Here is a 108,385-nt window from a genome sequence, read left to right on the forward strand (position 1 = left end):
TGCGCTCCGCCGACCTGAGCTACGCCGACCTGCGCTCCGCCGACCTGCGCTCCGCCGAGAATGCGGAAATGGCTGTCGCCATGACGCGCATCCTCCCAGAAGGCGATCTGATCGGCTGGAAGAAGTGCAGGAACGGTGTGATCGTCAAGCTTCGCATTCCTGAGACGGCGAAGCGCTCGCATGCTTTTGGGCGGAAGTGCCGAGCCGAATATGCCGACGTTATCGAGGTGATCGGCGAAGGCAAAGCGATTTCGCTTCACGATGGCAAGACCGAATACATCGCCGGCACCCGCGTCACTCCCGACAGCTTCGATGAGAACTGGTTCGAGGAATGCTCCAGCGGGATCCACTTCTTCATCACGCGACTAGAGGCGGAAGCCTACGTCTGACCGCCCTCCCCACCCATCCCCAGACTACGAGGTAACGAAGATGGCAGAGACAGACTCCGGAATGGGAAAAGGCAATCAAACCATGAGAATAGTTATGACCATCTTTGACGTCATAGCGGCTGTAGCACTCCACTGGATCCTGAATCTGGCCATGGGGTCAACCTCCTTCCCGAAGGTCGAGAACGTAGCTATGACACTGGCTATCTTAGCTCTCCTTCGGCTGCGCGAAAAAGGCGGTGCAGCATGAACCGCGACCAATTCCTCCTCGATGCCTACGAGGAAAAGCTGGCCATCGCCAGGTCCGCCTTCGTCAAGGCCCAGCGGGAAACAGCCTATTTGGAGCGCCAGATCGCCGACCTCAAGCGCGAGACGGCTCCCGACTACCGCGGCGAGGTTCCGGCGCTTCAGTCTGCTCTCGTACAGGGAGCGCGGATCTGATGGCCGACGTCAACATCACCCCGCGCATCTCATGCGACAACTGCGGCCATACAGTCGACAAGCAGCAGGAAGGCTCGTACACGAGCCGATCGTTCAAGAAGCCTCGGGATTGGGGCTCGCTGAAGATCGAGGGCTCCCGCAACGTCGACAGCTACGGCGGCAAGGACCGGCTGGATTTAACCGACCTTTGCCCGAAATGCGCGACGGCTGCGCTCGATGCTGCTGCATCCGTGCTCAAGACGACGCGGGGCGAAGAGTGATGAGCCGCGCGCCCATGAAACTCTACTGCTGCGGCTGCAAAGGCGAGGTGCAGGCCCGTCTGGTCACCGGCAAGGAAACCTATCCTCACCGGCGTGACCTTCACGACCTGCCGTTTTGGCGCTGTGACACCTGCGGCAACTTCGTCGGCTGCCACCACAAGACCAAGGATCGGACGCGACCACTCGGCTGCATCCCGACGCCTGAAATAAAATCGGTCCGGTCCGAGATACACAAGGTCATCGACCCGATCTGGAAGTCTGGTCGCGTCGGTCGGCGCGAGCTCTACGGCATGATCGCCCACGTGATCGGCGTCGACGAATACCACACCGCAAACATCAACAGCATCGATCAGGCCAACGAGGTTCTGCGCGTCGCGAAAGATCTGGGAGCAGCGTTATGAGTGAAATCCAAGTCAAGCTCGCCGCCATTAACCGCCGTGCCGCCGAGGCTCAAGCCGCCCGCGACCGTCAATTCTGGTTACTCATCGGCCTGCACATGCTCGTCATCGTCGGAGCCCTGATGCTCTTCGTGTCGATCCCCCGCGCGCAGGCCGTCCTTCACCAGCAAGACCTTATCGCACAGGAGAGCGTTCGCCATGGATAAGATTATCGATCAGGATTCTTTCCAGTCCATCGCGTCTATCTCCAGCGGCCTGATCGGCGGCATCGGATCAGAGCAGAGATGGAACGGCAAGCAGATCATTCGCCGCGGCATCTACGCCGGAGTCCCGATCGAAGACTATCATGGCAAGATCGATCTGTTCGATGGGTTCTCGATTTCCAGTTCCGGCCTTCGTTCCGTACTCCGCCGGCCTTCCGAATATTGGGGTTTCTCGCCCTACAACCCGGATGCCTTCGAGCGCCCTGAAAAAGATAGCCTGGAGTTCGGCAAGGCGGCTCACATGCTGTTGCTGGGCGAGGAAGGCTTCAAGGAGCGCTATTCGCTCCGCCCAGCCACATACCCAGACGGCAAGGGCGCGGAGAAGCCGTGGAGCGGCCAATCGAACTGGTGCAAGGCTTGGCTCGCTGACCAGGCTAAGGTCGGCAAGGTCGTCATCACCGAAACGGATATCGGGCATATTCGCCAGATCGCGACCGCTCTTTCCAAGAAGGAGGCTATCCGCCTCGGCATTCTGAACGGTCGCATCGAGCGTAGCTTGTTCTGCAAGGACGGCGATATCTGGCTCAAGACGCGGCCTGACGTGGTGCCGAACGATAGCGGCGACTTCGTGGATCTGAAGACGGCGGCGTCGGTCGATGACGAAAGCCTGTCCAAGGCAATTTTCAGTCACGGATATCACGTCCAGGCCGGCTTGCTCCGGATGATCGTCCGCCAGGTTCTCGGCGCCGACGCGTTCTCAAGCTTCACTTTCGTCTTCGTCGAGAAAGCTCCGCCCTACGATGTCCGCGTCATGCAGTTGAAAGACGAGGATATAGACCTCGGCGAGCGCCAGGCGCGCGTCGCGATCGAGACGGTCAAACGCTGCCTCAAGGAGGGCGTTTGGCCGGGCTTCGACGGGTTCGACCGAGAGATGGTCGGATATGCCGAAATGCCTGCCTGGGCAAAAACTCGCATCAAAAATCAATTGGGGATCGCAGCATGAACCAGCTCGCAGAACGAACCGAACGCCTTCCTATGGATTCGGTCGGTATGTCCACCGGAGCCACCGGCGCGAAGATTGCACCTCAGAATCTGGCCGAGGTCGTCAAATTCGCCGAGGTAATGTGCCGGGCTGACATTGCCCTGCCCAAGCATTTGCGCGGCAACGCCGGCGCCTGCATGGCTGTAGCGCTGCAGGCGCTGGACTGGCAGATGAACCCTTTCGCTGTCGCCTCGAAGTCGTACCAGGTCAATGGTACGATCGCCTATGAAGCGCAGCTTATCGCCGCCGTCGTCAACACCCGGTCCGGCATCAAAGGCCGCCTGCGCTACAGCTACGAAGGCACCGGTACCGATATGACCTGCACGGTGTCCGGCACCCTGGATGGCGAAGAATATTCATACACGTCGCCGCCGGTCGGACTGATCACGCCGAAGAACTCACCGCTGTGGAAGACTGATCAGCAGCAGCAGCTCGGTTACTACAGTGCCCGCTCATGGGCTCGGCGGTACACGCCGGAAGTCATCCTCGGTGTCTACGACCGTGAGGAGGCCGAACAATTCCAAGGACCAGACAACGCGCGCGACATCACCCCGCAGCCGTCGGTCATGCAGCGATTGCGCCAGAACGCCGCGCACCGGCCCGAGGGCGAGCGCGAAGGCTTCGATGCGTCCTTCGTCCACTCCGAGACCGAAACGGCTCAGGCGGGCGATATTTTTGATGACGATTTAGAATCCGGCGACGCCCCCGTCCCGCCGGACGCAGCCGCGGGGTCCCTCATACCCGCGTCTGCCGAGCCTGCTGGTGCCGCGCCGGCAGGCTCCCCCATTCCTGATGCAACGGAAACACCCGTGGCGGACCTTGCTTCAGGAGAAGACCCGGCCGGCGGCGCAGAGACCGCCCCATCTCAGCCGCCGGCGGGTTCACGCGACCCGGAAACGGAGACGCTTATCCAGTTCGCTCGAGATGTTCTGCCGATGGCTGCCGACCGGGAAGCGACTGGCGCGGCACTGAAGGCGATCGAGAACGAATGGGCGCCGAAGATCAAGGCGCTCTCGCCCGACGGCCAGGCCAAGGCCACCAGCATATCGAAATCCATGCGGGCGATCTTCAACGGAAATACGAGCCTGGAGAGCGCGATCGATTATTACGCCGATGTGCTCGGGTGCTCGGTCGAGGAGTTGGGAGGGCGCGCCAATGGCTGATCCGTTCGACGTCGCCACTGAGGCGGTCAGGAAGGAAATTGCCGACGTCATCCACCGCTATTGGACATTGGCACCGGAAACGGCCGATCTCCCTCCGGAGACCAAATTCCAGGCGATCATGACCGCCCTCACCGTCTCGTTGGCGGCCACGATGAAGATCATGGTCACCGCACCAGATACGCATCTTATCGAGATGATCCGTGGATCTCTGCCGGCGGCGTTTGCCACGGCGGACGGGATTATCGCTGGAGAGGCGGATCCGAGGGAGGTCAGGCATTGAGCACGATCTTCGACAAAGAGATGCAGGCGGCTCTCGAAGCCGACGGCGAATATCTCCGCCAGATGACTGGCGAGGATCATGGCCCCTACTTCTTCGTCACCTGCGATGCCTGCGGTGGCGAAGGACTGATTTCCAAGCGTGCCACGGTCTATGAGGCTGGATGCGCCGTCCCCCACGACGATACCGAAGAGCGCGAATGCAAAGAATGCGACGGCTTCGGTACGGTCCTCCCTCAAGGTGGGGTGCCGCTCTGATGTCCCGTCGCGAGTTCACCCGTAACCAGAAAGAGCAGATCGTCGAGCGTTCCAAAGATCATCTCGGTCGCATCTGCTGCGAGCGCTGCAAGCTCGTCCTTGCCGGCAAGCCGTACGATATCGATCACATCATAGCCGAGGCGCTACGGCCCGAAGCCGACAAGCAACGCAAGATCACGATCGCCGAAGGCCAGCTCCTCTGCTTCTGCTGCCACCGCGGCGAAGACGGCAAGACCAACAAGGATGTCACGGCGATCGCCAAGGCGAAGCGGGTCTATAACCGCGCCAACGGGATTAAGTCTCCAAAGCAGAAGATCCGCAGCCCCGGCTTTCCAATCTCGGAGAAGGTAGCCAGGCGGCAGGCTAAACCGCCACTTCCGCCGCGCCAGCTTTTCGCGCCGGCCGCCATCATCAACCAGCACACGGAGGGGAAGCCATGACGAAACTGCATCTTGCCCTGAAAGCGGAATACTTCGACGCGATCTGCGACGGAACGAAGCCCGAGGAATACCGGCTTGCTAACGCCTTCTGGAAGAAGCGCCTTATCGTCGGTGGCGAACGCGGCATCCTTCATCGCTCGTTCGACGGGATAGTTCTCACCAAAGGCTACCCGAAGCGCGACGATCAGTCCCGGCGCATCGAGCTTCCTTGGCGCGGCTTCATCCGCAAGACGATCACCCATCCACATTTCGGCGCCGATCCGGTCGAAGTCTACGCCATCGACGTTTCTGCCACCAAGGAGCCCACACCATGACCACAAATAGCAGAGCGCCGATAACTGATGATGAGCTTGAGCACTGGGCAAGGCTGCGGGCCGATGATGCAGGCCATTTGGCCCGCGAACTCATCACGTATCGCCGTGGCGATGCCGCCTATCCGCACTTGAAAGCGCTAAAGACGATCGCCGCGCCTCGTGAATGCGGCTGTTCGCCAGTATGCCAATGCAATACCGAAGAAGCGCTCAAGATTGAGGTCGATTATCTCAAGGATCTCGCCCTCTCCGCCCTCGCCCCGCAGGCCGGCGATAATGCGGAGGAGCCGGTGGCGTGGCGGTGGGAGAGCGCTTATGGCGGGGAACCTCTTATCGGCAAGTGGAATGTCGCCACTGTGAAGCCGACCCGCTTTAGCGATGCGACAGCGTTCGCATGCGAACCGCTCTACACCCACCAATGCACCTCAACACCAGTTGTCTCTCAGAATGCACCGGATTTGGAAGAGGGAGGGGATGGCGACATTATAAAAGCGATCTGCAAGGCAGTTGTGCTTGGCGAAGACGAAAACTATAAGCCTGTCCATCTTGAGCCTCGGGAAGCGCGTCAGGCTATAGCAGCTTACTTGGAGGCGTCATGGCGCCCGATCTCCGAAGCCGACAAAAGCGTTGATCGCGTCTACGAGCTTGGTGAACTTCGGATAGCCAATTCCGAAGAATATTGGGTCCGCGACGAAGACGGCCGAATCTATCAAGCGACGTGGGCCGACGACGGCAAGCGCGCATATTGGTGGGATTTGGAGGGCGAAAGCCCTGTCGACCCTGTCGAGTTCATGCCGCACCCGCTCGATCCAAGTTTTCATTCTGAGGTGAAGTCATGACACAGATTACCGATGGCCGTCTTTCTAGGCATGAGGCTGCTGCACTGGCTAGCGCCAGCAAAGACGCACCAACGCTCAAAAGCGATCTGCGGAATATTCTGGATTGGCTCGACGCTAAAGCTCCTGCACAAGCTTACAAGGAAGAGCGCAAGCGCCTTCGAGCTTGGCTCAAGTACGGCACATATATCGTTGCAGGAGATGAAAGATGAGCCGTGGCGAGATTATCCGTCATAATGCCAAACTCATCTTGAGGAACGTGCGCGGCAAGAGCGCGGAGGAACGGAGACTGATTTTCGCCGTCTTAAGGCTGGGGCCGCTTGGACTACCACTAGCATTGGTCCAAAGCAGGGGGAGATCGAGCGGCTTAGGGAGGCGCTGAAGCTCGCAGAACCATACGTTGAAATCTGTCACTCGCTTATGACCAGCAACGACACTCGCTCTATGGCATGGGCCGCATTGAAGCAGGTCCGCGCCGCCCTCATTCCACAGCAGAAGGGGAACGCCGATGGCAAGCAATGAAGCCGATATCCGGAACTCTGCGCTGGAAGAGGCGGCGAAAGCATTGGAAGATGCGGCACCAATCGAGGATACGCCAGAACGGCTTGTTCCCTTCCACGATTGTATGGGCGAGTTGCTCGGGGAGTTCGTGGAACCAGCCGGCCACAAGTGGAGACTTATGTCTGGCAAAAAAGCTGCGGGTATCGTCCGCGCGCTGAAGTCCGACCCTGCACCAGTTCCCGACCCCAAGCCCTTCACGTTTGCTGATCCCTCGGCCCAACGGGAGTGGGAGCGACACAAGGCGGAGAGTAAACGGAGGGGCGAATGATGGATATCGAGGACGACGATCCGATTTCACTTGCCGACGCCTGCAAGCTGTTCTTTCGTGGCCGTCTGACGAAATCCTCTCTGCGGACCGAAGCCCGGAAGGGCAATCTTGAAATCATTCAGATCGCCAACAAGGATTTCGTCACCAAAAACGGGATCAAGAGGATGATTGAAAAATGCCGCAAAAGCGTCGACCAGCAAGGCTCTGGCTCAGGCCAGACACCGGAACATGGTTCATCAAGGACGGAGGGCAGCGTATCGGCACGGACTGCTCTGAAGCAGAAGTTGGCCGAGCGCAAGAAAAGCTCGCCGAATATATCGCCAGCAAATACCGCCCGCAGCGCAGCAGTCGTTCCGCTGAGGTCTCGGTAGGCGACGTGCTGATGGTTTACCTGGAGGAGAAGTGCCCTTCAACGGCGCGTCCGAAGGAGACCGAATCCATGATCGGCAGGCTCAACGATTTCTTCGGCGACATGCTCTTGACGGAAATCAAAGGACAGACGTGCCGAGAGTTTGCGTTTGACCGCGGCAATCTCGGCGGCGCTCGACGGGATCTGGAGGTGCTTCGGGCCGCGATCAACTATTACCACGCCGAAAACACGCTGGACATGGTTCCGAAGGTGACGTTGCCCGAGAAGGGAATGCCTCGGCAGAAGTGGCTGACCAGGCAGGAAGTCGCAAGACTGCTACGCGCCGCCAGGAACGAGAAACAGTGCGGTCATCTGGTCCGCCTGATCATGATTGGCCTATATACCGGAACTCGCCTGTCCGCCGTCCTGAACCTGCAATGGATGCCAAACACGACAGCCGGTCATATAGACCTTGATCGTGGCGTCATCTATCGCAGAGCCGAGGGCGAGCGCGTGGCTCACAACAAGCGACGGACGCCGGTCAAGGTGCCGCCTCGACTGCTCCGGTTCCTGCGCTATTGGCACAAGGCCGATACGGCGCTGGATTCGGAAGGGCGCCCGATCACGCTTAGGTATGTGGTCACATATGCTGGGGAAAAAATCGTCAAGCCGCACAAAGCGTTCAGAACGGTCCGCGATGCGGCCGGCTTTGGCGACGACGTGACGCCTCACGTCCTGCGGCACACACGCGCCACATGGCTTGCTCAGGCAGGCGTCGATACCGAGCAGGCAGCGGCCTCACTCGGGCTTACATCGGAAGAGTTCGAGCGGACCTATGCGCATGCCAGCCCTGATTTTCAGAGCCAAGCGGCGAACGCGTTCTAATCGGTCCGGTGGTCAATCGGTCCGCAAACGGTCCGAGACGTTGAAATGAAGCTTTATTTGATTTCGGGAATGTGGTAAATTACGTGAATTAAATCAGTAGTTTACGGCTGGTCGGAGTGGAGTGATTCGAACACTCGACCCCCACGTCCCGAACGTGGTGCGCTACCAGACTGCGCTACACTCCGTGACCAGCGGCGCTTCTATAGAACAGCCTATCTGGTTGCACAAGCACCAAATTCCAAAAATCCGGTGGAATTTTTGACGGGTTGATGACAGGGCGCGGCGGTGCGCTGCTGCAGCAAAAAGACACACCCGGAGCAAATCGTCGGGAAGTGCGACGGGGGCAATTTTCTTTTGCCGGGTTCCGCGCTAAAGGGCTCGACGGGACAGGCGAAACCGCGCGTAGAGAGCGGATTCGCAGCCACTGCGCTAGAGACCAGGGACAACACGATGAAACTCCGCACCATCACCGCGGCCGGGCTTGCAATTGGGCTTGCCGGATGCACCACCATTCCTTCCGCCGGCAATCCGATCGAGGCCCGCTGGGTCGGCAAATCGGCCGGCATCTTCTTTGCCGCCTACGGGCCGCCGCTCAGCGACCGCGAGGAAGGCGCAACCACCGTCTATACCTGGCGCGGCGGCTACAAGACCGTGCGCATTCCGGCCAAATATGCCGAAGGCGCCGACGGCAAGCGCGGCAAGCAGATCGCGTCCGCCCGCACCGCCTATCTGCGCTGCCAGGCCGAAATTACCACCAGCTCGGATTACACGATCCGCGACATCCGCACCGTCGCCGACATTCCCGGCGTCAACGGTCCGTCCTATTGCGCCGAGTTCCTGGCGCCGGAACAGAAGTAACGGGCAACCCGAAGACACGAAAACAGGCGGCCGATGTGCCGCCTGTTTGTTTTTGGGCTGCCGCTCCGGATCCTCCATGCGCCCGCCGCAAGACCCTCCCCACAAGGGGAAGGAACTAAGCTGTGGTGTTCGGCGGTGGCCAGAAGACGAGTTCTTGCTGGCTGTTATCGCCCCACGGTTCGGTACGATGGAGATTACGTGAAGCGGTGCCGCACGTTAGCCCCTCCCCCTTGTGGAGAGGGGTTGGGGCGGGGTTTGGGGCTTGGCCCGAACCGCGCCGCTGCAGCTCACCCCTCCGCCGGCCCATACAGGCCAAGCTGGTCGAGCAGCGCCCGCTGCCGGTCGGCATTTTCGACCAGCAGGCTCGTGTAACGCTCGACGATCCGCTGGCGATGATCCGGATCGGAAACGGCCGACAGCGCGCCAGTGATGGCGGCGATCTTTTCCGAGGCCTGGCGCAGTTCTTCGAGCAGCTTCGCCTTGCCGCCGGCTTCGGCGACGACCTGCTTCGTCACCCGGCCGATGCCGGCCGGTGTGCGGCTGCCGCCGGAGACGTAACCCTCAGGCAGGTCGCCCTTCAGATTGACGACGGATTTGAAGCGGATGACGTCGAAGATCTGGTCGACCGCCTGCTTGGCGCCGGTCACCCGCGAAGGGTGGTCGGTGTCGGCGGCGGCATGCGGCAGCAGTTCGAGCTTGCCCTTATGGCGCTCTTCGAGCGGCAGGTAAGGCAGCATCGGGCCGCTGAGCGTGCCGGTCGCCGCATCCCTGAAGAGATCGGCGTCGATTGCCGCATGGGCGATCTTGCCTGAAGAAAGTGCCGCATCGAGCGCATATGGATCGACGACTTCGCCGCGGTCGTAATTGACGAGCACCGCGCCGTCCTTCATGGCGCCGAGCACCTTGGCATCGACGGTGCCGGCATTGGAATAGGTGCCGGTCGATGCGTCCAGGCGGCCAAGGCCGATATGGACGGAGAGCACGTCGGCGCCGCTTGCCGCTTCGACGGCGCTTGCGGCATAGTCGAAGCCCTCGGCCTCGATCCAGCGCTTGTGATGTTCGCGGGCATAGATCGCCACCTTCATGCCGAAGGCCTTGGCGAGCTTGGCGACTTCGCGGCCGATATTGCCGTAGCCGAGAACGGCAAGCTTGCGGCCCTCGAGCTTTGCCGTCGGGAAATCCTTGAGCTGGCGGCCGGTATCGAAATCGCCGCCGGCGACCATCCGGTGAAGCCGGTCGACCGGCAGGTCGGGCACGACCTTCAGGATCGCCTTGAGAGCCATCTGGGCGGTCGCCCGGCTGTTGATGCCGGGCGTGTTCATCAGGGGCGCATTGCCGCCCTCGCCATTGCCGCCGCCCCAGGAAGCCGAGCCCATATTGCCGGTGCCGGCGCCGATGCGCACGCCGCCGAGCGAAAAGACGGAGGCCTTCGGGATGAAGGTCGCCGCCGCGATCAGCGCGTCATACTGGCCCTTGTCGGTCTGCGGCAGGATCTCCGCCTCGGTGCTGAGGTTCGGCTGATAGAAGAAGTGGATGCGGCCTTTTTCGAGCACCGAACGGTCACTGAGCGGGCCGAGATGGAAGCTGCCGCCCTTCTCCTCGATATAGGCCTTGACCTCGCTGTAATCGGGCTCGCTGTCGGCGCCGAAGCGCAGGCCCACAAGATCGGCGACCAGCACCGTATAGGCGCGGTTCGGATCGTCCTTGCGCACGGCGCCATCGGTCTTGACGGGAGACTCGAAGGTGACGCCGTGTTTTGCCAGCTCCTCTTCGAGAACGACGATCTTGGCGCGGAGATAAGCGTATTCAAGATTTTCCAGCAGCGCCACGACATCTTCGGGCTCGCGGATGCCGCCGACCCAGGCGCGGTAATCGCCTGGTGTGCCCGGGAAGGCGTTGACATAGCGGGCCGCGTCGAGGCCCGGCTCGTATTCGCCGTTCGGATGGGTGATGCCCTCATAACCGAGCAGCTGCTTGGAACGGGCGATGATGCGGGCATGGAGGCCGGCATCGGTGATGCCGTCGTCCTCGACCTTCAGCAGCGTCACGGCCGCGCCACGCCGCTCGGCATCGGTGACGGTCAGCGACAGCAGCGGATGCGACTTGACCCACTCGTCGATCACGGCGCGGTTGGCGGCGGAGCGGCGGTTGAGCTCGACGACGGAGCCGACCCGGGCCTCCGACTGCAGCAGGCCGAAAGTGGTCTCGGCAAAGGCGAGCGCGCTGTAGGTGTTGATGACGCCACCGAGCATGCGGTCTTCGGCCGGATCGAAGAACGGCCCGGCATCGACGGAGCGCTTGGCCGAAAACGGCTGCCGCGGATCGATCGGCGGGGCGATCTTCAACTGGCGCGGGATCGCCCAGGCCGGATCCTGCTGGTTCTTCTCGATCAGCGCCAGGGCATGCGGGGTGAAGGAGGCGACGAAATAGCCTGATACCCCGCCGATCGCCTTCTGGAAGGGCATGAACAGGCAGCACTTCGCCATCACGGCGCTGACCAGCTCGGGCTCCCACGGCATGGCGCCGAGCATCGAGGTAGCGTCGAACACCGCATGGCGGTTGGCCGGATCGCCGTCGAGCCAGTTCAACAGTTCGTGGATTTCGGCGCTGGTATAGGCGTTCGCCCCCGTCGTCTCGTGGCCGACGCCGACGAAGATCGAAACGCCAAGGGAGGACAGTTCGGCCGCCGTCGGGATCACGCCCTCGGAGGCGGCGAAATGAATGCGGCTTTCGCAACCCTTTTCGGCGAAGCGCTGCATCTCGATCAGCTGTGTTGCCCAGGACTGGCGGAAGAAGCCGGCGGCCTTGGACGGATCGCTCTCCGGCCGCGGCGTATCGACATAGACGCGCTGGCCGGCGTCGTTGGCATTCATCAGGTGCTGGATGCAGACGGTGAACCCGCTATGGCCGCCGCCGAGCCCCACCGCCATGCGGTTGGTCTTGGGGAAACCAAAATAACGATGGATCGCCCGCATCATGTCGGTCAGGATCTTGTCGGCCGGATAGCCGCGATGCATGCTGCGGGAAATCTCGGCCGTGGTGAAGCCGCCGATATCGTTGCCCCGATCGTCGAACTTGCGATAGGTCTTCTCGATCCAGGCGTCGAAGGCGATGCGCCGCAGGCGGCTATCCACTTCATCGGTCGTCGCATCGGTGATCGGCCCGACGCCGAAGAACGGGTTGGACGGCAGCTTCGGCGCACCCGACGCAGTCTGTCGAAGGGCGCTCAATCGCTGTTCCTGCATCTGCGCGATATCGGTCATGGCCTGCCTGTCTGTTCCCCGAGCTGAAGTTGCCTCATGGTGAAGCGACTGCCCCGGCGGGACAACCTCATATGCGCCGAACGACAGACGAAACGCGCCATTGGGGGTGCGGCGTTCATGTTGGCGCGCTTGGCGGGGGGCCGAGCCGCGTCATCCGAACCTCCCTCATTCCTGTGCTCGTCACAGGAATGAGGCAGGTTGGGGTTGGCCTCATCCGTCTGCCGACACCGACCGGCGTGAGGAACAAATCTCGGGCGGTCGGCGGAGAATTGACCACACAAAAACAGGCTTGCCCTACTCAACCATCCGGCGTATGTCTTGCCCGTCGCGAAAAGCGACTGCCTCCCTTGATCCGCTCAGTGGCGGAGTAAACAGGTGGACGAATGGGTCGTCCAGGCGGTCGAGTACACGCCAGCCATGCGCATCAGCCATGGTTCGGCCAGCACCCCCTAGAAACCAATCGCCTGACAAAGATCAGGCCTTATCGTGAGCCATCGGCGTCCCGATGCAATTCCGTGATTTGCAGAAATCAGGGAGGCGCTGACGGTCCTGCGGGCTTGCGTCGACCCGGAACGCACCCATGACCAGATCCCTTATCGTCATCTTTACCGCCATTGTCCTCGATGCCGTCGGCATCGGGCTGATTTTCCCGATCCTGCCGTCGCTGCTGCGCGATATCACCCATGCCGAAAACGTCGCACCGTATATCGGCACGATGACGGCGCTCTATGCGGTGATGCAGTTCATCTTCGCGCCGGTGCTCGGGGCGCTGAGCGATCGGCTCGGCCGACGGCCCGTGCTGCTGATTTCGCTCGCCGGCGCCGCCGTCAACTACCTGTTCCTCGCCTTTGCGCCCAATCTCGCATTGCTGTTCGTCGGCCGGGCGATCGCCGGGCTGACCAGCGCCAATATCTCGGTCGCCACCGCCTATATCACCGACATTTCGCCGGAGGAGAAACGCGCCCGCCGCTTCGGCCTGTTCAACGCCATGTTCGGCCTCGGCTTCATCATCGGCCCGGTGCTCGGCGGCGTGCTCGGCGATCATTGGTTGCGGCTGCCGTTTATCGCAGCCGCCGTGCTCAATGGCGCCAACCTGCTGCTTGCCTTCTTCATCCTGCCGGAATCGCGGCCGGGCAGCCGCGAGACGATCGATCTGGCGGCGCTCAATCCGCTGAAACCGCTGCGGTCGGTGCTGGAGGTCAAAAGCCTGCTGCCGGTCGTCACCCTGTTCTTCATCTTCAGCGCCACCGGCGAGGCCTACGGCACCTGTTGGGCGCTGTGGGGCAGCGAGGCCTTTCACTGGAACGGGCTGTCGATCGGCCTTTCGCTGGGCGCCTTCGGCATCTGCCAGACATTTGCCCAGGCCTTGCTGCCGGGGCCGGCGGTCCGGTTGCTCGGCGAACGCGCCGCGATCCTCGTGGGTGTTGCCGCCGTCTCACTCGCGCTCACCGTCATGGCCTTCGCCGGCCAGGGCTGGATGATCTTCGCGATCATGCCGGTCTTTGCGCTTGGCGGCATCGGCGTGCCGGCGCTGCAGTCGCTGGCGACCCGGCAGGTCGATGAAAATAGCCAGGGCCAGTTCCAGGGCGTGCTGGCCTCAGCCGTCAGCCTCGCCTCGATCGTCGCGCCGCTCGGCTTTTCCAGCCTCTATTTCCTCTTCCAAGAGGAATGGCCGGGCGCGATCTGGCTATCGGTCGTCGCCGTCTACGCGCTCGCCGTGCCGCTGGTGCTGGGGTTGCGGCTGGAGACGACGGAGCGGGCGGCGGTGAGTTAGCCGGTCGTGGTGCGCTTCTGTTGGCGCGTGGCGGGGGCTCCCTCCTCTGTCCTGCCGGACATCTCCCCCACAACGGGGGAGATCGGATAGACGTTAGGGCTTCCCCAAACAATTGCCATTTGGAATCAACTTACCGGCAAAGTGGGACCGAGCGTTGGCCTCCTGCCGATCTCCCTCCTTGTGGGGGAGATGTCCGGCAGGGCAGAGGGGGGTGCCGCAGGACGCGACGCCCCAAACCTAAGTCCGCCTAAGCCGCCTCCCCCTTCTCGGCCACGCTCTCCGCCAGCTTGCGCGCCGCGACGAAATCGACCTTGCCGGAGCCCAGCACCGGCACCTTGCCGATATTGACCTCGGCCGGCACCATCATGTCCATCGCGCCCTTCGACTTGGCGAAGGCGAGGAATTCGGCGCGGGTGGCGGTGGGGGCGTCGGTGAGCAGTACCAGCCGCTCGCCCTTCTTGGCGTCGGGCAGCGACGAGACGACCGAGAGGGCGCCCGGCCAGAGCTCGGCGGCCAGCGTCTCGACGGCGGCGAGCGAGATCATTTCGCCGCCGATCTTGGCGAAGCGTTTGGCGCGGCCGCGGATCTTGACGAAGCCATCCTCGTCGATGGTGACGATATCGCCGGTGTCGTGCCAGCCATCGACCAACGGCTCGAGCACGCCGGGCCTTTCGGCGCGGAGGTAACCTGCCATGACATTGGCGCCGCGCACATGCAGCCGGCCGCCCTCCTCGATGCCGGGCACCGGTTCGAGCTTCCATTCCATGCCCGGCAGGATTTTGCCGACCGTGCCCGACTTGTTGTACATCGGCGTGTTGATCGAAATCACCGGCGCGGTCTCGGTGACGCCGTAACCTTCGAGGATGCGCAGGCCGAATTTTTCCATATAGGTCTGGCGGGTTGCGGCCTTCACCGGCTCGGCGCCGGAGAAGATGTAGCGGATCGAGCGGAAATCGTAGGGATGCGCCGTCCTCGAATAGCCGTTGAGGAAGGTGTCGGTGCCGAAGATGATCGTGGCATTGGAGACATAGATCAGTTCCGGCACGATGCGGTAATGCAGCGGCGACGGATAGAAATAAACAGGCACGCCCGAGATCAGCGGCAGCACCGTGCCGGCCGTCAGCCCGAAGGAATGGAACACCGGCAGGATGTTGAACACCTTGTCACCGCTGTGGAAATCGATGCGGGCGGCGGCCTGGGCGGCGTTCGACAGGATGTTGCGGTGGGTCAGCACCACGCCCTTCGGCGTGCCCTCGGAACCCGAGGTGAAGAGGATGACGGCCGGATCATCCGGCTTACGCTTCACCAGCGGCCGCGCCTTCCTGAGATAACCCAGGATCTTGTCCTTGAGTGAGATTTCGGCCCTGAGATCATCGAGCCAGACGATCGTCACCTGCTTTTCCATCTCCTCGATCACGGCACCGAGCTTGGCCTGGGTGACGAAGGCGCGCGAGGTCAGCACATGCTTGACTTCGGCGGCCTTGCAGGCGGAGAGGATATTGGCGGCACCAGCGGTGAAGTTCAGCATCGCCGGCACCTTGCCCGCGGTCATCACGCCGAGAAGGGTGGCAGCGGCGCCATTGGCATTCGGCAGCATGACGCCAAGGTTGGTTTCCGGGAAGCGGGCGCGGAATTTTGCGCCGAGCACGGCAGCGCCTGTGAGCAGCTTGCCATAGGTCAGCCGGCCGGTGACCGGATCTTCGACGGCAAGCTTGCCCATGCCGAATTCGCCACCTGCCTGAATGACGCGGTCGAGCACGGTCGACGAGGTATCGGCGGTCTGGAACAGCAGGTTCGACATCACCTGATAGAGGGCAGCACCTGCCGCCGTGCGACGCTTGCGGCCTTTCAACTCCGGCGGCACTTCCAGCTTCACCGGCTCGAGAATGGTGACCTTGACCTTGGGGAACAGCCGGCGGCGGATCTTGCCGTTATCGAGATAGGAGAGATAACTCTTCTCCAGCCCGTCGATCTTCACCGGCACGACCATCGAGCCTGTCTTGTCGGCGACCATGGCGGCACCGTCATAGACCTTCATCAGCGTGCCGGTCACCGTCAGGCGGCCCTCGGGGAAAATGCCGATCGGGTTGCCCTCCTGCACCACCTTGATCAGCGAACGCGTCGCCATCGGCTTGGTCGGGTCGAGCGGCAGGAATTTGCACATCTTCAGGAAGGGCCGCACCCACCAGGCCTGGGCGATCTTGTAATCGACGGCAAAGGTCGGCTCTTCCTCGGTGATGGCAAGCGCGAGCGCACCGTCGAGCAGGCTGACATGGTTCAGCGCAATGATCGGCGCGCGGCCGGCCTTCTTGATATTCTCAAGCCCCTCGACCTCCAGCCGCATGAAGGCGCGGAACAGGATCGAGATGAAATCGCGGAAGGGATTGGTGGGCAGCGTCTTCAGCATCAGCCAGGCAACGGCAAAATTGATGATGCCGAGGCCGATCAGGATCTGCGGAATGGAAGCGCCGAGCGCCTGGACGGCGGCAACCAGGCCGAGACCGACGGTGATGAACAGGGCAGACAGCACATTGGCGGCGCCGATGACGCGGGCGCGGCGGTCCTCATGCGCCCAGGTCTGCAAAGCGGCGAAAGTCGGCACGGCGATGAAGGCGCCAGAAATTGCCATGCCGGCGAGATCGATGGCGACGCGGATGGTATTCTCACCGGCAAAGAAGGTGGCGATCGTCGTCGCGTGGCTCACCGAAGCCAGGCCCCAGAGGTTCCAGGCGAGATCGAGGCTGAAGAGGCCGAGCAGCGCCGTGCCGACGGGGGCCGGCAGCAGCACGATGCGGCCGGAGGACATCCAGGCGGCAATCGCCGAGCCGACGGCAACGGCAATGGCAAAGACGGTGAGATAGGCCGGCACGACGAGCTCGGAGCCGCCGAGCAGCTCGGTCACCATGGTCGGCAGGATGGAGAGAACGAAGGCGCCGACCAGCCAGAACCAGCAATTCATCAGCGCCGACCGCCACAGCCGTTTATCGGCGCGGATTTCCATGACGAGGGTGTAGCTGGAGCGGATGACATTGCGGTCGATTTCGAGATCCGGCGCCTTGGAGCCGGTGGGCGGGATCATCCGGCTGGCCAGCCAGCAGAGCACCGAAAGCCCCATCATCATCGTGCCGAAGATCAGCACATTGTCACCGCCGGAGAAGGCGAAGGCGGCGATGATCGTGCCGGCGAGGATGGCGATGAAGGTGCCGCCCTCGATCCAGGCATTGGCCTTCGGCAGGTCGCGGCGCTCGAGATGATCGGGCAGGATGCCGTATTTGATCGGCCCGAACAGCGCCGAGACGACGCCGAACCCAAACAGCGCCGCCATCAGCACGAAAATCGAGGAAAACGCCAGACCGACGACGGCAAGCCCGGCAATGGCGATCTCGCAGCGTTTCAACAGCTCGGCAATCTTTGCCTTGTCATGCTTGTCGGCCAGTTCGCCGCCGAGCGCCGACAGCAGCAGGAAGGGCACGATGAGGATGACGCCGGCCAGCGTCACCAGCGCAGCCCCCTCGCTCGCCGACATTTTGAAGAGAATGAGGAACACCAGGGTGTTCTTCAGAAAATTGTCGTTGAAGGCCGTGAGGAACTGGGTCCAGAACAGCGGCGCGAATTTCCTTGATGTCATCAGATTGTGTTGCACGGGCTCGTTCCTCTTTCGGCAGGCAGAGAAGGCCACAGAGTTGTTACGCAATAGTTGAGTGCGATAACAACTCTGCAGTGCGGTTAACGAAGATCAATCTTCATCGTTACGATTGAACTTGACCAGCAGTTTCTCGGTGCGGGCATCCTCGACCTTGCGGATCAGCTTCTCGGATTCGGCATTGTCGCGCAGCGTCTTGGTGATGTTCACCGTGGTCTGCACCAGCATTAGAATGCCCATGGCGAGATAGCCTTTGCCCCAGAGATCGAGCGGCATCATGTAAAGGCCAAGCGCCAGCATGAAGGCGGCCGAGCCGAAGGAGATGTAGGAGAAGCTGACCCAGCTTGAGGAATGTTTCTGGAAACTGTCGTTCATATCAGTGGTCCCTATGGTTCGATGGATGAATGGTTCGATGGATGCAATTTCAGGCAGCAGGCGTGATGCGGCTCTTCAGCCGCGCCAGCACATCATCGGCGGATGAGCGCAGCGGCGCCCCGCAGCCGGCATTGGCAAGCTTCTCGATGATGCCGGCCGGGCGGATGGCGCCTTCCATGTCCTTCAGGGCTGCGGCCGTCAGCTCATTCTGGCTCTGGCGCAGGCGAAGGCGGGCCAGGGTCTCCTCGGCATCGTCGAGCGTCGCAAGGCCCGGACCGGCGACGACGACATCGAGCTTCTGCGCCTCCTGCGTGGCCCGCGCCAGCCGCTCGCCGCGCTGCAATTCCTGCAGCCGCGCCTCGGAGGCGCGGACGATCGCCTTCAGCTTGTCGATGGAGCTGGTGAACTGACCTTGCGCCTTCTCCGATGCATCGCGCTCGGCTTCGAGATAGGCGATCGCTTCGGCCGCCTCGCGGGCCAGGCCCTCATTGCCCTTCGCCAATGCGGCGGAGGCGCGGTTTTCGAGATCGGCGATGCGGGCGACGATCGCTGCGTGCTGCACCCTCTCCTGTTCGTTCTGGGCGATGGCGACGGCGACGCTGCGGCGCGCCGACTGGATCGATTGGGCGGCATCGCGGATCTGCTGGGCAAGCAGCGGCACGGCGTGGCAGTCGGCGAAGGCCTGTTCGGCATCATGCGCCCTGCCCCGCAACAAAATGGAAATCAGTTTGAACATTTCCTTCCTCCGGTTTATGAACGTTGTTCACGAGAGGTGTTATGCCAGAATCATGAACGTCGTTCAAGATAAATTTTGAACGACGTTCAAAAAATCGAAGTGGAATGGTTAATGGCCGGCAGACGAGAAGAAAAACGCGAAGACCTGAAGGCCCGGCTGATCGAGGCGGCGCGCGATCGCATCGCCCGCGACGGGCTGACCAATCTGCGCGCCCGCGACATCACCCAGGATGCCGGCTGCGCGCTTGGCGGCCTCTACACGGTCTTTTCAGACCTCGCCGAGCTCGTCATCCACGTCAACTCCGCCACGCTGAAGGCGCTGGAGGCGAGGCTGACGCTTTCCGAAACCAAGGACAAGCCGCCGACCGACCGGCTGCGCAACCTGGCGCAGGGCTACCTCAGCTTCGCCGTCGAGCACCGGAACCTCTGGAAGGCGCTGTTCGACCACTTCCCCCCCGACACCAGCCCGACACCACAGTGGCACCTCGACGAACACCTCTTCCTGATGGACGTGATCGCCGAACCGCTGGCCGAACTGCAACCCGACATGCCCCCCGCAGACCGGGCCATCCGCGCCCGCACGCTGTTTGGCGCCGTGCATGGGGTGGTGAGCATCAGCCTCGAAGGCCGCTTCGTCGGCCTGCCGCTGGAGCGGCTGGCGCGGGAGGTGGATGAGCTGGTGCAGACGATTGCGGCGGGGGCGGAGCGGCGGCGTGAAGCGGGCGTGTGAGGTGGCGTTTGGTGAAGTGGCGGGGTCGAGTGGCGCAGGCTGACGTTGCCGTTTTCGCCGAGCCCCACCCCATCCTCCGTCATCCTCGGGCTTGACCCGAGGATCTACACCCGCCGCCATGATGCCGGCGGGCACTGGAGTCAAGCCACTGAAATCACCGTGAAAAATGCCCCTCATCCGCCTGCCGGAACCTCTCCCTGGGTCGAGCCACGTGTCTCGCCCCGTCCTTCGGACGCCCGCAGGCGGGGCGAAGGGGATATGCCGCAACCTCTCCGTCCCCCAGTAACCTCTCGCGAGGTACGTCCCCTCGCCCCGTTTTTACGGGGAGAGGGTTAGGGTGAGGGGCAGGCATGGGCACGAAGGGCAGCCGTAAATCCTCACGCTGAGAGGACAGACCTGCGAAGCGCCACCAGCCATATTACCGAGCGGGAAAATTCATAGCCTCAACTCCGCTCCACATCCCGAAATATCCCGATCGGTAAATTCCCATGGATCCTCACCTGGGAGCACGGGAACCCACGCCCCAACTCCCGCATTGAGCAGCCCAACGAAAGCTGCTTGACTGACGCCCTCCACGCCGCCGCGAAAGGACACCCCATGAGCCGTATTTTCATCACCGGTTCCACCGATGGCCTCGGCCTTGCCGCCGCCCGCACCCTGATGAAGGAAGGCCACGACGTCGTGCTGCACGCCCGCTCCCGGGAGCGCGCCGCCGCCATATCAGCGGTTTCCTCTGCCGCGCTCGGCCTCGTCATCGGCGATCTCGCCAGCGCCACGGAAACGCAATCGATTGCCGAGCAGGTCAACGCCATCGGCCGCATGGACGCCGTCATCCACAATGCCGGCATCTATCTCGAGAGGAGCCGCGGCGAAACGCCTGATGGTCACGCCAAGACGCTGGCGGTGAATGTGCTTGCCCCCTATCTGCTCACCGCCTGGATCGCCCGTCCCGATCGCCTGGTCTATCTCACGAGCGGCATGCACCGCAGCGGCGCCAGCAGCCTTGACGATATCGACTGGCAGCGGCGGCCATGGAACGCCAGCCAGGCCTATTCGGAAAGCAAGCTCCATATCGCCACCCTCGCCGCCGCCATCGCCCGCCATTGGCCTGATGTTCTGAGCAACGCGGTAGACCCCGGCTGGGTGCCGACCAAGATGGGCGGCGCCGGCGCGCCCGATGACCTGGAGATGGGGCATCTCACCCAGACATGGCTTGCGGCAAGTGATGATGGGGCCGCCAAGGTCAGCGGTGGGTATTGGTATCATCGGCAGCGGCGGGAAGCGGCTGCGGAGGTCAGCGACCCTGGGTTTCAGGATGCGCTGGTGGGGAAGCTTGCGGAACTCACAGGTGTTCGGCTGTTTTGAGAGCGCGGGCAAGGCAGAAGGCTGAGTTAGCAGACGCTGGCGCTGCTCGATGTTTGCCAGCAGCATCAACCTTTGTCGTTGCTGATTTCCGCCAGGGCGGACCTTATGCGAGGTCGCAAGCAGTTGATAAATGCATTGGTACGCTCTCGGAGCCAAGCCATCGCGCGCTGCCGTTCACTAGATCCATCGAGAGCGCCCACGACATATTGCTGAGATATATCCGGTCGTGGCTGCGAAAAATCCACCGTCGCACCGGAAAGTTCAGCGGCTATGTCACCGGCCTGGTCTGCAAGCATGAGTGAAGCACGCTCTCCGGGTGAGCCCAGATTTGACGAAAGAAATAGTCCGACAGCATTGGAACGGCCCTCGCGATAGACGGTCAACCAACTGGAGCCACCGGGAGCACCGAACTTGAACACGATATGTCCGCCAAAAGACGGAGCCGGCAGCATCTGCTCGGGGTCGTCGAGGCGCAGGCCGGCAAGGAACTCTGACCAGAATTGATGTCTCGTTTCGCGCCGACGCGCTCGTGCCGCTAGTTTCTCCGGCGAGTCGGCCGAACCCTGAGACTCGTCCTCTCCATCATCAGGCTCAGCAATGATCATGCCATCCGGAACCGAGATAACGTTCCGGGAGATTGTCAGCGTCCTTGCCAGGACCCGAGGCACAATGATCTTCGAGCCGTCTTCCATAAGGTAGATCGGCATCTCCACGAGACCGAAGGTGAAATGAAGACCGGCATGAGCCTGCAAGTACTCGGCGATCGACTCAACGCCTTCTCGTATTCCGTCGCCGACGATGAGCAGCAAGAACCGACCGCGTCGCAGGTTGAAAGTCAGAGCATCATTAAAGGCGATCTCATCCACATCGTGGCCGGCCTCCCTGACCATATCCAGCAGGACATTGCCCTTGCGACCCAGGCGACGGCTTGCTTCCCGCTGCAAATCGGAAGCTGACCATTTCGTGAGCTCCTTGGAATAGTCCAGGATCTGCCCGACCACTTCGCGACGACCCTCAGGGTTGCGCCATAGTTTGCATTCGACCAGAACAGGTAGGCCGGTCGCCGTGATCAGCAGGTTGTCGATCGGTCCTGCCGGCGTATTCAGTTCGCGGCAGATTGAAACAGGATCGACAAAGAGTGGATCAATCTCAGCAATTGGCAAGCAAGACGGATGGCGATGCACGAATTCCTGGATCGCAGCCTCGCTCAACCCGTGACCATCTATCCCAAGCCCGAGCGGCCGAACTGGTGACACCCTCGATCCATCGGCCGAGACTAGGAGTGGAGTTGCATGCTGCCTGGTCATCATCCTGCTTTCGCGAATATAGTAAAGGCGCCCGCTGACACAGCGTTAGCTTGTGCCGCCATCTTGGCCTGCCCTCATCCGATCGGATCGAAGCGCTCAAGCGCCTTTTCCAGCTCCCCGCCCCCAAAAAGGACCGTCGACCATTCTCTGATCTGCGCGTGCATAGCGAGGAGCTGACTCGTCTCATCGCTGTTTTCGAGGAATTCGCTCAGACTCCTCTGCGCTATAAAAAGCGTATGAGGATTCTGATTGTCACGATCGCCTGCCAGACGAACCACTCCGCCACATTGCCGGACTTGACTGGCCCGCTTTTGGAGTGCTGACACAACTTCGGCTCGCCCAACGACAGTTGGATTGGCTTCTATGCGCATCATCAGGTCCACGCTTGCATCGCTGCCGTCAGCGAATTTCACTCGGTGATCCTGGTTGGAATGAAGATATCCAATTGTGATCGTTCCGTTCCAGTCGTGCCGGTGAAAAACGATTGCGATTCGGCCATATTGATCTCTCACCTCTTGCCGTGTTGCGTCTTGGTAGTGCGGCGGCAGAAAATCCCACGCTGATTCATTCAGGAGTTTTTCGCAGTAGCGCCGGAGACGTTTCAAAAAATCTCTTGTGGTGACGTAGCTTTGAAGCAGGCTCTGAGTAATCGGCTCTGGCGGGTTTAGCCCGTGTTTATTCATGAATTCCACCAATTCCTGTGAAGATCGACAGTCTTGCGACGAAGTGGCGAGAAGAGAGTAAATCTGCTGCCATTCAAAGATATGAAACGTAGAACTGAGCGAGCCGCGTTGCGTCGAAGCATTGCGACAGTCGATAGAATTCGCGCTTAGGAAAACCAGGTTAGCATTCGGTTGACCTGCAATCAGCCGATCATATTTTGCGATCTGCGAGTGATCATATCGTGCCCCCCATTTCACCTCCACGAGCAGGGAGAAGGGCTGGCCAGAGGTCAAAACTCCTCGGATGTCGATGTCAGGATAGATCGTCGTCTCTCGCTCATCATCCACATGTGAGGCCCGCGTGCAGATCCTTAAATCGGCATCGATCACCTCGCTGCCGAGGATCTTTTTGAACCACCCCGTGCGGAACGTTTCGTTCCTGCGCAAACAGTAGACGAAAGACTCGGTAAGGAAGTTCTCGCCTGGCGTCCTGCCGTCGCCCGGCCGCCAGTGAAAAAGGCTGATAAAAAGGTTTGGGTTGCTATCCATCATGCCTTTTCCCACGCTCCGTCACCCAGGTTATTCCTCGGTTACGCCGACTTTGAATGACAAACCGTGTCGCTTAGTGTCGCCGCAATCAGATATTCCGATTCGGGGAAATATGCCCATGAGGATCGCGTCATCCGCCCGCACGCTCTTTGGCGACGACTACGGCGTCACTGTGCCGGCTCCTCCGGAGCTTGACCTGTGGCAGCAATACCAAGGATAGCGCCCAGAGGCATATTGTCGATCTCCCTGGCCCAATCCATGTATCCGGTTGAGTTCCTACCTTTGACAAGCGCGGATGCAGCCCTCGACAGCCTCGTAGCCATCGCCCGGAACTTCGAACCGGCAGCGCCCGACGATCTCCGCACGCGGATTATCGAAGTGCTCGGCGATCTCGGCATCTGGCCGATTGATTGCCTAATGGCTCAATGGGACACGATTCCACGCCTAGTCGCTTAATGAAATCAAGCGCTTATCACTCACCTACAGAATCCTGTTGAAAAGTAACTCGCTTTCAAGCTTAAGCGAAAACTACCGAAGCAGTTGCAGCCGCTTCGGTAGATCGAAACCCCAAACCTACGATGAAAGAGGTTCTTATGACCGCAAATATCATGCTGCCCGCATACGCCGCAATGGTCATGAACGGCACTCCGACCGAGCAGATGGGCCGGCACCAGTTCAATAGCTACCTTCACGAACTCTTTAAGTGCGAGCGCGAGAACACCGTTACTGCAGACGAGGTTTACGAAGCTGACGACTTCTATGTCGAGGTATTCAAGGACACCCCGGACGGCCCCATGGTCGCGGTGCACGATGCATCGTCTCAGTTGGTCGAAATCTACCGGTATTCAACTGACACGATGCAGGCAGCATAATGCCTATGCCGAAGAACACGCCCGCCGTCTTTGACGAAATTCTTGCTGACTACCGACACGGCACCATCGACGCCGAATCGGTTCGCAGTCGCATCGCCGTTGCGATCGAGGCCGACCCGTCATTGCAGAAGTTCAAGGATGAACACCTTGCATGGACGGACCACGACGATGCCGTCAATTGGCTTTGAAATGATCTAGAGCGACAGGCCCGCCAATCACGGCGGGCCTTTTCCTTTTGGAGTTTATCATGTCCAGCAGATACGAGGGAATGACCGCAGAGGACGCCGACGACCTCATGGTCGGGATAATCGGCCTTCTTGTAAGTGAGGCGATGCAAGAAGCCAGGGCGATGACGCAGGAGGAATGGGATTTGCGGGATGCGGCTTATCTCCCCCACTACTTTGCCAGCGCGATTTTCTACACCGTCCAGAACCGCCTTCGGGATGCGCCGTGAAGACGCGTGCCCAAAGACGGCGCGAGCGGAAAAAGCAGTGGTTCGTCCAAGCTGAAGTCGAAGAATTCATTCGCCGCAAATATCCCGCATGTCCAGAATTTGCGGTCGTCTACTTCGCGACCCGCATTTGCACGGTGCCGAAGAATTGGCGTAGTGCACCAACAGCCGAAGCGGTTGACGTTACGATGCAGAATGAGCTTCGGCACCAGATGACCGATTACGACCAGCTTATGTTGGTTGGCGTTCGCCGGAAGGAAGCGCGCCGACGTGTGCAGCCGAAGATCAACTCAATGATTGAGCTTTGGAAGCGGCGAGCATCTTCAATCACATAGCGGGAAATTGTGGACAACGTGGAAAACAAACGATTTCTGTTTGTAGTGATTCGAAATCGTTGACGCGCCTATCGGCTCAGATACTATATCTAGTGTTCGAGGTTCCCCCGATTCGCGAACACGACCGCTCACCGTCCTGGCAGACGGAGAAGCGGTCGTCACATAGCGTGACCGCACACGTTAACAATGCTCTGCCGTGCGGGCGTTCTGGTGTTAAGGAGATGTTCTCTCGCTTTGACGATGAGAGTCTACATACTCCGATTCGCTAGGGCAAGGCAGAGCGCAAGGCATAAGGAGAAAAATTATGCCTCATAGTAAGCGCTCGCCGCGCGTAACGGCGGATATGGCTGCGAAGATCAAGCAGCTTCTAGCAGAGAAGATGATGCAGCACGACATCGCTGCGAAGTTCGGTATCAATCCGGGCCGCGTAAGCGAAATCAAAACAGGCCAACGCTTTCGTGAAGTGCGTCCGGAGATCGGTGGCGCACATGCCTAAGAAGCAATCGTCGTCACCTGTATCTACCCTCGCATCGCGAGTTCTCTCAGGCTCCAAAAAGCCAAGCGCAGCCGATGCGAAGCGCCTTGCGGCTTCGGTCTTGTCGCAAGACGAGAAGAAGGGCAAATAGCTCAATCACCGCTGTAGACTGACTGCGGCCCGCCGGTGAAGATCGGCGGGTTTTTCTTTTTTTCAGGCTCGACTTGGATAGAAATGAAAAAGCGTTGAACGATTTCTTAGTGGGTGGCATCCGGAATTGGCTGGAGAAGCTTGAGAACGAGAGGGTCCAGTTCCGGCGAGGTCGCATTCTTCTGGATAGTTTCTACGCCAACTTCATCAACAACCGCGTTTTCAATGTTTTGGCCACACTCTTCACCAATCGAGCGGAGACGAACATAGTCCAGCTCCACGCCGGTATTATCGACTAGGTCAATGGAGCTATCGATCGACTTCCTAGTTTGATCAATAATTTTGGTGAAAAAGAGAGTTTTGCCTTCGGGGGTGAAACCGCGGTAAAGCCCGACGGCCGCGAGGTTGTATTGAAGATCCTCTAGTGCGTTGCCATAAGCTTCCCGCTGCTCGATCGAAATATTAACCTCCGCGTTGCCGATGATTGGTTTTTTAGCGGGCCTACCGTCTTCGCCACGATAGATTTTCCACTTTCGAGCACGAACAGGGCCATTCCGAATCGTCCGACAGGCAGTCATAAGTGCCTCGCTAATCTTCAAATATCCAGCATTACGGTCGGCCGCAATTAGTTGTTCCTTCATCAGGTCAGTTTGACGCCAAGTGCCAACCGTTGCAGCAGCCGAAATGATCAGAGCCAAGGTCGCTATGATGAGCGCAATCCGCTCCGAGGACCCACTCGCGCTACCTGTGACAAAAATCGCGTTTTTCTTATTCCAAGGAAACCAAGCTTCACGAGCGCGTTCGATCATTCATTCCTCGCGAATCTTAAGGTGTAAATCAAGCGAGTTTCGCGTTCAGATTTTGGTTGTCAAACTCAAACGAACTATGGCGCAAATGATACGGAAAGATACCACGGAAAACTGTTACGGTTAGCTTTCACTAATACATCGTAAATCATTGATTTTATTTAGTAAACAAACAATGGCTGGGGCGCCTGGATTCGAACCAGGGATGACGGTACCAAAAACCGTTGCCTTACCGCTTGGCGACGCCCCACCAGAGCTTGAGCGGAAACCGCTTGCTCAAATCGACGCCTGATTAGCAAAGCTCTTCGCCTGTCACAATGACTAAGTTTAACCCGGCGCAGATTTATGCGCTGCGCAGCACCCGCCGTCGTGCTAGGAATTGGCGACGTCATCGGCCCGAGATCATTCCTTCATGGACAGTCCCGCATTCGACCTCGCTTTCGAGCCGGCCTATGGGCAGGCCGTGCCAGTGGCTTCAGGGGTCGAGCGGGTTACGGTGAACAATCCCGGGCCTTTCACCTTTTTCGGCACCAACAGCTATATCGTCGGCTCTTCCTCGGTCGCGGTCATCGATCCCGGCCCGGAGGACGAGGCGCATTATCAGGCGCTGATGGCGGCACTTTCCGGCCGCGCGGTGACGCATATCTTCGTCAGCCACACGCATCGCGACCACTCACCGCTGGCCCGCCGGCTGCAGGCGGCAACCGGGGCGGTGACGGTGGGCCAGGGGCCACACCGGCCGGCGCGGCCGCTGAGGGATGGCGAGATCAATCCCTTTGCGGAAAGCTCGGATCTATCCTTCGTGCCCGACATAACGCTCGGTGACGGCGAGAGCCTATCGGGCGATGGCTGGGCGCTGAGCGCGGTGCTGACGCCGGGGCACACGGCCAATCATGCCGCCTTCGCGCTTCAGGGACGCGACATCCTCTTCTCCGGCGATCACGTCATGGCCTGGTCGACCTCGATCGTCGCGCCGCCGGACGGTTCGATGGCGGATTACATGGAATCGCTCGAGCGGCTGATTGCGCGCGACGACCGGCTGTTGCTGCCCGGCCATGGCGGGCCGGTGACGGAGCCGGCCGGATTCCTCAGGGCGCTGAAGGCGCATCGCCTCAAGCGCGAGCAGGCGGTGCTGGCGCGTATGCAGGCGGGCGACACTGAGATTGCCGAGATGGTGAAGGTGATTTATCGCGATACCGATCCGAAGCTGCATGGGGCGGCCGCCCTTTCGGTGCTCGCCCATATCGAGGATCTCCTGGAGCGCGGCGAGATCGCGGCCGATGGGCCGCCCTCGCTTGCCGCCACCTACCGGCTGTTGTAAGCGGGAGATGGGGAGATTACCATGGCGCGTGCCGCTTACAGCTATCGCAGCGATGCCGATGTGCCTGATTTTGCCGATGACCAGCCGCTTGTTGTTTTCGATGGCGAATGCGTCTTCTGCTCCGGCTGGGTGAAATTCGCGCTGAAGCACGACAGCAAGCGGCGCTACCGCTTCCTCGCCGCCCAGACGCCGCTCGGCGCAGCACTCTACCGGCATTATGGGCTGAATGAGCGCGACTATGAGACCAATATCCTCATCGAAAATGGCCGCGCCTTCTTCAAGTCGGATGGGTCGATCCGCATGGTGGCCGGCCTCGGCTTTCCCTATTCGCTGGTCAGGATCTTCCGGCTGCTGCCGCGGCGGGTGGCCGATGCGCTCTATGAATTCATCGCCCGCAACCGGCTGAAGATCGCCGGCCGGCAAAGCTGCATGGTGCCGACGCCGGAGCAGCGCAGCCGTTTCATCGCATGAGCGGCGAGCGGCTCTCGCTGCTGATCATCGGCGGCTACGGCACGTTCGGCGGCCGGCTGGCGCGGCTGCTTGGCGATCAACCGCGCCTAAGGCTGTTGATCGCCGGGCGCTCGCTTGAAAAGGCCGATGATTTCGTTGCCGATCTCAGATCCCCGAAAGATGGATCCGAGGGCCTCGGAAGCAGCAATCTCGGGGCAACGCTGCAGGCGGTAGCCTTCGATCGTGACGGCGATCTCGCGGAACAGCTGACGCGGCTGCGGCCGGATCTCGTCGTCGATGCCTCCGGGCCGTTTCAGAGTTTTGGGCAAGACCCCTATAAGGTCGTGCGCGCCTGCATCGGGCTCGACATCGATTATGCCGATCTCGCCGACAGCACCGGCTTCGTCGCTGGGATCGGCGAGCTCGATGCCGAGGCGAGAGCGAAGGGGGTTTTTGCGCTCTCCGGTCTCAGCAGCCTGCCGGCGCTGTCCTTCGCCGCGCTCGAAGTGATGGCGCCGCGGTTTTCCCGGATCGATGCGGTGGCCGCCGGCATTGCCCCGTCGGCGCATGTGAAGATCGGGCTCAATGTCGTGAGAGCAATCGCCAGTTATGCCGGCAAGCCGGTCTCGGTGCTGCGCCAGGGGCGGCCGGCGCAGGCGCGCGGGCTGATCGAGGCGATGCGGGTGACGGTCGCCCCGCCCGGGGTGGCGCCGCTCAAGAGCCGGAATTTCCTGCTGGTGGATGCGCCGGATCTGGCGCTGCTGCCGGGCCGCTTTGCCGGCCTGCAATCCAGCTTCACCGGGGTCGGCACGGAGCCGCAGCTGCTGCAGCGGCTGCTTGGGCTTGCGGCAGGTCTCACGCGGCGGAAGCTGCTGCCGTCGCTGACGCCGTTTGCGCGGCTCATGCAGCGGGCGAGCCACGGCCTGGCGATCGGCGAGCATCGCGGCGGCATGTTCGTGCGCCTGAGCGGCCTCGATGCCGCCGGCAAGCCGCTTGCCTGCGGCTGGCATCTGATTGCCGAGGGGGATGACGGGCCGTTCATTCCGGTCACCGGCGTGGCGGCGCTGGTGCGCCGGCTGCTGCGCGGCGTCCGGCCGGAGAGTGGCGCGCGGCCGGCGACGGGGGAATTGCGGCTGGAAGATTTCGAGGCGGAATTCCGGCGGTTCTCGATTGCAACAGGGATCAGGACGGAAAGCGAGGGTGCCGGCCTGCCGCTTTACATCAGGGTGCTCGGCAGCGCCTTCGCGCGGCTGCCGCCGGCCATATCAGCCATGCATGCGGGCGGATATTCGGGCAGCGCCCGTGTCGCCTCCGGGCGGGCGCGGGTCGAGCGCGGCAGCGGGTGGCTGGCGAGGATCGTCGCCCGGCTGATCGGCTTTCCCCCGGCCGGCGAGGATGTGCCGGTCACGGTGCGCTTTACCGCCGATGGCGAGAAGGAGATCTGGACGCGGCATTTCGGGAATAGGTGCTTCCACAGCCTGCAGCTCGAGGGCAAGGGCCGCGACCGGCATCTGCTCGCCGAGGTGTTCGGGCCGTTCCGGGTGCTGGTGGCGCTGGTGCCGGAGGGGGAGAGGCTGCGGCTGGCGGTGCGCGGCTGGTCGTTTTGCGGGATGCCGCTGCCGCTGTTTCTGGCGCCGGGCGGGGAGACGTTCGAGGAGGAACGTGAGGGGCGGTTCCATTTTCACGTCGAGATCGGCGGGCGGCTGACGGGGTTGGTGGTGAGATATACGGGGTGGTTGGTGATGGAGTGAGCCCTCTCCAGCCTCATCCCGAGATGCGTAGCCCGCAGGGCGAAGCCTCGAAGGACGGGGCTGGCCACCTTCGCGATGCCGCGGCAATTCAGCCACCCGCCCTCTTCTTTCGAGGCCCCTGCGGGGCACATCAGGATGAGGGCTGATCGTGGTGCGTGTCGCCGTCTCTCCAGAGGCCGATCGTCGAATTCGCGGCATCGTAAGAATGTCGAGCCTGCCGCACCCTCTCCCGGCCCTTCGCTTTAAGCTCAGGGCGTTCGCCGCTGCAATCGATTCACTGGATCGATTGCTGCCGCTCCGCGGCACCTCGGCTCACCCACTGCAATCGATTCACTGGATCGATTGCTGGCGCTTTGCGCCACCGCGGCTCACCCACCCGCAATCCCCAGCAACTCGGCGTCCAGCGCCTTCAAATAATCCCCGGCGATTTCCGCGCTGAAGCCGAGGTCGTGTTGGCCGTAGCGGGAGGCGACGCGGATGTCGACGAAGGTGGTTTCGGCCTCTTCGCGCAGCCGAATGAGGATATCGAAGCGCAGGCCGAGGATCAGCGTGCGGTTGGTCGCCTGCAGCGTCACGCCGTTGGCGCCGCGGATCAGCTTGGCGACATCGTCGTCATAGGGGCGCGGCGTCGGCACGGGAATGATGCCGGGCGCATCGGCAACGGCCTCGTCGCCGGGCTCGGGTTTGGCCGGTCCGTCCTCCGGGTCGCGGTCCGGCTCGCTGGTGCCGGTGCTTCTGACGATGGTAAAGCCGCTCTGCTTGGCGACCTTGCGCACCGCTTCCAGCACGCGGTCGAGCGCGCCCTCATAGCGCCGGCCGGTCAGCTCGGGATAGGCTGATATCTGCTTTTCGCGATCCTCCGGCGTCACGAGATTGCGCTTCAGCCAGATCTGATCGGATTTCGGGGGCGACAGCCAGTCAGGGGCTGCGACCGGGTCGGTGGAGACGTCGTAGATATCAGGCAGCGTCATGTAGCGCTCGGCGGCGAAGGCGCCGATGCCGAGCGGAAAGGCGGCATAGATCAGGGCGGCGAGTGCGGCCAGCCCGCCTTCGGCGCCTGTCATCCAGAGGCTGCGCAGGCCGACTGCGGCCAGCATGGCGGCCAGCAGCCCGCAGCCGGCGGCGGCGATCAGAAGCAGCACGAGATAGGGGGTGGCGAGGCCGCCGAAGCGATGGGCGATCAGCACCGCCAGCGCCAGAACCAGCGAAAACGCCCCGAGCAGCCGCGAAAAGCGGGCGGCGCCTGAAACGGGACGGTCGAAACGGATGGCCATCAAACTTACCGGTTGCTCGTCAGCGCCGCGCCATCAAACAACGCAAATCGCCATAACCCTGTTTAGAGCAAGATGCCGAAAAGTGTGAAGCGGTTTTCGGACGACATCATGCTCTATTTCTTTGATTTGGATCCGGATTCAGATTTTTGGCCAGCCCGGCCCAAAATCATCCGGATCTGGGCAGGTTCGGCTGAGTTGAAGCTGTTGTCTTGGAATATCAGCCGGAATTCGCCTGGGATGGCCGAGGCGAAAGGTGAGGCGAAGACGGGGCCATTTCATGAGCCCTTGCTGATATGGTTAAAAAGGGTCATTCTGCCGCGGTTTCATCTCCGAATTCAAAGGCAAGGAGAGACGGGATGATTTCACCGGAGATAGCAGCCAGGCCGCAGGCGTCCGCGCTTGGCGGGATCGACCACAGCGAACCGATGCTGCCATTGGAGCTCGTCGAGCTCGAACTTTCGCTCGAAGGTTATGCCGGCGGCGATGCCGGTTTCTGCGAGGCAGTGCGCCAGGCAGCACAGCGGTCGGGCGGCGAGCTGCTGTTCGACCTGCCGGCCGGCGGTCTTATCGCGGATTGCCGGCGCATCGCCGTGCTGCGCATTCCCGATGGCGGCAGTCAGATGCGCGTCGTGCTGGCGCTGCTCGATCATGCCGGCACCGAAATCCGCATGCAGGCGCCCAACGAGGAGACCGCGCATCTGGTGCGCTTCGCCGATGCCTTCATCGAGTTGCTGGAGCGGATCTGACGCGTGATTTTTGCGCAATTTAGCGCCGCTCGGCCGCAGCCTCCGCCAGGCTGCGGAAGGGAAACTTGCGGCCGCATTCGCATTTCAGCATGAAGCTTTCCTGGTGGTTGGACGGCCGCTGCACGCCAAAACCGCGCGGCAGCTGATCGACCTTGAAATCCGGGTGCTTGCGCTTGGGATCGTCGATCTCCGAGGCTTCGGCAAAGCCCTCATTGCCGCATTGCGGGCAGTTCAGTTTCTTCGAAAATCGATCGCGGATGGCCATGCTCGTCCTCATGCTTGAGGCCTTCTCATACAGAGGAATGCCGGCTGGTGAAAGTGGAACCATCTTCCGGCGGTGCCGTTCCCTCCTCGAAAAGGAGGCCATCATGCCGAACAGAGATCCTATTCCGACACCGACGACCGATACGCCGCGCGGGCCGACGCCGACACCCGGCATTCCCGACCGCATCCAGGAAAAACCGCCACTGACGCCTGCCCAGGACCCCGGCGATACGAAAAACCCGCAGGACCCGCCGCTCAATCCGGCGCTGCTGCCGATCGGCGATCCGGCCGGGGCGGCTTGACCGTCACACTCGCTCGTGCTTGTGCGGAGTCTCCCTGCTTTGGCGGCTTTGACGAAAACGCCAACCACACTCTCCGTCATCCCAGGCCTTGAGCCTGGGATCCATGCCACTGCCGCTGATGGATGCTCGGCTCAAGGCCGAGCATGGCGGAAGGTGGGGTGGGCAGGAGAAACCATTCACACGTAGACATCCCTGTCGGCCATCCGCCAGCGAAACCAGAGGCACGCCCGCGGCCCGAAACTTGACGCCCGCACCCGAATGGCATTTCCTCCGGGAAAAGCAAGGAATACCCCGATGCGCACCGCTGTCCTCATCACCCTTCTCGCCGCCATCACCGGCCTGTCCGCCTGTCAGACGATGACGCCGGAGGAGCGGCGGGCGGCGGATGAGCAGCGGTGTTTAAGCTATGGTTTCCGCCGCGGCACCGATGGTTTTGCCACCTGCCTGCAGCGCATCGATCTCGACCGGCGGGCCGAATCGCGGGCGCAGAGTGCCGAGATGATGCAGAGCATGGCCTGGGATTTGAACGGGCCCTATATCTACCGCGATCGCTGGCACCATCATCATTGAGGCCGAGCTGACTACTTCCCCCGGAGGTCTTTCAGACCGCCTGATATGACCGCCTGCGCCGCCGCCAATCTGGCGATCGGCACGCGGAACGGCGAACAGGAGACATAGTCGAGGCCGATCGTTTCGCAGAAGCGGATCGAGGCCGGGTCGCCGCCATGTTCGCCGCAGATGCCGAGCTTCATGTCGTTGCGGGTGCGCCTTCCGCGTTCCGCGGCGATGCTGATCAATTCGCCGACCCCGTCGAAATCGAGTGAGATGAACGGGTCATGCTCGATGATGCCCTTGCGCTGGTAGGTGGGGATGAAGGCCGAGGCATCGTCGCGCGAGATGCCGAAGGTGGTCTGCGTCAGGTCGTTGGTGCCGAAGGAGAAGAATTCGGCGGCTTCGGCAATCACATGGGCGCGCAGCGCCGCCCGCGGCAGCTCGATCATCGTGCCGACGAGATAATCGATCTTCATGCCGGCCTCGCTCATCACATCGCCGGCGACCTCGTCGATGCGGGCCTTGACGTAGTCGAGCTCGGAGCGCAGGCCGACCAGCGGCACCATGATCTCGGGCACGACGGCCGCGCCGGTCTCCTTCGCCGCGGCAACCGCCGCCTCGAAGATGGCGCGGGCCTGCATCTCGACGATCTCCGGATAGGAGATCGCCAGCCGGCAGCCGCGATGGCCGAGCATCGGGTTGAACTCGTGCAGCGCATCGACGCGCTGGCGCAAGGCCTGCGCTTCCATGCCCATGGCGAAGGCGACTTCGGTCACCTCGTCATCGGTCTTCGGTAGGAATTCGTGCAGCGGCGGGTCGAGCAGGCGGATCGTTACCGGCAGGCCGTGCATGACGGTGAAGAGACCGGTGAAATCCAGCCGCTGCATCGGCAGCAGCTTGTCGAGCGCCAGCCGCCTGCCCTTCTCATCGACGGCCAGGATCATCTCGCGCATGACATGGATGCGCTCGCCCTCGAAGAACATGTGCTCGGTGCGGCAAAGGCCGATGCCTTCGGCCCCGAAGGAGCGGGCGGCCATCGCATCGGCCGGCGTATCGGCATTGGTGCGTACCGTCATCCGCCTGGCGCGGTCGGCCCAGCCCATGATCCGGCCGAAATCGCCCGAGAGTTCCGGCTGGATCATCGGCACCTCGCCCTTCAGCACCTGGCCGGCCGAGCCGTCGATGGTGATGATGTCGCCCTTCTTCAGGGTGACGCCAATGCCGAGCAGCCGCTCGTTGCGCTGATCGATGCGCATGGTGCCGGCGCCGACGACGCAGGGGATGCCCATGCCGCGGGCAACGACTGCCGCATGGCTGGTCATGCCGCCGCGCGTCGTCAGGATGCCTTCGGCGGCATGCATGCCGTGAATATCCTCCGGGCTGGTCTCGACGCGCAGCAGGATGACCTTGCGGCCCTCGGATTCCGCCTCGACGGCCTCTTCGGCGGTGAAGACGATGGCGCCGGTCGCAGCGCCGGGCGAAGCCGGCAGGCCGGTGCCGATCACCTGGCGGGTGACGCGCGGATCGATTGTGGGATGCAGCAGCTGGTCGAGGCTGGAGGGTTCGATGCGCAGCACCGCCTGGTCCTCGGTGATCACTCCCTCATCGACCATGTCGACGGCGATCTTCATCGCCGCCCGGGTCGAGCGTTTGCCCGAACGGGTCTGCAGCATCCACAGCTTGCCGCGCTCGATGGTGAATTCGATATCCTGCATGTCGCGGTAATGGATCTCAAGCTCGCTGCAGATGCGGCAAAGCTCGCGAAACGCCTCCGGCATCAGCTTTTCCATCGAGGGTTTTTCAGAGCCGGAGGAAATCCGCCCCTCCTCGGTGATGCTCTGCGGCGTGCGGATGCCGGCAACGACATCCTCGCCTTGCGCATTGACCAGGAATTCGCCGTAGAGCGCCTTCTCGCCTGTGGAGGGGTTGCGGGTGAAGGCGACGCCGGTCGCAGACGCATTGCCAAGATTGCCGAAGACCATCGCCTGGATGTTGACGGCCGTGCCCCAGCCTTCGGGAATATTGTGGAGCTGGCGGTAGGTGACGGCGCGCGCGCTCTTCCAGCTGGAAAAGACGGCGCCGACCGCGCCCCAGAGCTGGACTTCCGGATCCTGCGGGAATTCCTGCTCCAGTTCCTCCTCGATCAGCTTCTTGTAGAGCGAGACGATGTGCTGCCATTCCGAGGCGCTGAGTTCGGTATCGGTTTCATGGCCGAGCTTGGCTTTCTCGTCCTCGAGGATCTCCTCGAAGGCGTCGTTGCCGAGACCCATGACGACATCGGCATACATCTGGATGAAGCGGCGGTAGCTGTCCCAGGCAAAACGCGCGTCGCCGGCATCATGGCCGAGCGCCTGCACCGTCTCGTCGTTGAGGCCGAGATTGAGCACCGTGTCCATCATGCCGGGCATGGAAACACGGGCGCCGGAGCGCACCGAAAGCAGCAGCGGCTGGCTGCCGGAGCCGAAGCGACGGCCGGTGATCGCCTCGATGCCCGCAATGCCGGCGCGCACCTCGGCCTTTACGCCGTCCTCGATATGGCGGCCATTCCTGTAATAGGTGTTGCAGGCATCGCCGATGATCGTCAGCCCCGGCGGAACCGGCAGACCCAGCGCGCACATTTCCGCCAGATTGGCGCCCTTGCCGCCCAGAATCTCGTGATCGCGCGCCCGGCCCTCAGCCTGCCCGTCGCCGAACGTATAGACCCACTTGGTCATCTTCCCCCCAACACCAAACCGGGATTAGCTTAATCCGTTGGTGTTGAAATGAAAATCGACAAATGCGGCAGAATGTTGCGTTGCACAATAAATCTTCGGCAGGGCAGCGATCGAAACGATTGAAACATCGCCCGGCACGAAGACGGCATAAAAAAAGCTTTGCGGGACTGCAACATGTCCCGCAAAGCCTTGTTTCCGTCCGGCCAGGAAAACCGGACGGGGGGTCCCTCAACCCAGGGCACTTTCCTCAAGTAATGGAATGCCCTATCGCTTGGTCTTCACGCAATTCCTGCGAAAGCCGCTTTGCGCGCCTCCTGGAACTGCCCCCGATTTTCCGGCTCTTGCCCTCTGCCCGGAAAACCGCCTGCAAATCCGACAATACGCACATATGACCGCCCACGTTTCCGCAGAAGCATCAGGTTGCGTTGAAACAACTTCTAATGCAAGTCATCGCAAAGAGCATCACCCAAATGGGGTACGAGCCGCAAAGAAGCCGACCTTTTTTGGTGCTTACGAAAATTCCGACGAAAGTGCGGGCCTTTTCAGCAGGTTTCGGCCGTCGGCCTGCGTGTCTCCGCCCCTCCCGGGCCACTCTTTCATGCCTCAGAAATCACGCCGTATGGCGCGCTGTTACGCAATATGACCAAACGCCTCCCGTCAAGCGACGTCTTCTGCCGGTTTCGCCCCTCTCATCGGTCATTTCAGGCCCTCTGAGTCTCGGATCCACGCGCTGCTGCTGATGGCGCTAAGATGGATCCTCGGGTCAAGCCCGAGGAGGACGGAGGGTGGGGTGACCGCCGCAGCAAAACAGCGACGGACGCCAGATATGAATGCGGTGCCGCCTCTTGCCAGGTTCTCCCTTTCCGGGTCCGCGCCTCCTGCCGGTCCCGTCCCCTCAACCTCCGTCATTCCTGGCCTTGAGCCTGGAATCCACGGCCCCACCAACCCCTCAAGCGATCTCGCGCAGGCGTTCGGCGGTCTGCAGGTCGACGGAGACGAGGGTGGAGACGCCTTGTTCGGCCATGGTGACGCCGAAGAGGCGGTTCATGCGGGCCATGGTGATCGGATTGTGGGTGATGATGACGAAGCGGGTTTCGGTCGAGGCCGCCATTTCGTCCATCAGGTTGCAGTAGCGCTCGACATTGTGGTCGTCGAGCGGCGCGTCGACCTCGTCGAGCACGCAGATCGGCGCCGGATTGGTGAGGAACACGGCGAAGATCAGCGCCATCGCCGTCAGCGCCTGCTCGCCGCCGGAGAGCAGCGTCATGGTCTGCGGCTTCTTGCCGGGCGGCCGCGCCAGGATTTCCAGGCCGGCTTCGAGCGGATCGTCGGATTCGATCAGCTGCAGCTCGGCGGTGCCGCCGCCGAAGAGATGGGTGAACAGCCGCTGGAACTGGGCGTTGACGATGTCGAAGGCGGCGATCAGCCGTTCGCGGCCCTCGCGGTTGAGGCTCTGGATGGCGCCGCGCAGTTTGCGGATCGCATCGATGACGTCGTCGCGCTCCCTGATCAGCGCTTCGAGCTTTTCGCTCAGCTCCTTCTGTTCCTCGTCGGCGCGCAGGTTGACGGCGCCGAGCCGCTCGCGCTCGATCCGCAGGCGCTCCAGCTCGCGCTCGACCTCGCGCGGATCGGGAAGCGCCTGCATGGCCGGGCGCCCGGTCAGCTGCAGCGCCTCATGCGGCGCGACATTCAAAACTTCGCGGATGCGGCTTTCGCTTTCCTGACGCTTCTCGCGGGCCGAAACCAGGCGCTCCTCGGCGCGGCCGCGCCTTTCCCGGCATTCGGCGAGCGCGGAGAGCGCCGTCGCCGCCTGGTGATCGGCCTCGCGCTGGATGCGTTCGGCCTCCGCCAGGAGATCGCCGGCGTTGCGGCGCGCCTCCTCGGCCTTCTGCAATTCGGAAAGCAGAGCCCGGCGCTTGTCGTCGAATTCATCCGGCGCCATTTCGAGTTCGGCTGCCTCTTCGCGCGCCTCTTCCTCGCGCTCGCGCAGCGTCGCGACCTGGTCCTCGCCGCTGAGCGCCCGCTGGCGCCAGGTCTCGCGCTCCTGGCCGATCGCCATGATGCGGCGCTGGCGAGCCTCGTTTTCTCGTGCCAGGCTTTCGTGGCGGGCGCGGCTTTCGGCAAGCGCGCCGCGATCGGTCGCGACCTCCGCCTGCTGGAAGCGCAGACGCTCGTCGATCGCGGTCAGATCGGGCGCATCTTCCAGCTCGATGCGGGCGTTCTCTTCCTGGACGCCGATCTCCTCCAGCTGCGCGCCCAGCTGGCTGACCGCCTCGCTGACGACATCACGGCGGCGGATCAGGTCGCCGGAGGCTCGCTCGGCCGCGACCAGCGCTTCGCGGGCTTCGGCCAAATGACGCGCCGACAGCCGGCTCATGTCGCGGGCGTCAGCAAGCCGGCGCTCCTCCAGCCGGATTGCTTCGGCGGCCGCCGCCTGCCGCTCCTCGGCTTCGGCGAGCACGTCGCGGGCAAGGGCTGCTTCGCCTTCGAGCTCGGCCAGGCGGTTCTTCTGGGCAAGGCGAAGGGCGGCCGCACTCGGCGCGTCGGCGCCGGTGACGTGACCGTCCCAGCGATAGACGGCGCCCTCTTTCGTCACCAGCCGCTGACCGGGCTGCAGCGCCGCCATCAGGCGTTCCGCGTCTCCATCGGCGACCAGGCCGATCTGGCGGAGGCGGCGGGTGAGTGCGGCAGGCGCGCTGATATGGCCGAGCAGCGGCGTGACGCCTTCGGGAAGGGCAGGATCGCCGGAACCATCACCATTGTCCGACCAATGGGCCGGCGCCTCGGCAGCAAGCGGCGATTCCAGATCGTCGCCGAGGGCGGCACCGAGTGCGGTCTCGAAGCCGCGGTCGACCTTCAGTTCGTCGGCAACCGGCGGAAATTTGCCGGCCGCGGCACCGGCGGCGAGCATGCGGGAAATGGTGCGGGCCTCGGTTTCCAGCGCATTGAGTGCCGAGCGAGCCTGATCGACCGGGGCGCGTGACAGCGCCTCGGTCTGGCGGGCAGCGGCCAGCGCCTGCTCCACCACCTGGACGGCGGCTTCCGCGTCGGCAAGGGCGATTTCGCCGGCCTCGACGATGGCGCGTTTTTCATCCGGGTTTGGCAGGCCGGCGATCTTGTCGCCGATGGCTGCGAGTTCGTGGTTGGCCTCGTCCATCTGGCGCTCGAGGCGCATGCGGCGATCGGCGAGATCGCGGATGGCGCGTTCCAGCTGGTTGCGGCCGGCAGCCGCTTCGGCGCGCTCGGCCGTCAGCGCGGTAAAAATGCGCTCGCTGTCGGCAAGCTTTGCCGCCGCTTCCTCAAAGGCCTCGCGGGTTTCTTCGGCATAACGGCCGGAATCGGCCAGCACTTCCGCAATCTCGGCTTCTTCGGCGTCGAGCCTTGCCAGGATGACGGCATTGTCGGCCACCAGCCGCTCCTCGCGGCGAATATCTTCGCCAAGCTGGGCGAGACGGCGGTTGAGTTCATCGCGTCGGCGCAGGATGCGGCCGGCATCTTCCTCCAGCTGGCTTCGGGCGATCTGAAGCCGCTGCAGGGCGGCGGCGGCACGCGCTTCGCCGTCGCGCAGTTCCGGCAGCTTCAGGCTGGCAATGCCCTGCTGCTTGGCCGCCTCCATCTGGGCTTGGGCCTTTTCGGCGACGACTGATGTCGCCTGGTTCAGCGCGCTATCGGCCTCGGCCTCGGCCTCCTTGGCCTGCACCCAGCGGATATGTAAAAGCATTGCCTCGCGGGCGCGGATATCGGCCGACAGCGTCTTGAAGCGGTTGGCCTGGCGGGCCTGGCGTTTCAAGCTCTCGATCTGGCTTTCGAGCTGCGAGGTGACGTCATCGAGACGCTCGAGATTGCCTTCGGCGGCGCGCAGCCGCAGTTCGGCCTCGTGGCGACGGGAATGCAGGCCGGAAATGCCGGCCGCCTCTTCGAGCAGCTGGCGGCGGGCCTGCGGCTTGGCCTGGATCAGCTCGCCGATACGGCCCTGCCCGACCATCGATGGCGAACGGGCGCCGGTGGAGGCGTCGGCAAACAGCAGCTGCACATCCTTGGCGCGGCTTTCCTTGCCGTTGATGCGATAGAGCGAGCCCTGCTCACGCTCGATGCGGCGGGTGACCTGGATCTCGTCGGCATCGTTGAAAGCGGCGGGCGCGGTGCGCGTTGCATTGTCGAGATAGAGTGCCACTTCGGCGGTGTTGCGGGCCGGCCGGTTTCCGGAACCCGAAAAGATCACGTCGTCCATGCCCGAGGCGCGCATGTTCTTGTAGGAATTCTCGCCCATCACCCAGCGCAGCGCCTCGACGAGGTTCGACTTGCCGCAGCCGTTCGGGCCGACGACGCCGGTCAGCCCCCGCTCGATGATGAATTCCGTAGGCTCGACGAAGGATTTGAAGCCGACCAGGCGCAGCTTGTTGAACTTCATGCGTAGACATCCACGGCAGGAAGCCCCCTCAGCCGCAAGCTGCGCTGAATACGAAAAACGGGCGCACGGCTTTCGCCGTCGCCCGTCGTTTCGAAACGGTCAGGTTCAGATGAGGCTGTCGATGAGCGCCGACAAGGTTTCAACCGGCATGTCTCCAGAGTAGCGCTTGCCATTGATGAGGAACGTCGGCGTGGCGTTGACGCCGAAATCCTTGGAACCTCTTTCCCGCGTGGCGTTCACTTCATCCAGAAGCTTCTGGTTCGTCAAGCATTTCGTGAAGCTATCCTCAGTAAATCCGGCGAGCTTCGACATCTGCAGCAGTGCGGCGCGGCCGTCATCGGCGGCGGCCCAGACCTGCTGCTGCTTGAACAGCATGGAGACCATCGGGAAATACTGTTCCGGCGTGCTCAGCTGCTCGGGATTGGAAGCGCTGCAGCGGGCGAGCATGAAGGCGGCGGCCGCGCGCGGATCGAAGGGGAATTCGCGGATGATGAACTGCACCTTGCCGGCGTCGACATATTTCTGCTTGATCGCGTCGAAGGTGGTGTTGTGGAAATGGGCGCAATGCGGGCAGGTCATCGACATATATTCGACGATCTTGACCGGGGCATCGGCCTTACCCAGCGCCATCTCCGGCAGCGCGCCGGGCTTCAGCACCTCGGCCATATCGACATCGCCGTCGGATTGCGGCATTTCGGTCGCCGATGTCGCCGCCGTCTGGATGGTATCGACATTGGTGCCGTCGGCCATGGTCTTGCCTGAGGACGAAGCATCGGCAGCGTCCTTGCTGTCGTTGCAGGCGGCAAGCGCTGCGGCAGCTGCGGCGATGGCGATGCCACCAAGAAGGCGGCGTTTCGTCAGTTGCATTTCGGACATCTGCATGGATTCCCCATAACTAATGAGATTGACGGCGTGACTGTGCGATATAACGGCTTGCGGCCGCTCACAAGGCACGGTTCACCAACTTCCTTCAAAGAATTGTGACCGCGGGAAGACGACTAGACCAAAAATTGCGAGATTGGTCCGTCTGCGCATTTTGCCGGTAGATATCGCGGCGGCTGCCAGCCCGTATCGGCTGGTCGATGAAACTCAGTTGTCCAAGCCATAACGCGCCGTCAGGTCGGCCAGCGGCACGGTATCGCCCTCGTCGCGGCGAAGCTCTTCCAAGCGCCTTTCGGCAAGATAGATATCTTCGAGGTCGTCGAGATGCGCGAGGATGGCTTGACGCACATAGAAGCTCTTGCTGCGGCCGGTACGCTTGGAAAGCTCAATCAGCCGCGCTTCGATATCAGGGGGCAACTGCAAGACCAGCATGATTTTTCTCCCGTCTATTATATACGGTATAGCAGACGGTTATTCAGAGGGGTATTTTGAATGCATTCTTTGACGAAGACTTTTCTCTATTACGTTTTTATTGCCTCTGTCGCATTGGCCACGAACGTCACGAGCGTGCTCGCCTCTGAAGACGGCGGTAATATTATTTTCAATCAGATGCTTAAATGTCTAAAGCTGCCAGCGGACGCGCCGAGTGCTTATAGCTTCCTGATTGTGGCGGTCATCAAGGATGGATCTGCCGACTTTTTATCCATCAACTTCCGCACACCACCATCCGAATGGGAAAAAACGGCAGCCCCTTTGATCGCTGATGCGATCACCGAGTGCGAGCCTTATAGCTCGATCTCGGGCAGGATGGAATTTGCTGTTACCCGCGAACTTGTCCAAGCAGGATCAAGAAACTAAGCATGCGGCGATAGGGCGTCTTGCTCATCAGCGTTGATTCCCCCGCTTGCCCATCACCGCGGTCCCCAAGCGTTGGATTGCCTGGCGCAGCTTGTCGTTTTCGATGCCTTCCATCATGCCTTCGAGCTTGCGGGCGGCTTCGCCTTTCAGCGGCGGCGGGGTGCGGGAGCGGCGGATGGCTTGTGAGACCGGCTTTTGGACGATGCGGATCTGGTGGACGGCGGCGAAGCCGAAGAAGCTGTTGATGCGCTGAATGAGTTCGCCCTGGGCATGGGTCAGGAAAAGCGCGCGCGCGCCTTCGCAGGCGATTGTCAGCACGCCGGGGCGGAAGCCGCCGTCATCGCCGCCGCCGCGGGCCCAGGCGATCTTTTCCGGCCGGGTGCAATCGGCGAAATCCTCGCCGGCGATTTCGCTCCACGAACCGAGCAGCGCAGTGTTGATGCCGGCGCGGCGCGCCAGGACGGGATCGATCAGCCCGTTCGCCAGCTCGGAAATCTGCTTTGCACCTTTGCGTGGAGAACTCATCGAAACCCTTGGACACCTCTGCCAATCGCACAGGCAATTTGCATCACCGGCTTGATCGCGCGGCATTGCTTCGCCAAGTATAGGCACTTCCCCCGATCCCGGCAAATCATGACGATCACGACACCCGACACGCCCACCGCAAAACCCCTGCTCGACTGGTACGACCGCCACCACCGCGATCTGCCCTGGCGCATCTCGCCCGGCATGGCGGCCGGCGGCGCCAAACCCGATCCCTATCGTGTCTGGCTTTCGGAGGTTATGCTGCAGCAGACGACGGTGCAGGCGGTCAAACCCTATTTCGCCAAGTTTCTGCAGCGCTGGCCCGAGGTGACCGATCTTGCCGCTGCCGAAAACGATGCCGTGATGGCGGCTTGGGCCGGGCTCGGCTATTACGCGCGGGCCCGCAACCTGAAGAAATGCGCCGAAGCGGTGGCGAAAGAGCATGGCGGCGTCTTTCCCGATACCGAGGAAGGGCTGAAGTCGCTGCCGGGCATCGGCGATTATACGGCCGCCGCCGTCGCCGCCATTGCCTTCAACCGGCAGGCGGCCGTCATGGACGGCAATGTCGAGCGGGTGATCTCCAGGCTTTATGCGATCGAAACGCCGCTTCCGGTGGGAAAGCCGCTGATGAAGGAAAAGGTGGCGCGGCTGACACCCGCGACTCGTCCTGGCGATTTCGCCCAGGCGATGATGGATCTCGGGGCGACGATCTGCACCCCGAAGCGGCCGGCCTGTTCGCTCTGTCCATTCCGCGGCGCCTGCGCGGCGCTGAAGCATTCCGATCCCGAATTCTTCCCGGTCAAGGCGGCGAAGAAGGAGAAGCCGGTGCGGCAGGGTGCAGCCTTCGTCGCAGTCACCGCCGACGGCGAGATCCTGCTCAGGCGGCGCGCCGAAAGCGGCCTGCTCGGCGGCATGACCGAGGTGCCGACAACGGCCTGGACGGCGCGGCTCGACGGCGAGACCTCGGCTGCGGCCGCGCCCTTCGAGGCGGCCTGGCAGGCCTGCGGCACCGTCCTCCATGTCTTCACCCATTTCGAACTCCGGCTGTCGATCTGGCGCACGGCGATCGCCGGCAAGGTGGATGACCGCGCGAATGACGGATGGTGGGAGCCGGTTACAAATCTTGAAGCGCAGGCCCTGCCGACCATCATGAAAAAAGCGATCGCAGCGGCTATTCCTCTCGCGTTCAAAACATCCAAGGGATGACCATGACCACCGAAATAAAACATATCGTTTTCGATATCGGCAAAGTCCTTATTCATTACGATCCGCATCTTGCCTTCGCCCGCCTCATTCCCGACGAGACGGAGCGCAACTGGTTCTTCGCCAATATTTGCACCCATGACTGGAACATCGAGCAGGACCGCGGCCGCACCTGGGCTGAGGCCGAAGCGCTGCTGATTGCCGAGCACCCGGCCCGCGAAGAGCATATCCGTGCCTTCCGCAAATGTTGGCACGAGATGGTGCCGCACGCCTATGAGGACAGCGTCGCAATCATGGAAGGGCTGATCGCCGAAGGGCGCGATGTGACGATGCTGACCAATTTCGCCTCCGACACTTTCCGCGAGGCGCAGGCGCGCTTTCCCTTCCTCACCAAACCGCGCGGCGTCACCGTCTCCGGCGATGTCGGCCTGATCAAGCCGGATCTCGCGATCTACGAGACCCACACGAAAAGCTTCGGCCTCGACCCCAAGGCGACGATCTTCATCGACGATGCGCCTGTTAATGTCAAAGGCGCGAAGGAGTTCGGCTGGAATGCGGTGCTTTTTTCGGGCGCGGACAAGCTGCGCAGCGATCTTGCCGCTTACGGCCTGAAGGTCTGAAGGTCTGAAGTCATGGCTTTCGATCCCGCAGAGGAAATCGACCGCTTTCACGCCGCCATCAACGCTCTCGACTTCGCCGCGATCGAGGCCTATTTCGCCGAGGATGCCGCCTACGTCTCGAACGGCGTCGGCAGCCTTGCCGGGCGGAGCGAAATCATGGCCGCCTTCAGGAAATATTTCGACGACTATCCCGATCAGACGGCGGAAAATTCGCTGGTGGAGACACTGACGCCGCTGTCCGGCCGGGCTGTCTGGTCGCTTCGCGCCACCCACAGCAAGACCGGCAAGGCGCTGATCCGCGAGGGCGAGGAGACGATCACCTTCAACGATGAAGGCCGCATCACCCGGGTCGACGTCACCGATTACAAGGATTTCTGAAGCAGGGCCTCAAATCGAAGACGCCCGGGGCTAAAACCCCGGGCGCCTTGGCCTTCTTCCGCAACTGGAGGAAACCGGAAGAAGGTATTTCGATCCGCCGAAAGTGGTGCTCACTCCACCTTTGCCAGATCACTGCGGATGACGGACCTGAGATCGTCGATCGGGCGCAGGGACTGCCCGTCTTCGAAATGCCAAAAGGTCCATCCGTTGCAAGCATCGAGACCCTGCACCTTGGCGCCGAGACGATGAATGGAGCCGGCGTCGCCGCCTGAAGCCACTGTGCCGTCGGCGCGCACGATGGCGCTATAACGGCGTTTGGCATCGGTCAGCACCTGGCCGGGTTTGATCAGGCCGCTTTCGACAAGCACGTTGAAGGCGACGCGAACCTCGGCCTTCTTGCCGGTCATGACGGTCAGTTCCGCCTTCCCCAGCGGCTCGACGGCGGCGATGCGCGCGGATGCCGCATCGATATAATCCTGCTCGCGCTCGATGCCGACAAAGTGACGGCCGAGACGCTTGGCGACCGCACCCGTCGTTCCCGAGCCGAAGAAGGGATCGAGCACGATATCGCCGGGTTTGGTCGAGGCCATGATGACGCGGGCGAGCAGCGCTTCCGGCTTCTGCGTCGGATGCACCTTCTTGCCGTCCTCGCCCTTCAGCCGCTCATTGCCGTTGCAGATCGGGAACAGCCAGTCGGAGCGCATCTGCACGTCGTCATTGGCGGCCTTCATCGCATCGTAGTTGAAAGTATACCCCTTGGCCTTGGCATTGGGGCTTGCCCAGATCATCGTCTCATGGGCGTTCTGGAAACGGCGGCCCTTGAAATTCGGCATCGGATTGGTCTTGCGCCAGATGATGTCGTTGAGGATCCAGAAGTTCAGATCCTGCAGCGTGGCGCCGACGCGGAAAATATTGTGATAGGAGCCGATCACCCAGATCGAGCCCGTCGGCTTCAAGACACGGCGGCAGGCGAGCAGCCAGGCGCGGGTGAAGGCGTCATAGGCCTCAAAGGAGGCGAACTGATCCCATTCGTCATCGACGGCATCGACCAGCGACTGGTCGGGACGGTGCAGCGATCCGCCGAGCTGGAGGTTATACGGCGGATCGGCAAAGATGATATCGACGGAGTGGGTGGGCAAGGCCTCAAGGGCACTGACGCAGTCACCCTTGATAATCGTGTCGACCCAAGACCCCGGCCGGGAACCCGACTTGACGGAAGCCTTGAGGTCGGCAAGCGGAAAAACTGATGCCATTCTGATACTCACTCATACGCTTGACGCTTAACTCTCCGTTATGGTTACCCAACTTAGTTACCAAAGCCTGAAGCGGTGGCCGATTTCAGGAATTTATTGCGGATGTTATCGCCCCTCCTCACGCCGCATCGTGGACGCTGCGGCTGTCGGCCGGCGCCCCGTCGCGTTCGAACATGCCGTAATCGCGCAGCACGCTGGCGATGCGCAGGCGGTAATCGGCGAAGATGCCGCTGCGGCCGGCTTGCTGGGCGGCCCGGTGGGCTTCGAGGTTGCGCCACTGTCTGACGGCCTCCTCGTCGCGGAAGAAGGAGAGCGACAGCAGCTTGCCGCGGTTCGTCAGGCTCTCGAACCGCTCGATCGAGATGAAGCCGTCGATCTTTTCGAGTTCCGTTCGCAACTCGCCGGCGAGGTCGAGATATTTGTGGCGCTCGCCCATATAGGGCACGACTTCGAAGATGACGGCGATCATGGCAGCACCAGCTTGGCGTGAGGGGCGGAGACGTTTTTGAGGAAGATGCGGTCTTCCTTCAGGATGAAGCCTTCGCGCCTGGCAAATTCGTAATTGTCGCGGCCGAGCGGGTCGGCGGCCAGCCTGGCGCGATAGGCCTCGTAGGCGGCGAGGCTTTCGATGTTGTAGACGCCGTAGGCCGTTGTCGACGAGCCCTCATGCGGGCCGAAATAGCCGATCAGGTCGGCGCCGTTTTTCGGAATGGCCTGGCCCCAGTTGCGGGCATATTCGGCGAAGGCCTCCTTCTTGAAGGGGTCGATCTGATAACGGATGAAGCAGGTGATCATCGGTGTTTCTCCTTTGTGCCTGCTCGTTTTCGCACATTGCCTGACGGCGATGCTTCGGTTACGATCGAAGTATGAAGGAAGGTCCTGACATTGCGCAAATCGGTGCGCTCATCGGCGATCCCGCCCGCGCCAACATGCTGGCGGCGCTCACCGGCGGCCGGGCGCTGACGGCGACCGAGCTTGCCGGCGTCGGTGGCATCACCGTGCAGACGGCGAGTACACATCTTGCCAAGCTTGAAGCCGGCGGACTGCTTGCCCAGCGCAAGCAGGGGCGTCACCGCTACTTCACCTTGGCCGACGAGGCTGTTGCCCGGCTGATCGAAAGCATGATGGGGTTTGCCGCCGGACGCGGGCATCTGCGCCACCAGCCGGGGCCGAAAGAGCCGGCGCTGCGCAAGGCGCGTATCTGTTACGATCATCTCGCCGGCGATTACGGCGTGCGCATGCTCGACAGCCTGATCGCCTCAGGCTCGATCGACGCGGTCGGAGACGGGCTATCGCTGACCGAGAAGGGCGAAAACGATCTCGAATGCATCGGCATCGATGTCGGCGACCTCCGATCGTCGCGCCGCCCGCTCTGCCGCTCCTGCCTCGACTGGAGCGAAAGGCGCGCCCATCTTGCCGGCAGCCTCGGCAAAGCCTTGCTGTCAAGCTTCCTCGACAAGGGCTGGGCGCGGCGCACGCCCGAAAGCCGCTCGGTCCTCTTCACCCCGGAAGGAGACCGGCAGTTTCTGAAGCTCTTTCCGATCGACGCGTAGGTTCGCTGCGGATCTGCACAACCATTCAGCGCCATTCCGGCTGGTGCTGGCTATAGACCACCGGCCTTCCACCCATCCTGCTGCCGCACATGCGCACGCAGCGCCGCGAGTGTGAGCGCCAGTGCGGCGTGATTGCTTTCGGCTTCACCCAGCACGTTTTCGCCTTCCTCGATCTCGCGCAGTTGCGCGCCGTAAAGGCAATCGTCAGACGCCTGGCCGCGGGCAAGATGCCAGACGGCATCCGGCCGGATCTCCCGGCAGAGATCGATGGCGTGATTGACGTCGTGGGTGAACGGCCGCGCCATCAGGAAGCCGTGCTGCGACTTGATGCTGCTCGGCATGTAATCATGGGGACCGTCGAAATCGTTCGGCTCGGCCGGCCGGAGCTGTTTCAGCAAAAAGGCACAGGTGATGAAGGCGTCGATCCGGCCGTCGGGCATATCCGTTTTTTCCAGGGTTTCGATAATGTCCTCGATCGTCATGCAGGCTTCCTCTTGGTCGGTTCTTCGGCGTGCCGCCTCTCCTCTTCCCCATGGCGGCGGTGGCGTCCTCTTCCCCGAGCGCCATCTAGTGCATGAGAATGCCAAAGGTAGTCCCGGGGCTGTAATGGGCCGGTGATCACGCGGATTTCATCGATTTCGCACCCGCCTCGCTTGAGGCAACAGCCTGACGCGCACGTACCGGTCGAGCGGTCTTCGATCTCGGCATAGCGGTCGGCTGCCAGACGGCGTCCGTAGCCGACTTTCAAGGGCTTGCCGCCTCGAACAGAATGATTTTAGGCCCGATCGGCCTAAAATCTGAATCCTGTTCTAAATTAAAGAGTTAGAGCATGATGTCGTCCAAAAACCGCTCACACTTTTCGGCATCATGCGCTAGCAGCCCTTCTTCCTCATTTTCTTTTCGACCTTGGCTCGCCTCTCGGGTCCATCACTGGCATGTTTTCCGCCGGTCAGCCCATTATCCATCATCGCCTGCAGCTGCGCACAGTTTTTGTGGTGCTTGCCGCCCTTGGCGGTGACCTCGGTGGATGTGAAGGCAAAAAGCAGCGCTACGGCTGCCGCCGATCGAACAAGGGCTGAAAGCCTCATGGTCCCTCTCCTCTTGCCCTGCATGGTACGCCCCAGCCCCCGAGCCGGCAATGAGGATGGTGTCGCGCCAGCCCGGGATACTGGTTAAGGGCGAAGCGATCTCATCGGCATCGATGTCGGCGCCCTCCGGATCGGCGCGCCGCCCGCTCTGCCGTTCCTGCCTCGACTGGAGCGAAAGGCTCGCCCATCTTGCCGGCAGCCTCGGCAAGGCGCTGCTGTCAAGCTTCCTCGACAAGGGCTGGGCGAGGCGCACCGCCGAAAGCCGCTCGATCATCTTCTCGCTCGAAGGCTCCCGGCAGTTCGTGAAACTGTTTCCGTCACAGGCGTAGCTTTCCGTTAGAATCTGACGTCCAATCGAGCGTTGGCGCTATGGCGGTTCTGGCCATCGCCGAATTCTCCCCGGTACGATACGGATGCGGCCGCGGCCGCGGTCAACTGCAATGCCACCGATCCACCGGCAACGACGCTGTTTTCGGCATTGCGCAACCCTTTCACGACGAAACTCCCGCCATTTTCGAATGTCAGCGCGGAGAGCGCCGTGTCCTGATCGGCTATCCGTCTCCAGGCGACATCGAAACCGGTTACGACGTTCTTGCCGGCGACCGAAGCCTGCCGTTCCGCACGCAGTCCGACCGTCGTTGCAAACTGGTCTTCGCGCGCGCTTTCTCCGGAAAGGGAAGAAGCGCCGCCATCTTCGTGGAAGCTGTCGCGCTGAGCGATTGCATAATCCAGTCTGCCGAATGGGGTGATAACAAGGTCACGGGAAAGGCCGAAGTCGAATGAGGCCTCGGAAAAGAATTGGGCGGTGCTGCCGCGATAGCTTGCCGTCTGGCTGTCGGAAAAACCGTCAAAGGCGATGTCTCGGCGCGTTTCGATGTCGTACCAGCTGTTCGACGCCCCGAATTTGACCTGCAAGCCGCCGAATCTCTGGCCGGCATAGAGGCCCAAATGCACACTGTCGATATTGGCCGTGGAGCCGAGATCGGGGATCTCGAAAGAGGATTGTCCGACGCCTGCGAAAACGCCGGCCGCACGATCGTCGATCAGCCAGTCGACCCCGTAAAGAACGCCGCCGCGCGCAGTCCTGGCGCTGGAGGCGTTTCCGTCACCCTTCAGCCAGGAGATATTGCCATAGGCGCTCGTCCATACCTTGGCGCCAGTCTCGAAAGCCTCGTCCAGCCGGTCGTAAACCACATTGCGCACGTCATCGGCCTCGCTGAAAAGGCCATTTTGCAGCGAGGCGTGGATCTCGCCGGAGAGCTGGTCGAACGCGTCCCTCGCTTCTGCCCTGTCGCTGTAAAGGATCGCGTTATAGAGCGCGAGACTGCTGGAGCCGCTTGTCTGGTCAAGGAAGTCGAGGCCATAAGCCGACTGTTGCTGATTATACGTAAGAGCGGCACTCGGAAACAGAGAGCCGGGGCTGAGCACAGTCCGCAAGGTCAAGGTTACGTCGGTAGCGGAATAGCTGAGGAAAGACTTCAGGAAGGCAGAATCAATCTCCAGATCGCCGAACGTGCCGGAGACGGTCCCGGCCGAGACGATCGTGTAGGACTGGCCGTTGACGTAGCTGACGGCCGGATCCCACAGGATCGTCTGAACCTTGGCGCCGTTCAGGAAGGCGGTGCCGGTGACATCGACCCTGTCGCTGAGCCCGGTGCTGCCGATCTCGACTTCGAACACGCTGCTTGGATCGAAGTTCAGATCTCCGGTGACCGTCAGGGTTCCGATCGAATTTCCGGGAGCAAGGATGCTGCTCGCTGCAAGCGAAGTCATGCCGACGCTGCCGGTTCCCTGAAGTCTTGCGCCTGACCCAATGTTGACGGCGCCAGCCAGGCTGCCGTTGACGGAGAGCGTACCATCCAGCACATCCGTGTCGCCGCTATAGTTGCTATTGCCCGTCAGATGAAACAAGCCGGCGCCGGTCTTGACGAGGCTGCCGCCTCCAGTAATCGACCCGGCGAAAATGGTGGAACTGTCATCGCCGCCGACATTCAGCGTCGCTGCATTGGAAAGCGTGACATCCCCTCCCGACGAGCCGCCGCCGGCGAGCGATCCGATGGTTTCGGAGGTGGCGACGTCGAGCCCGGCGCCGGCGAGATCGGCAATGGTCACGCGGGCGCCGTCAGCCAACGCGTTGCCGTTCTGGAGGGATAGCCGCCCCTGCTCGATGTCCGTATCCCCCGACCGCGTATTGTTGCCCGAAAGGGTCAGCGTGCCCGCGCCGGTCTTTGTCAGCCCTCCAGTGCCTGATACGTTTCCGGCAAAGGTTACCGCATTGCCGCTCGTATTCACGGTGCCGCCGGCGCCGCCGATGACCACAGCCCGGGAGGCCGGAGACGCAACGGTGCCGAATGTCTGCAGCGTCGCGCCATCGAGGGTCAGCGTATTGGTGGCGCTTCCATCGCCGAGAGATGCGGATGAGGACACGAAGAGGGTTCCTCCCAGCGCATTCATCGCGCCGGAAAAGCTGTTGGGTCCAAAAAGCCCTAAAGTTCCGGCGCCCGATTTTGTCACGGACCCGCTGCCGGATATGACGCCGCTGAACGATCCGCTCGCATCGGAACCGCCAATCGAAAGGCTGGCGCCGCCGATCAGAACCTCGCCGCCGCCGGAAAGGCTCGCAATAGCCTGGTTGAATCCGCCCATATCCAATTGGGTGACGTTATCCATGAAAAGGCCGGACGATGCGGAAAGCGCGTTCGCCGACATCAATTGCAATGTGCCTGCCGAGATGGTCGTTGCACCGGTATAGGACTGACGGCTGCTGAGCGTGAAGGTGCCGGTGCCGGCTTTGGTCAGACCGCCAGCGCCCGATATTTCGCCGTCGAAGGTGGTGGAACTGTCGCCGGCCCCGACCGACAGAACGGCGTTGCTGGCGACGTCGATGGTGCCGCTGCCCGTCAACGCGTCCACGGCTTCGCTCGTATTGATTCTTAGCGCCCCATCGAGGCTGATGTCGGCCGAGCCTCCGAAGACTTTGCCGCCATCGGCGGTCAGTGTCGCGCCGGACAGGACGTCGATCGACAGGGCCCCCTGCGAGACGCCCGACCACAGGAAATCCCCGGAAATCGTCAAGCCGCGGGCGGCGATGATGCCGCCGGAATAATTTCCGGATCCGATTGCCAGCGTTTCCGTCGTGCCGATCATGCCCGCGCCGTACAGGTTGTTGAGCGAGGCGTCGTACGTTCTTAGATCCAGGGTCGAGCCTGACGACAATCGAAGCGAATCGAGCGTCGAAAGATTTGCGGCGGTGGCAGCATCCAGAATGCTCATGGACCGATTGGCCGAGAGTGCGACTTCGCCGACACCCACGAACCTGCCTTGCCAGCTTCCGCTCCGACTGAAGGTCACACGGTTTGCGCCGTCGATCGTTCCATCGAAGGAGAAGTCTCGGATCTCGAGATCCGTATCGCTGAGGTGAATCGTGCCGCTGCCGGCAAGGGAGGCTATCCAATCGCTGTGCGCTCCGAAGTCGATGGTGGCACCCGACGCGACGGTTGTTGTGGTGGCGCGGAGCAGTGCCCCTTGACCGTCGCCCGGGACCAGCAGCGTGCCGGAATCGACATAAACGTCCTGGCTTCCGCCCGAGAAGAAGTTATCCGCAAGCGTGACTGTGCCGGTGTCGCCGGCGCCGCCGAAATGAAGTTCCGCGCCCGTGCCGGCCCGATAAAGTCTGAGATTCAGATCGCTGCCGGAGATGGCGGAGAAACGCACAACGGCACCGTCCATAATATCCATTTCCGGGGCCAGGTTGACGGTTCCGGCCCCCACGGATCTGATCCATCCATCCGTCGACATGTCGACCTGATCGGTTCCCAACTCGCCGCCGTTGCTGATCTCGACATAGGAACTGAGAGAGGAGTCGCCGCGAGCGGTAACGGCCGAGAGAACAAGGGTGATAAAGGCTGAACCGGCAACGGCGAAATGAATGGAAAAACGGCACTGTGCTTTCATCAGAATCAGCTTTACTAAAAAATTGATCGCGGAGGCTGTATAAAATGCTGCCCGCACTCCGGGGAGTCCAAACTTTGCATCGATCATCTGAGCCGGCGGTAGAAAACCTGAGCGAAACGCGCCTTTATCCCGGGGTGAAAGATTTCGCTTCGGACAGTCTGTGGGTCGAAGCGGCCGGCTTGATACGGCATCCTTCCTATGGCAGCGCGCTTCTCGCCTATTGCGACGCGATGACTGCGCGCGTGCCAAAACTGCTGCCGGCGAACAAACTCTTTGCCCAGAAGCAGCGCTACCTCGTCTCCTTCATTCTGATCTGCCTTCATGTTCAGTGGCTTCAGTCGCGTGGCCCGGCGCCTTCGCTTGCGCTTCTTCAACGATCGGCACCCGGCAGCCCGCGCCAGATTGCCGCTTTAATCAGCGGGCTGCGCGACCGTGGTCTCGTCACGGCAAAATCGCTCGAGACGGATCGGCGAACACAAGTCCTGAAGCCTAGCCTGGAATTGATGCGGGAGATTGCCCAATCACCGCTCGCCATTCTGAGCTCATCGGAATTATTCGCACCTCTCCTGCCGATCCGGCCGGATGATCTGGCGACGGACGAGACCCTGCTGGCGCATTGGTTGGCGCTTTCGGCGGAGCGCTACGCGGTGAAGGATGACCTGTTCGGCCCATTTCCTCTAATCGTCCGCCACAGCGAAAGAGACGCCGGCCACCTTGTGTTTTGCGCCGTCATGGCCGAAGCCCTGCGCCAGCGTCAAGGCAAGGCAATCGCCGGAAGCCTGACCTATCGGGCTCTTGCCCAGCGCTTCGACGTCTCTCGCCAGCACATCAGCAATATCCTCGACGAGGCGGCCGAGAAAGGCTGGTATTGCATCTCTCCGGGCGGCGAACTGGCGCTGATGCCCGACGATACGCTCCTTCAGGTTGAGACCTGGGTAGCCGGGCAGATGGCGCATTATCGCCGCCTTGTCTTGGCGATCGCCGGCAAATCGGCCGGGGTTGCCGCGGACGCCGGCGACATCGACCAAAAGTCCGACGTCTTATCCGACTGAATACCTAGATCCGGAACAGCCGGGCAGAACCTTCGTTTGGAAATCAGCTGCCCGCTGCGGCAGTCAGTCACAAACAAACGGAGGATACATCATGATGAAACTAACACATCTCGCCTTGGCAGCGGCATTTCTGGCCGGCACGGCCGTTTCCGGCTTCGCGCAATCGTCAAGCACGGTCGGCACCGGCGGTTCGTCGGCTGGCGGCGGAACTGCGAGCAGCACCGTCGGTACTGGTGGCAGCTCTGCCGGGGGCACCTGCCCTGCCGGCGCGACCAATTGCAATTCCGGCTCGTCCTCGACGATCGGCACCGGCGGCTCGTCGGCCGGTGGCGGCACCTCGAGCAGCACCGTCGGCACCGGCGGCTCTGCCGCGGGTTCAGGCTCCGGCTCGGGTTCTGCTTCGACGCTCGGCACAGGCGGTTCATCGGCCGGCGGCGGCACCTCGAGCAGCTCAGTCGGCACCGGCGGTTCTGCCGCGGGCTCGGGCGATGCGAACTCGGCCTCGAGTGTCGGAACCGGCGCCTCGTCTGCGGACGGCGACAAGACGGGCAGCACCGTCGGAACCGGCGGCAGTGCGGCTGGAACGTCGCATGACGACAAGGGCAAGAAGGGCTGCGCGCCCGGCCAGGTCAAGAAGGATGCCGCCGGCACCAAGGGCTGCTGACGCTATCGGCCGGCGCCTTTGCGGCGTCGGCCAAACCCTTGGAGATAAGACAATGACCCAGCTTTCCACAATCGCACTCAGCGCTTGCCTGGTCTTCGTCGCCGGGCAGACGATGTCGGAGGAGATCAAGCTCGACGACGGAACGACATGCACAATCGTCCAGTCACAGGCCGGAGATATGTCCACCACCGTGACGGCCGGCAACGGGCACGTGTCTTCGTCGACCACAACAGGCAGCGGTTCGGCCGGCTCCTCCTCTTCGTCGTCCGCCTCCGCCGGCTCGTCGGCGGGATCCGGGAGCGTCGACAGCTTTTCCACGGCAAGCATCACAAGGCCCGACGGCACCGTCATCACCAAACGTTCCGACGGCACCTGCTCAATGACGAAACCGACGAAATAGGAGAGGACAATGAAACATATCAACCTTATCGCAGCCGCCTCGATCGCGCTTCTCGCGTCGAGTTCGGTGGTTCTTGCGGAGGATTGCAATGCGGCCGGAACGGTCGGCACTGGCGGAAGCGCTTCGGCCGGCGGCACCTCGGCGAGCTCTGTGGGAACCGCAGGCACGTGCCGGACCGACGGTGGCACCACTTCCTCGATCGGATCGGGGGGAAGTGCAGCCACCATCGATGGCAAGGCGCAAAGCAAGACCCATGTCAACGATAATGGCGACAAGCTCAAGGCACAAACCAAGGCCCAGGCCGTCGACAAGGGGACGTTCAGCAAGTCCCGCACGAAGACCAGCACCGACGGCAGCTCGCTGGAAAGCACGACCCGCACCATGTCGCATGTTCCCGGCGAGAAGCCAGTCAAGAATACCACCAATCAGAAGATCATCCTGCCGGAACAGTAGGTTAGATGGGCTCGCCTCGCACAAACAAGGGCGAGCCCCTGGCCTTGGCGCAATGGCCTCCGGTGCTTAAGGCTCGGCCTTCTTCGAGCGCATTCAACTGCTCATCGCACGAGACAAACACTACAACCTGTTGTTTTTACGCGGATTCGCGAGGTCTCGCTGAGAAATCATTAAGCATGTTCCGATAATCTCAGGTTCTACATTAACGTGAGAACCCGACATGGCGTCGATCCAGCATAAGATCATCATTGCAAGCATCGCGATTTTCGCCTTGGCGGGCGGCGCCACAGGGGTCGGCATCTGGTCTGCCTCCACCCTTTCGGCCAACAGCGCCGATGTCGCCCAGTCGGCGCAAATTCTGCGCAACCACATGCAGGCCGATATGATGCATGACGCACTGCGCGCCGACGTGCTCGCCTCCCTGCTCGCATCCAACCCGGCAGCCGGCATACACGCCGCCGCGGTGAAGGCGGATCTGGCGGAGCACGAGACATCGTTCCGCGAGATGATCGACGCCAACAAGGCTCTTGTCTCCGACGCAAAAACGAAAGCGGTCCTTGCCGACATCGAACGTCCCCTGCTCGTCTATGTGGAAAGCGCCACGAAGATGGTCGATCTTGCGGGCAAGGATCCGGCGGCGGCGTTGAAGGCGCTGCCGGAATTCATGCAGCAGTTCTCGACATTGGAAACGGCCATGGAACAGGCCGGCGATCAGATCACCGCCGTATCGGATGATATTTCCGAGCGTAGCGCCGACATCAAAGCCTCTGTCGATATCACCCTCAAAGCCCTTCTGGCTTCGGCCGCGCTGTTCGCCTTCGGCCTCTATTTCCTGACCCGCAAGACCGTCACCAAGCCGATCCTTTCGCTTTCCAACGATATGCAAAGGCTCGCCGGCGGTGACACGGCCATTGCCTGCACCGGGATCGGCCGCACTGACGAAATCGGCACGATGGCATCGGCTGTCGAAATTTTCCGTCAGGCGGCGATCGCCAACAAGCAGCTCGAGCAGGACTCCGAAACCGCCCGCTTGCAGGGCGAAACCGAGCGGGTCACGGCCCGCAAGCAGGCGGACGAGGATGCGGCCGAACGGCTGCGGGCGGCAACATCCGGTCTTGCCGCAGGCCTGAAGCGGCTTGCCTCCGGCGATCTCGCCTTCCAGATCGAAGAGCCCTTTGCCCCCGACTTCGAGAGCCTCCGGCATGATTTCAACATGTCGATCCGCCAGCTCGATCAGACGCTCGGCGCCATCGCAACGGCCATTGCCGCGATCGACGAAGGCACAAGGGAAATTGCATCCGGGGCCGGCGATCTGTCGAAACGCACCGAACAGCAGGCGGCCTCTCTCGAACAAACCGCCGCAGCGCTCGATCAGATCACCGCCAATGTCTCGAACTCCAGCAAGCGCACCGACGAGGCGCGCACCGAAGCGACGGACGCCAATCGCAACGCCGCCAAATCGGCGGAGGTCGTGTCGCATGCCGAAGAGGCCATGCGCCGCATCGAGGCCTCGTCGCAGCAGATCTCCAGCATCATCGGCGTGATCGACGAAATCGCCTTCCAGACCAACCTGCTGGCACTGAACGCCGGCGTCGAAGCGGCGCGCGCGGGAGAGGCCGGCAAGGGCTTTGCGGTGGTGGCCCAGGAAGTCCGCGAACTCGCCCAGCGCTCGGCGCAGGCGGCAAAGGAAATCAAGGGCCACATCCAGAAATCCTCGGTGGAAGTGGAAAGCGGCGTCAAGCTGGTTCTCGACACCAGCCAGGTGCTGAGCGCCATCAGCGAGCAGATCGCCCGCATCAACCAGCACATGGATGCCATTGCCGTATCGGCAAGAGAGCAGTCGACCGGCCTTGCCGAAGTCAATACCGCCGTCAACTCGATGGATCAGGTGACCCAGCAGAATGCGGCCATGGTCGAGCAATCGACCGCCGCATCCGGTCATCTGGCCGAGGAAGCCGCCAAGCTGCGCGAACTCGTTTCCCGCTTCAAGCTGCGCGCGACGGCGCCGGCGCAATTCGCACGACGGGCAGCTTGACGGCTTCACGGAAGCGATCCGGCAGCGACCGCGGAGCCGGTCGCTTGCCGCATCGCAGCCATGCTTGAGATCAGGTTGAGCTTTCGGCGGGCATCGTGTAAAGCCGCTGCATCCCCGGACAAGACCCAGATTTCCAGCAAGGCGTGAACATATGAACGGCTTCGATCTCATTATCTTCGATTGCGACGGTGTGCTCGTCGATTCCGAAATCATCGCCGCGGAAGTCGAATCCGCGCTTCTGACGGAGGCCGGATATCCGATCGGCGTCGAGGAAATGGGCGAACGCTTCGCCGGCATGACATGGCGCAATATCCTGCTGCAGATCGAGCGCGAAGCGAGCATCCCGTTTTCTGCCTCGCTGCTCGAGAAGTCCGAGCAACTGCTCGACGCCAGGCTGGCGAATGACGTCAAGGCCATTCCAGGCGTCGAATTCGCCGTCTCCAGGCTCTCGATGAAGCGCTGCATCTGCTCGAATTCGAGCACGAAGCGGCTCGACATGATGCTCGGCAAGGTGGGGCTGAAGCCGCTGTTTGCCCCCAATATCTTTTCCGCCAAGGATCTCGGGCCCGACCGGGCCAAGCCGAAGCCCGACATCTTCCTGCACGGCGCAAGTCAGATGGGTGTCTCGCCCGACAAGGTGGTCGTCGTCGAGGATTCCGTGCACGGCGTCCATGCGGCGCGCGCCGCCGGCATGCGCGTCATCGGCTTCACCGGCGCCTCGCACAGCTATCCCGCCCATGCCGACAAGCTGACCGATGCCGGCGCCGAAACGGCGATCTCCCGCATGAACGACCTGCCTGGTGTCGTCGCCGCGCTGGCGGCCTGGGAAGGCGTTCTCTGATCTGAGACAAGCAACGGCGCTCCGTCAGAAGCGGGAGCCGGCCGCCTTTTTCCGTCATTTTGGGGAAGGACGACAACGGTGCCTTCTGTCTTTCAAGACGGTCGATAAGATTTCTGGCGGCTGCAGGATGATTTCTGCCAATTCGGCAATTCTGGTCAGAAACAAGCGTTCGGCATTTTTGGAGAGACGGGCAGCCGGCATCAGCCAAACCGACGATGTCGAACTTCCGAAGCGTCAACGATCATCCGAGCCTTTTCAAGCACGTCGTCGAGATCGACGCTTTCCCCGCGGTCAAGTTCATCGAAGCCATGGGCATCCTGCAGCATCTCGGCGCCCTCATTCGCCAGACAGTGGTCGGGGGCTTTCAACATCACCCAGGTCCGATCTCGATCGAGAACCTGGGCGATGCGATCGAATGCTTCGACCGTCGACGTTGGCAACCTGAGATAGATCTGCGATTTTTCCTTGGACAACATGACTTCGGTCCTCGCAGGGGGGGCGCATCTTCCCGAACGTGCTGCCGCATGCTTTTCCGATGAACCAGGAAGACCGAACTCACCGGGCGGCTTTAGCTGTTCTTCTTGGTCTTTGCCGGCTGGGTATCGAAGCCGATGTTGACGCGCACCAGGGCGCCGGCGCCGACGGGCATTTTGATGCCGTCCTTGCGGAAGATCACCTGGGTGCCCGGCGCGCCCGCCGGGATCTCGGTCGGGAATTTGGTGACTTCGGAATAGAGCACGGTCTCGCCGTCGAGGATGGTGACGCGGATCGGCAGGGTCACCGGGCCGGGAGCGCCGGCCGGGCCGGTGATGAGGCGCAACTGGGCAACGATGGTCATCGTCAGGTTCGCCTCGTTCAGCGTGCACTGGCGGGTGTAATCGCCGAAGGACGCCTGGAAGACGATCTGCTGCGCATCGTCCTTCTTGCCCTTGGCATAGGTGCGGAAGATCGCATCCTGGTCGCGCATGAAGATCTGCGGGCAGGCGCCCTGGACGACGGGGGCGACGGCGCCCTGCGCGGTCTTTGCGGTGCCGATCGAAGGATTGTTCGAGGTCGGATTGGCCGGCGCCAGCGGCATGATCTGGGCGGTGCCGTTCGACTGCGCCGGCGCCGCCGACTTGCTGTCGCCGCCGATGCCCAGCGTATCGCAGCCGGCGAGCAAGGCAAGAATGGAAGCGGAGACGATGAGACGCGAGACCTTGCCGAGCACTATGTTCCACCCTTTGCACAAGCGTTTCTTGGAGGCCCCATGTCTTTTGCGCGGGGCCTTTCATGACGGTTTGCGATGGTCTATATCAGCGGCGCAAACAAAAATCGATTGGGTACGCGCCGTTTTGATGCACTTTTCGCCCCCGGATGCGGGCAACTTCAACAAGATAACGGCGATGGTATGGCCGCAAGCGCAGCGCTGGCCGGTTTCCGGCTGCGCGAGCCACGGCCCGGCCCGGCCGAACTTCCTCCAGCGATAGATCAAGGATGATGAACGTGGACTATATCTCGACCCGCGGCGAGGCCCCTGCCCTCGGCTTTTGCGACGCCCTGCTGACGGGGCTGGCGCGCGACGGCGGGCTCTATGTTCCCCGGGAATGGCCGCAGTTTTCGAAGAAAGAAATCCGGGCGCTGCGCGGCAAGAGCTATCAGGAAATCGCCTTCACCATCCTTTCGCCCTTCACCAATGGCGAGATCCCCGCGGCGACTTTCCGAGCGATGATCGACGAGGCCTACGGCACCTTCCGCCATCCGGCGATCGCGCCGCTCGTGCAGACCGGGCCGAACAGTTTTGTCATGGAGCTGTTCCATGGCACGACGCTCGCCTTCAAGGATGTGGCGATGCAGCTCCTGGCCCGGCTGATGGATTACGCGCTGGAGAAGCGCGGCAAACGGGCGACGATCGTCGGCGCCACTTCGGGCGATACCGGCGGGGCGGCGATCGACGCATTCGCGGGGCGCGAGCGTACCGACATCTTCATTCTCTTCCCGCATGGCAAGGTCTCGCCGGTGCAGCAGCGGCAGATGACGACATCGACGGCCGCCAATGTGCATGCGCTTGCCGTCGAGGGCAATTTCGACGATTGTCAGAACCTCGTCAAAGCGATGTTCAACGACGCGGCGTTCCGCGACAAGGTCGGCCTCTCCGGCGTCAACTCGATCAACTGGGCGCGCATCATGGCCCAGATCGTCTATTATTTCACGACCGCCGTGGCGCTCGGCGGGCCGGACCGGAAGATCTCGTTCACGGTGCCGACCGGCAATTTCGGCGATATCTTTGCCGGCTACGGCGCCAAGCGCATGGGCCTGCCGATCGACCGGCTGGTGATCGCCACCAATGAGAACGACATCCTGGAGCGTACGCTGAAGACCGGCCGCTACGACATGAAGGCAGTCAAGGCGACCAGCTCGCCTTCGATGGACATCCAGATCTCGTCGAATTTCGAACGGCTGCTGTTCGAAGCCTATGGGCGCGACGCCTCGAAGGTGCGCGCGGCCATGGAAAGCCTCAAACAATCCAATGGCTTCGAGATCGGCGAGCAAGCGCTGAAGGCGATCCGCCGCGACTTCCGGGCCGGTCGCGCCAGCGAAAAACAGGTGGCTGAGACGATCCGCACGACATATGCCGAGACCGGTTATCTGCTCGATCCGCATTCGGCGATCGGCGTCTTCGTCGCCAGGAAGAAGGAAAAGCCGAATACGCCGATGGTGACGCTTTCGACCGCGCATCCGGCGAAATTCCCGGCCGCCGTAAAATCGGCCTGCGGTATTGACCCGGCGCTTCCGACGTGGCTTGCTGATCTGATGCACAGGGAGGAGCGCTTCCAGATCATCGAACCGGAGCTGAAAGCCGTAGAGACCTTTATCGGCAAACACGCCCGCGGCAAGACGACGGCAGGCGCAGAAAGATAGCCAATGACAGTTGAGTGCACCCGGCTGAAATCCGGGCTGACAGTAGTCACAGAAACCATGCCGCACCTTGAAAGCGTTGCGCTCGGAGTCTGGATCAAATCGGGATCGCGTAACGAGACGGCAGACGAGCACGGCATCGCCCATCTGCTTGAACACATGGCCTTCAAGGGAACGGGACGCCGCAGCGCCCGCCAGATCGCCGAGGAAATCGAGGACGTCGGCGGCGAAGTCAACGCCGCCACGTCGACCGAGACCACCTCCTACTACGCCCGCGTGCTGAAAGACCACGTGCCGCTCGCCGTCGATATCCTCGCCGACATCCTGACGGAATCGGCCTTCGAGGAGGAGGAGCTGGAGCGCGAGAAGCAGGTGATCCTGCAGGAGATCAACGCCGCCAACGACACGCCCGACGACGTGGTGTTCGACCGGTTCTCCGAGGTCGCCTATCGCGACCAGACGCTCGGCCGAGCCATCCTCGGCACGCCGGAGACCGTCGTCTCCTTCACGCCGCAGCAGATCCGCGGCTATCTCGGCCGCAACTACACGACCGACCGCATGTTCGTCGTCGCCACCGGCGCCGTCGAGCATGACGAATTCCTGCGCATGGTCGAGGATCGTTTCGCCAGCCTGCCGAGCGAGCCTTCGGCGCCGCCGGTCATGGAAGCGGCGCGCTATATCGGCGGCAGCGTGCGCGAACCGCGCGATCTGATGGACGCGCAGATCCTGCTCGGCTTCGAGGGCAAGCCCTACCATGCCCGCGATTTCTACTGTTCGCAGATTCTCGCCAATATCCTCGGCGGCGGCATGTCCTCCAGGCTGTTCCAGGAAGTGCGCGAATTCCGCGGTCTCTGTTATTCGGTCTATGCCTTCCACTGGGGCTTTTCCGACACCGGCATCTTCGGCATTCATGCTGCGACCGGCGGCGAAAATCTGCCGGAGCTGGTGCCCGTCATCATCGACGAGCTGCACAAATCCGCCGATCAGATCCACCAAAAGGAAATCGAGCGCGCCCGCGCCCAGATCCGCGCCCAGTTGCTGATGGGCCAGGAAAGTCCGGCGTCGCGCGCCGGCCAGATCGCCAGGCAGATGATGCTTTACGGCCGGCCGATCTCCAATATGGAGATGATGGAACGGCTCGAGGGCATCACCATCGAGCGGCTGACCGATCTCGCCGGCCGGCTGTTCTACGACACGGTGCCGACGCTTTCGGCGATCGGTCCGCTGGAACAGCTCGCGCCGATGGAAGACATCACCGCGTCGCTTTCGGTCCCGGCACCGAAAACGATGCAGGCCGGCCGCTGAGCCGGCGTTCGTCCTGCCGGGAGTGATGGATGCCAAAATCGGTGTTTCGGTTTCTGTCGCGGCAGCCGGATGCGGTCGAGCTGGAAAACGACCGATATCTCTTGCGCCTGCCGCGCTACCAGGATTTCAACCAATGGCACCGGCTGCGCGCCGAAAGCCGCAAGTTCCTGGAGCCCTGGGAGCCGACTTGGCGGCGCGACGAGCTGACGGAGGGCGCCTACCGCGCCCGCGTCATCCGCGGCAAGCAGGAATATGCCTCGGGCCAGGCAATCCCGCTGTTCATTTTCCTCAAGGAAAACCACACCCTCGTCGGCGGCATCACCATCGGTTATATCAGGCGGGGCGCGGCACAAAGCTGCATGATCGGCTACTGGATGGGCGAGCGCCATGCCGGCCAGGGGCATATGTTCGCCGCCCTTCAAATGGTTATTCCTTATATCTTCACCGGGCTTGAGTTGCACCGTATCGAAGCAGCCTGTATTCCAGATAACGCGCGCAGCATCCGCCTGCTTGAAAAGGCCGGGTTTCAGCAGGAAGGTTATCTGCGCGGATACTTGAAGATCAACGGTCAGTGGCATGACCATGTGATGTTTTCACGTCTCGCCACCGATACGGATAAAGGCAGGAAAACCGACAGCCGATGACCAGAGACCGCATGCTGCCCAAGTCACCGTCCGGACGTTTGATCGCGGTGATCGCAGCCTTTTTGCTGGCGGTGTTCGCCCTTTCGGCGGGCGCGGCCCAGGCGGCCGAACCGGTGAAGATTTCCCGTGACGACACCGCGCTCGACCTGACCGCGACGACCGAAATCTACGTCAACCAGGGCGAGGCCTTCCAGGTTTCGACGGCGGCCGGCGCCGACGGTATCCGCCGCCGCATCGAGGTCAGGGCAAGCTCTGAAAATCACCAGGGCGACTGGGCGGTGTTCGCGCTCGCCAACGTCTCGGAGGAACAGCTGGAGCGGGTCATCGTCGCGCCGCATTTCCGGCTGGTCAATTCCAAGCTGTTCTGGCCGGATCTCGGCTCGCAGCGCATCAGCGCGATTACGCCCAGCGAAGGTTTCGCGCTCGACCGGCAGCCGAGCGACGAGGCCGACGTCTTCCGCATCACGCTGAACCCCGGCGCCGTCATCACCTTCGTCGCCGAACTGTCGACGCCGGAACTGCCGCAGATCTACCTTTGGGAACCGAACGCCTACAAGGACACGATCAACGCCTTCACGCTCTACCGCGGCATCGTGCTCGGCATTGCCGGCCTGCTGGCGGTGTTCCTGACCATCCTCTTCGTCGTCAAGGGCACCTCGATGCTGCCGGCGACTGCGGCTCTGGCCTGGGCGGTGCTCGGCTATATCTGCGTCGACTTCGGCTTTCTCGGCAAGCTGATCAGTGTGGCCTCGGCCGACCAGCGAATATGGCGCGCCTGCGCCGAGGTGGCGCTGGCCTCCAGTTTCGTCATCTTCCTGTTCACCTATTTGAACCTCAACCGCTGGCATGCGCATCTCGGCTACGCGACGCTCGCCTGGGTGCTCGGCCTTGCCCTGCTCTTCGGCGTCGCGATCTACGATCCGTCGATTGCCGCCGGCATCGCCCGGCTTTCCTTCGCGCTGACGGCGGCGACCGGGCTGCTGCTGATCGTCTATCTCGGCTTCAACCGCTACGACCGCGCCATCCTCTTGGTGCCCGCCTGGGCGCTGACGCTCGTCTGGCTGTTCGGCGCATGGCTGACGGTCACCGGACGGCTCGACAACGACATCATCCAGCCGGCCCTCGGCGGCGGCCTGGTGCTCATTGTGCTTCTGATCGGCTTCACCGTCATGCAGCACGCCTTTGCAGGCGGCGCCTTCCAGCAGGGGCTGTTTTCCGATCTCGAGCGGCAATCGCTGGCGCTGACCGGATCCGGCGACATGGTGTGGGATTGGGACGTGGCGCGCGACCGCGTCGTCACCATTCCCGATGTTTCGACCAAGCTCGGCCTGTCCCCGGGCACCATGCATGGGGCGGCGCGCAACTGGCTGCCGCGGCTGCACCCCGACGATCGCGACCGCTTCCGCGCCACGCTCGACGTGCTGCTCGAACACCGGCGCGGCCGGCTGAACCACGAGTTCCGCATCCGCGCCGAGGACGGGCATTTCCACTGGCTGCTGATCCGCGCCCGGCCGGTGCTCGGCTCGAACGGCGAGATCATCCGCTGCGTCGGCACGATCGTCGACGTCACCGAGCAGAAGAATTCCGTCGAGCGGCTGCTGCACGATGCGCTGCATGACAATCTCACCGGCCTGCCGAACCGGCAGGTGTTCCTCGATCGGCTGCAGGCGGTGCTGGCGCTGGCGCCGGGTGGCGATACGCTCAAGCCCACCGTGATGGTGATCGACATCGACCGCTACAAGCTGGTCAATGATGCACTCGGCGTCGCTGCCGGCGACAATATCCTGATTGCGCTGACCCGGCGCCTGCGCCGGCTGTTGAAGCCGCAGGACACGCTGGCGCGGCTCGCCGGCGACCAGTTCGGCCTGATCCTGGTGTCCGAGCACAATCCGGCCAAGGTCGCCGATTTCGCCGATGCGATCAGCAAGGCGATCATGGTGCCGATCAACTTCGCCAACCGCGAGATCATCCTGACCGCGTCGATCGGCCTGACCTCCTGGGTCGACCGGCAGGAGAGCGCCAGCGGCCTGCTCAGCGATGCCGAGCTTGCCATGTACCGGGCAAAACGGGCCGGCGGCAACCGGGTCGAGCCGTTCCAGCCGGCCTTCCGCGACTTCGGCACCGACCGGCTGCAGCTCGAAACGGATCTGCGCCGCGCCATTGAGCGCAAGGAATTGTCGATGGTCTACCAGCCGATCGCCCGGCTTGAAGATGTCGAGGTCGCCGGTTTCGAAGCGCTGATGCGCTGGGAACATCCCAAACGCGGCAATATTCCGCCATCCGAATTCATCCCGATCGCCGAGGCCTCCGATCTCATCGGCCCGCTCGGCATGTTCGCGCTGGAGCAAGCGACCAACGATCTGATGAGCTGGCAGAACCAGACCGGCGAATTGCCGATCTTCGTGTCGATCAACCTGTCGAGCGTGCAGTTGCTCAACAACGAGCTCTATGACGACGTGCGCTCGGTTCTCGCCAAGACCCATTGCCAGCCCGCCCGCCTCAAGCTCGAACTGACCGAGTCCATGGTGATGGAAAATCCGGAACAGGCCCGCCTCGTGCTGCAGAAGCTGAAGGAAGCCGGCATAGGCCTGGCGCTCGACGATTTCGGCACCGGCTATTCCTCGCTCGCCTATCTGACCCGCTTCCCCTTCGACATGATCAAGCTCGACAAGGCCCTGGTGCGCGACGGCAGCGACAAGAAGGCGACCGTGCTCCGCTCGGTCATCGCAATGGCGCGCGAACTTGAAATGAAGGTGGTGGCCGAAGGGATCGAATCCAACGAGGATGCGATCGAGCTCGCCAAGATGGGCTGCAACTACGGGCAAAGCTATCTGTTCGGCCCGCCGATCGCTTCGGAATCCGTGCTGCGACTGCTGCGGGAGCGGTTTCCGCTGACCAAGCGGGCGTGAGCGGAGCGCCCGGTTTCAGCGGTTACCGGTCTCGGCGGCAAAGGCCACCTTTGGCCACTAGACAAAGTGAGAGGCCCGGAGGGAGCGCCCACCATCGCTCGAAAACAGTAGAAACCGGGCTTTCGAGGATGGCAAGGTGAGAATGCCCCCTGTTGTGGCTATTGCATTGCACAAGATGTTCTTGCCTACAATAAGAACCAGCGCGCGGCGGGGCACGACCAAACGCTACTCGAACGTCTCGTTCCTCGTTCTCTCCTCTGCGTCTTCCTGCTCTCTCATTTCGTTTACGATTTTTAGCATGCGCGTCCGTTCATCATCTACAATTTGCGCATCTTCCCCGCTGACTAAAGAAGCCAGGTCACCAAGAATACCGAGCCGCTGCCGCAGCTTCTCCGCTCTCGAACCTGACCAGCTCATAGGCATAAGTCGCCTGATATATGCATTGAGTACCTGCCTTTTGTCGGGAGCGGCCTTGAACACTTCACTTGCGATTTCCGATAAGCCTCTATCGCTATTTTCCTCGCCGGGCTTCTTTGGAGCGTAAAGCACGCATGTCGCGGCGATGAAGAGATAGCGATCTTCCGGGGACACAGAGCACCACTCCAAAGCGGCCTCTAGAGGCACAGCCTCCATAGGTCGACTGCCGCGCTCGTTGTCATGGTCTGCGGCAAGCCGGGCTGCGGTCCGATAGCTACCATCTGGATCAGATTGATAGATCGCATTCAGCGCCAATATCGGTCTCAGCTTGAAAAAAGGCTGCAGTTGTCGGCCACGTCTGAAGGCGTATTTCCTGCGTTTGGATCGCTCCCATAATAGTAGGTTTTGTAAAATTTTATTATCGAGAGACTCGGAAGACGTGTTGTCCAAAGCGAAGGTGATCAATCGACCTAGATGATGATCCACCATGGTGTCATCGACCTTACATGTTGAAAGATCGACGCGAGCTAGGAAAGCTCCGATCCTGTAAGCGATGTCGACAGCGAAGTATTCGCCTCGCTCTTTGGTGGAATGAATTACCATTCCTAACAGATTGATCGCTATCGCACCTCCATCAGGAATTTCTGACAAGGAATTAGCAAGAGCCTCAATGACGTCAGGGGCTAAGATATCCGATGCGCGTCCCCAAGAAATATACCGGTATTGCCAAGATGGCGCGATACCAGCACGCAAAGCTTTGAATATTCGGTCCGCACCATCGCCCTCCAGGCCAACAACCCATTGCAATTCTGGGAACCACTTTCCCCAAATTGGGTCTAGCACTGCATTATCTAGGAAGGTTTCAACGGTCGCCGCATCAACCTCTTGCCAACCGCGCAAAAGCCCTCTGATCGTGTGCAAGCTTACGTCCGCAGGTTTCATCCCTGCTATAATCTCTTTGGCTTCTGAGAGCAGTTTATCTGGGTCGCTTAGCGTTGCTCCTAAACCGTTGCCAAAAGACACGCTTGCTTCATTAGAGCGGTCTGTGAGCAGTTCAGGCAAGAGTTCCGATATGAGCGTCCGCTCATTCGCCGCCAAACTTCCCAGCCGCTTTGCATTCTCAAGCATTTTATTGTGGCGATTAGAGTAGTCAGGCTCCTCACTGTCATCCAATAGATCTAATATACCGGCGTCGCGGGTCAGGACCGTACTGCGGATTTCCCCCAATAGATCATTGGGCGCTAGAAGCCGCTCCAAAGCGTTGAGGCGCTCTAACATGTCTGACGGAATGACTGATTTTCCCCAATGCAAAGTTTCGCGAACACCGATCCAACCATCGATCCAGCCACCTGAAGTAGCGAGCGCATGTGCGATCGCCTCTACCTCGCTGATCATTCCGGCATCTTCACACAGACCGCGTACAGCTCGCCCTAAGAGGTGGCGCACTGGACCGTTGATGTCTTCTGGCAATGCAATCTCAAGGGCAAGCTTTGAAAAGCCTCCATACCACCGCAGGACGTCATCTCGACTTTTCGGAGACCATCCATAGTCCCTCCGACGAGCACCGAAATCTACTTCGAATTGGCTGGAGAAATGGGCTGTCTCCAACGATTGCTTGAGCGCTTCTAATCCTAACCTTGCGAGCAACGGCTTGTTGCTGTGTATCAATGCACGGGTGGATGAAACACGCTCCTCCGGTGACGCATGTGTTCCGGATAAATGGCAACTGAAAAGAGAGACAACTGCCTCGTGAGATGAGCTGCTACGATCTCGAATGTCATCGCCTTCGACGAAAGCAATGAGAGCCTTCAATGCATCGGCAAACATCGCCGAGTCATAGGCTAGAGATTTTACCATCCGCACAAGATCGGATGCGATGTGTACATCTATCGTTGACGTATCGACGTGTTTTACCGACCTGCGGAGAGCAGATAAGCCGGAAATTGGGTCAACGGGCAACAAATTCTTTAGTATCTGCCGCCCGGTATAATCCAAGGTGTGAACGGGATCGAATTGGCCACCGGGCTTTAGAAACTCTGTGACTATCTGCTGAGCGGTGGAAGAGGTATGAAGATAACCGAGCCTACGCGAGCAGGATTTCGCAACCCTTTCAGATGCCTTGTTGATCAAGGTGTCGATTACAATGGAAGGCGGTATATTCTCGATTGCCCTTGCAGCCAATTTGTTTGCAATAGCGTGGGGTAACACTGCCCGCCACTTTCCTCGCTGCTGAACCAAGCCCCTGCGTTGCAATTCCGCGATGCCACGATAGAGCACCGTTGCAGACAGGCCGCTCGTCGATCCAAGAAGCGCTAGTTCGGAACCATCACTCGCGTCATCGCCATCAAATGAGTAGAGAAGGCTGGCCGCTTCGGCACATCGAAGAAGTTCGTCGCTCTCGGTTTGCTTCTGGTTAAAAAGTCGCCTGAATAGTGCATCATCGGTTAGCTGAGCCAGTTCATTGCTGCGTTCAGAGGCACTTGCCAAGGCGAACGCTACGCGCGCATTTCCGTCTGAAAAATCTGCAACTCTGTCAATGTCGCTATCAGACAACTGCGTGTACCGGCGTCCTAGCAACTCTTTAATTACTGCCTCTGAAGAGCCTTCTAGTCGGTAGCAGCTTGTCGCCTCAGGTAGATCATCTCGAATGTCGTATTCCACTGTTAGCAGGGAGATGCGTGACGAGGCCTGTTCTACCATTTCAGCCAAGCGCTTGTGCAGTTCTTGCCCACAGTTGTCGATGATGAGAAACGTCGGCACGCTACCGCCGGCTAACGTTTCTACCATTGTAGTTGGTTGCGGTTCCAAATGGTCTGATAGGTCGGCATATATCACTGCATCCAATGACAGTGCGGGTGTGGCGGTTGAAATACGGGGATCAAAAAGCGCTTGTACTAGTCGCGTTTTCCCAACACCAGAAAGACCAACCAGCCTTACCGTGCGACCAGACGTCAGATCCTGTCTAATGGCATCAATTGCCTCAAGCGCATTGCTGCCTTTGTCAGCATTAGGTGCGAAAACTTTGACCTTGTCGTCAATAAGGTACTCTGATTGGGGATCGCTTTCTCGGTAGGCCCATGCGCCATATGGCTGCCAGCCTTGAATAGGAGCAGCAACGATATCTTTCACCCAAACGCCAATTGAGGGGTACTGCTCCACCCAGTCTGCAAGGCGCCGCGCATCGAAAAAATCTAGTGCGCCTTTGCCATCCAAGCCCGCATCTTTCGCGCACTCTGCCATTTTAGACTTACGAGTAGCGAGCGAGCTGTCCGAGGCACTATCTTTAGTGGAGACGATTATGTACGCATGGTTGTCTCGTAGCAGATCGGCTATCGACGCACCAATAACGCCCGTTGGTGCCATTTCACCGTTTATCTTGGACGGCGGGAATTTTTCTGCCTTGACCTGATAGCCAACACAGCTTGTCGGTAGGTAGCTGCTGTTTGAGGCAAGTGCCGACGATGTGAAGCGCACGTCAATACCACCGTCTTTTGCCCTCTGATCTCCGCCCCAAGTTACGGAATTATTGGCTGCGCCCAGTTTTTCGGCCTCAGCACGGACAAGTCGCGCAACTAGTTCGCGGGCCTGTTCGTCATTGAGATGTTGTATTTCCTCTGAACTGACCAGAAACAAACGGTGGGGCATTGATCACCTAAAGCAAATGTCTGACGGTACGTTAGCTGATAGACCTACCATAGCTGGCGCTGTAGCGTCGCGCTGGTGAAGCTATCGTGCGTCCACACTTTTCCCGCAAGAAATAAGCTGTGCTGGGGTTCACAGCTAGCGTACGGAACCTCTATCGTCGCCGATTCGTCTGAACGTGCGGAAGAGGTTGCCACTGACTGAGCGAGCCTCATCGGAGCCGCCAGTCTCAGCGCCCGATGGGAACACTTAAACCGACCTTCACCCGATCCATCGCGACGAATGTGCGGAAGCGTTTGACGTTGTTGTTGCCGAAGAACAGCCGCCGCGTCAGCGCCTCGTAGTCGGCCATTGCGGGGACGACGATGACCAGGATGAAATCGGCTTCGCCGGTGACGTAGTAGCATTGCTGGATTTCGGGCGCGGCTGCGAACTGGCTTTTGGCCTCTTCGATCTGTTTTGCCGTTTCGCTGATAACCTCCACCTCGACGAAGATGGTGATCGATTGGCCGAGCGCTGCAGGGTCGAGAACGGCGACGTTTGACCGGATGACCCCATCCTCCGTCATACGCTTGATCCGGCGCTGGACGGCGGGCGCGGACAGGCCGACGGCTTCGCCGATCGTGCGTTGCGGCGTGGTGTTGTCCCTTTGCAGGATCGCCAGGATTTTGTGATCGAAAGCATCCAACGGAGATTTTAGCGGCCGGCTCAAAACGGGACTCCAGCGAAACAAAATTGCAAAACCAAGCCCGAAATACAGCGCCTTTTTCACCTCGCCTGCAATATGTTTTAGCCGAACAATTGAAATGAGGCGCTCATGTTTCTGCTGAACACCAATGCCGACTACCGCCAGCCCCTCGACCCGCGAGACGCCGAAATCCTCGGGATGGAGGCGGCAGACGCCGTCGAGCGCCACCTGGCATTCCGGGAAAACCATGCGGAAACGCCGCTCGTCGCCTTGCCGACGCTGGCGGCCGAACTCGGTGTCGGCTCGATCCATGTGAAAGACGAGGGCCACCGACTCGGCCTTGGAAGTTTCAAGGCGCTTGGCGGTGCCTATGCCGTGATCCGGCTGGTCCTCGAGGAAGCAGCAAGGAGGCTCGGCCGTCCCGTCGATGTCTCCGAATTGCATTCTTCCGATGTGCGAGAGGTGGCCGAGACGATGACCGTCGCCTGCGCCACCGACGGCAATCACGGCCGGTCGGTGGCCCAGGGCGCGCGGCTGGTCGGCGCCCGGGCGGCGATTTTCGTGCATGCCGGCGTCAGCGACGAACGCGTCGCCGCCATCGCCCGCTTCGGCGCCGAGATGATCCGTGTGGACGGCACCTATGACGATTCCGTTCGGGAGGCGGCGCGCATGGCTGAGCAAAAGGGCTGGACCATCGTCTCGGACACCTCATGGCCCGGCTATGAGCGCATTCCCGGGCTGGTGATGCAGGGTTACACCGCCCTAGTCCGGGAAGCGCTCAGGGCAATGCCGCAGCCGCCCACCCATGTCTTCCTCCAGGCAGGCGTCGGCGGGATTGCCGCCACTGTCGCAGGCCACATGGCCATCGCCTTCGGCGAGGAACGCCCGACCTTCACAGTCGTCGATCCCGCCCGCGCCGCCTGCCTGTTCGAAACGGCGCGCGCCGGACATCCGGTGACCGTTGCCCATGGCGAGCCGACCGTCATGGCGATGCTCGAATGTTACGAACCGTCCCTCGTCGCCTGGCGTATCCTCTCCCGCGTCGCCGACGCGTTCATGACCGTTGACGAAGACGAGGCGATCGCGGTGATGAAGCGGCTTGCCGATCCCGTTGGAAACGACCCGGCGATTGTCGCCGGCGAAAGCGGCGGCGTCGGGCTTGCCGGGCTGATCCGCGCTGTCGGCGATCCCGCGATCAAACAAGCCCTGTCTCTCGACGGCCATTCGCGCATATTGCTGGTGAACACCGAAGGCGCGACCGATCCCGGCAAATATCAAGAGATCGTCGGGCGATCACCGGCCGCGGTCGCCGCGAAATTCAAGACCGGAGCTTCAGCATGAGCCGCCGTTCAATCGATCCGGCGCGTCTGCTCAGGCGAATCTCCACGCTCGGCGAGATCGGCCGCGATGCGGAGGGACGGCTTGTCCGATTGGCGGCCTCCGATAGCGAAAAGCTGGGGCGCGATCAGTTTGTTGCCTGGCTTGAGGAAGCCGGACTGGAGGTTGCGGTCGACCATATCGGCAACATCTTCGGCATCTGGAATGGCGCGGGCGGGGAGGAAAAGCCGATTATGATCGGCTCTCACATCGACACGGTGATCAATGCCGGCATCTATGACGGATGTTATGGCGTGCTGGCCGGCCTGGAGGTGATCCAGACGCTGAAAGACGAAGGGTTCGAACCGTCGCGCCCGATTGTCGTTGCCGCCTTCACCAATGAGGAAGGGGTGCGCTATGCGCCTGATATGATGGGTTCGCTGGTCTATTCCGGAGGCCTCGATGTCGCCGCCGCGCTGAAGATGTTGGGCACCGACGGCACTCTGCTCGGCGATGAACTGGCGCGGATCGGCTATGCCGGCACCCATGCGCCCGGCTTCATGACGCCGCACGCCTATGTCGAACTGCATATCGAGCAGGGTCCCGTTCTCGAAAGAGAGGGCGTATCGGTCGGCGCGGTCGAGAACCTGCAGGGCATTTCCTGGCAGAGGGTGACCATCGACGGCGATGCGAACCATGCAGGCACGACACCGATCTCGATGCGCCGGGACGCCGGATACGCGGCGGCCCGCGTCATCGCCTTTCTGCGGGACCGGGCGAAATCCTCGAACACCCCGACTGTCGCGACCGTCGGCTGCATCGCCTTCGAGCCGAACGCCATCAATGTCATTCCCTCTCGCGCGACGTTCACGGTCGATCTGCGTGATCCGGACGAAGACCGCCTGAAGGAAGAGGAAGCCGCGCTCGCTGCCTTCCTCGAGCTGCTTTCGGCCGAGGAAAAGGTCGGCATTTCAGCCGAGCGGCTGGCGCGGTTCGAGCCGGTCAAGTTCGATCCGGCGAACGTTCGGCTGATCGAAGCGGCCGCCGGGGATCGCGGCCTGGCGTGCAGGCGCATGACATCGGGCGCCGGCCATGATGCCCAGATGATCGCCCGCATCGCGCCAAGCGCGATGATCTTCGTTCCCAGCCGCAGCGGCATCAGTCACAATCCGAAGGAGTTCACGACAGACGTAGACCTCATCGCGGGAGCGAATATCCTCCTCGACGTCGTTTGCGGACTCGCAACAGGGGAATTGCCCGAATGAGCATGGACAGCCGGACGCTGGAACAGGACATGACCGCCTGGAGGCACGAGCTCCACAGCCATCCCGAATTCGGCTTCGAGGAGAAGCGGACGGCGGCTTTCGTCGCCCGGAAACTGCGGGAGTTCGGGCTCGACGAGGTTGTCGAAGGTGTCGGCGGCACCGGGGTTGTCGGAACGCTCCGGCGCGGCGGCGGCAACCGCTCTATCGCGCTGCGCGCCGATATGGATGCGCTCAGAATTCCCGAACAGGGCGATCGGCCCTATCGCTCGCAGACCGAAGGCCTGATGCATGCCTGCGGCCATGACGGCCATACGGCGATGCTGCTTGGCGCCGCCAGGATGCTGGCGGAGGACGGCGATTTCGACGGCACCGTCCGGTTCATCTTTCAGCCGGCCGAGGAATGGGGCAAAGGCGCCCTGGCGATGCTCGGCGACGGCCTGATGACGCGTTTTCCCTTCGACGAAATCTACGGGCTGCACAACATGCCGGGTCTTCCGCTCGGCGTTTTCCAGACCCGCGCCGGCGCGATCATGTCGGCGGAGGATAATTTCGAGATCGTGCTGAAGGGCGTCGGCGGACACGCCGCGCGTCCGCACTCCGGCAACGAAGTCTTGGTCGCCGCCTGCGCATTGGTGACGAACCTCCAGACCATCGTTTCCCGGCGGCTCGACCCGACCGATATCGGCGTCGTCTCGGTGACCGAACTTCTGACCGACGGCACCCGCAACGCCCTGCCCGGGCTGGCGCGCATCCTGGGCGATGCCCGCAGCTTCCGTCCCGAGGTCAGCGCGGCGATCGAGAAGCAGATGCGCCTGATCGCCGAGGGGACGGCGCTCGCCCACAATGTCGCGGCCGAGGTGAATTATACCCGGGAATTCGTCCCCCTGCTCAACGATGCCGCCCTGGCCGAGGAAGCCTTTGCCGCAGCCCGCAGCGTCTTCCCGTCCGAAAACGTCAAGGTCCGGCGCGAGCCGATGACCGGATCGGAAGACTTCGCTCGGTTTCTCGACCATGTCCCCGGCTGCTTCGTCTTCCTCGGCAATGGCGAAGGTTCGGCGCCGCTGCACAATCCGAATTACGATTTCAACGACGGCGGACTGATCCACGGCGCCACGTTCCACACGAGCATCGTCCGCCGGCGCCTGAGCGCAAGCTGACATCCGCCGTCCTTCACCCCAGCAGGGAGCAACATCATGGCCCATTCACTGAACACCTCCTCCGTTTCAAGTTCGGCCGGCCCCAATCAGCCGAAGCTGGAAACCGAAGAAATCTGGCGTGCGCGCGCCGATCTCGCCGCCTGTTTCCGCATGGCGGCGCACTACGGAATGGAGGAAGGCATATGCAATCACTTCTCCGCCGTCGTGCCGGGCTATGACGACCTGTTCCTCGTCAATCCTTACGGCTACGCGTTCAGCGAGCTGACCGCATCCATGCTGCTGGTCTGCGATTTTCATGGTCACGTCGTTGCCGGAGAGGGAAAGCCGGAAGCGACCGCCTTTTACATTCACGCCCGCATTCATAAGAACATTCCCAGGGCAAAGGCTGCTTTTCATACGCACATGCCCTATGCCACCGCACTTTCGATGACGGAGGGCGAGCCGCTCATCTTCGCCGGCCAGACCGCCCTGAAATTCTACGGGCGCACCGCGGTGGATTCGAACTATAACGGCCTCGCATTGGACGAGCGCGAGGGCGATCGCATCGCCTCGGCGATCGGCGATGCCGACATCGTCTTCATGAAGCATCATGGCGTCATGGTCTGCGGCCCCAGCATAGCGGAAGCCTGGGACGACCTCTATTATCTCGAAAGAGCCTGCGAAGTTCAGACCCTTGCCCTGTCGACCGGGCGAAAGGTCCTGCCTGTCGCTCCGGAGATCGCCGAGGCGGCCTATCTGCAGATGCGTGAAGGCGATCCGGAGTCCGCACGCCTCCATCTCGAATCGATCAAGCGCACGCTCGACCGGACGCAGCCCGAATTTAGAAACTGACGGCCAGCCTCTCCAGCGCGTAAGGTTTCAGCCACGCGTTGCGGGCGGTTCGATCGCCAATCAATTCCAGCGCGAGCACGGTTTGACGACCCGCCGCGACTGCGGCCTTCCCTTCCAATGATGGCCATTGACCTGCGGCCTGCGATGTGCGCCTCTCATTGCTTGCACAAGGAAAATTCCATGCTCAAGTTTCTGCTCACCCTCTCCCTGGGTGTTTTTTGCGTCTCGCCGCTTCAGGCCAGCGAACTCACTCCCGTCACCAAGAGCTGCCTGCCGGGGGACAAACAGCGGCACTGCGAGCGCTGGGTCAAGGATTTCAAGACGGCCATGGATCTGGCGTATAAGGGCGATCACGGCGCCCAGGTGACCGTTGCCTTCTGCCTGTCCACAGGCTGCCATGGCGCAGTCGCCATCGACAAGGTCGCCTCCTGCAGCTGGCATCTCGTCATCGCCAATTCGGGTGCCGCGACGGTGCTCGACAGTTCCAACACCAGGAACACCTGCCGGCCGATGACGCCGGCTGAGAAAGACGAAGCCCGCGCGCTGGCGAGCGATCTCGTCCAGAAGATCTACAAACGGCCCCTGGTCAAGACCGACCAGATGTAATCTGCCCGGGTCCTGGCTCGCGCCGCAACGTCTGCGTGAAAATAAATCTCGTTGCTCTCCCGGCTTTCGCCGCTATTCTCCACCCAAAAGAAAATCGGGCCAAAGAAAATCGGGAGGACCACTGATGATCCTGCACTGCGTATTCCTGCGGCTGAAGACCGCAATGACGAACGAAGACAAGCAGTCGCTGTTCGAAGCGATCGCCGCGTTGAAACAGGTCATTCCGGGCGTAGTGGATATCAAGTACGGGCCGAATGTTTCGCCCGAAGGGCTGCATGGCGGCTTCGTCGACGGTTTTGCCGTGACCTTTGAAAGCCCCGAGGCCCGCGACGCCTATCTCATCCATCCCGAGCATGTCACCGTCGGCGAGCGCATCGTCTCGTCGACGGATGGAGGTCTCGCCGGCATCCTTGTCTTCGACCTCAATATCTAAAGCGCTCCGGGTGATTGGCCGAGCAAGACATAGTTTCTCGCTCGAAACTCGATCTTGACAAGTGCTGCAGATTGACCGCTTGCGCAGTCATGGGAAGCAAAATCCTTTGGCAACATCTCCTCGACCGAGGACGAAACCTCATGCTCTGCCAGGACATCGAGCTTCTGAGAACGTTGGAAGGCTGCAATCTCGATTGCCCCCTTGCCGATCAGCACAAATGCAAAATGCCCTTCGTCGGCCACGTAGTTGCTCGCGGCCAGATATTCGTTCACCCGGACGGCCAATGCATCGCTGGAAGGCAATCGATTCTGGTAGGGCTGGAGCAGGCAAACTGCCTGAGCATCGAAGGACGATATCCGAGAAAACTTCGTGGCCTTGCCAAGCGGGATGTTTCCAAAAGCATCTTCGTCCAAGGCACCAGCCTCGGCCAACGGCCCGCAGGCCATCGCTGCCACCATCGCCAAAAACGCAATAAAGCTGATGAAGCGCATTCTCGTCTCTACCTTCCGCACAGAGACCGAATACAGCCTTGCGTTGCTTCCGGTGTCAACACGCATATCCAAACGATGGCGGCTGTACGCAACCCCATTAAAGCGGCGCGGCACTTTTTCTTGGATTACGTTGAGGGCCGCGACCGAAGCCGCAGCCCTCTCGATCCTCAGCTCGATTTCGCCATGGCGGCGGCGAGCTGGTCGACATTGTATTTGAACATCTTTTCATAGGTCGGCGCCAGCCCCTTGGCGTCGGAAAGCGATTCGACATAGAGCTCGCCGCCAGGCTCGGCACCCGTTGCCTTGGCGACCTGCTTGACGAGCCGCGGATCGTTGGAATTCTCGAAGAAATAGGCCTTCACATGCTCGCCCTTGATCTGCTCGATCAGCTTGGCGACGTCGGCGGCCGAGGCCTCGCTTTCGGTGGACAGACCAAGCGGCGCCAGGAAGCTGACATTATATTCGCGGCCGAAATAGCCGAAGGCATCGTGGCTGGTCAGCACCTTACGGCGATCGTCGGCCACCTTGTCGAATTTCGCGTGGGCGTAGGCGTTCAATTCATCCAACGTCTTTGTGTACTTCTCGGCATTGGCCTTGAAGGCGGCGGCGTCCGTGGGATCGGCCGATGACAGCGCCTTTTCGATATTGGCGACCCAGACCTTGACGTTGACGGGGCTGTTCCAGACATGCGGATCGGTGATTTTTTCGCCGTCCTCTTCCATGGTGCGGGTGTTGATGCCTTCGGAAACGGTGACCGGCTTGCCCTTATAGCCCGAGGCGGTGATCAGCCGGTCCATCCAGCCCTCCAGCCCCTCGCCGCTGACGAAGGTGACCTGCGCCGCGTTCAAATTCTTCGCATCGGCCGGCGACGGCTCGAATTCATGGGGATCGCCGTTCGGCCCGACGAGGCTCGTCACCTTGACGTGCTCGCCGCCGACCTGTTTCACAACATCGGCAAGCACGGTGAAGGAGGCCACAACCTTCAGCGTCTCGGCGGAGGCGGGCATGGCCGACAGCGCCATCAAAGCGGGGATTGCTGCGGAGAGAAGCAGTCTGTGCGATGTCATCGAAGTCTCCTTGGGATCAGCCCTTCAAATGCGGGCGGGGAAAGAAGCGCCGGGCCAGGCCGGAGGGCGCGAAAAGAATAGAAAGGCCGTAGAGGATCGCCGCCGTCATGATGATCGTCGGGCCGGAGGCGAGTTCGAGATGGTAGGAGGCGATCAGGCCGAGATAGCCGGATGCGGCGGCACTTGCGGCTGATATCGCCATCATCACCGGCAGACTGCGCGACCAGAGCTGGGCGACGGCTGCCGGCAGCATCATCAGGCCGACCGCCATCAGCGTGCCGAGCGCCTGGAAGCTGGCGACGAGGTTCAGCACCACGAGCAGCAGGAAGAGCACGTGATAGACCGGCCCGCGCCCGCCGACGGCGCGCAGAAAACCCGGATCGAAGCATTCGGCCACCAAAGGCCGGTAGACGAAGGCGAGGATGACGAGCGTCAGCGAGGTGATCGCGCCGATCAGGTAAAGGGCGGGAGCATCGATCGCCAGGATGGTGCCGAAGAGCACATGCAGGAGATCGATATTCGAGCCGCGTAGCGAGACAATCAGCACGCCGAGCGCCAGCGAGGCGAGATAGAAGCTGGCAAAGCTTGCATCTTCCTGCAGCACGGTCATCCGGCTGACGGCGCCGGACAGCAGCGCCACCGACAGGCCGGCGATGAGGCCGCCGAGGCCCATCGCCGTCAGCGACAAGGAGCCGGCGACGAGGTAACCGATCGCCGCACCCGGCAGCACGGCATGGCTCATCGCGTCGCCCATCAGGCTCATGCGCCGCAGCATCAGGAAGACGCCGATCGGGCCGGAGCCGAGCCCGAGGCAGAGGCAGGCGACGAGCGCGCGGCGCATGAAACCGTAATCGGCAAAGGGCGCGAGGAAGAGATCGTAGGCCGTCATGCCGCCGGCGCCTCTTCGGGTGCGCAGGCATTCGCATCCTCGTCCCAGCGCTCGGCCATGGCGCGCGCCTTCAGGAGATTGACGGAGGACATGACGTCTGCGGTCGCACCCCAGCCGACAAGTTCGCGGGCAAGCAGCAGGGTTTGCGGGAAATGGGCGCGGACGAGTTCGAAATCGTGCAGCACGGCGATCACCGTGCGGCCCTCGCCGTGCCAGCGGGTGACGATATCGATGAGGTCCCTGGTCGTGCGGGCATCAATCGCTGTAAACGGCTCGTCGAGCAGGATGGTGCCGGCATCCTGCAACAGCAGGCGGGCAAAGAGCACGCGCTGGAACTGGCCGGCCGACAGCGACCCGACATGGCGGCGGCCGAAGCCTTCGAGGCCGACGGCGGAGAGCGCCTCGCCTGCCCTTTTCATCTCGGCGGGCGCGATGCGGCCGAAGGCGCCCGTCTTCTTCCAGGCGCCGAGCATGACGGTATCGATGACCGAGATCGGAAAGCGGCGGTCGATCTCCGCCGCCTGCGGGAGGTAACCAAATTCCGCCCGTCCCAGCCGGTGCTCGACCCTGCCTTCGGCGGGGCGAAGCTCGCCCATGATCGCCTTCAGCAGCGTCGACTTGCCCGCCCCGTTCGGCCCGGCGATCGCCGTCAGGCTGCCCGAGGCGAAGGCGCCGGAGACATGATGGACGGCGGGGTGCCTGTTATAGGCGACGGTCAAATTCTCCAGACGGATCAGCGGCGTCATGGCAGCAGAACCGCCCAGTGGATCGCCAGCCAGAGCACGGCAATGACCAGCGCCATGCCGATCACCCTAGATAAAGCCGACTGTCCCAGCAGGCTGACGGAGGGGCGATCGGGGCTCGGGGGCATGGCGCATCCTACAATGTAATAACATTACAGTTATGTTATAACGATTGCGGCGAGAATGAGGCGAGGAGCACGCGGTTATTCACACAATTGGAAAGGGCGATAAACGGTCGCCCTTTATCTGTCAGGATGCTCGTAGTTGCAGCGCTCCGCTGTCCTTGCTTCAGAAGCCACCCCACCCCGAGGATCCTCTCTCGCCTCCATCAGCACCGGGCATGGATCCCAGGCTCAGGGCCTGGGGTGACGGAGGTTTGGGATGCGTTTCTGCCAAACTCCCCGCCGGCGCAGCGGATGGCGCATCGAGCCCGAAGCGAAAGTTCGCTGTCGCGGATGGCCGCTACATGCCGAAACGGCTGTGGAAATCCTGACCCCTGCAGCGCGCTCGAGAAAGGGCGAACCGCCCCTATGCCCATACCCTCAGCGCCCGTTCCATCCGGTCGGCGGCGTAGGTGACGAGATAGGCGATCACCATGTAGATGACGACGGCGATCAGGAAGGCTTCGAGATAGTAGAAGTTCAGCGCCGCGGTCAGCTGTGACTGCGCGAAGATGTCGACGACCTCGATGGCAAATCCCAGCGACAGCGCCTTCATGATCACCATGATGGAGTTGGCAAGATCCGGGATGGCCGCGACGATGACCTGCGGCAGCATCACCCGGCGGAACACCTGGCTGCGCTTGTAGCCCAGGGAGTAGGCCGCATCGGCCTGACCGTTGTCGAAGGAGTTGAGGGCGCCCTTCACGACTTCCGCCTGGAAGGCTGCGACGCAGGCGGTCAGGGCGACGATGAGCGTGATCCAGTTCGGCGTCGAGTGGCCGTTATAGTCGATGCCGACGAGCGAGGTCAGGAACTGCAGCGTCGGCGGCAGGCCGTAATAGGCGAGGAAGATCACAATCACCATCGGAACGCCCTTGAAGACGACCTTGTAGGCGACGACCAGTTCCCGAAGCAGCGGGACCCGCCGGTATTCCACCATCGCAAAAAGGCTGCCGACGATCGTAGAAAAGACGAAGATGCCAAGCGCCATGGCGAGCGTCACCGGGACCGCGCCGAGGATGTCCCAGAGATCGGGCAGAAGGACTTCGGAATCGAACATGTGATGACCTCCTATTCGATCAGACGCTTGCCATCATGGTGGCCTTGGCCAGTGCGGTATTGGGCGCAAACTTTGCGTTTCGCGTTTCGAAAAAGCGCACGACCATCCATGCCACGAGGCATAGCAGCGAATAGATCACCGCCAGCACAAGGTAGGTCTCGAACTGGTACTGATTGTAGTCGCGCTCCATGACGAGATGGGCGGTCGCCATGACATCCGCGGCGCCGATGTACATCACGAGTGCGACGTTGTGGATGAGGTAGATGATCGAATTGCCGTAGCCTGGCAGGGCGATGTGCACCGCCTGGGGTCCGACGACACGAAGGATCTTCTGAAGGAAGGTGTATCCGAGACTGTCGGCGGCGTCATGCTGACCGCGTTCTACGGCGAGGTAGGCTGGCCGCAGAACCTCGGAAAGATAGCCTCCATGGTAGAGGCTGAGGCCGACGATCGCCGCGACATTCGGGGACACGAAGTCCTCGACCTCGAACAGAGCGACGACCAGCGGCAGTCCGTAGAAGGCGACGAACAGTTGCAGCACGACGGGGACGCTCCGGGCATAGGACACGTAGAGGTCAGCCAGCTGGCTGAGAACCGGTATCCTGCGCACCCGGAACGTCGTCGCAATCAGCGCCAGCAGTAAGCCGGCGATCATGGCCGTGAACGTGATCGCAAGCGTCAGCGGCAATGCCTTGAGCAGCTCGGGGATCATGATGGAAAGGTCCACTTTGGAACACTCCTTGTTTCAAATTCAGCCTTGATCGTCGGCCCTGCCTTGGGCGTTACTTCATGTAGGTGGTGATGTCCTCGCCGAACCATTTCTGCGAGAGCTTGGCGAGCGTGCCGTCGGCCTTGAGCTCCTTCAGAGCCTTGTCGATGTCTGCAGAGAGCGCCTTGTTCTCCTCGGAGCGATGGATCAGCACGAAGGTGTTGTTGATCGCGACCGGCTCGCTTGCCTTGACGTTGAGCTTCTGCTGGTCGATGACCGTCTGCTCGCCGAGGTTCGACGGCAGAACCAGCGCGTCGTATTTGCCGTTCTCGACCTCTTTCAGGCGATCCGGATAGGGAATGCCGGCGCTGGAGGCCGTGATCTCGATCTTGAAGTCGGGGTTCTTTTCCTGCCAGGCGGTGGCGAATTTGTAGATGCCGCCGCCGGCCGTCACCGGCACGATCTTCTTGCCGACCAGATCCTTCATCTCGTTGATGCCGCTATCCTTGCGGCTGTAGATCTTGATCAGGCTGGCGCCGATCGGACTCTCGGGAATGAGGAACTGCTTTTCACGAGCGGGCGCCCGGTAGTAGCCGCCGGTCGCGATGTCGTATTTTCCGGTCGCAAGGCCGGTCTCCTGAGCGATGTCGGCTGCACCCTCCATCTCGAATTTGTACTGGGGCAGCTTGGCGTTGATCGCCTTCAGGACGTCGGGTTCGTAACCCTGCGGCTCGACGCCGATGGCACCCCACGAGAGCGGCTTGGATTCGGCAGCCGTGGCGATCTTGATGGTGCGCACGTCCTCGGCATGCGATACGCCCGCTGTTGCGAGGGCCAAGGCAACGCCGGCGACAGCGAGGCCGAAGGTGCGGCGGGAAGTCGACTTGATGGAAGGCATGACAGGCATCCTTTCTTTACTGGATGGAGTGTTCGGAATTCAGGAACTGGGCAAGGCGCGGGTTGGAGGGCGTGTCGAAGATCTCGGCAGGGCTGCCTTGAGCGGCGACGACGCCCCGATCCATGAAGACGATGCGGTTCGAGATGTTCTTTGCGAACTGCATCTCGTGGGTGACGAGGAGCGAGGTGATGCCTGACGACGTGACGTCCCTGATCACCTTCAAAACCTCGCCGACGAGTTCGGGGTCGAGCGACGACGTCGGTTCGTCGAAGAGCATGACATCCGGCTTCACGGCCAGCGCCCGCGCAATGCCCGTTCGCTGCAGCTGGCCGCCAGACAGCTGGGACGGGTAGCTGTCGACCTTGTTCGAAAGCCCCACCCGCTCAAGCTCCTGCAAAGCGATCGAACGCGCCTCCTCCTTCGACTTGCGCTGCACGACGACGAGCGGATCCATCACGTTCTGAATGACGGTCATGTTCTTGAAGACGTTGAACTGCTGGAAGACCATCGCTGTCCGCAGCCGGATCGCCTGGACCGCGGTGCTGTCCGGCTTCCGGTAGTCCATCCTGACCTGATCGAAGGCGATCGTGCCGGAGGCGGGCTTGGCCAGATAGTTGATGCACTTCAGCAATGTTGTCTTGCCGGTGCCGCTGGGGCCGATGATCGACACCACGTCGCCGCGGTTCACCGAGAGATCGACACCGTTCAGGACCTGGGTGTTGCCGTAGGACAGCTTTAGATCTTTGAGCTCAAGCATTTCGGGTCGGTGTCCTTTCGGCAGATAGGTCGGAAAGCGTCGTGGTCTCGTCGTCAGCCCACTCGTCTCCGAGCAATTCGGGCGTGTCGAACGCCTGGAGGTCGGAGAAATGACGCTCGCGGTCGGCGACGAACAACGCCCTGACGATGCCGCGGGCAAGCCGGTCGGCGCCTTCGCTGATCGCGGGAATATCGCCCGTGAGTTTGCCGTGGCTGAGGGTGGCCGGGAAATTGAAGCAGTGGATGCGGGCCAGCGCCGGGCAGGCGCCCGGCTCAACCTCGAGGAACTCGAACGCGTCGCCGAGGTCCGGCGAGGTTTCAAGCTCGTCGTTTCGCATGTCCGCGGGTACGGGAAAGCGGTCGCGCCACAGACGGATATGGGATGCGACGGGGCCAAGTTCCGGCCGGTTCGTCAGGTCGACCTTGAAGCCGGTGCCGAAGATCAGGAAATCGACGGGATAGCTGCCTTTCGGCGTCGTCACGACGATATGATCGTCTTGCTGTTGCAGCCGGTTGATCGGGCTTGCGAGATGGAGATGGGCCTGCGGGAATGCGCTGACACGCAAGACGCTCGGACGCGGCGGCGGCGTCTGCGAGCGCATGGCGTAGTCGAGAAAGCGCCACTTCCAGTCATCCGGCAGACCGGCGAAGCCGTGCACCACGCCCTGGCTGCCGATGCCGGTGAATTTGTTGATCCGTGGCAGGTCGGTCCTGCGCACGAACAGGTCAAGCCGGGCGGCGCCTGCCTCGAGCGCGGTGGCGGCGTTGTCCATCGCCGAGGCGCCGGCGCCGACGACGCCAACCCGCTTGCCGCGCAATGCGGTGAAATCGATTTCGTCGGCGGTGTGAGCCCAGAACTTGCGATCGACGTCATTGGCGATCGGCGGCACGAAGGGGCCGCCCAGGCCGTCCCGGCCCGTCGCCAGCACCACGTGGCGCGCGATTGCCGTTTCGGTCCGGCCATCGTGACGGCAGGCGACGTCGAGCAGGCCGTCGGCGCGCGGACGAATGGCATCGACGGCGACCCCATTGCGCACCGGCAGGTCAAGCACGCGCCGATACCACACCAGGTAGTCCATCCATGTCTCACGCGGCGCCCTGTCGAGTGCTGCCCAGGCATCGCGGCCGTGCAGCGCCTCGTAATAAGCGCGGAAGGTCAGCGCCGGCAGCCCCATCGCCGGCCCGGTCAGTTGCTTGGGAGAGCGAAGGGTTCGCATCCTGGCGAAGGTGACCCACGGCCCCTCGCTTCCGGCAGGCGCCTTGTCGAGAACGACGTGGTTGGCGACGCCGAGCCGCTTCAGCATGGCGGAGGCCACGAGCCCGGCCATACCAGCACCGATGATCACGACGTCGACCACTCCTTGGCCATCGACGATGCGGGGCGGAACCCAGGACTTGGCCGGCAGCTCCAGCCAGGCGAGATCCTGCCGCAGGCGTGCCTCGAGGGCCTCGAGACTGTTCGGAAAGGTCGAGAGGTCGCTCATGACGGTACGTCCTCGGTCATCGGGCTGCCGCCATAGACGGTGTCGGCCAAGGCTTCGACGCCGCCTGCGTCATGCAGCCGGCAACCGGGCATCGCCAGGGCCACCGCGCGCGCCGCATCAATGACGGCGGCGACCGTCGGGGTCAGCGGCATCGCGGCCGGCGAGATGGCGCCAAACAGGAAGGGGATGGTGTGGTCGAGGACGCGCATCACGATCCCCTCGAGCGGAACGCCGGAGACCGTTGCCGGCTCGACGATGGCCGCCCCCAGTCCGGCCCGGACCATGGTGAGCGCCGTCAGCGAGGCGTTGACGTCGATCATCCGTTCCGGCGCGACGCCTACCCGCTCCAGCGCTTCGTCGATACGGTGCCGCAGGCGGTAGGGATTGGCGAGCGTGATGATGCGGCGCTCGGCGAGATCGGAAAGGCGCACCATGTCATCGTTGGCGAGTGGATCGTTGGCGGCGAGCGCAACGACACACGGCGCTTCGGCAATCCAGTGCACGTCGAGGCCGGGATGTTCCAGCGGCAGGCTTGAGATCCCGAAGTCCGCCGAGCGGGCGAGTACCGCCTGCACGACGTTCTCGGCCGCCAGCGCCTGCACATGGAGATGACGCGGTATCAGGTCCGGCGAGACGGCCGCGATCGCCTGGGGCAGAACGCCGGCCGCAAGTGAAGGCGTGGCCGCGATCGTCAGCGACGGCGGCTCATCGAGACCGATGGCATTCGCCCGTTCGCGGATGTGGGCGAGGCTCGCCAGATGGCGCTCCACCTCGGCATGAAAGAGCAGACCGCGCGCGGTCGGGCTGATGCGCGGGCCGCTTCGATGCAGCAGCGCATAGCCGATATCGGCTTCCAGATCCTGGATCAGCCGCGTGACCGCCGGCTGCGATCGTCCAAGCAACCTTGCCGCCCCGGTCACGCTACCGGCGGACATCACCGCTGCGAAGGCTTCAAGTTGCCTTATATCGAAAGAGTTAGAATGCATAGTGGACATCAAACACTCTCCTTCATGTCAGTAAAGCATGACAATTCTCATTTGACGACGGGAAATAGATAAAAAATTCACATCGACTGCTGTTTATCATTCCAATTTGACATAATGAGGCGTCAGGCCTACCTAGGGCTTATGTCCTTTGACGTCTTGAGGAGCTTGTTTTGACACTCATCGAAACTCTTGCCTCCGTGAGCCCGGGTTCAGCCCTCGCGGAAGCCGTGGGGAAACGCGCGGAAATCCTGCGTCTCACTGAAGCGGCCCACGACGCCGTGCTTCTGCCACGCGATCCCGGCGGACTGTCCCACGGCCTGAGGGCCGCGCTCGCCGCCCGCATGGCGCGCCACAACCGCAGCCCGGCGCTCGCAAGCCACTACGACACGCTCGTTGCCCGCGCCGGCGAAGCGGCGACAGCCTTGCTCGCCGAGCCCGACACGAATGTGACGGACCCGCGCACTGCGGAGATCGTTCGTCATGCCGACCGGCTGACGCTCGCGCCGCGCGATGCCACGCGTGCCCATGTCGAGGCATTGGCTCAGGTCGGCGTCACCGACGCCGACATCGTCCGGCTCACGGAGCTTGCGGCTTTCGTCAATTACCAGGTGCGGGTTCTCGCCGGCCTGAAGCTGCTGGGAGAGATGCGATGAGCGAGGTCGTCCACACCTTCACCACCACGGTGCCGCGCTGGCAGCCCTATGTCGTTCCGGTCGATTTCGCGACAGCTACCGACGAGCAGCATGCAGCGATGCAGACGACGCCATCGAACAAGGGCATCTCGCCCTATGTGCTGACCCTGGCGCACGACCCCGAGACGCTCGCGGTCCGCTCGCCGCTGTTCAACCTGATCATGTACGGCAAGGACGGACTGGCGGCGAGCGAGCGCGAACTGGGCGCGGTCGCGGCCTCCGTCGTCAACCGCTGCGTCTACTGCGCGGCCGTCCATGCCTCCCGGTTCAACAATCTGACAAAACGCACTGATGTCATCGAGGCCGTATTCGCCGACGGTCTCGAGGCGACGCTCGACGAGCACCTCCAGGCAATCTTCGACTTCTCAGCCCGACTGTCGACCACACCGCCCAAGGCGGTCGCGTCCGACGCGCAGGCGCTGGCAGACGTCGGGCTCGACGAGTTGGAGGCTCTCGATCTCGTCCTCTCGTCGGCCATCTTCGGCTGGGCGAACCGGCTGATGCATACGCTCGGTGAGCCGATGAAGGACTAAAGCGCGTCACAATCGCGCTGCAACTTGGCCGCCCGAGAGCGAGCCGGTCACACAAGCGAAAAGGGCGACCGAATGGCCGCCCTTCATCCATCAGCAACGGAAGCTCAGAGCTGTTCCAGCATCGCGGCAGCACCCGAGACCGTTGCCTGGCCGGGGCTTTCCTCGACGTTGAGGGCTTTCACTACGCCGTCTTCCACCAGCATCGAATAGCGCTTGGAGCGGAGGCCGAGGCCGCCGGCGGAGAGGTCGGCGTCGAGGCCGACGGCCTTGGTGAAGCCGGCATCCCAATCTGCGAGGAAGTGGATCTTGCCTATGCCGCCGGAGGATTGCGCCCAGGCGCCCATCACGTGCCAGTCGTTGACTGATACAACGGCGATGTCGTCGACGCCCTTGCCAAGGATGGTGTCGCGATTTTCGAGATAACCCGGCAAGTGGTTCAGCGAGCAGGTCGGCGTGAAGGCGCCCGGCACGGCAAAGAGCACGACGCGCTTGCCGGCAAAGAGCTGATCGGTGGTGATTTCGACCGGGCCGTCAGCCGTCTTTTCCTTGAAGGTGGCGGCAGGAAGCTTGTCGCCGATCGCGATGGTCATGGTGTTCTCCTTGGTTCTGGCTTGGGGGTTTCCGGCTTTGGGGTTCTGCTTGGCGGCGGGCGCAGCAGGGGATCGAGGCGACTATAGGAGCCCATCATTGAAAGGCAAGTGTGGTCTCCATCGCCCTTTCGCCGTCGATGACCAGCACGCCCCAGCGCTTGCCGGATATGTCGTAATCTTTCGGCAGCTTGCCGATTGATACATCGACCTTGAAGGTGGCGCCGTCGCGTTTGCCGCCGATCTGCTTGGTGAAGGCATAGCCGCTCGGGCCGGTGACGATGATATCGGGCGCGGCCTTGCCCTCGCCCGGCCCCCTGCCCGGCAAAGCGAGCGTCAGCGACAGCGTCTTCCTATCGGGCGACATCGCATGCGCCGTCACGTCGAAATCCGGCGATGGCGGCTTCGGCAGCCTCGCATCGGCAGCCTCAAGGATCGCCTCCTCCTGCGGGTGCGACTGGATGGCGGGGCCAAGCTTCAGCTGCAAATCCGCCTGGAAGGGAATGCAGATATCCTTGCAGATGCCGATGAAGGCTGAGGCGTCGATCGTAACCGGGCCTTTGCCGGCCGCCGTCAGCGACAGCGGCAGCGTCACCGGCGCGTCATAGGCGATATCCTCGATCGCGCCGTTGAAAAAATGCTTCGGAACGGGATAGGCGATGGTTTCGAGCGTGACGCCACTGCCCGCCGCGATGGTGATCTGGGGCGGAATGCCATTGCCGCCTGGCTCTTTCCAATAGGTGATCCAACCGGGTTTCGGCTCGATCTGAAGAGCGGCGCGGATTTTGCCGGCGGCATCGGGCGCCAGCCCCACGAGGCGCATGCGGCCGCCCTCGTTGTCCGCCCAGGGGCTCATTTCCGCATGGGCGGAATAAAACGGCACAAGGGCTGCGGCCACCGATACAACCGCGATTAAAAGCCTGCGCGGGCCTGAGGAAATAATCATCATGGAACAAAGGTTTACCGAATGTGCTGTTTGGCCGCCAGAAGTCGCGGCGATTTAAATCTTCATTTTCAGTTGATTGATGTGTGACATTGGCCCATGTTTCTTTTGTCGAGGCCTTGGTGCGGTCTAGCAGCAGGAGGAACGATGTCCTTATTGACGCTGAAGAACAGACGGGAACGTGGCTTCTTCGATGGCCAGTTCCTCATCGCCATGCCGGGCATGGAAGACCGCAATTTTGCGCGCACCGTGATTTACATCTGCGCGCATTCGGATGCCGGCGCCATGGGCTTCGTCATCAACCGTCCTCAGAGCCTCACCTTCACCGATGTGCTGCTGCATCTCGACATGATCAAGCAGGAAGATTCGATCGTGCTGCCGAAGCGGGCGCGCGATTTCCCGATCCAGACCGGCGGCCCAGTGGAAAGCGGCCGCGGCTTCGTGCTGCATTCGGACGATTATTCCAGCGACTCCAGCATCCCCGTCAGCGACGACATCTGCCTGACGGCGACGCTCGATATCGTCCGCGCCATCTCCAAGGGCGATGGGCCGACGCGGGCGACGATGCTGCTCGGCTATTCCTCCTGGTCGGCCGGCCAGCTCGAAAGCGAGGTCGTCAACAATGGCTGGCTCACCTGCCCGGCCAATGAGGAACTGATCTTCGACCGCAGCCTCGATGACAAATACGAGCGGGCGCTCGCCGGCATGGGCGTGACCGCTGCGATGCTTTCGGCCGAAGCCGGCCATGCCTGAAAGGCTGGGCTGACGGCAGCGGGAACGAATAGCCAAGAGTGACGTTTCATTTCGGCAAGCATGGACAAAAGGCCCATGCCGACCAAGGAGACATCACTTATGGGTAGCACCAGCGACAAGATTTCCGGCAAGGCAAACGAAATTGCCGGCAAGACCAAGCAGGCCGTCGGCAAGGCGACGGACGATCGCGAGATGCAGGCCAAGGGCGCCGTCCAGGAGGCCAAGGGCAAGGGACAAGTCGCAACCGGCAAGGTCAAGGACAAGCTCAAGGGCGCCGTCGATCGGCTCTGAGCGACAGCACTAAGACGCGCAAAGGACGCTGTGCTTCCAATTTAAGGAATGCGCAGTAGACGCTCATCCTTTGTCACCATGCCTGCTGCGCCCTCGCGCGGCAGGCATTTTTAATCCGTCACCCTCATGATCTGCAGAGATAGATACGATGAAACTTTTTGCCTGCGACAACTGCGATCAGGTCGTCCACTTCGACAACCGGCGATGCGTGCGCTGCAACCATCGCCTCGGCTTCCTGCCCGGCGATCTGGCGATGCATGCGCTGGAGCCGCGCGACGAGACACTCTGGCAGCTCGTTTCCAATCCCGATCGCGACGTCCGCTTCTGCGCCAATGCCGGCCTCGATATCTGCAACTGGCTGGTGGACGGTGACGGCGAGAGTGAATTCTGCGTTGCCTGTCGGCATAACCGGCTGGTTCCGAACACCGATACCCAGGACGGCATCGATCGCTGGCGGCGCATCAGCCAGGCGCAGCGTCATTTGTTTTATTCGCTGCTGCGCTGGAAGCTGCCGCATCCCGATCGGGAGCAAGACCCGCAAGGCGGCCTGGTCTTCGATTTTCTCGAGGATTCGATAGAGAGCAACGGTTATATCGTGCCGGCCATGACCGGCCATGAGGAAGGCCTGATCACCATCCGCGCCGCCGAGGCCGACGATGCCACGCGCGAACAGGCGCGCAGTTCGATGAACGAACCCTATCGCACGTTGCTTGGCCATTTCCGCCACGAAGCCGGCCATTTCATCTGGAACAAGCTGGTGCGCGATCGGGGCGGCCTTGCCGATTTCCGCGCCGTCTTCGGCGACGAACGGCAGGACTATGCGACAGCCCTCCAGAACCATTATGCCGGCGGCGCCCCCTTGGGATGGCAGGATAATTTCATCAGCGCCTATGCGGCCTCCCATCCATGGGAGGATTTCGCCGAATGTTTCGCCCATTACCTCCACATCGTCGACACGCTCGAAACCGCCCGCGCCTTCGGCATCGCTATCGATCCGCGCGGCCACGAGGAAATCGCCGGCGAGGTGGATTTCCTCCCCTACCGGGCAGGCAGCGCCGAGCAGTTGGTCAGCGCCTGGGTGCCGCTCAGCCTGGCAATCAACGCCATCCAGCGCAGCATGGGCCAGCCGGACTCCTACCCCTTCGTGCTGTCCTCGCCGGTCGTCGCCAAGCTCGAATATCTGCACCGGCTGATCCAGGGGGCTGCGACGGCGCCGTAGCGGGTGGGGTGAGAGAGGTCAGAGCACTTTGCGGGGTGCACGTCGCGGGTGGCGCTTGCGCCCTCTTCTCCCCAGCGGGGAGAAGGTTGCCCGAATGGTCGGATGAGGGGCCACACGGCAACAGTTTTATGATTGCTGTTCGCTCACGCGCAGCGCATTCGCGGCTTCGCCGCTCACCCCCTCATCTGCCTGCCGGCATCTTCTCCCCGCTGGGGAGAAGGGAATCGTGGCAATGTCGCATTCGTCGTTCGCCTGTCAGAAGCTCAAGGGAGCAAGGGGAAATGCAATCCTACCCCTAGGCGGCTTTCTAAAACGAAACCGCCTTGCCCTTCTTGAACGGCTCCATGCCCCGGCGCGCCAGTTCATCGGCGCGTTCGTTTTCCGGGTGGCCGGCGTGGCCCTTGACCCAGTGCAGCGTCACCTTGTGGCGGTCACGGGCCGCCTCCAGCGCCTGCCAGAGCTCGGCATTCTTCACCGGCTTCTTGTCGGCGGTCTTCCAGCCGTTCTTCTTCCAGCCGAAAATCCACTTGGAGATGCCGTCCTTGACGTAGGCGCTATCGGTATAGAGGTCGACCTCGCAAGGGCTCTTCAAGGCCGATAGCGCCGAGATCGCCGCCAGCAGCTCCATGCGATTGTTGGTCGTATCCGCCTCGCCGCCGCAAAGCTCCTTTTCGACGTCGCCATAACGCAGCACCGCGCCCCAGCCGCCGGGGCCGGGATTGCCGGAGCAGGCGCCGTCGGTGAAGATATCGACGTGTTTCATAGGCTCAATCCATATTCGGCGGCCGAGCCGACCTGGCGGTGGAAGCGCAGCTTGCGCAGATATTCGAGCGGGTCCTTCTTGGTGACCATGGCGCCTTCAGGCGTCGTCAGCCAGTCATAGAGCCGTGTCAGGAAGAAGCGCAGCGCCGCGCCGCGCGACAGCACCGGCAGAGCGGCGATCTCTTCGTTGCTCAACGGGCGCACGCTCTGGTAACCCTCGAGCATCGCCGTGCCCTTGGTGATGTTATAAGCGCCGTCCTTTTCGAAACACCAGGCATTCAGGCAGATCGAGACGTCATAGGCGAGCAGGTCGTTGCAGGCGAAATAGAAATCGATCAGGCCGGAGAGCGCGTCGCCAAGGAAGAAGACGTTGTCCGGGAAGAGGTCGGCATGGATGACGCCGGCAGGCAGGCCCTTCGGCCAAGCGGCGGCGAGGAAATCGAGTTCGCCGCGGATCTCGTCCTGCAGGCCGGCCTCGACCTCGTCGGCGCGCGCCTCGGATTTCTCCCAGAGCGTTTGCCAGCCGTCGATCGACAGCGCGTTCGGGCGCTTCAATTCGAAACCATCGCCAGCGACATGCATTTCGGCCAGCGCCCGGCCGACTTCGCGGCAATGTTTGGCCTCAGGTTTCCGCAGCCACATGCCTTCGAGGAAGGAGATCAGCGCCGCCGGGCGGCCGGAGAGCGAGCCGAGCAGCGCGCCGTCGCGGCGCGGCAGCGGCAGCGGGCAGGAAAGGCCGCGGGCCGAGAGATGCTGCATGAGCCCGAGGAAGAAGGGCAGATCGGTCTTTTCGACGCGCTTCTCATAGAGCGTCAGGATCAGCGGGTCCTTGGAGGTATGCAGCAGGAAATTGGAGTTTTCGACGCCTTCGGCGATGCCCTTGTAGGAAAGCAGCGTGCCGGCGTCATACTCCGTCAGGAACCACTTCAGATCGTCTTCGGCGATATCGGTATAGACTGCCAAGTGAGGTCTCGCCTTCATGCATTGCGGTGATTGGGCCGCCGGATCGACCATCCGGCGTCGATGGGGTTTCCGTCTGGGGATCAGCCGTTGACGAAGGCCATGTCGGCCGCCGTCAGCTCGATGCTGCGCAATTCGCGGTTGACCAGGAAATTCTCGGTCTCCTGCACCGTTTCGGCCAGCTCGACACGGGCGTCGAAGCGGGCGCGGAAGGCCTCGATGATCTCGTTGACGATGACCTCGGGGGCGGAGGCGCCGGCGGAAAGGCCGAGCGTCGAAATCGCACCGATTTCGTCCCAGTCGAGTTCGGCGGCGCGCTGTACCAGGATCGATTTCTTCGCCCCTGCCCTCAGCGCCACTTCGACGAGGCGCTTGGAATTGGAGGAATTCGGCGCGCCGACGATGATGAAGAGATCGCAGCCGGGGGCCGCCTGCTTCACCACTTCCTGGCGGTTGGTCGTCGCATAACAGATCGAGTCGGCCGCCGGCGCCGTCAGATTGGGAAAACGCTCCTGCAGGCGGGCGATGACGCCGGCCGTATCGTCGACCGACAGCGTCGTCTGTGTGACGTAACCGAGATTGTCGGCGTCGACAGGAATATAGGCGTCGGCATCCTCGATCGTCTCGATCAGCGACACCGAACCCTCGGGCAGCTGGCCCATCGTGCCGATCACTTCGGGGTGGCCGGCATGGCCGATCAGAACGACATGGCGGCCGAGGCGATTGTGGCGCATCGCCTGCTTGTGGACCTTGGAGACCAGCGGGCAGGTGGCGTCGAGATAGAAGAGATTGCGGCTTACCGCATCCTCCGGCACGGATTTAGGCACGCCATGGGCGGAGAAGACCACCGGCTGGGCGCGATGCTCGGCCGGGATTTCGTCCAGCTCCTCGACGAAGACGGCGCCCTTGGCCTCCAGCCCCTCGACGACATAGCGATTGTGGACGATCTCGTGGCGCACATAGACAGGCGCGCCATAGGATTTCAGCGCCAGCACGACGATCTGGATGGCGCGGTCGACGCCGGCGCAGAAGCCGCGCGGCCCACAGAGCCTGATCGTCAAGGGAGGTTTCGCCGCAATATTCATGTCTGTTCCGGATTGAGAGATTTAGGGACCTCTAGCCCAATATAGGTGGAATTTGAAGCGATACTATTGCGCCGGCTGCTTGCCCGGCTTGCGAAACCAGGAGATCCCCACCACGGCAACAAGCACGGCGGCAAGCCCATACCAGGTGAAGGCATATTGCAGATGGTCGTTCGGCAGATCCACCTGGGTAACGCCGCCGATCGGCAGGCCGGCCGGATTGGGAGTTGAGTCGGCATCGACGAAAAACGGAATGACGCGGGCCTTCTCCAGCCCGACGCTTTCGGCCATGACGTCGAGATCCTTCCAATAGAAGATGTTCTTGGCAATATCGTTGTCGGGCACCACCCAGGAAGGTTTGCCGGGAAGTTTTTCGCGGGCGAGACCGGTGACGGTCTGCTGATCCGTCAGCTGGCCCTGCATGCGCATTTCGGGCTCCTTGTTCTCATAGGGAACGAAGCCGCGATTGACCAGGAGCGCGCGCCCGTCGGCAAGCTCCAGGGGGGTATAGACATAGAAGCCGGTCTGGCCGCGCCAGGTGGCGAAGAAGTGGCGCTCCTTGTTGTTGATATAACGGCCGGTGACGGTGACCTTGCGATATTCGATATCGCCGCCGCTTGCCGCCATCGCCTCGATATCGGCAAGCGGCATGGGGGCGGCCACTTGCCGCGCGGCGATATCGGCGAGCAGGCCCTCTTTCCAATGGAGACGTTCCACCTGCCAGGTGCCGAGCGAAATCAGGATGGCAAGGGCGATCAGCACCAGGATGCCAGTGATGACGGGCAGCCGGCGGCGCGGCATGGCATGCTCTATTTCAGTCACTCAGGCGTCCTTCGCGGGCATTGTGGCGGTATTGCATGGCGATCAGGATGCCTTTGAACCAGCGTAGGGTCAGCAGCGACAGGATAATGGTCAGCGGACCGAAGAGCAGAATATGCACCCAGATCGGCGGCCCGTAATTCACCTGCAGCCACAGCACCATGCCGATGACGATGAAGCCGACGATGAGGATGACGAAGACGGCCGGCCCGTCGCCGGCATCGGCGAAGGAATAATCGAGGCCGCAGGAGGCGCAGCGCGGCTTGACCCCGAGCAGACCGTCGAACAGCTTGCCCTGACCACAGCGCGGGCAGCAGCCCTTGATGCCTGTCTTGACCGGATCGACGGGGGGATAATGGGCGCTGTCTTCGCTCATGTCATTCCTTCTGGCCATTCCTTCTCTGCAGTCCATCCTGCCTTAACTCTCCCATAAAGTATTCGCATCCCGAATGGAAATGCCTGCGCGCTTTCGCCTCAGTGATTCGCGCCAAACAGAAGAAGAAGACGGATGACCAATGACAACCATGCCGGCCAGATCATTATCTTGAACGGTGCGCCCAGAAGCGGAAAATCCAGCATTGCGCGCGCAATCCAGGACGAATTCGAGGGGCCGTGGATCAACCTCGGCGTCGACAGCTACAATGCCATGACGCCGGAGCGCTATCTGCCCGGCATCGGCTTGAGGCCGGGCGGCGAGCGGCCGGAGCTCGAAGAACTGGTGCCGTTCCTCTATGCGGCGCTTTATGAATCGATCGCCATGCATGCCGGATTTGGCCTCAATGTGGTGGCCGATCTCGGCCATCATGACAGCTACTCGCAGCCGCTCGGCATTCTCGCCGACTGTGCCAGGCGCCTGGACGGCTTTTCCGTGCTGTTCGTCGGCGTGCGCTGTCCGATCGAAACGATCATGCAGCGCCGGGAATTCAAGCAGGAAGGCCGCGAGACACTGTATGTAAGAGCCACCGAGGAGGTGCCGATCCCCGAGCCGGTGCAGCGCTGGCAGGACGAGGTGCACCGGCCGGGCATTTATGACATGGAGGTCGATACTTCGGTGCTGACGGCACTTGAATGCGCCGAAGCGATCCGCCAGCGCCTCGATCTCAGCATTCCCGAGCCTTCGGCGTTCGAACGGATCGCCGGCGGGCGCTGATGGCGATTGAACTTCAGCCCGTGAAAGAGGACGAGGATTGGCGGGCCTATCATACCATCCGGCGGTATGTGCTCTTCGAATTGCGTGGGCTCGATGGTTACGATGACAATCATCCGGATGAGCATGAAGCACGCCATATACCGCTCCTGCTGAGGAAAGACGGCCTTGCTGTCGGTACAGTCCGCCTCGATCTGTCGAATGGCGCGGCCGGTGTCGTGCGACTTGTCGCCATCATGCCTGAATATCAGAGACAGGGGCTCGGACGGATTTTGATGTCCGAAGTTGAGAAGCTATCGGCCAAGCACGGCCTCGAACGGCTGGAAGTCCATGCCGCGCCGGATGCTGTGCCTTTCTACGAAAAGCTTGGCTGGGCCATGGTCGATGCCGACAGAGGTAGTCCGCTCATGGCCAAGGAGATTCAATCATCCCATGATGGCGGTGGATCTGGCGACGATTCTTCGTTCCCGCGCCGATAGGCATTTGGAGATCGAGGTCGCATTGCCTCTTGCAACAATTCGATGGTCTGGAAGATGGATCGCCGATGACGAAGCATGGGGCGAGTGTGCGCCTCCTGCCCATCGTGCCCCACCCTCCGTCCTGCTCGGGCTTGACCCGAGCATCCATGCATGGACTCGTCCGGTGCGAGGAGCATGGGGTATGGCCGCGCGAGACGGCAGGAGCGGCGGCAGATTTCGCCAAAAATCTCAGATTGATGTGCAGCTTTCGTCGGATGCTATCGGTCTTCTCCGTGCTTGTGGCATGGATCGTCGGGTCAAGCCCGACGATGACGGAGTGTGCGAGACACCTACTAAAAAGGGCGGACACGAGGCCCGCCCTTTGTTTGGATAATCGCTGCCGTCAGCCGGCTGCGACGGGCGCGCCCCAGCCGCCCCAGACGTAGATGCAGAAGAACAGGAACAGCCAGACGACGTCGACGAAGTGCCAGTACCAGGCGGCGGCCTCGAAGCCGAAATGCTGTTTCGGGGTGAAATCGCCGCGCAGCGACCGGATCAGGCAGACCAGCAAAAAGATGGTGCCGATGAGGACGTGGAAACCGTGGAAGCCGGTCGCCATGAAGAAGGTCGCGCCGTAGATCGAATTCTTGAAGGCGAAAGGTGCGTGGGCATATTCATAGGCCTGGACGCTTGAGAAGAAAATGCCAAGCAGCACGGTCAGCGTCAGGCCCTGGATCAGGCCCTTGCGGTCGTTGTGCAGCAGCGCATGGTGCGCCCAGGTGACGGTCGTGCCCGACAGCAGCAAGATGACGGTGTTGTAGATCGGCAGGTGCCAGGGATCGAGAACCTCGATGCCCTTCGGCGGCCAGGTGCCGCCGGTGTAGAGCAGACGCGAGGCCTGGATTGCCTCGTTCGGATAGAGGCTGGCGTCGAAATAGGCCCAAAACCAGGCGACGAAGAACATCACTTCCGAAGCGATGAACATGATCATGCCGTAGCGCAGGTGCAGCGAGACGACGCGGGTGTGGGCGCCCTCATGGGCTTCCTTCACCGTATCGGCCCACCAGCCATACATGACGTAGAGCACCAGCGCGAAGCCGATGTAGAAGAGCCAGGGGTTGGCGAGTTCGGCGCCCGCGAGCTTGAAAGAGCCGCCGCTCAGGTAGCGCATGTAGCAGACTCCGCCGATCGCCATGATGAAGGCGCCGAGCGAGGCGAGAATCGGCCACGGGCTCGGATCGATGATGTGATAGTCGTGATTCTTCTGATGAGCATCGGCCATGTAGCTATCCCCGGATGTCTTCCTTCACTCCGCTCCCGGCATAGCCGGAAACGAGCCTTGATCAAAGTTTCTTTTCACTTTTTACCGCTCCACCCTCATTCGAAGCCACAGGCTTCGGACCCTCTTTCGGGTAGAACGTATATGACAGCGTGACCGTGTGGATGTCCTTGGACTCCACGGCCTTGACGATTTCCGGGTCGATGTAGAACACCACCGGCATGTCGAGCTTCTCGCCCGGCTTCAGGTCCGTTTCCGTAAAGCAGAAACATTGCACCTTGTTGAAATAGACGCCGGCTTCGCCCGGCGTGACGTTGAAAACCGCCTGGCCGCGCTGGGTCTCGTTCGAGCGATTCTCGGCGGTGAAATTGACCTGGATCGTTTCGCCGATCTTCGGATTGACCTCGCGCTCGACCGGCTTGAAGTCCCATTGCAGGCCGGGCGCGACATTGGCGTCGAAGGTGACGCGCATCGTGCGGTCGAGCACGACGCTCGACACCTGGTCGACGCGCTGCGTCGTGCCGTTATAGCCGGTGACCTGGCAGAAGATGCGATAGAGCGGCACGGCGGCGTAGCTCATCGCGCCCATGCCGAAGACGAAGCTCAGGCACATCATGACGACGGCGCCGTTGTTGCGGCCCTGCTTCTTCGGTGCACCGTTTTCGCTCATCCGGCCATTCCTCCGCCGATCTTCACGATGGTGATCGCGTAGAAGAGGACGACGAGGCCGGCAAGCACCAGCCCAAGGGCGATGTTGCGGTTGCGGCGCGACTTCATCTGCTTTTCGGTGAGCTTGACCGTTTCCATCAGAACCAACCTCCCGCATGCGAGAACAGTACCGACGCCAGCCGGTCGATCATCAGGGCGGAGAACACGGCGAAGAGGTAGAAGATCGAGAAGCCGAAGAGCTTCTTCGCCGGGATCATCTTCAGATCGCCGTCGGGCATACGCCAGACGGCGATGGAACAGTATATGAAGATCGCGCCGAGGGCGGCGGCGACGAGGCCATAACCGAGGCTCGCGAAACCGAGGAAGGACGGCAATACCCCACAGACGGCGGTCAGCACCGCATAGGCGACGATCTGATGCTTGGTCACCCGCTCGCCGGCGACGTTCGGCAGCATCGGCACGCCGACGGCCTCGTAATCGCGCATCTTGAACAGAGCCAGAGCCCAGAAATGCGCCGGCGTCCACAGGAAGATGATCATGAAGAGAACGGTGCTCTCGACCGTCACGCTGTTGGTGACGCAGGCCCAGCCGATCATCGGCGGGAAGGCGCCGGCAGCACCGCCGATGACGATGTTCTGCGGCGTCGAGCGCTTCAGCCACATGGTGTAGACGACGGCGTAGAAGAAGATGGTGAAGGCAAGGATGCCGGCCGAGAGCCAGTTGACGGCAAGGCCGAGGATGACGACCGAGAAGCCGGAAAGCACCAAGCCGAAGGCGAGCGCCTCCGAGGGGGCGATGCGGCCGGCCGGGATCGGACGCTTGGCGGTGCGGCTCATGATGGCGTCGATATCGGCGTCATACCACATATTAAGCGCGCCGGAGGCGCCGGCGCCGACGGCGATACAGAGAATGGCGATCAGGCCGAGGACGGGATGGATGTGGCCCGGCGCCAGCACCAGGCCGGCAAAGGCGGTGAAGACCACGAGCGACATCACCCGCGGCTTCAGCAATTCGAAATAATCGCGCGCACTCGCTTCCGACAATTCGCCGTCCTTTGCAAGCACCCCGTGATTGTCGATAACCGTCATCATTCTGTCCCGAATGTCAGAATACCAGGACGCCGTAACGAATGCGGCGTCCTGATACCCGCGCAATTACTTGATGCGCGGAAGCTGTTCCCACTGGTGATAGGGCGGCGGCGAAGGCAGCTGCCATTCGAGCGTCGTTGCACCCTCACCCCACGGATTGTCGCCGGCGACGCGCTTCTTGGCGAAGGCTTCGAAGACGCCATAGAGGAAGATCAGCACACCGAAGGCCGAGATGTAGGAGCCGATCGAGGAAACATAGTTCCAGCCGGCAAAGGCATCCGGATAATCGATGTAGCGGCGCGGCATGCCGGCAAGGCCGAGGAAGTGCTGCGGGAAGAACACCAGGTTGACGCCGATGAACATGATCCAGAAATGCAGCTTGCCGACCAGCTCGTTATACATGTAGCCGGTCATCTTCGGGAACCAGTAGTACCAGCCGGCGAAGATCGCGAAGACGGCGCCGAGCGACAGAACGTAGTGGAAGTGGGCCACGACGTAATAGGTGTCATGCAGCGAGCGGTCGAGACCGGCATTGGCAAGCTGGACGCCGGTGACGCCGCCGACCGTGAACAGGAAGATGAAGCCGATCGCCCAGAGCATCGGCGTGCGGAACGAGATCGAGCCGCCCCACATCGTCGCGATCCAGGAGAAGATCTTCACGCCCGTCGGAACTGCGATGACCATCGTCGCGAAGACGAAGTAGCGCTGCGCGTCGAGCGACAGGCCCACCGTGTACATGTGGTGGGCCCAGACGACGAAGCCGACGGCGCCGATCGCGACCATGGCGTAGGCCATGCCGAGATAACCGAAGATCGGCTTCTTCGAGAAGGTCGAGATGATGTGGCTGACCATGCCGAAGCCCGGCAGGATGAGGATGTAGACCTCAGGGTGACCGAAGAACCAGAACAGGTGCTGGTAAAGGATCGGGTCGCCGCCGCCTTCCGGAGAGAAGAAGGAGGTGCCGAAGTTACGGTCGGTGAGCAGCATGGTGATGCCGCCTGCCAGAACCGGCAGCGACAGCAAGAGCAGGAAGGCGGTGATCAGCACGGACCAGGCAAACAGCGGCATCTTGTGCAGCGTCATGCCGGGAGCGCGCATGTTGAGGATCGTGGTGATGAAGTTGATCGCACCAAGGATCGACGAGGCGCCGGCAATGTGGAGCGCGAAGATCGCAAGATCGACCGCCGGTCCCGGCGTGCCGCTGGTCGCCAGCGGCGGATACATCGTCCAGCCGCCGCCCGTGCCGTAGGCGCCTGCCGGGCCTTCGACGAACATCGACAGCAGCAGCAGCGCGAAGGCCGGAACGATCAGCCAGAAGGAGATGTTGTTCAAGCGCGGGAAGGCCATGTCGGGGGCGCCGATCATGATCGGCACCATCCAGTTGGCGAACCCCCCGATCATCGCCGGCATGACCATGAAGAAGATCATGATCAGCGCATGCGCTGTGGTGAACATGTTGAACATCTGCTTGGCGCCGTCGATCGCGGCATCGCCCTCATAGCCGTAGACCATCGAGGCCAGGCCGTGGAAGATCTGGATACCAGGCTCCTGCAGCTCCATGCGCATGGCGACGGACAATGCACCGCCGATGATGCCGGCGATGATCGCGAAGATCAGGTAGAGCGTGCCGATGTCCTTGTGGTTGGTCGAGAACAGCCAGCGATTGGCAAAGCTCGGCTTGTGCCCGTGATCGTGATGATCGTGGTCATCATGAGCGTGGTCGTGATGGGCGTGATCATGAGAATGATCGTCGTGAGCGGAAGGTCCAGCCATTGTCCCGATCCCCTTAATTACTGTGCTTCGGCGACGTCGAGGGTCTCTGCGGGACCATCGGTTGCGGCCATGAGTGTCTTGTAGGCGCCGGGCAGGTCGCTGGCGGCTGTGGTCAGCCACTGCTTGTACTTGTCCTCGGAGACGACGCGGATGGCGATCGGCATGAACGCATGGTCCTTGCCGCAGAGCTCGGAACACTGGCCATAGAACAGGCCTTCGCGCTCGGCCCGGAACCAGGTCTCGTTCAGGCGGCCCGGCACGGCGTCGATCTTGACGCCGAAGGACGGCATGGCGAAAGCGTGGATGACGTCGGTCGGGGCCGAGGTCACGAGAACGCGCACCGTCTTGTTGACAGGCAGGACCAGCTCATTGTCGACGGCCAGAAGTCTCGGATAAACCGACTTGTCTTCCTTGCCGGCGGCAGCGCGGTCCTGATCCTTCAAGAGGTAGCTGTCGAAAGCCAGCGGGCTGTCGCCCGAACCTTCATATTCGTAATTCCACTGCCACTGGGTGGCGGTCGCCTTGATCGTCACGTCGGGGTTTTCAGGCAGCGTCAGCTGCGCCGTCAGCAGGTTGAACGAGGGAATGGCGAGAAGAAGCAGCACCAGGACCGGCCCCACGGTCCAGGCAATCTCGATCAGCGTGTTGTGGCTCGTCTTCGAAGGAACCGGGTTGGCGCTGGCGCGGAACTTGACGCAGACGACAATGAGCAGCACCAGCACGAAGAGCGTGATCGGAACGATAAACCAGAGGGTATATTGTTCGAACCAATGGATTTCCCGCATGATCGGCGTCGCCGCCGGCTGCAGCGTTGCCTGCCACGGCAGCGGCTGGTCGGCATATGTGCCGGAAGCAAAAAGCAGACAGACCAGCGTGGTCAGGGCTGCATAAGCCTTCTTCATCACCTTATTATCTCCCTCGAGCGCTTGACCTGCAGAATAGAACGCAGAATCCTTGCCATCTTCAGCGCTTCAAACCACAGTTTGGCATTTGCCGCAACAGGCCAGAGCAATTGTCTATGCGGCATTTTTGCTGAAAGCATAGGCAGGCCGGAAGGGCAAAACATCCCAAGTTTTTCATCAGCATATGAAAAATCGGCTTTCCGGCCAATCCGCGCGCCGCACATTCTTGCCGAAAGGTCCAATTTCCGCCGCAGTCCCCCGGTTTTCACGGGGTGGGGCTTTTCATTTTTGGTGGGCAGCTTCAACAATAGCCGCAATGATTCGATATCCAGAGGTTTCCATGGGTTTCCGTTCCCTCGCGCAGTCGCTTCTCGTGACTGCCAGCATCGCGGCCGCAGCGACGACGCCCGTTTTCGCACAGCAGCAACCGACGCCGGCGCCGGCCAAGCCGCCGGCTGCGGCCCCTGCTCCTGCTGCAACGCCGCAGCAGCCGAGCGCGGCCAATCCGAATATCCAGGTGACACCCGGCCAGACCCAGCCGCAGGCGCCGGGCACGGTGAAATCCAATCACGGCGCATGGTCCGTCGTCTGCGACAAGCCGGCAGGGGCTGCGACCGAACAATGCGCGCTGATGCAGAACGTCATCGCCGAGGATCGGCCGGAGGTCGGGCTTTCCGTCGTCGTTTTGAAGACGGCCGACCGCAAGTCGAAGATTCTCCGCGTGCTGGCGCCGCTCGGCGTGCTGCTGCCGAACGGCCTCGGGCTTAATGTCGACGGCAAGGATATCGGCCGCGCCTATTTCGTGCGCTGCTTCGCCGATGGCTGTTATGCCGAAGTCGTGCTCGAAGACGAGCTGCTGAAGACCTTCCGCAGCGGCGCCCAGGCAACTTTCATCGTCTTCCAGACCCCCGAAGAAGGCATCGGCATCCCCGTCGACCTCAAGGGCTTCGCCGAGGGTTTCGACGCGCTGCCTTGAGATCAGGTGATGTGTGCCGCGGCCTTTCGGCTCCCTCTTCTCCCCTCGGAGAGAAGGTGCCCGTAGGGCGGATGAGGGGGCCGCAAAGCCGGAGCGTCCAACAAGAAGAACGTCCATCCAGCTTCGGCCGCACTGGCATGGTCTTGACTGTCTTCAAGTCGCTTGCCGTGAGCGTCGCCGGACAAGGATTAGGAGAGGGTGTGCTGCGTGGCCCTCTCATCCGCCTGCCGGCACCTTCTCCCCGCGCTTCCCGCTCTTTGGAAGCATTCCCTCTCCTAGATATCCTGCCCAACAAAGAATATTCCGCCGCAGGGCTTCACTCCTTATCATGAGGAGCCCTATCTAGATGCGTAAGCGCATCCCCGAACGCATGCCCATTGGAGCCAGACCATGACCACCGATCTCCTGACGCTATTCGATGCCGACGAAGCCACGATGCGTGGTCTGGTCGCCGAGGCACTCGCCGGCGCCGATGACGGCGAGCTGTTTATCGAGCATGCGCAGGCCGAAGCGCTGACCTTCGACAATGGCCGGCTGAAGGGCGGCAGCTTTAACACCGAGCAGGGATTCGGCCTGCGCGCCGTTGCCGGCGAAGCGGTGGGCTACGCCCATGCCGGCGATCTCTCGGTGGCGGCGCTGAAGCGGGCGGCGGATGCGGTGGGCGCGGTGACGCGCGGCTATTCCGGCAGCTATGCGGCCGCCCCGCAAGGCACCAACAAGAAATTCTACGGCGACCAGAACCCGATCGGCCAGCCGAGCTTCGAGGAGAAGGTCAAGGTCCTGCAGGATATCGACGCCTATCTCAGGGCCAAGAACGACAAGGTGCGGCAGGTGACGGCGTCGGTGGCGGCGAGCTGGCAGGTGGTCGACATCCTGCGCGCCGACGGGCATCGCGTGCGCGACATCAGGCCGATGACCCGCATCAACATCTCGGTCATGGTCGGCGAAGGCGATCGCCAGGAAAGCGGCTCCTACGGCAGCGGCGGGCGTATCGGTTTCGGCGATTTCATCGCCGAGGGCAGCTGGCAATACGGCGCCGACGAGGCGCTGCGCCAGGCGCTCGTCAACCTCGAGGCGATCGATGCGCCGGCAGGCACGATGGATGTCGTTCTCGGTTCCGGCTGGCCGGGCGTGATGCTGCACGAAGCCGTCGGCCACGGGCTGGAAGGCGATTTCAACCGCAAGAAGACGTCGGCCTTTGCCGGCTTGCTCGGCCAGATGGTCGCCGCTCCCGGCGTGACCGTCGTCGACGACGGCACGATCGACAACCGCCGCGGCTCGATCACCATCGACGACGAGGGCACCCCGTCGGGCTACAACGTGCTGATCGAGAACGGCAAGCTCGTCGGCTATATGCAGGATCGGCAGAATGCCCGGCTGATGGGCATGGCGCCGACCGGCAACGGCCGCCGCCAGGGTTATGCCCATGTGCCGATGCCGCGCATGACCAACACCTATATGCTCGGCGGCGACAAGACGCCCGAGGAAATCATCGCCTCGGTGAAGAAGGGCATCTATGCCGTTTCCTTCGGCGGCGGCCAGGTGGATATCACCTCAGGCAAGTTCGTCTTCGGCTGCACCGAGGCCTATCTGATCGAGAACGGCAAGGTCGGCGCGCCGATCAAGGGCGCGATGCTGATCGGCAATGGCCCGGATGCGATGAAGCGGGTGTCGCTGATCGGCAACGACATGAAGCTCGATACCGGCATCGGCAATTGCGGCAAGGGCGGCCAATGGGTTCCGGTCGGCGTCGGCCAGCCGCATCTGCGCATGGATCAGATCACCGTCGGCGGCACCCAGACCTGAGGCGAAAGGAGCCTGTCATGGCGGAGGTCGAGATCAGGCGTTTTGCGGAAGGCGACGCCGATGCCGTGCTTTCGGTGATCCTGCCGATCCAGCGCGAAGAGTTCGGCATCGACATCACCGCCGACGCGCAGCCGGATCTGAGGGTCATCCCGGATTTCTATCAGTCCGGCAAGGGAGAGTTCTGGGTCGCCGTCAAGGATGGCGCCATCGTCGGCACGCTGGGCTTGAAGGACATCGGCAATCATCAGGCGGCCCTGCGCAAGATGTTCGTTGCCGCTGAGGTTCGCGGCCGCGAACATGGGGTGGCGGCGCTGCTTCTCGACCGCATGTTCGCCCATGCCAGGGATGCCGGCCTGACCGATATCTTCCTCGGCACGACCGACAAATTCGTCGCCGCCCATCGCTTCTACGAAAAGAACGGCTTTACCGAGATCGCCAAAAGCGCCCTGCCCCGCGCCTTCCCGCTGATGGCGGTGGACACCAAGTTCTATCGGCATAAGGTCGGCTGAAGGCCACCGGCATGCTTCAGCTCTTCGGCGCCTCCGCCGGCTGAAACAGCCACTTGCGTTCGATCGCCGCGGCAAGGTCGATATCATTGCGGCGGGCAAATAGCAGCAGGTGGCCGAGAAGGTCGGCGGTCTCGTCGGCCAGATCGCGCCGCATCTCGTCAGGCGAGCGGCCTTTCGCACGGCCGCGGCCGGTCAGCCGGTTCCAGGCCTGCGTCAGCTCGCCCATTTCCTCCTGCAGCTTCAACAGGAACCAGTCGGCATCGCGTTCGATGCCGTTGGCGGCGACATGGGCGGCGGATGAGATTTCGAACTGATCGGCAAGACGACGCAACATCGGCGTTCTCCTTTTGTTTATGGAGGAGACGCTGATTCCCGATGCTTGTCCAGAGTCGATTGCCTGACCGCGGCGATCAGCCGTGGTCAGGCAGCAGCATGCAGTCGTAGGAGCGCTGCTTCAGCGCATCGCAGGCGGAAACGGCAGCATCCTTGCTGGCGAAACCGACGAAGCGGGCACGGTAGATCTTGTTGGCGCCCTTGCCGACCGCTTCGGTATAGGGCGAGGCTGAACTGAGCGGCGCGCCGCCTTCAGACTTCGCCTGGGCGAGAAGTGCACGCGCAGCATCGGCGCTCGGGGCGGCCGAGATCTGGATCTGCCAGTCGCCGTCGGACTTTTCTGCCGACATTTTCGGCGCCTTGCCGGCGTTCAGGATTTCGTCCATTGCGACGGGACGCTCCAGCGGCACGACGGCGTCATCGGCATAGGCCAGGCTCTTTGCTGCAAGATCGTCGGCCGGGCGCGGTGCGCTGAGCGGCACCGGAACATCGGAATCGTCGGCGGCAGACGCCACTTCGACAGGCTCCCTGGCGCCGACGCTCGCCACCAGCTTGGCGCCGCCGGAAGAGGAGGCACGGCCGAGATAACGGTCGAGCAGACCGGCCATCTTGTCGTCACGGCTGCGGGCGGTGCGGCCGCCGAGCACGACGCCGACGACGCGGCGGTTGCCGTCCCGAACAGCGCTGACGAGATTGAAGCCGGAGGCGTTGGTGTAACCGGTCTTGATGCCGTCCATGCCCTGGTAGCGGTACATGAGATTGTTGTGGCCGCGCACGGTGCGGCCGCGGAAATTGAAGCTTGCCACCGAAAACAGCCGGTATTCGTTCGGATAATTCTTCATCAGCGCGATGGCGAGCGTCGACATATCACGCGCCGTGGTGACCTGGCGGCCGTCCGGCAGGCCGGAGGCGTTGACGAAGACGGTGCGGCTCATGCCGAGCTGGCGGGCCTTGGCCGTCATCATCCGGGCAAAGCCGCTTTCCGAGCCGCCGAGCTTCTCGCCCATGGCGGAGGCGGCATCATTTGCGGATTTGATGATCATGCCATAGACCGCCTCGCGCACGGTGATCGTGCCGCCGGCCTTGACGCCGAGCTTGGTCGGCGGCCGGGAAGCGGCGTATTTCGACATCTTGATCGGCGTATCCCAGGCGATCTTGCCGCGTTTCAGCGCTTCGAAGGTGAGATAGAGCGTCATCATCTTCGTCAGCGAGGCCGGATGGTTCAGCGTATCGGCGTTCTCGGCGGCGAGAACCTTGCCGGTGCGGGCATCGAGGACCAGTGAAGCGCTGCCGGCCAGGGCCGCAAGAGGCGCCGAAACGGCCAGCGTTACGGTCAAAACAGCCGCCAGAAGCGTTCTCATGCAGTTCCCCTTGATGCGTCGGCGCTCGATCGGATCGGCGTTGTGCCGTAACGTGACAGAAGCGGCAAGTTTGGCGCGACTTTGAGGCAACTCCCACCATTTTTCTAGTCTTTTCATTGCCTTGGTTAACAGGAAATGAAAGGAGCCGTGCGAAATCGGGATTCAGCAAGGCTTAAGTCGCGCTTGCTAGTTTCCAGCAAAAAGCAACGGACGGCGCATGATGGGACAATTCCGGCGACTGGCAAAACGCGCGGCGATCGGCGCCGGGCTCGAGCTTTCCTGGCTGATTGCCGCCGCCGGGCTGATGCGCCAGGCGCGCGGACGCGGCGTCGTCTTCACGCTGCATCATGTCCGCCCGCACGTGCCGGAGGCTTTCGAGCCGAATGCGCATCTCGAAATCACCCCCGGCTTTCTCGATACGGCGCTGCGGCGGCTGAAGCGGGAGGGCTATCGTTTCGTGCCGCTCGATCAGGTGCCGGCGCTGCTGGCCGAGCCCGAGGGCGGAACGCCGTTTGCTGCCTTCACGCTCGACGACGGCTACACAAACAATCTGGAGCACGCGCTGCCGGTGTTCGAACAGCATCGGGCGCCGTTCACAGTGTTCGTTGCCAAGGGTTTTGCCGAGGGCTCGCACAGCATTTGGTGGGAGACGCTCGCCGCCCTCTTACGCCGGTCAGGCGAACTTCACTTCGACTTCGGCCGTGGCAGCGAACGGCTGGCGCTCGACGATCCGCAGCAGCAATGGGATGCCTTCGACCGATTCGCCGCCTTTATCCACCGGTCCGACGAGGCGCGCGCCGTCGCCGCGATCGACATGCTGGCGCGGGAAAACGGCATCGAGCCAACCGATCTCACCCGCGCGCTGGTGATGGAGCCCCGCCAGTTGCAGCGGCTCGCGGCCCATCCGCTCGCCACACTCGGCGCCCATACGATCAGCCATCGGGCGCTGGCCCGCCTGCCGGAGGCCGAAGCGCGGATAGAAATGCAGGTTTCGGCCGATTACGTCGAGGCGGTGAGCGGCATTCGCCCCAAGACGATCGCCTATCCCTACGGCACGCCGGAGGCTGCGACCAGCCGCGAGGCGGCGATCGCCCGCAATCTCGGCTTCGAGCTTGCGGTCACCACCCAGCCGGGCCTGCCGGAGGCGAGGAAAACCGGCTATCTCAGCCGCATTTCGCTGAACGGCTTCTACCAGAAGCGACACTACGTCTCAGCGCTTGCCTCCGGCATTCCGCTGAAGCTGATGGGCAAATAGCGCCGCTTACGGATACATCCTGACCTTCTCCCATGCGCCTTCCGCCAAGGCCCGTCGAAATTCGATGCGGTCATGCAGGCGGAAATTCTGGTCCTTCCAGAACTCGATCGAGGTCGGCCGGATGCGGAAGCCCGACCAGTGGGCGGGGCGCGGAATTTCGCCGATGGCATAACGGGCGGTATATTCGGCCACCGCCTTTTCAAGCGCGAATCGGCTTTCGAGCGGGCGGGATTGTTTCGAAGCCCAGGCGCCGATGCGGCTGCCGCGGGCCCGCGTCTTGAAATAGGCGTCGGCTTCGGCGTCGGTGACGATCTCGACCGGGCCGCGCAACCTGACCTGGCGGCGCAGGCTTTTCCAGTGGAAACACATGGCGGCCTTTTTCTGGCCGAGAATTTCACGGCCTTTCTGGCTCTCGAAATTGGTGTAGAAGACGAAACCGTTGTCGTCGAATCCCTTCAGGAGAACCATGCGGACATTGGGAAGACCATCCTCATCGACCGTTGCCAGCGCCACGGCGTTCGGGTCATTGGGTTCGGAAGCCTCCGCTTCGCCAAGCCATTCGGCAAAGAGCTTGAAGGGTTCGCCACTTTCGGTAAAGTCACCGCTTGTTAACTCGTTTGCCGACATATTGGTTCAAATGCCCCGGATTATTCAAAACTCGCCCAGCTTTTGATAACTGGACAGGATGCAGGGTGGAAGTCATAGCAAAGTCATATCGCCATACAAAGGGCCTGCGGCGTCGCAGCAGCACGTTCTTCGTCATCGGCGCCGCAATGCTTTCGCTTTCCGGCTGCCTGGCAGGCGGTATGGATTTTCTCAGCGAAGCCAAGGTCGACCGATCGGTGGCAACCGGCACGGTGC

At 61.9% G+C, this 108,385-nt stretch carries 119 protein-coding genes, 2 tRNA genes and 1 pseudogene (2 of these 122 cut by a window edge); 68 read left to right on the forward strand and 54 right to left on the reverse strand.

The window, feature by feature from the left end; translation table 11 throughout:
- The 17 genes from FHX03_RS01915 to FHX03_RS01995 all read left to right on the forward strand — a co-directional run.
- A protein-coding gene (locus FHX03_RS01915) for a pentapeptide repeat-containing protein (RefSeq protein WP_183852326.1) crosses the window boundary here: on the forward strand, nt 1-389 show its 3' portion. 358 nt of this gene lie to the left of the window's left edge; only the last 389 of its 747 coding nucleotides appear in the window; its start codon lies off the left edge, out of view; the stop codon is at nt 387-389.
- A 40-nt stretch (nt 390-429) separates the two neighbouring features.
- A complete protein-coding gene (locus tag FHX03_RS01920; RefSeq protein WP_183852328.1) occupies nt 430-636 on the forward strand; it encodes a hypothetical protein in 207 nt (68 codons plus the stop codon).
- Nucleotides 633-827, forward strand: coding sequence for a hypothetical protein (locus FHX03_RS01925; RefSeq protein WP_183852330.1), 195 nt, complete (start codon nt 633-635; stop codon nt 825-827). Before FHX03_RS01920 ends, FHX03_RS01925 begins: the two co-directional genes overlap by 4 nt.
- The gene (locus FHX03_RS01930) at nt 827-1,087 is read left to right on the forward strand and encodes a hypothetical protein (protein ID WP_183852332.1); all 261 of its coding nucleotides are present in this window, start codon (nt 827-829) and stop codon (nt 1,085-1,087) included. Before FHX03_RS01925 ends, FHX03_RS01930 begins: the two co-directional genes overlap by 1 nt.
- Complete coding sequence (locus FHX03_RS01935; protein ID WP_183852334.1) at nt 1,087-1,488, forward strand: zinc-finger-containing protein; 402 nt, start codon at nt 1,087-1,089, stop codon at nt 1,486-1,488. The genes FHX03_RS01930 and FHX03_RS01935 overlap by 1 nt, the downstream gene beginning before the upstream one ends.
- Complete coding sequence (locus FHX03_RS01940; RefSeq protein WP_183852335.1) at nt 1,485-1,691, forward strand: hypothetical protein; 207 nt, start codon at nt 1,485-1,487, stop codon at nt 1,689-1,691. The genes FHX03_RS01935 and FHX03_RS01940 overlap by 4 nt, the downstream gene beginning before the upstream one ends.
- A complete protein-coding gene (locus FHX03_RS01945; protein WP_183852337.1) occupies nt 1,684-2,691 on the forward strand; it encodes a PD-(D/E)XK nuclease-like domain-containing protein in 1,008 nt (335 codons plus the stop codon). The genes FHX03_RS01940 and FHX03_RS01945 overlap by 8 nt, the downstream gene beginning before the upstream one ends.
- A complete protein-coding gene (locus FHX03_RS01950) occupies nt 2,688-3,893 on the forward strand; it encodes a recombinase RecT (protein WP_183852339.1) in 1,206 nt (401 codons plus the stop codon). The genes FHX03_RS01945 and FHX03_RS01950 overlap by 4 nt, the downstream gene beginning before the upstream one ends.
- Nucleotides 3,886-4,173 (forward strand): hypothetical protein, encoded by a 288-nt coding sequence (locus tag FHX03_RS01955; RefSeq protein WP_183852341.1) that lies wholly within the window; start codon nt 3,886-3,888, stop codon nt 4,171-4,173. Before FHX03_RS01950 ends, FHX03_RS01955 begins: the two co-directional genes overlap by 8 nt.
- Nucleotides 4,170-4,427: a hypothetical protein gene (locus tag FHX03_RS01960; RefSeq protein ID WP_183852343.1), complete on the forward strand. Its 258-nt coding sequence runs from the start codon at nt 4,170-4,172 to the stop codon at nt 4,425-4,427. The genes FHX03_RS01955 and FHX03_RS01960 overlap by 4 nt, the downstream gene beginning before the upstream one ends.
- Nucleotides 4,427-4,867 carry a hypothetical protein gene (locus FHX03_RS01965; protein ID WP_183852345.1) on the forward strand — a complete coding sequence of 147 codons (441 nt, stop codon included), beginning with the start codon at nt 4,427-4,429 and terminating at the stop codon, nt 4,865-4,867. Before FHX03_RS01960 ends, FHX03_RS01965 begins: the two co-directional genes overlap by 1 nt.
- The gene (locus FHX03_RS01970) at nt 4,864-5,181 is read left to right on the forward strand and encodes an ASCH domain-containing protein (protein WP_183852347.1); all 318 of its coding nucleotides are present in this window, start codon (nt 4,864-4,866) and stop codon (nt 5,179-5,181) included. The genes FHX03_RS01965 and FHX03_RS01970 overlap by 4 nt, the downstream gene beginning before the upstream one ends.
- On the forward strand, nt 5,178-6,017 hold the full coding sequence (locus FHX03_RS01975; protein WP_183852349.1) for a hypothetical protein: 840 nt from the start codon (nt 5,178-5,180) through the stop codon (nt 6,015-6,017). The genes FHX03_RS01970 and FHX03_RS01975 overlap by 4 nt, the downstream gene beginning before the upstream one ends.
- Nucleotides 6,014-6,226: a hypothetical protein gene (locus tag FHX03_RS01980; protein ID WP_183852351.1), complete on the forward strand. Its 213-nt coding sequence runs from the start codon at nt 6,014-6,016 to the stop codon at nt 6,224-6,226. The genes FHX03_RS01975 and FHX03_RS01980 overlap by 4 nt, the downstream gene beginning before the upstream one ends.
- Nucleotides 6,227-6,522: 296 nt before the next feature.
- Complete coding sequence (locus FHX03_RS01985; protein ID WP_183852353.1) at nt 6,523-6,843, forward strand: hypothetical protein; 321 nt, start codon at nt 6,523-6,525, stop codon at nt 6,841-6,843.
- Nucleotides 6,840-7,214 carry a hypothetical protein gene (locus FHX03_RS01990; protein ID WP_183852355.1) on the forward strand — a complete coding sequence of 125 codons (375 nt, stop codon included), beginning with the start codon at nt 6,840-6,842 and terminating at the stop codon, nt 7,212-7,214. Before FHX03_RS01985 ends, FHX03_RS01990 begins: the two co-directional genes overlap by 4 nt.
- An 11-nt stretch (nt 7,215-7,225) precedes the next feature.
- Nucleotides 7,226-8,077, forward strand: a complete 852-nt coding sequence (locus FHX03_RS01995) for a tyrosine-type recombinase/integrase (RefSeq protein WP_246699181.1) — start codon at nt 7,226-7,228, stop codon at nt 8,075-8,077.
- Between the two features lie 108 nt (nt 8,078-8,185).
- On the opposite strand, the gene FHX03_RS02000 is transcribed toward FHX03_RS01995, so the two are convergent.
- Nucleotides 8,186-8,262: transfer RNA gene (locus tag FHX03_RS02000), tRNA-Pro, on the reverse strand.
- A gap of 265 nt (nt 8,263-8,527) precedes the next feature.
- On the opposite strand from FHX03_RS02000, the gene FHX03_RS02005 reads away from it, so the two are divergent.
- Complete coding sequence (locus tag FHX03_RS02005; RefSeq protein ID WP_097627314.1) at nt 8,528-8,935, forward strand: hypothetical protein; 408 nt, start codon at nt 8,528-8,530, stop codon at nt 8,933-8,935.
- 287 nt (nt 8,936-9,222) lie between these two features.
- Here FHX03_RS02005 and FHX03_RS02010 read toward each other — a convergent pair whose 3' ends face one another.
- On the reverse strand, nt 9,223-12,198 hold the full coding sequence (locus FHX03_RS02010; protein WP_183852357.1) for an NAD(P)-dependent oxidoreductase: 2,976 nt from the start codon (nt 12,196-12,198) through the stop codon (nt 9,223-9,225).
- A 580-nt stretch (nt 12,199-12,778) separates the two neighbouring features.
- Between FHX03_RS02010 and FHX03_RS02015 the strand changes: the two genes are divergently transcribed.
- A complete protein-coding gene (locus tag FHX03_RS02015) occupies nt 12,779-13,972 on the forward strand; it encodes a TCR/Tet family MFS transporter (protein ID WP_183777349.1) in 1,194 nt (397 codons plus the stop codon).
- A gap of 247 nt (nt 13,973-14,219) precedes the next feature.
- Here the strand turns inward: FHX03_RS02015 and FHX03_RS02020 are convergent, their stop codons facing one another.
- From FHX03_RS02020 to FHX03_RS02030, 3 genes are all read right to left on the reverse strand, one after another.
- Nucleotides 14,220-17,615: an acyl-[ACP]--phospholipid O-acyltransferase gene (locus FHX03_RS02020; RefSeq protein ID WP_183852359.1), complete on the reverse strand. Its 3,396-nt coding sequence runs from the start codon at nt 17,613-17,615 to the stop codon at nt 14,220-14,222.
- 93 nt (nt 17,616-17,708) lie between these two features.
- Complete coding sequence (locus tag FHX03_RS02025) at nt 17,709-17,990, reverse strand: YiaA/YiaB family inner membrane protein (protein ID WP_003557239.1); 282 nt, start codon at nt 17,988-17,990, stop codon at nt 17,709-17,711.
- Between the two features lie 49 nt (nt 17,991-18,039).
- Complete coding sequence (locus FHX03_RS02030) at nt 18,040-18,726, reverse strand: PspA/IM30 family protein (protein ID WP_183852361.1); 687 nt, start codon at nt 18,724-18,726, stop codon at nt 18,040-18,042.
- A 111-nt stretch (nt 18,727-18,837) separates the two neighbouring features.
- On the opposite strand from FHX03_RS02030, the gene FHX03_RS02035 reads away from it, so the two are divergent.
- Nucleotides 18,838-19,455, forward strand: coding sequence for a TetR/AcrR family transcriptional regulator (locus FHX03_RS02035; RefSeq protein WP_183852950.1), 618 nt, complete (start codon nt 18,838-18,840; stop codon nt 19,453-19,455).
- A 597-nt stretch (nt 19,456-20,052) separates the two neighbouring features.
- A complete protein-coding gene (locus FHX03_RS02040; protein ID WP_183852362.1) occupies nt 20,053-20,820 on the forward strand; it encodes an SDR family NAD(P)-dependent oxidoreductase in 768 nt (255 codons plus the stop codon).
- A 65-nt stretch (nt 20,821-20,885) separates the two neighbouring features.
- Here the strand turns inward: FHX03_RS02040 and FHX03_RS02045 are convergent, their stop codons facing one another.
- Nucleotides 20,886-22,031: a DUF4263 domain-containing protein gene (locus tag FHX03_RS02045; protein ID WP_246699182.1), complete on the reverse strand. Its 1,146-nt coding sequence runs from the start codon at nt 22,029-22,031 to the stop codon at nt 20,886-20,888.
- 170 nt (nt 22,032-22,201) lie between these two features.
- Complete coding sequence (locus FHX03_RS02050; protein ID WP_183852364.1) at nt 22,202-23,341, reverse strand: PD-(D/E)XK nuclease family protein; 1,140 nt, start codon at nt 23,339-23,341, stop codon at nt 22,202-22,204.
- A gap of 590 nt (nt 23,342-23,931) precedes the next feature.
- On the opposite strand from FHX03_RS02050, the gene FHX03_RS02055 reads away from it, so the two are divergent.
- The 5 genes from FHX03_RS02055 to FHX03_RS02075 all read left to right on the forward strand — a co-directional run bounded on the left by FHX03_RS02055 (nt 23,932) and on the right by FHX03_RS02075 (nt 25,492).
- Complete coding sequence (locus FHX03_RS02055; RefSeq protein WP_183852366.1) at nt 23,932-24,210, forward strand: hypothetical protein; 279 nt, start codon at nt 23,932-23,934, stop codon at nt 24,208-24,210.
- A 5-nt stretch (nt 24,211-24,215) separates the two neighbouring features.
- On the forward strand, nt 24,216-24,398 hold the full coding sequence (locus FHX03_RS02060; protein ID WP_183852368.1) for a hypothetical protein: 183 nt from the start codon (nt 24,216-24,218) through the stop codon (nt 24,396-24,398).
- 59 nt (nt 24,399-24,457) lie between these two features.
- Nucleotides 24,458-24,664, forward strand: coding sequence for a hypothetical protein (locus FHX03_RS02065; protein WP_183852370.1), 207 nt, complete (start codon nt 24,458-24,460; stop codon nt 24,662-24,664).
- A complete protein-coding gene (locus FHX03_RS02070) occupies nt 24,661-24,996 on the forward strand; it encodes a DUF2293 domain-containing protein (RefSeq protein WP_312865330.1) in 336 nt (111 codons plus the stop codon). Before FHX03_RS02065 ends, FHX03_RS02070 begins: the two co-directional genes overlap by 4 nt.
- A 304-nt stretch (nt 24,997-25,300) precedes the next feature.
- The gene (locus FHX03_RS02075; RefSeq protein WP_183852374.1) at nt 25,301-25,492 is read left to right on the forward strand and encodes a hypothetical protein; all 192 of its coding nucleotides are present in this window, start codon (nt 25,301-25,303) and stop codon (nt 25,490-25,492) included.
- Nucleotides 25,493-25,728: 236 nt separating this feature from the next.
- On the opposite strand, the gene FHX03_RS02080 is transcribed toward FHX03_RS02075, so the two are convergent.
- Together FHX03_RS02080 and FHX03_RS02085 are read right to left on the reverse strand one after the other, a co-directional pair.
- Nucleotides 25,729-26,430 carry a hypothetical protein gene (locus tag FHX03_RS02080; protein ID WP_183852376.1) on the reverse strand — a complete coding sequence of 234 codons (702 nt, stop codon included), beginning with the start codon at nt 26,428-26,430 and terminating at the stop codon, nt 25,729-25,731.
- Nucleotides 26,431-26,603: 173 nt separating this feature from the next.
- A tRNA-Gln gene (locus FHX03_RS02085) sits at nt 26,604-26,677 on the reverse strand.
- 162 nt (nt 26,678-26,839) lie between these two features.
- Here FHX03_RS02085 and FHX03_RS02090 point away from each other — a divergent pair.
- The 3 genes from FHX03_RS02090 to FHX03_RS02100 are packed head-to-tail and all read left to right on the forward strand — an operon-like array spanning nt 26,840 to nt 29,949.
- Nucleotides 26,840-27,748, forward strand: coding sequence for an MBL fold metallo-hydrolase (locus tag FHX03_RS02090; RefSeq protein ID WP_183852378.1), 909 nt, complete (start codon nt 26,840-26,842; stop codon nt 27,746-27,748).
- Nucleotides 27,749-27,769: 21 nt separating this feature from the next.
- Nucleotides 27,770-28,219: a thiol-disulfide oxidoreductase DCC family protein gene (locus tag FHX03_RS02095; protein WP_183852379.1), complete on the forward strand. Its 450-nt coding sequence runs from the start codon at nt 27,770-27,772 to the stop codon at nt 28,217-28,219.
- On the forward strand, nt 28,216-29,949 hold the full coding sequence (locus tag FHX03_RS02100) for an SDR family oxidoreductase (protein WP_183852381.1): 1,734 nt from the start codon (nt 28,216-28,218) through the stop codon (nt 29,947-29,949). The genes FHX03_RS02095 and FHX03_RS02100 overlap by 4 nt, the downstream gene beginning before the upstream one ends.
- Nucleotides 29,950-30,317: 368 nt before the next feature.
- Here FHX03_RS02100 and FHX03_RS02105 read toward each other — a convergent pair whose 3' ends face one another.
- The gene (locus FHX03_RS02105; protein WP_183852383.1) at nt 30,318-31,223 is read right to left on the reverse strand and encodes a DUF1499 domain-containing protein; all 906 of its coding nucleotides are present in this window, start codon (nt 31,221-31,223) and stop codon (nt 30,318-30,320) included.
- A gap of 108 nt (nt 31,224-31,331) precedes the next feature.
- Here FHX03_RS02105 and FHX03_RS02110 point away from each other — a divergent pair, with 108 nt between their 5' ends.
- A complete protein-coding gene (locus FHX03_RS02110; RefSeq protein WP_183852385.1) occupies nt 31,332-31,583 on the forward strand; it encodes a hypothetical protein in 252 nt (83 codons plus the stop codon).
- Nucleotides 31,580-31,969: a hypothetical protein gene (locus FHX03_RS02115; RefSeq protein ID WP_183852387.1), complete on the forward strand. Its 390-nt coding sequence runs from the start codon at nt 31,580-31,582 to the stop codon at nt 31,967-31,969. The genes FHX03_RS02110 and FHX03_RS02115 overlap by 4 nt, the downstream gene beginning before the upstream one ends.
- A gap of 19 nt (nt 31,970-31,988) precedes the next feature.
- Here FHX03_RS02115 and FHX03_RS02120 read toward each other — a convergent pair whose 3' ends face one another.
- Entirely contained in the window at nt 31,989-32,234 is a 246-nt protein-coding gene (locus FHX03_RS02120; protein ID WP_037073946.1) for a hypothetical protein, read from the reverse strand.
- Nucleotides 32,235-32,337: 103 nt separating this feature from the next.
- Here FHX03_RS02120 and FHX03_RS02125 point away from each other — a divergent pair, with 103 nt between their 5' ends.
- The gene (locus tag FHX03_RS02125; RefSeq protein ID WP_097624184.1) at nt 32,338-32,535 is read left to right on the forward strand and encodes a hypothetical protein; all 198 of its coding nucleotides are present in this window, start codon (nt 32,338-32,340) and stop codon (nt 32,533-32,535) included.
- Nucleotides 32,536-32,829: 294 nt separating this feature from the next.
- Nucleotides 32,830-33,105 (forward strand): hypothetical protein, encoded by a 276-nt coding sequence (locus FHX03_RS02130; protein WP_097624152.1) that lies wholly within the window; start codon nt 32,830-32,832, stop codon nt 33,103-33,105.
- 11 nt (nt 33,106-33,116) lie between these two features.
- Here FHX03_RS02130 and ppdK read toward each other — a convergent pair whose 3' ends face one another.
- From ppdK to FHX03_RS02150, 4 genes are all read right to left on the reverse strand, one after another.
- Complete coding sequence (ppdK, locus tag FHX03_RS02135) at nt 33,117-35,801, reverse strand: pyruvate, phosphate dikinase (protein ID WP_183852389.1); 2,685 nt, start codon at nt 35,799-35,801, stop codon at nt 33,117-33,119.
- 949 nt (nt 35,802-36,750) lie between these two features.
- The gene (locus FHX03_RS02140) at nt 36,751-40,212 is read right to left on the reverse strand and encodes a chromosome segregation SMC family protein (protein WP_183852391.1); all 3,462 of its coding nucleotides are present in this window, start codon (nt 40,210-40,212) and stop codon (nt 36,751-36,753) included.
- A 105-nt stretch (nt 40,213-40,317) separates the two neighbouring features.
- Nucleotides 40,318-41,088 (reverse strand): DsbA family protein, encoded by a 771-nt coding sequence (locus FHX03_RS02145; protein ID WP_409565118.1) that lies wholly within the window; start codon nt 41,086-41,088, stop codon nt 40,318-40,320.
- A gap of 213 nt (nt 41,089-41,301) precedes the next feature.
- A complete protein-coding gene (locus FHX03_RS02150; RefSeq protein WP_183852395.1) occupies nt 41,302-41,526 on the reverse strand; it encodes a TraY domain-containing protein in 225 nt (74 codons plus the stop codon).
- A gap of 60 nt (nt 41,527-41,586) precedes the next feature.
- On the opposite strand from FHX03_RS02150, the gene FHX03_RS02155 reads away from it, so the two are divergent.
- Nucleotides 41,587-41,952: a hypothetical protein gene (locus FHX03_RS02155; RefSeq protein ID WP_183852397.1), complete on the forward strand. Its 366-nt coding sequence runs from the start codon at nt 41,587-41,589 to the stop codon at nt 41,950-41,952.
- Nucleotides 41,953-41,979: 27 nt separating this feature from the next.
- Here FHX03_RS02155 and FHX03_RS02160 read toward each other — a convergent pair whose 3' ends face one another.
- The gene (locus FHX03_RS02160; protein ID WP_183852399.1) at nt 41,980-42,477 is read right to left on the reverse strand and encodes a DUF721 domain-containing protein; all 498 of its coding nucleotides are present in this window, start codon (nt 42,475-42,477) and stop codon (nt 41,980-41,982) included.
- A 108-nt stretch (nt 42,478-42,585) separates the two neighbouring features.
- On the opposite strand from FHX03_RS02160, the gene mutY reads away from it, so the two are divergent.
- The 3 genes from mutY to FHX03_RS02175 are packed head-to-tail and all read left to right on the forward strand — an operon-like array spanning nt 42,586 to nt 44,678.
- Complete coding sequence (mutY, locus tag FHX03_RS02165; protein ID WP_183852401.1) at nt 42,586-43,683, forward strand: A/G-specific adenine glycosylase; 1,098 nt, start codon at nt 42,586-42,588, stop codon at nt 43,681-43,683.
- A gap of 2 nt (nt 43,684-43,685) precedes the next feature.
- Entirely contained in the window at nt 43,686-44,300 is a 615-nt protein-coding gene (locus FHX03_RS02170) for an HAD family hydrolase (protein WP_183852403.1), read from the forward strand.
- 12 nt (nt 44,301-44,312) lie between these two features.
- Entirely contained in the window at nt 44,313-44,678 is a 366-nt protein-coding gene (locus FHX03_RS02175) for a nuclear transport factor 2 family protein (RefSeq protein WP_183777325.1), read from the forward strand.
- A gap of 110 nt (nt 44,679-44,788) precedes the next feature.
- Here the strand turns inward: FHX03_RS02175 and FHX03_RS02180 are convergent, their stop codons facing one another.
- From FHX03_RS02180 to FHX03_RS02190, 3 genes are all read right to left on the reverse strand, one after another.
- Nucleotides 44,789-45,931, reverse strand: a complete 1,143-nt coding sequence (locus FHX03_RS02180) for a site-specific DNA-methyltransferase (protein ID WP_183777324.1) — start codon at nt 45,929-45,931, stop codon at nt 44,789-44,791.
- Nucleotides 45,932-46,049: 118 nt separating this feature from the next.
- Nucleotides 46,050-46,400 carry an antibiotic biosynthesis monooxygenase family protein gene (locus FHX03_RS02185; protein WP_183852405.1) on the reverse strand — a complete coding sequence of 117 codons (351 nt, stop codon included), beginning with the start codon at nt 46,398-46,400 and terminating at the stop codon, nt 46,050-46,052.
- On the reverse strand, nt 46,397-46,726 hold the full coding sequence (locus FHX03_RS02190; protein WP_183852406.1) for an NIPSNAP family protein: 330 nt from the start codon (nt 46,724-46,726) through the stop codon (nt 46,397-46,399). Before FHX03_RS02190 ends, FHX03_RS02185 begins: the two co-directional genes overlap by 4 nt.
- A gap of 71 nt (nt 46,727-46,797) precedes the next feature.
- Here FHX03_RS02190 and FHX03_RS02195 point away from each other — a divergent pair, with 71 nt between their 5' ends.
- Nucleotides 46,798-47,484, forward strand: coding sequence for an ArsR/SmtB family transcription factor (locus FHX03_RS02195; RefSeq protein WP_097624138.1), 687 nt, complete (start codon nt 46,798-46,800; stop codon nt 47,482-47,484).
- A gap of 50 nt (nt 47,485-47,534) precedes the next feature.
- Here the strand turns inward: FHX03_RS02195 and FHX03_RS02200 are convergent, their stop codons facing one another.
- Entirely contained in the window at nt 47,535-47,966 is a 432-nt protein-coding gene (locus FHX03_RS02200; RefSeq protein ID WP_097624137.1) for a hypothetical protein, read from the reverse strand.
- A gap of 390 nt (nt 47,967-48,356) precedes the next feature.
- Nucleotides 48,357-48,572 (reverse strand): hypothetical protein, encoded by a 216-nt coding sequence (locus tag FHX03_RS02205; RefSeq protein ID WP_097624183.1) that lies wholly within the window; start codon nt 48,570-48,572, stop codon nt 48,357-48,359.
- Between the two features lie 88 nt (nt 48,573-48,660).
- Between FHX03_RS02205 and FHX03_RS02210 the strand changes: the two are divergent.
- Nucleotides 48,661-48,901: pseudogene (locus tag FHX03_RS02210) on the forward strand (transcriptional regulator); the annotation flags it as partial.
- Between the two features lie 7 nt (nt 48,902-48,908).
- Here the strand turns inward: FHX03_RS02210 and FHX03_RS02215 are convergent.
- Entirely contained in the window at nt 48,909-52,526 is a 3,618-nt protein-coding gene (locus FHX03_RS02215) for an autotransporter domain-containing protein (protein ID WP_183852408.1), read from the reverse strand.
- Between the two features lie 74 nt (nt 52,527-52,600).
- Between FHX03_RS02215 and FHX03_RS02220 the strand changes: the two genes are divergently transcribed.
- The 6 genes from FHX03_RS02220 to FHX03_RS02245 all read left to right on the forward strand — a co-directional run bounded on the left by FHX03_RS02220 (nt 52,601) and on the right by FHX03_RS02245 (nt 57,971).
- Nucleotides 52,601-53,578: a MarR family transcriptional regulator gene (locus tag FHX03_RS02220; RefSeq protein WP_183852410.1), complete on the forward strand. Its 978-nt coding sequence runs from the start codon at nt 52,601-52,603 to the stop codon at nt 53,576-53,578.
- A 91-nt stretch (nt 53,579-53,669) separates the two neighbouring features.
- Nucleotides 53,670-54,242 carry a hypothetical protein gene (locus tag FHX03_RS02225; RefSeq protein ID WP_097624134.1) on the forward strand — a complete coding sequence of 191 codons (573 nt, stop codon included), beginning with the start codon at nt 53,670-53,672 and terminating at the stop codon, nt 54,240-54,242.
- A 52-nt stretch (nt 54,243-54,294) separates the two neighbouring features.
- The gene (locus FHX03_RS02230; protein ID WP_097624133.1) at nt 54,295-54,642 is read left to right on the forward strand and encodes a hypothetical protein; all 348 of its coding nucleotides are present in this window, start codon (nt 54,295-54,297) and stop codon (nt 54,640-54,642) included.
- A gap of 9 nt (nt 54,643-54,651) precedes the next feature.
- Nucleotides 54,652-55,095, forward strand: coding sequence for a hypothetical protein (locus tag FHX03_RS02235; protein ID WP_183777319.1), 444 nt, complete (start codon nt 54,652-54,654; stop codon nt 55,093-55,095).
- Nucleotides 55,096-55,315: 220 nt separating this feature from the next.
- Nucleotides 55,316-57,130 carry a methyl-accepting chemotaxis protein gene (locus tag FHX03_RS02240; protein WP_183852412.1) on the forward strand — a complete coding sequence of 605 codons (1,815 nt, stop codon included), beginning with the start codon at nt 55,316-55,318 and terminating at the stop codon, nt 57,128-57,130.
- A gap of 151 nt (nt 57,131-57,281) precedes the next feature.
- On the forward strand, nt 57,282-57,971 hold the full coding sequence (locus FHX03_RS02245; RefSeq protein WP_097624130.1) for an HAD family hydrolase: 690 nt from the start codon (nt 57,282-57,284) through the stop codon (nt 57,969-57,971).
- Between the two features lie 200 nt (nt 57,972-58,171).
- Here the strand turns inward: FHX03_RS02245 and FHX03_RS02250 are convergent, their stop codons facing one another.
- Nucleotides 58,172-58,447 (reverse strand): CopG family ribbon-helix-helix protein, encoded by a 276-nt coding sequence (locus tag FHX03_RS02250; protein WP_183852414.1) that lies wholly within the window; start codon nt 58,445-58,447, stop codon nt 58,172-58,174.
- 92 nt (nt 58,448-58,539) lie between these two features.
- Complete coding sequence (locus tag FHX03_RS02255; protein WP_179867057.1) at nt 58,540-59,184, reverse strand: hypothetical protein; 645 nt, start codon at nt 59,182-59,184, stop codon at nt 58,540-58,542.
- A gap of 72 nt (nt 59,185-59,256) precedes the next feature.
- Here FHX03_RS02255 and FHX03_RS02260 point away from each other — a divergent pair, with 72 nt between their 5' ends.
- Genes FHX03_RS02260 through FHX03_RS02280 form a run of 5 tightly spaced genes read left to right on the forward strand, consistent with a single transcriptional unit; the run spans nt 59,257 to nt 65,727 of the window.
- The gene (locus tag FHX03_RS02260) at nt 59,257-59,451 is read left to right on the forward strand and encodes a hypothetical protein (protein WP_165503941.1); all 195 of its coding nucleotides are present in this window, start codon (nt 59,257-59,259) and stop codon (nt 59,449-59,451) included.
- Nucleotides 59,448-60,872, forward strand: a complete 1,425-nt coding sequence (thrC, locus tag FHX03_RS02265; protein WP_097624126.1) for a threonine synthase — start codon at nt 59,448-59,450, stop codon at nt 60,870-60,872. Before FHX03_RS02260 ends, thrC begins: the two co-directional genes overlap by 4 nt.
- Before the next feature lie 3 nt (nt 60,873-60,875).
- Nucleotides 60,876-62,174, forward strand: coding sequence for a M16 family metallopeptidase (locus FHX03_RS02270; protein WP_097624125.1), 1,299 nt, complete (start codon nt 60,876-60,878; stop codon nt 62,172-62,174).
- Nucleotides 62,175-62,203: 29 nt separating this feature from the next.
- Nucleotides 62,204-62,818 carry a GNAT family N-acetyltransferase gene (locus FHX03_RS02275; RefSeq protein ID WP_003588059.1) on the forward strand — a complete coding sequence of 205 codons (615 nt, stop codon included), beginning with the start codon at nt 62,204-62,206 and terminating at the stop codon, nt 62,816-62,818.
- Nucleotides 62,815-65,727, forward strand: a complete 2,913-nt coding sequence (locus tag FHX03_RS02280) for a sensor domain-containing phosphodiesterase (RefSeq protein ID WP_064837171.1) — start codon at nt 62,815-62,817, stop codon at nt 65,725-65,727. Before FHX03_RS02275 ends, FHX03_RS02280 begins: the two co-directional genes overlap by 4 nt.
- Nucleotides 65,728-65,952: 225 nt before the next feature.
- Here FHX03_RS02280 and FHX03_RS02285 read toward each other — a convergent pair whose 3' ends face one another.
- Together FHX03_RS02285 and FHX03_RS02290 are read right to left on the reverse strand one after the other, a co-directional pair.
- Nucleotides 65,953-69,789 carry a hypothetical protein gene (locus tag FHX03_RS02285; RefSeq protein ID WP_183852416.1) on the reverse strand — a complete coding sequence of 1,279 codons (3,837 nt, stop codon included), beginning with the start codon at nt 69,787-69,789 and terminating at the stop codon, nt 65,953-65,955.
- 226 nt (nt 69,790-70,015) lie between these two features.
- A complete protein-coding gene (locus FHX03_RS02290) occupies nt 70,016-70,498 on the reverse strand; it encodes an Lrp/AsnC family transcriptional regulator (RefSeq protein ID WP_183852418.1) in 483 nt (160 codons plus the stop codon).
- Between the two features lie 105 nt (nt 70,499-70,603).
- Here FHX03_RS02290 and FHX03_RS02295 point away from each other — a divergent pair, with 105 nt between their 5' ends.
- From FHX03_RS02295 to FHX03_RS02320, 6 genes are all read left to right on the forward strand, one after another.
- A complete protein-coding gene (locus FHX03_RS02295; RefSeq protein ID WP_183852420.1) occupies nt 70,604-71,815 on the forward strand; it encodes a diaminopropionate ammonia-lyase in 1,212 nt (403 codons plus the stop codon).
- Nucleotides 71,812-73,056, forward strand: coding sequence for a Zn-dependent hydrolase (locus tag FHX03_RS02300; protein WP_183852422.1), 1,245 nt, complete (start codon nt 71,812-71,814; stop codon nt 73,054-73,056). The genes FHX03_RS02295 and FHX03_RS02300 overlap by 4 nt, the downstream gene beginning before the upstream one ends.
- A complete protein-coding gene (locus FHX03_RS02305; protein ID WP_183852424.1) occupies nt 73,053-74,213 on the forward strand; it encodes a M20 aminoacylase family protein in 1,161 nt (386 codons plus the stop codon). The genes FHX03_RS02300 and FHX03_RS02305 overlap by 4 nt, the downstream gene beginning before the upstream one ends.
- 36 nt (nt 74,214-74,249) lie before the next feature.
- A complete protein-coding gene (locus FHX03_RS02310; protein ID WP_183852426.1) occupies nt 74,250-75,044 on the forward strand; it encodes an aldolase in 795 nt (264 codons plus the stop codon).
- Nucleotides 75,045-75,224: 180 nt separating this feature from the next.
- Nucleotides 75,225-75,650, forward strand: coding sequence for a hypothetical protein (locus tag FHX03_RS02315; RefSeq protein ID WP_183852428.1), 426 nt, complete (start codon nt 75,225-75,227; stop codon nt 75,648-75,650).
- Nucleotides 75,651-75,774: 124 nt separating this feature from the next.
- Complete coding sequence (locus FHX03_RS02320) at nt 75,775-76,083, forward strand: Dabb family protein (RefSeq protein ID WP_183852430.1); 309 nt, start codon at nt 75,775-75,777, stop codon at nt 76,081-76,083.
- Here FHX03_RS02320 and FHX03_RS02325 read toward each other — a convergent pair.
- The 11 genes from FHX03_RS02325 to FHX03_RS02370 all read right to left on the reverse strand — a co-directional run bounded on the left by FHX03_RS02325 (nt 76,080) and on the right by FHX03_RS02370 (nt 85,336).
- Nucleotides 76,080-76,574, reverse strand: coding sequence for a hypothetical protein (locus tag FHX03_RS02325; RefSeq protein WP_183852431.1), 495 nt, complete (start codon nt 76,572-76,574; stop codon nt 76,080-76,082). The two genes, FHX03_RS02320 and FHX03_RS02325, sit on opposite strands and share 4 nt — an antisense overlap.
- Nucleotides 76,575-76,741: 167 nt before the next feature.
- Nucleotides 76,742-77,641, reverse strand: coding sequence for a metal ABC transporter substrate-binding protein (locus FHX03_RS02330; protein ID WP_183852433.1), 900 nt, complete (start codon nt 77,639-77,641; stop codon nt 76,742-76,744).
- A gap of 16 nt (nt 77,642-77,657) precedes the next feature.
- Nucleotides 77,658-78,530: a metal ABC transporter permease gene (locus FHX03_RS02335; protein WP_183852435.1), complete on the reverse strand. Its 873-nt coding sequence runs from the start codon at nt 78,528-78,530 to the stop codon at nt 77,658-77,660.
- Nucleotides 78,527-79,276 carry a metal ABC transporter ATP-binding protein gene (locus FHX03_RS02340; protein WP_183852437.1) on the reverse strand — a complete coding sequence of 250 codons (750 nt, stop codon included), beginning with the start codon at nt 79,274-79,276 and terminating at the stop codon, nt 78,527-78,529. Before FHX03_RS02340 ends, FHX03_RS02335 begins: the two co-directional genes overlap by 4 nt.
- On the reverse strand, nt 79,273-79,401 hold the full coding sequence (locus FHX03_RS34885; RefSeq protein ID WP_261315743.1) for a hypothetical protein: 129 nt from the start codon (nt 79,399-79,401) through the stop codon (nt 79,273-79,275). Before FHX03_RS34885 ends, FHX03_RS02340 begins: the two co-directional genes overlap by 4 nt.
- A gap of 400 nt (nt 79,402-79,801) precedes the next feature.
- The gene (locus tag FHX03_RS02345) at nt 79,802-80,494 is read right to left on the reverse strand and encodes an amino acid ABC transporter permease (protein ID WP_018245131.1); all 693 of its coding nucleotides are present in this window, start codon (nt 80,492-80,494) and stop codon (nt 79,802-79,804) included.
- A gap of 19 nt (nt 80,495-80,513) precedes the next feature.
- Entirely contained in the window at nt 80,514-81,221 is a 708-nt protein-coding gene (locus FHX03_RS02350) for an amino acid ABC transporter permease (protein ID WP_183852439.1), read from the reverse strand.
- A 55-nt stretch (nt 81,222-81,276) separates the two neighbouring features.
- Nucleotides 81,277-82,101, reverse strand: a complete 825-nt coding sequence (locus FHX03_RS02355) for an amino acid ABC transporter substrate-binding protein (protein ID WP_183852440.1) — start codon at nt 82,099-82,101, stop codon at nt 81,277-81,279.
- A gap of 16 nt (nt 82,102-82,117) precedes the next feature.
- Nucleotides 82,118-82,858, reverse strand: coding sequence for an amino acid ABC transporter ATP-binding protein (locus tag FHX03_RS02360; RefSeq protein WP_183852442.1), 741 nt, complete (start codon nt 82,856-82,858; stop codon nt 82,118-82,120).
- A complete protein-coding gene (locus FHX03_RS02365; protein WP_183852444.1) occupies nt 82,851-84,341 on the reverse strand; it encodes an NAD(P)-binding domain-containing protein in 1,491 nt (496 codons plus the stop codon). Before FHX03_RS02365 ends, FHX03_RS02360 begins: the two co-directional genes overlap by 8 nt.
- Nucleotides 84,338-85,336, reverse strand: a complete 999-nt coding sequence (locus tag FHX03_RS02370; RefSeq protein ID WP_183852446.1) for a LysR family transcriptional regulator — start codon at nt 85,334-85,336, stop codon at nt 84,338-84,340. Before FHX03_RS02370 ends, FHX03_RS02365 begins: the two co-directional genes overlap by 4 nt.
- A gap of 161 nt (nt 85,337-85,497) precedes the next feature.
- Between FHX03_RS02370 and FHX03_RS02375 the strand changes: the two genes are divergently transcribed.
- Nucleotides 85,498-85,980, forward strand: coding sequence for a CMD domain-containing protein (locus tag FHX03_RS02375; protein ID WP_183852448.1), 483 nt, complete (start codon nt 85,498-85,500; stop codon nt 85,978-85,980).
- Entirely contained in the window at nt 85,977-86,552 is a 576-nt protein-coding gene (locus FHX03_RS02380; protein WP_097624108.1) for a peroxidase-related enzyme, read from the forward strand. Before FHX03_RS02375 ends, FHX03_RS02380 begins: the two co-directional genes overlap by 4 nt.
- 104 nt (nt 86,553-86,656) lie before the next feature.
- Here FHX03_RS02380 and FHX03_RS02385 read toward each other — a convergent pair whose 3' ends face one another.
- Nucleotides 86,657-87,142 carry a peroxiredoxin gene (locus FHX03_RS02385; RefSeq protein ID WP_130667475.1) on the reverse strand — a complete coding sequence of 162 codons (486 nt, stop codon included), beginning with the start codon at nt 87,140-87,142 and terminating at the stop codon, nt 86,657-86,659.
- Between the two features lie 94 nt (nt 87,143-87,236).
- Entirely contained in the window at nt 87,237-88,088 is an 852-nt protein-coding gene (locus tag FHX03_RS02390) for a protein-disulfide reductase DsbD domain-containing protein (protein WP_183852450.1), read from the reverse strand.
- Between the two features lie 141 nt (nt 88,089-88,229).
- Between FHX03_RS02390 and FHX03_RS02395 the strand changes: the two genes are divergently transcribed.
- From FHX03_RS02395 to FHX03_RS02405, 3 genes are all read left to right on the forward strand, one after another.
- The gene (locus FHX03_RS02395; RefSeq protein WP_017959273.1) at nt 88,230-88,835 is read left to right on the forward strand and encodes a YqgE/AlgH family protein; all 606 of its coding nucleotides are present in this window, start codon (nt 88,230-88,232) and stop codon (nt 88,833-88,835) included.
- 99 nt (nt 88,836-88,934) lie between these two features.
- Nucleotides 88,935-89,126, forward strand: coding sequence for a CsbD family protein (locus tag FHX03_RS02400; protein ID WP_003546001.1), 192 nt, complete (start codon nt 88,935-88,937; stop codon nt 89,124-89,126).
- Nucleotides 89,127-89,274: 148 nt separating this feature from the next.
- Complete coding sequence (locus FHX03_RS02405) at nt 89,275-90,345, forward strand: putative zinc-binding metallopeptidase (protein ID WP_183852452.1); 1,071 nt, start codon at nt 89,275-89,277, stop codon at nt 90,343-90,345.
- A gap of 307 nt (nt 90,346-90,652) precedes the next feature.
- On the opposite strand, the gene rnhA is transcribed toward FHX03_RS02405, so the two are convergent.
- The 5 genes from rnhA to FHX03_RS02430 all read right to left on the reverse strand — a co-directional run bounded on the left by rnhA (nt 90,653) and on the right by FHX03_RS02430 (nt 94,344).
- Nucleotides 90,653-91,108 (reverse strand): ribonuclease HI, encoded by a 456-nt coding sequence (gene rnhA / locus FHX03_RS02410; RefSeq protein WP_003545999.1) that lies wholly within the window; start codon nt 91,106-91,108, stop codon nt 90,653-90,655.
- Nucleotides 91,105-92,070, reverse strand: a complete 966-nt coding sequence (locus FHX03_RS02415) for a homoserine kinase (protein WP_097624105.1) — start codon at nt 92,068-92,070, stop codon at nt 91,105-91,107. Before FHX03_RS02415 ends, rnhA begins: the two co-directional genes overlap by 4 nt.
- A gap of 80 nt (nt 92,071-92,150) precedes the next feature.
- Nucleotides 92,151-93,152, reverse strand: coding sequence for a 4-hydroxy-3-methylbut-2-enyl diphosphate reductase (ispH, locus tag FHX03_RS02420; protein WP_003588093.1), 1,002 nt, complete (start codon nt 93,150-93,152; stop codon nt 92,151-92,153).
- Between the two features lie 63 nt (nt 93,153-93,215).
- Nucleotides 93,216-93,971 carry an SURF1 family protein gene (locus FHX03_RS02425; protein ID WP_183852454.1) on the reverse strand — a complete coding sequence of 252 codons (756 nt, stop codon included), beginning with the start codon at nt 93,969-93,971 and terminating at the stop codon, nt 93,216-93,218.
- Entirely contained in the window at nt 93,964-94,344 is a 381-nt protein-coding gene (locus FHX03_RS02430; RefSeq protein WP_183777299.1) for a DUF983 domain-containing protein, read from the reverse strand. The genes FHX03_RS02425 and FHX03_RS02430 overlap by 8 nt, the downstream gene beginning before the upstream one ends.
- 132 nt (nt 94,345-94,476) lie before the next feature.
- On the opposite strand from FHX03_RS02430, the gene FHX03_RS02435 reads away from it, so the two are divergent.
- Together FHX03_RS02435 and FHX03_RS02440 are read left to right on the forward strand one after the other, a co-directional pair.
- Nucleotides 94,477-95,118, forward strand: a complete 642-nt coding sequence (locus FHX03_RS02435; RefSeq protein WP_183852456.1) for a chloramphenicol phosphotransferase CPT family protein — start codon at nt 94,477-94,479, stop codon at nt 95,116-95,118.
- Entirely contained in the window at nt 95,118-95,594 is a 477-nt protein-coding gene (locus tag FHX03_RS02440) for a GNAT family N-acetyltransferase (RefSeq protein WP_183852458.1), read from the forward strand. Before FHX03_RS02435 ends, FHX03_RS02440 begins: the two co-directional genes overlap by 1 nt.
- Before the next feature lie 382 nt (nt 95,595-95,976).
- On the opposite strand, the gene FHX03_RS02445 is transcribed toward FHX03_RS02440, so the two are convergent.
- The 7 genes from FHX03_RS02445 to FHX03_RS02475 all read right to left on the reverse strand — a co-directional run bounded on the left by FHX03_RS02445 (nt 95,977) and on the right by FHX03_RS02475 (nt 101,589).
- The gene (locus FHX03_RS02445) at nt 95,977-96,855 is read right to left on the reverse strand and encodes a cytochrome c oxidase subunit 3 (RefSeq protein WP_097624101.1); all 879 of its coding nucleotides are present in this window, start codon (nt 96,853-96,855) and stop codon (nt 95,977-95,979) included.
- A 61-nt stretch (nt 96,856-96,916) separates the two neighbouring features.
- Nucleotides 96,917-97,522: a cytochrome c oxidase assembly protein gene (locus FHX03_RS02450; protein ID WP_097624100.1), complete on the reverse strand. Its 606-nt coding sequence runs from the start codon at nt 97,520-97,522 to the stop codon at nt 96,917-96,919.
- On the reverse strand, nt 97,519-97,659 hold the full coding sequence (locus tag FHX03_RS02455) for a hypothetical protein (RefSeq protein WP_097624099.1): 141 nt from the start codon (nt 97,657-97,659) through the stop codon (nt 97,519-97,521). The genes FHX03_RS02450 and FHX03_RS02455 overlap by 4 nt, the downstream gene beginning before the upstream one ends.
- The gene (locus tag FHX03_RS02460) at nt 97,659-98,609 is read right to left on the reverse strand and encodes a heme o synthase (RefSeq protein WP_097624181.1); all 951 of its coding nucleotides are present in this window, start codon (nt 98,607-98,609) and stop codon (nt 97,659-97,661) included. The genes FHX03_RS02455 and FHX03_RS02460 overlap by 1 nt, the downstream gene beginning before the upstream one ends.
- Before the next feature lie 66 nt (nt 98,610-98,675).
- The gene (gene ctaD, locus FHX03_RS02465; protein ID WP_018449293.1) at nt 98,676-100,382 is read right to left on the reverse strand and encodes a cytochrome c oxidase subunit I; all 1,707 of its coding nucleotides are present in this window, start codon (nt 100,380-100,382) and stop codon (nt 98,676-98,678) included.
- A gap of 17 nt (nt 100,383-100,399) precedes the next feature.
- Nucleotides 100,400-101,284: a cytochrome c oxidase subunit II gene (gene coxB / locus FHX03_RS02470; RefSeq protein ID WP_183852460.1), complete on the reverse strand. Its 885-nt coding sequence runs from the start codon at nt 101,282-101,284 to the stop codon at nt 100,400-100,402.
- Nucleotides 101,284-101,589: a hypothetical protein gene (locus tag FHX03_RS02475; protein ID WP_131711370.1), complete on the reverse strand. Its 306-nt coding sequence runs from the start codon at nt 101,587-101,589 to the stop codon at nt 101,284-101,286. The genes coxB and FHX03_RS02475 overlap by 1 nt, the downstream gene beginning before the upstream one ends.
- Nucleotides 101,590-101,600: 11 nt before the next feature.
- Between FHX03_RS02475 and FHX03_RS02480 the strand changes: the two genes are divergently transcribed.
- The 3 genes from FHX03_RS02480 to FHX03_RS02490 all read left to right on the forward strand — a co-directional run bounded on the left by FHX03_RS02480 (nt 101,601) and on the right by FHX03_RS02490 (nt 104,575).
- Nucleotides 101,601-102,260 (forward strand): invasion associated locus B family protein, encoded by a 660-nt coding sequence (locus FHX03_RS02480; protein ID WP_183777296.1) that lies wholly within the window; start codon nt 101,601-101,603, stop codon nt 102,258-102,260.
- 390 nt (nt 102,261-102,650) lie between these two features.
- On the forward strand, nt 102,651-104,066 hold the full coding sequence (tldD, locus tag FHX03_RS02485) for a metalloprotease TldD (RefSeq protein WP_183852462.1): 1,416 nt from the start codon (nt 102,651-102,653) through the stop codon (nt 104,064-104,066).
- Nucleotides 104,067-104,083: 17 nt separating this feature from the next.
- A complete protein-coding gene (locus tag FHX03_RS02490) occupies nt 104,084-104,575 on the forward strand; it encodes a GNAT family N-acetyltransferase (protein ID WP_097624095.1) in 492 nt (163 codons plus the stop codon).
- A gap of 16 nt (nt 104,576-104,591) precedes the next feature.
- On the opposite strand, the gene FHX03_RS02495 is transcribed toward FHX03_RS02490, so the two are convergent.
- Together FHX03_RS02495 and FHX03_RS02500 are read right to left on the reverse strand one after the other, a co-directional pair.
- Nucleotides 104,592-104,909 (reverse strand): pyrophosphatase, encoded by a 318-nt coding sequence (locus FHX03_RS02495; protein ID WP_183777293.1) that lies wholly within the window; start codon nt 104,907-104,909, stop codon nt 104,592-104,594.
- A 76-nt stretch (nt 104,910-104,985) separates the two neighbouring features.
- Nucleotides 104,986-106,269, reverse strand: a complete 1,284-nt coding sequence (locus FHX03_RS02500) for a D-alanyl-D-alanine carboxypeptidase family protein (protein WP_097624093.1) — start codon at nt 106,267-106,269, stop codon at nt 104,986-104,988.
- A gap of 217 nt (nt 106,270-106,486) precedes the next feature.
- Between FHX03_RS02500 and FHX03_RS02505 the strand changes: the two genes are divergently transcribed.
- Nucleotides 106,487-107,524, forward strand: coding sequence for a polysaccharide deacetylase family protein (locus FHX03_RS02505; RefSeq protein WP_183852464.1), 1,038 nt, complete (start codon nt 106,487-106,489; stop codon nt 107,522-107,524).
- 6 nt (nt 107,525-107,530) lie between these two features.
- Here FHX03_RS02505 and pdxH read toward each other — a convergent pair whose 3' ends face one another.
- Entirely contained in the window at nt 107,531-108,151 is a 621-nt protein-coding gene (gene pdxH, locus FHX03_RS02510) for a pyridoxamine 5'-phosphate oxidase (RefSeq protein WP_097624091.1), read from the reverse strand.
- 65 nt (nt 108,152-108,216) lie between these two features.
- Between pdxH and FHX03_RS02515 the strand changes: the two genes are divergently transcribed.
- Nucleotides 108,217-108,385, forward strand: the beginning of a protein-coding gene (locus FHX03_RS02515; RefSeq protein ID WP_003588112.1) for an RT0821/Lpp0805 family surface protein. 290 nt of this gene lie beyond the right edge of the window; only the first 169 of its 459 coding nucleotides appear in the window; the start codon lies at nt 108,217-108,219; its stop codon lies off the right edge, out of view.

This window comes from Rhizobium sp. BK456 (assembly GCF_014194045.1).
Taxonomy (GTDB): domain Bacteria; phylum Pseudomonadota; class Alphaproteobacteria; order Rhizobiales; family Rhizobiaceae; genus Rhizobium; species Rhizobium redzepovicii.

What these genes read in the sequence shown, in the direction of transcription:
- FHX03_RS01920 (WP_183852328.1), top strand. Translation starts at nt 430, where the DNA reads ATGGCAGAGACAGACTCCGGAATGGGAAAAGGCAATCAAACCATGAGA.
- FHX03_RS01925 (WP_183852330.1), top strand. Translation starts at nt 633, where the DNA reads ATGAACCGCGACCAATTCCTCCTCGATGCCTACGAGGAAAAGCTGGCC.
- FHX03_RS01930 (WP_183852332.1), top strand. Translation starts at nt 827, where the DNA reads ATGGCCGACGTCAACATCACCCCGCGCATCTCATGCGACAACTGCGGC.
- FHX03_RS01935 (WP_183852334.1), top strand. Translation starts at nt 1,087, where the DNA reads ATGAGCCGCGCGCCCATGAAACTCTACTGCTGCGGCTGCAAAGGCGAG.
- FHX03_RS01940 (WP_183852335.1), top strand. Translation starts at nt 1,485, where the DNA reads ATGAGTGAAATCCAAGTCAAGCTCGCCGCCATTAACCGCCGTGCCGCC.
- FHX03_RS01945 (WP_183852337.1), top strand. Translation starts at nt 1,684, where the DNA reads ATGGATAAGATTATCGATCAGGATTCTTTCCAGTCCATCGCGTCTATC.
- FHX03_RS01950 (WP_183852339.1), top strand. Translation starts at nt 2,688, where the DNA reads ATGAACCAGCTCGCAGAACGAACCGAACGCCTTCCTATGGATTCGGTC.
- FHX03_RS01955 (WP_183852341.1), top strand. Translation starts at nt 3,886, where the DNA reads ATGGCTGATCCGTTCGACGTCGCCACTGAGGCGGTCAGGAAGGAAATT.
- FHX03_RS01965 (WP_183852345.1), top strand. Translation starts at nt 4,427, where the DNA reads ATGTCCCGTCGCGAGTTCACCCGTAACCAGAAAGAGCAGATCGTCGAG.
- FHX03_RS01970 (WP_183852347.1), top strand. Translation starts at nt 4,864, where the DNA reads ATGACGAAACTGCATCTTGCCCTGAAAGCGGAATACTTCGACGCGATC.
- FHX03_RS01975 (WP_183852349.1), top strand. Translation starts at nt 5,178, where the DNA reads ATGACCACAAATAGCAGAGCGCCGATAACTGATGATGAGCTTGAGCAC.
- FHX03_RS01980 (WP_183852351.1), top strand. Translation starts at nt 6,014, where the DNA reads ATGACACAGATTACCGATGGCCGTCTTTCTAGGCATGAGGCTGCTGCA.
- FHX03_RS01985 (WP_183852353.1), top strand. Translation starts at nt 6,523, where the DNA reads ATGGCAAGCAATGAAGCCGATATCCGGAACTCTGCGCTGGAAGAGGCG.
- FHX03_RS01990 (WP_183852355.1), top strand. Translation starts at nt 6,840, where the DNA reads ATGATGGATATCGAGGACGACGATCCGATTTCACTTGCCGACGCCTGC.
- FHX03_RS01995 (WP_246699181.1), top strand. Translation starts at nt 7,226, where the DNA reads ATGGTTTACCTGGAGGAGAAGTGCCCTTCAACGGCGCGTCCGAAGGAG.
- FHX03_RS02005 (WP_097627314.1), top strand. Translation starts at nt 8,528, where the DNA reads ATGAAACTCCGCACCATCACCGCGGCCGGGCTTGCAATTGGGCTTGCC.
- FHX03_RS02010 (WP_183852357.1), bottom strand. Translation starts at nt 12,198, where the DNA reads ATGACCGATATCGCGCAGATGCAGGAACAGCGATTGAGCGCCCTTCGA.
- FHX03_RS02015 (WP_183777349.1), top strand. Translation starts at nt 12,779, where the DNA reads ATGACCAGATCCCTTATCGTCATCTTTACCGCCATTGTCCTCGATGCC.
- FHX03_RS02025 (WP_003557239.1), bottom strand. Translation starts at nt 17,990, where the DNA reads ATGAACGACAGTTTCCAGAAACATTCCTCAAGCTGGGTCAGCTTCTCC.
- FHX03_RS02030 (WP_183852361.1), bottom strand. Translation starts at nt 18,726, where the DNA reads ATGTTCAAACTGATTTCCATTTTGTTGCGGGGCAGGGCGCATGATGCC.
- FHX03_RS02035 (WP_183852950.1), top strand. Translation starts at nt 18,838, where the DNA reads ATGGCCGGCAGACGAGAAGAAAAACGCGAAGACCTGAAGGCCCGGCTG.
- FHX03_RS02040 (WP_183852362.1), top strand. Translation starts at nt 20,053, where the DNA reads ATGAGCCGTATTTTCATCACCGGTTCCACCGATGGCCTCGGCCTTGCC.
- FHX03_RS02050 (WP_183852364.1), bottom strand. Translation starts at nt 23,341, where the DNA reads ATGATGGATAGCAACCCAAACCTTTTTATCAGCCTTTTTCACTGGCGG.
- FHX03_RS02055 (WP_183852366.1), top strand. Translation starts at nt 23,932, where the DNA reads ATGACCGCAAATATCATGCTGCCCGCATACGCCGCAATGGTCATGAAC.
- FHX03_RS02060 (WP_183852368.1), top strand. Translation starts at nt 24,216, where the DNA reads ATGCCGAAGAACACGCCCGCCGTCTTTGACGAAATTCTTGCTGACTAC.
- FHX03_RS02065 (WP_183852370.1), top strand. Translation starts at nt 24,458, where the DNA reads ATGTCCAGCAGATACGAGGGAATGACCGCAGAGGACGCCGACGACCTC.
- FHX03_RS02075 (WP_183852374.1), top strand. Translation starts at nt 25,301, where the DNA reads ATGCCTCATAGTAAGCGCTCGCCGCGCGTAACGGCGGATATGGCTGCG.
- FHX03_RS02080 (WP_183852376.1), bottom strand. Translation starts at nt 26,430, where the DNA reads ATGATCGAACGCGCTCGTGAAGCTTGGTTTCCTTGGAATAAGAAAAAC.
- FHX03_RS02090 (WP_183852378.1), top strand. Translation starts at nt 26,840, where the DNA reads ATGGACAGTCCCGCATTCGACCTCGCTTTCGAGCCGGCCTATGGGCAG.
- FHX03_RS02095 (WP_183852379.1), top strand. Translation starts at nt 27,770, where the DNA reads ATGGCGCGTGCCGCTTACAGCTATCGCAGCGATGCCGATGTGCCTGAT.
- FHX03_RS02100 (WP_183852381.1), top strand. Translation starts at nt 28,216, where the DNA reads ATGAGCGGCGAGCGGCTCTCGCTGCTGATCATCGGCGGCTACGGCACG.
- FHX03_RS02105 (WP_183852383.1), bottom strand. Translation starts at nt 31,223, where the DNA reads ATGGCCATCCGTTTCGACCGTCCCGTTTCAGGCGCCGCCCGCTTTTCG.
- FHX03_RS02110 (WP_183852385.1), top strand. Translation starts at nt 31,332, where the DNA reads ATGCTCTATTTCTTTGATTTGGATCCGGATTCAGATTTTTGGCCAGCC.
- FHX03_RS02115 (WP_183852387.1), top strand. Translation starts at nt 31,580, where the DNA reads ATGATTTCACCGGAGATAGCAGCCAGGCCGCAGGCGTCCGCGCTTGGC.
- FHX03_RS02120 (WP_037073946.1), bottom strand. Translation starts at nt 32,234, where the DNA reads ATGGCCATCCGCGATCGATTTTCGAAGAAACTGAACTGCCCGCAATGC.
- FHX03_RS02125 (WP_097624184.1), top strand. Translation starts at nt 32,338, where the DNA reads ATGCCGAACAGAGATCCTATTCCGACACCGACGACCGATACGCCGCGC.
- FHX03_RS02130 (WP_097624152.1), top strand. Translation starts at nt 32,830, where the DNA reads ATGCGCACCGCTGTCCTCATCACCCTTCTCGCCGCCATCACCGGCCTG.
- ppdK (WP_183852389.1), bottom strand. Translation starts at nt 35,801, where the DNA reads ATGACCAAGTGGGTCTATACGTTCGGCGACGGGCAGGCTGAGGGCCGG.
- FHX03_RS02140 (WP_183852391.1), bottom strand. Translation starts at nt 40,212, where the DNA reads ATGAAGTTCAACAAGCTGCGCCTGGTCGGCTTCAAATCCTTCGTCGAG.
- FHX03_RS02145 (WP_409565118.1), bottom strand. Translation starts at nt 41,088, where the DNA reads ATGTCCGAAATGCAACTGACGAAACGCCGCCTTCTTGGTGGCATCGCC.
- FHX03_RS02150 (WP_183852395.1), bottom strand. Translation starts at nt 41,526, where the DNA reads ATGCTGGTCTTGCAGTTGCCCCCTGATATCGAAGCGCGGCTGATTGAG.
- FHX03_RS02155 (WP_183852397.1), top strand. Translation starts at nt 41,587, where the DNA reads ATGCATTCTTTGACGAAGACTTTTCTCTATTACGTTTTTATTGCCTCT.
- FHX03_RS02160 (WP_183852399.1), bottom strand. Translation starts at nt 42,477, where the DNA reads ATGAGTTCTCCACGCAAAGGTGCAAAGCAGATTTCCGAGCTGGCGAAC.
- mutY (WP_183852401.1), top strand. Translation starts at nt 42,586, where the DNA reads ATGACGATCACGACACCCGACACGCCCACCGCAAAACCCCTGCTCGAC.
- FHX03_RS02170 (WP_183852403.1), top strand. Translation starts at nt 43,686, where the DNA reads ATGACCACCGAAATAAAACATATCGTTTTCGATATCGGCAAAGTCCTT.
- FHX03_RS02175 (WP_183777325.1), top strand. Translation starts at nt 44,313, where the DNA reads ATGGCTTTCGATCCCGCAGAGGAAATCGACCGCTTTCACGCCGCCATC.
- FHX03_RS02180 (WP_183777324.1), bottom strand. Translation starts at nt 45,931, where the DNA reads ATGGCATCAGTTTTTCCGCTTGCCGACCTCAAGGCTTCCGTCAAGTCG.
- FHX03_RS02185 (WP_183852405.1), bottom strand. Translation starts at nt 46,400, where the DNA reads ATGATCGCCGTCATCTTCGAAGTCGTGCCCTATATGGGCGAGCGCCAC.
- FHX03_RS02190 (WP_183852406.1), bottom strand. Translation starts at nt 46,726, where the DNA reads ATGATCACCTGCTTCATCCGTTATCAGATCGACCCCTTCAAGAAGGAG.
- FHX03_RS02195 (WP_097624138.1), top strand. Translation starts at nt 46,798, where the DNA reads ATGAAGGAAGGTCCTGACATTGCGCAAATCGGTGCGCTCATCGGCGAT.
- FHX03_RS02200 (WP_097624137.1), bottom strand. Translation starts at nt 47,966, where the DNA reads ATGACGATCGAGGACATTATCGAAACCCTGGAAAAAACGGATATGCCC.
- FHX03_RS02205 (WP_097624183.1), bottom strand. Translation starts at nt 48,572, where the DNA reads ATGAGGCTTTCAGCCCTTGTTCGATCGGCGGCAGCCGTAGCGCTGCTT.
- FHX03_RS02215 (WP_183852408.1), bottom strand. Translation starts at nt 52,526, where the DNA reads ATGAAAGCACAGTGCCGTTTTTCCATTCATTTCGCCGTTGCCGGTTCA.
- FHX03_RS02225 (WP_097624134.1), top strand. Translation starts at nt 53,670, where the DNA reads ATGATGAAACTAACACATCTCGCCTTGGCAGCGGCATTTCTGGCCGGC.
- FHX03_RS02230 (WP_097624133.1), top strand. Translation starts at nt 54,295, where the DNA reads ATGACCCAGCTTTCCACAATCGCACTCAGCGCTTGCCTGGTCTTCGTC.
- FHX03_RS02235 (WP_183777319.1), top strand. Translation starts at nt 54,652, where the DNA reads ATGAAACATATCAACCTTATCGCAGCCGCCTCGATCGCGCTTCTCGCG.
- FHX03_RS02240 (WP_183852412.1), top strand. Translation starts at nt 55,316, where the DNA reads ATGGCGTCGATCCAGCATAAGATCATCATTGCAAGCATCGCGATTTTC.
- FHX03_RS02245 (WP_097624130.1), top strand. Translation starts at nt 57,282, where the DNA reads ATGAACGGCTTCGATCTCATTATCTTCGATTGCGACGGTGTGCTCGTC.
- FHX03_RS02250 (WP_183852414.1), bottom strand. Translation starts at nt 58,447, where the DNA reads ATGTTGTCCAAGGAAAAATCGCAGATCTATCTCAGGTTGCCAACGTCG.
- FHX03_RS02260 (WP_165503941.1), top strand. Translation starts at nt 59,257, where the DNA reads ATGGTCTATATCAGCGGCGCAAACAAAAATCGATTGGGTACGCGCCGT.
- thrC (WP_097624126.1), top strand. Translation starts at nt 59,448, where the DNA reads ATGATGAACGTGGACTATATCTCGACCCGCGGCGAGGCCCCTGCCCTC.
- FHX03_RS02270 (WP_097624125.1), top strand. Translation starts at nt 60,876, where the DNA reads ATGACAGTTGAGTGCACCCGGCTGAAATCCGGGCTGACAGTAGTCACA.
- FHX03_RS02275 (WP_003588059.1), top strand. Translation starts at nt 62,204, where the DNA reads ATGCCAAAATCGGTGTTTCGGTTTCTGTCGCGGCAGCCGGATGCGGTC.
- FHX03_RS02280 (WP_064837171.1), top strand. Translation starts at nt 62,815, where the DNA reads ATGACCAGAGACCGCATGCTGCCCAAGTCACCGTCCGGACGTTTGATC.
- FHX03_RS02285 (WP_183852416.1), bottom strand. Translation starts at nt 69,789, where the DNA reads ATGCCCCACCGTTTGTTTCTGGTCAGTTCAGAGGAAATACAACATCTC.
- FHX03_RS02295 (WP_183852420.1), top strand. Translation starts at nt 70,604, where the DNA reads ATGTTTCTGCTGAACACCAATGCCGACTACCGCCAGCCCCTCGACCCG.
- FHX03_RS02300 (WP_183852422.1), top strand. Translation starts at nt 71,812, where the DNA reads ATGAGCCGCCGTTCAATCGATCCGGCGCGTCTGCTCAGGCGAATCTCC.
- FHX03_RS02305 (WP_183852424.1), top strand. Translation starts at nt 73,053, where the DNA reads ATGAGCATGGACAGCCGGACGCTGGAACAGGACATGACCGCCTGGAGG.
- FHX03_RS02310 (WP_183852426.1), top strand. Translation starts at nt 74,250, where the DNA reads ATGGCCCATTCACTGAACACCTCCTCCGTTTCAAGTTCGGCCGGCCCC.
- FHX03_RS02315 (WP_183852428.1), top strand. Translation starts at nt 75,225, where the DNA reads ATGCTCAAGTTTCTGCTCACCCTCTCCCTGGGTGTTTTTTGCGTCTCG.
- FHX03_RS02320 (WP_183852430.1), top strand. Translation starts at nt 75,775, where the DNA reads ATGATCCTGCACTGCGTATTCCTGCGGCTGAAGACCGCAATGACGAAC.
- FHX03_RS02325 (WP_183852431.1), bottom strand. Translation starts at nt 76,574, where the DNA reads ATGCGCTTCATCAGCTTTATTGCGTTTTTGGCGATGGTGGCAGCGATG.
- FHX03_RS02330 (WP_183852433.1), bottom strand. Translation starts at nt 77,641, where the DNA reads ATGACATCGCACAGACTGCTTCTCTCCGCAGCAATCCCCGCTTTGATG.
- FHX03_RS02335 (WP_183852435.1), bottom strand. Translation starts at nt 78,530, where the DNA reads ATGACGGCCTACGATCTCTTCCTCGCGCCCTTTGCCGATTACGGTTTC.
- FHX03_RS02340 (WP_183852437.1), bottom strand. Translation starts at nt 79,276, where the DNA reads ATGACGCCGCTGATCCGTCTGGAGAATTTGACCGTCGCCTATAACAGG.
- FHX03_RS34885 (WP_261315743.1), bottom strand. Translation starts at nt 79,401, where the DNA reads ATGCCCCCGAGCCCCGATCGCCCCTCCGTCAGCCTGCTGGGACAGTCG.
- FHX03_RS02345 (WP_018245131.1), bottom strand. Translation starts at nt 80,494, where the DNA reads ATGTTCGATTCCGAAGTCCTTCTGCCCGATCTCTGGGACATCCTCGGC.
- FHX03_RS02355 (WP_183852440.1), bottom strand. Translation starts at nt 82,101, where the DNA reads ATGCCTTCCATCAAGTCGACTTCCCGCCGCACCTTCGGCCTCGCTGTC.
- FHX03_RS02360 (WP_183852442.1), bottom strand. Translation starts at nt 82,858, where the DNA reads ATGCTTGAGCTCAAAGATCTAAAGCTGTCCTACGGCAACACCCAGGTC.
- FHX03_RS02365 (WP_183852444.1), bottom strand. Translation starts at nt 84,341, where the DNA reads ATGAGCGACCTCTCGACCTTTCCGAACAGTCTCGAGGCCCTCGAGGCA.
- FHX03_RS02370 (WP_183852446.1), bottom strand. Translation starts at nt 85,336, where the DNA reads ATGTCCACTATGCATTCTAACTCTTTCGATATAAGGCAACTTGAAGCC.
- FHX03_RS02380 (WP_097624108.1), top strand. Translation starts at nt 85,977, where the DNA reads ATGAGCGAGGTCGTCCACACCTTCACCACCACGGTGCCGCGCTGGCAG.
- FHX03_RS02385 (WP_130667475.1), bottom strand. Translation starts at nt 87,142, where the DNA reads ATGACCATCGCGATCGGCGACAAGCTTCCTGCCGCCACCTTCAAGGAA.
- FHX03_RS02390 (WP_183852450.1), bottom strand. Translation starts at nt 88,088, where the DNA reads ATGATGATTATTTCCTCAGGCCCGCGCAGGCTTTTAATCGCGGTTGTA.
- FHX03_RS02395 (WP_017959273.1), top strand. Translation starts at nt 88,230, where the DNA reads ATGTCCTTATTGACGCTGAAGAACAGACGGGAACGTGGCTTCTTCGAT.
- FHX03_RS02400 (WP_003546001.1), top strand. Translation starts at nt 88,935, where the DNA reads ATGGGTAGCACCAGCGACAAGATTTCCGGCAAGGCAAACGAAATTGCC.
- FHX03_RS02405 (WP_183852452.1), top strand. Translation starts at nt 89,275, where the DNA reads ATGAAACTTTTTGCCTGCGACAACTGCGATCAGGTCGTCCACTTCGAC.
- rnhA (WP_003545999.1), bottom strand. Translation starts at nt 91,108, where the DNA reads ATGAAACACGTCGATATCTTCACCGACGGCGCCTGCTCCGGCAATCCC.
- ispH (WP_003588093.1), bottom strand. Translation starts at nt 93,152, where the DNA reads ATGAATATTGCGGCGAAACCTCCCTTGACGATCAGGCTCTGTGGGCCG.
- FHX03_RS02430 (WP_183777299.1), bottom strand. Translation starts at nt 94,344, where the DNA reads ATGAGCGAAGACAGCGCCCATTATCCCCCCGTCGATCCGGTCAAGACA.
- FHX03_RS02435 (WP_183852456.1), top strand. Translation starts at nt 94,477, where the DNA reads ATGACCAATGACAACCATGCCGGCCAGATCATTATCTTGAACGGTGCG.
- FHX03_RS02440 (WP_183852458.1), top strand. Translation starts at nt 95,118, where the DNA reads ATGGCGATTGAACTTCAGCCCGTGAAAGAGGACGAGGATTGGCGGGCC.
- FHX03_RS02445 (WP_097624101.1), bottom strand. Translation starts at nt 96,855, where the DNA reads ATGGCCGATGCTCATCAGAAGAATCACGACTATCACATCATCGATCCG.
- FHX03_RS02450 (WP_097624100.1), bottom strand. Translation starts at nt 97,522, where the DNA reads ATGAGCGAAAACGGTGCACCGAAGAAGCAGGGCCGCAACAACGGCGCC.
- FHX03_RS02455 (WP_097624099.1), bottom strand. Translation starts at nt 97,659, where the DNA reads ATGGAAACGGTCAAGCTCACCGAAAAGCAGATGAAGTCGCGCCGCAAC.
- FHX03_RS02460 (WP_097624181.1), bottom strand. Translation starts at nt 98,609, where the DNA reads ATGACGGTTATCGACAATCACGGGGTGCTTGCAAAGGACGGCGAATTG.
- ctaD (WP_018449293.1), bottom strand. Translation starts at nt 100,382, where the DNA reads ATGGCTGGACCTTCCGCTCACGACGATCATTCTCATGATCACGCCCAT.
- coxB (WP_183852460.1), bottom strand. Translation starts at nt 101,284, where the DNA reads ATGAAGAAGGCTTATGCAGCCCTGACCACGCTGGTCTGTCTGCTTTTT.
- FHX03_RS02480 (WP_183777296.1), top strand. Translation starts at nt 101,601, where the DNA reads ATGATTCGATATCCAGAGGTTTCCATGGGTTTCCGTTCCCTCGCGCAG.
- tldD (WP_183852462.1), top strand. Translation starts at nt 102,651, where the DNA reads ATGACCACCGATCTCCTGACGCTATTCGATGCCGACGAAGCCACGATG.
- FHX03_RS02490 (WP_097624095.1), top strand. Translation starts at nt 104,084, where the DNA reads ATGGCGGAGGTCGAGATCAGGCGTTTTGCGGAAGGCGACGCCGATGCC.
- FHX03_RS02495 (WP_183777293.1), bottom strand. Translation starts at nt 104,909, where the DNA reads ATGTTGCGTCGTCTTGCCGATCAGTTCGAAATCTCATCCGCCGCCCAT.
- FHX03_RS02500 (WP_097624093.1), bottom strand. Translation starts at nt 106,269, where the DNA reads ATGAGAACGCTTCTGGCGGCTGTTTTGACCGTAACGCTGGCCGTTTCG.
- FHX03_RS02505 (WP_183852464.1), top strand. Translation starts at nt 106,487, where the DNA reads ATGATGGGACAATTCCGGCGACTGGCAAAACGCGCGGCGATCGGCGCC.
- pdxH (WP_097624091.1), bottom strand. Translation starts at nt 108,151, where the DNA reads ATGTCGGCAAACGAGTTAACAAGCGGTGACTTTACCGAAAGTGGCGAA.